At 49.5% G+C, this 115,343-nt stretch carries 93 protein-coding genes, 7 pseudogenes and 1 other annotated feature; of the genes and pseudogenes, 86 read left to right on the top strand and 14 right to left on the bottom strand.

From position 1 onward, the window contains the following. Positions 1–71 precede the first annotated feature (71 nt). The 18 genes from BMX45_RS28945 (at position 72) to BMX45_RS28860 (ending at position 22,030) form a co-directional block, all read left to right on the top strand. On the top strand, positions 72–581 hold the full coding sequence (locus BMX45_RS28945) for a ClbS/DfsB family four-helix bundle protein (protein WP_090914067.1): 510 nt from the start codon (positions 72–74) through the stop codon (positions 579–581). Positions 582–818: 237 nt separating this feature from the next. Further along, complete coding sequence (locus tag BMX45_RS28940) at positions 819–2,294, top strand: spore germination protein (RefSeq protein WP_090914065.1); 1,476 nt, start codon at positions 819–821, stop codon at positions 2,292–2,294. 62 nt (positions 2,295–2,356) lie between these two features. Beyond that, entirely contained in the window at positions 2,357–3,565 is a 1,209-nt protein-coding gene (locus tag BMX45_RS28935; RefSeq protein WP_090914063.1) for a Ger(x)C family spore germination protein, read from the top strand. Then, complete coding sequence (locus BMX45_RS28930) at positions 3,562–3,783, top strand: hypothetical protein (RefSeq protein WP_090914062.1); 222 nt, start codon at positions 3,562–3,564, stop codon at positions 3,781–3,783. The genes BMX45_RS28935 and BMX45_RS28930 overlap by 4 nt, the downstream gene beginning before the upstream one ends. 21 nt (positions 3,784–3,804) lie before the next feature. Beyond that, positions 3,805–4,899, top strand: a complete 1,095-nt coding sequence (locus BMX45_RS28925; RefSeq protein WP_090914060.1) for a GerAB/ArcD/ProY family transporter — start codon at positions 3,805–3,807, stop codon at positions 4,897–4,899. A 146-nt stretch (positions 4,900–5,045) separates the two neighbouring features. Next, complete coding sequence (locus BMX45_RS28920; protein ID WP_090914058.1) at positions 5,046–5,825, top strand: MerR family transcriptional regulator; 780 nt, start codon at positions 5,046–5,048, stop codon at positions 5,823–5,825. After that, positions 5,822–6,478, top strand: a complete 657-nt coding sequence (locus tag BMX45_RS28915) for a GAP family protein (RefSeq protein ID WP_090914056.1) — start codon at positions 5,822–5,824, stop codon at positions 6,476–6,478. The genes BMX45_RS28920 and BMX45_RS28915 overlap by 4 nt, the downstream gene beginning before the upstream one ends. 184 nt (positions 6,479–6,662) lie before the next feature. After that, complete coding sequence (locus BMX45_RS28910; RefSeq protein WP_090914054.1) at positions 6,663–7,250, top strand: biliverdin-producing heme oxygenase; 588 nt, start codon at positions 6,663–6,665, stop codon at positions 7,248–7,250. A gap of 258 nt (positions 7,251–7,508) precedes the next feature. Then, positions 7,509–9,797: a 5-methyltetrahydropteroyltriglutamate--homocysteine S-methyltransferase gene (gene metE / locus BMX45_RS28905; protein WP_090914052.1), complete on the top strand. Its 2,289-nt coding sequence runs from the start codon at positions 7,509–7,511 to the stop codon at positions 9,795–9,797. A gap of 395 nt (positions 9,798–10,192) precedes the next feature. Continuing rightward, complete coding sequence (locus BMX45_RS28900; protein ID WP_254778343.1) at positions 10,193–10,528, top strand: hypothetical protein; 336 nt, start codon at positions 10,193–10,195, stop codon at positions 10,526–10,528. 190 nt (positions 10,529–10,718) lie between these two features. After that, positions 10,719–11,606 carry a YwqG family protein gene (locus BMX45_RS28895; RefSeq protein ID WP_090914051.1) on the top strand — a complete coding sequence of 296 codons (888 nt, stop codon included), beginning with the start codon at positions 10,719–10,721 and terminating at the stop codon, positions 11,604–11,606. 87 nt (positions 11,607–11,693) lie between these two features. Beyond that, the gene (locus tag BMX45_RS28890; protein ID WP_090914050.1) at positions 11,694–12,425 is read left to right on the top strand and encodes a class I SAM-dependent methyltransferase; all 732 of its coding nucleotides are present in this window, start codon (positions 11,694–11,696) and stop codon (positions 12,423–12,425) included. Between the two features lie 278 nt (positions 12,426–12,703). Continuing rightward, positions 12,704–14,323: a histidine kinase N-terminal 7TM domain-containing diguanylate cyclase gene (locus BMX45_RS28885; RefSeq protein WP_090914048.1), complete on the top strand. Its 1,620-nt coding sequence runs from the start codon at positions 12,704–12,706 to the stop codon at positions 14,321–14,323. A gap of 123 nt (positions 14,324–14,446) precedes the next feature. Next, positions 14,447–14,785: a bacillithiol system redox-active protein YtxJ gene (gene ytxJ / locus BMX45_RS28880; RefSeq protein WP_090914046.1), complete on the top strand. Its 339-nt coding sequence runs from the start codon at positions 14,447–14,449 to the stop codon at positions 14,783–14,785. Positions 14,786–14,824: 39 nt separating this feature from the next. Beyond that, positions 14,825–15,157, top strand: coding sequence for a thioredoxin family protein (locus tag BMX45_RS28875; protein WP_090914044.1), 333 nt, complete (start codon positions 14,825–14,827; stop codon positions 15,155–15,157). A 489-nt stretch (positions 15,158–15,646) separates the two neighbouring features. Then, positions 15,647–17,419 (top strand): methyl-accepting chemotaxis protein, encoded by a 1,773-nt coding sequence (locus BMX45_RS28870; RefSeq protein WP_090914042.1) that lies wholly within the window; start codon positions 15,647–15,649, stop codon positions 17,417–17,419. Between the two features lie 46 nt (positions 17,420–17,465). Further along, on the top strand, positions 17,466–21,194 hold the full coding sequence (locus tag BMX45_RS28865; protein WP_254778341.1) for a non-ribosomal peptide synthetase family protein: 3,729 nt from the start codon (positions 17,466–17,468) through the stop codon (positions 21,192–21,194). A gap of 158 nt (positions 21,195–21,352) precedes the next feature. After that, on the top strand, positions 21,353–22,030 hold the full coding sequence (locus tag BMX45_RS28860) for a serine/threonine protein kinase (protein WP_090914038.1): 678 nt from the start codon (positions 21,353–21,355) through the stop codon (positions 22,028–22,030). A gap of 105 nt (positions 22,031–22,135) precedes the next feature. On the opposite strand, the gene glsA is transcribed toward BMX45_RS28860, so the two are convergent. Further along, a complete protein-coding gene (glsA, locus tag BMX45_RS28855; RefSeq protein WP_090914036.1) occupies positions 22,136–23,077 on the bottom strand; it encodes a glutaminase A in 942 nt (313 codons plus the stop codon). Positions 23,078–23,259: 182 nt separating this feature from the next. Between glsA and BMX45_RS32305 the strand changes: the two are divergent. From BMX45_RS32305 to BMX45_RS28825, 6 genes and pseudogenes are all read left to right on the top strand, one after another. Further along, positions 23,260–23,408 (top strand): annotated as a pseudogene (locus tag BMX45_RS32305) (bacitracin ABC transporter ATP-binding protein); the annotation flags it as partial. Beyond that, positions 23,395–23,914, top strand: a pseudogene (locus BMX45_RS32050) (M1 family aminopeptidase); the annotation flags it as partial. The pseudogenes BMX45_RS32305 and BMX45_RS32050, both read left to right, overlap by 14 nt. Further along, positions 23,900–24,076 carry a sensor histidine kinase gene (locus BMX45_RS32045; RefSeq protein ID WP_254778348.1) on the top strand — a complete coding sequence of 59 codons (177 nt, stop codon included), beginning with the start codon at positions 23,900–23,902 and terminating at the stop codon, positions 24,074–24,076. The pseudogene BMX45_RS32050 and the gene BMX45_RS32045, both read left to right, overlap by 15 nt. 110 nt (positions 24,077–24,186) lie before the next feature. Further along, positions 24,187–24,421 (top strand): annotated as a pseudogene (locus tag BMX45_RS28835) (gamma-glutamyltransferase); the annotation flags it as partial. Positions 24,422–24,697: 276 nt separating this feature from the next. Further along, a complete protein-coding gene (locus tag BMX45_RS28830; protein WP_090914032.1) occupies positions 24,698–25,333 on the top strand; it encodes a DUF4652 domain-containing protein in 636 nt (211 codons plus the stop codon). Positions 25,334–25,690: 357 nt separating this feature from the next. Then, positions 25,691–26,149, top strand: coding sequence for a hypothetical protein (locus BMX45_RS28825; RefSeq protein WP_090914030.1), 459 nt, complete (start codon positions 25,691–25,693; stop codon positions 26,147–26,149). Positions 26,150–26,237: 88 nt separating this feature from the next. On the opposite strand, the gene BMX45_RS28820 is transcribed toward BMX45_RS28825, so the two are convergent. Continuing rightward, entirely contained in the window at positions 26,238–28,034 is a 1,797-nt protein-coding gene (locus BMX45_RS28820) for a hypothetical protein (RefSeq protein WP_090914028.1), read from the bottom strand. Positions 28,035–28,519: 485 nt separating this feature from the next. On the opposite strand from BMX45_RS28820, the gene BMX45_RS28815 reads away from it, so the two are divergent. The 12 genes and pseudogenes from BMX45_RS28815 to aac(2')-IIb all read left to right on the top strand — a co-directional run bounded on the left by BMX45_RS28815 (position 28,520) and on the right by aac(2')-IIb (position 46,750). Further along, positions 28,520–28,933, top strand: coding sequence for a YugN-like family protein (locus BMX45_RS28815; protein WP_009592953.1), 414 nt, complete (start codon positions 28,520–28,522; stop codon positions 28,931–28,933). Between the two features lie 275 nt (positions 28,934–29,208). Further along, positions 29,209–32,673, top strand: a complete 3,465-nt coding sequence (locus BMX45_RS28810) for a glycoside hydrolase family 2 TIM barrel-domain containing protein (RefSeq protein WP_090914026.1) — start codon at positions 29,209–29,211, stop codon at positions 32,671–32,673. Positions 32,674–32,826: 153 nt separating this feature from the next. After that, positions 32,827–33,603 (top strand): alpha/beta hydrolase, encoded by a 777-nt coding sequence (locus tag BMX45_RS28805; protein ID WP_090914024.1) that lies wholly within the window; start codon positions 32,827–32,829, stop codon positions 33,601–33,603. Between the two features lie 97 nt (positions 33,604–33,700). Next, positions 33,701–36,085, top strand: a complete 2,385-nt coding sequence (locus BMX45_RS28800; protein WP_090914022.1) for a polyprenyl synthetase family protein — start codon at positions 33,701–33,703, stop codon at positions 36,083–36,085. Between the two features lie 131 nt (positions 36,086–36,216). Beyond that, positions 36,217–37,010: pseudogene (locus BMX45_RS28795) on the top strand (DUF2935 domain-containing protein). Positions 37,011–37,322: 312 nt separating this feature from the next. After that, a complete protein-coding gene (locus BMX45_RS28785) occupies positions 37,323–38,666 on the top strand; it encodes a helix-turn-helix domain-containing protein (protein ID WP_090914018.1) in 1,344 nt (447 codons plus the stop codon). A gap of 15 nt (positions 38,667–38,681) precedes the next feature. Then, positions 38,682–39,185, top strand: coding sequence for a VOC family protein (locus BMX45_RS28780; protein ID WP_254778340.1), 504 nt, complete (start codon positions 38,682–38,684; stop codon positions 39,183–39,185). Between the two features lie 349 nt (positions 39,186–39,534). Then, a complete protein-coding gene (locus BMX45_RS28775) occupies positions 39,535–40,767 on the top strand; it encodes an RICIN domain-containing protein (protein WP_090914016.1) in 1,233 nt (410 codons plus the stop codon). Between the two features lie 129 nt (positions 40,768–40,896). Continuing rightward, a complete protein-coding gene (locus BMX45_RS28770; RefSeq protein ID WP_090914014.1) occupies positions 40,897–42,495 on the top strand; it encodes an amidohydrolase in 1,599 nt (532 codons plus the stop codon). Between the two features lie 99 nt (positions 42,496–42,594). Further along, positions 42,595–42,858 (top strand) — a binding site (T-box leader). Between the two features lie 294 nt (positions 42,859–43,152). After that, positions 43,153–44,238, top strand: coding sequence for an aspartate-semialdehyde dehydrogenase (gene asd / locus BMX45_RS28765; RefSeq protein WP_090914012.1), 1,086 nt, complete (start codon positions 43,153–43,155; stop codon positions 44,236–44,238). 234 nt (positions 44,239–44,472) lie between these two features. After that, entirely contained in the window at positions 44,473–45,849 is a 1,377-nt protein-coding gene (nhaC, locus tag BMX45_RS28760; protein ID WP_090914010.1) for a Na+/H+ antiporter NhaC, read from the top strand. 172 nt (positions 45,850–46,021) lie between these two features. Next, positions 46,022–46,750 (top strand): kasugamycin N-acetyltransferase AAC(2')-IIb, encoded by a 729-nt coding sequence (gene aac(2')-IIb, locus BMX45_RS28755; protein WP_090914008.1) that lies wholly within the window; start codon positions 46,022–46,024, stop codon positions 46,748–46,750. A gap of 67 nt (positions 46,751–46,817) precedes the next feature. Here aac(2')-IIb and BMX45_RS28750 read toward each other — a convergent pair whose 3' ends face one another. After that, on the bottom strand, positions 46,818–47,027 hold the full coding sequence (locus tag BMX45_RS28750) for a hypothetical protein (RefSeq protein WP_009592958.1): 210 nt from the start codon (positions 47,025–47,027) through the stop codon (positions 46,818–46,820). A gap of 100 nt (positions 47,028–47,127) precedes the next feature. Then, the gene (locus tag BMX45_RS28745; RefSeq protein WP_090914006.1) at positions 47,128–47,979 is read right to left on the bottom strand and encodes a serine/threonine protein kinase; all 852 of its coding nucleotides are present in this window, start codon (positions 47,977–47,979) and stop codon (positions 47,128–47,130) included. A 495-nt stretch (positions 47,980–48,474) separates the two neighbouring features. Between BMX45_RS28745 and BMX45_RS28740 the strand changes: the two genes are divergently transcribed. After that, entirely contained in the window at positions 48,475–50,559 is a 2,085-nt protein-coding gene (locus BMX45_RS28740) for a DUF5054 domain-containing protein (RefSeq protein ID WP_090914004.1), read from the top strand. Between the two features lie 84 nt (positions 50,560–50,643). On the opposite strand, the gene BMX45_RS28735 is transcribed toward BMX45_RS28740, so the two are convergent. Further along, positions 50,644–52,107 (bottom strand): 4-hydroxyphenylacetate 3-hydroxylase family protein, encoded by a 1,464-nt coding sequence (locus BMX45_RS28735; RefSeq protein WP_090914002.1) that lies wholly within the window; start codon positions 52,105–52,107, stop codon positions 50,644–50,646. Between the two features lie 197 nt (positions 52,108–52,304). After that, positions 52,305–53,090 (bottom strand): M15 family metallopeptidase, encoded by a 786-nt coding sequence (locus BMX45_RS28730; RefSeq protein ID WP_090914000.1) that lies wholly within the window; start codon positions 53,088–53,090, stop codon positions 52,305–52,307. A 178-nt stretch (positions 53,091–53,268) separates the two neighbouring features. Between BMX45_RS28730 and BMX45_RS28725 the strand changes: the two genes are divergently transcribed. From BMX45_RS28725 to BMX45_RS28645, 16 genes and pseudogenes are all read left to right on the top strand, one after another. Then, positions 53,269–53,832, top strand: coding sequence for an SMI1/KNR4 family protein (locus BMX45_RS28725; protein WP_090913998.1), 564 nt, complete (start codon positions 53,269–53,271; stop codon positions 53,830–53,832). A gap of 36 nt (positions 53,833–53,868) precedes the next feature. Beyond that, positions 53,869–54,843, top strand: a complete 975-nt coding sequence (locus tag BMX45_RS28720) for a phosphotransferase enzyme family protein (protein WP_090913996.1) — start codon at positions 53,869–53,871, stop codon at positions 54,841–54,843. Positions 54,844–54,964: 121 nt separating this feature from the next. Next, positions 54,965–55,570, top strand: a complete 606-nt coding sequence (locus BMX45_RS28715) for a hypothetical protein (RefSeq protein WP_090913994.1) — start codon at positions 54,965–54,967, stop codon at positions 55,568–55,570. 22 nt (positions 55,571–55,592) lie between these two features. Beyond that, a pseudogene (locus tag BMX45_RS28710) lies at positions 55,593–56,353 on the top strand (class I SAM-dependent methyltransferase). A 166-nt stretch (positions 56,354–56,519) separates the two neighbouring features. After that, on the top strand, positions 56,520–57,740 hold the full coding sequence (locus BMX45_RS28705) for an amidohydrolase (protein WP_090914076.1): 1,221 nt from the start codon (positions 56,520–56,522) through the stop codon (positions 57,738–57,740). Positions 57,741–57,747: 7 nt separating this feature from the next. Continuing rightward, the gene (locus tag BMX45_RS28700; protein ID WP_090913992.1) at positions 57,748–59,220 is read left to right on the top strand and encodes a sensor histidine kinase; all 1,473 of its coding nucleotides are present in this window, start codon (positions 57,748–57,750) and stop codon (positions 59,218–59,220) included. A 3-nt stretch (positions 59,221–59,223) separates the two neighbouring features. Next, positions 59,224–59,919, top strand: a complete 696-nt coding sequence (locus BMX45_RS28695; protein WP_090913990.1) for a response regulator transcription factor — start codon at positions 59,224–59,226, stop codon at positions 59,917–59,919. A gap of 133 nt (positions 59,920–60,052) precedes the next feature. Beyond that, on the top strand, positions 60,053–61,534 hold the full coding sequence (locus tag BMX45_RS28690) for an S-layer homology domain-containing protein (RefSeq protein WP_090913987.1): 1,482 nt from the start codon (positions 60,053–60,055) through the stop codon (positions 61,532–61,534). Positions 61,535–61,722: 188 nt separating this feature from the next. Continuing rightward, complete coding sequence (locus BMX45_RS28685; RefSeq protein WP_090914074.1) at positions 61,723–62,310, top strand: DUF4253 domain-containing protein; 588 nt, start codon at positions 61,723–61,725, stop codon at positions 62,308–62,310. Positions 62,311–62,666: 356 nt separating this feature from the next. Continuing rightward, positions 62,667–64,382 carry an alpha,alpha-phosphotrehalase gene (gene treC, locus BMX45_RS28680; RefSeq protein WP_090913985.1) on the top strand — a complete coding sequence of 572 codons (1,716 nt, stop codon included), beginning with the start codon at positions 62,667–62,669 and terminating at the stop codon, positions 64,380–64,382. A 26-nt stretch (positions 64,383–64,408) separates the two neighbouring features. Next, complete coding sequence (treP, locus tag BMX45_RS28675; protein ID WP_090913982.1) at positions 64,409–66,445, top strand: PTS system trehalose-specific EIIBC component; 2,037 nt, start codon at positions 64,409–64,411, stop codon at positions 66,443–66,445. A gap of 64 nt (positions 66,446–66,509) precedes the next feature. Further along, entirely contained in the window at positions 66,510–67,247 is a 738-nt protein-coding gene (gene treR, locus BMX45_RS28670) for a trehalose operon repressor (protein ID WP_090913980.1), read from the top strand. Between the two features lie 181 nt (positions 67,248–67,428). Beyond that, a complete protein-coding gene (locus BMX45_RS28665; protein WP_090913978.1) occupies positions 67,429–68,211 on the top strand; it encodes an SDR family NAD(P)-dependent oxidoreductase in 783 nt (260 codons plus the stop codon). A gap of 538 nt (positions 68,212–68,749) precedes the next feature. Continuing rightward, positions 68,750–69,832 (top strand): Gfo/Idh/MocA family protein, encoded by a 1,083-nt coding sequence (locus BMX45_RS28660; protein ID WP_090913976.1) that lies wholly within the window; start codon positions 68,750–68,752, stop codon positions 69,830–69,832. Between the two features lie 170 nt (positions 69,833–70,002). Beyond that, complete coding sequence (locus BMX45_RS28655) at positions 70,003–70,518, top strand: DUF3189 family protein (RefSeq protein ID WP_090913974.1); 516 nt, start codon at positions 70,003–70,005, stop codon at positions 70,516–70,518. A 512-nt stretch (positions 70,519–71,030) separates the two neighbouring features. After that, positions 71,031–71,378 (top strand): annotated as a pseudogene (locus tag BMX45_RS28645) (spore germination protein); the annotation flags it as partial. Between the two features lie 172 nt (positions 71,379–71,550). On the opposite strand, the gene BMX45_RS28640 reads toward BMX45_RS28645, so the two are convergent. Next, on the bottom strand, positions 71,551–71,958 hold the full coding sequence (locus tag BMX45_RS28640) for a hypothetical protein (protein WP_090913972.1): 408 nt from the start codon (positions 71,956–71,958) through the stop codon (positions 71,551–71,553). A 338-nt stretch (positions 71,959–72,296) separates the two neighbouring features. Between BMX45_RS28640 and BMX45_RS28635 the strand changes: the two genes are divergently transcribed. Beyond that, a complete protein-coding gene (locus BMX45_RS28635) occupies positions 72,297–72,857 on the top strand; it encodes a dihydrofolate reductase family protein (protein ID WP_254778338.1) in 561 nt (186 codons plus the stop codon). 82 nt (positions 72,858–72,939) lie between these two features. On the opposite strand, the gene BMX45_RS28630 is transcribed toward BMX45_RS28635, so the two are convergent. Then, positions 72,940–73,746: a phytanoyl-CoA dioxygenase family protein gene (locus BMX45_RS28630; protein WP_090913967.1), complete on the bottom strand. Its 807-nt coding sequence runs from the start codon at positions 73,744–73,746 to the stop codon at positions 72,940–72,942. A gap of 133 nt (positions 73,747–73,879) precedes the next feature. On the opposite strand from BMX45_RS28630, the gene BMX45_RS28625 reads away from it, so the two are divergent. From BMX45_RS28625 to BMX45_RS28575, 11 genes are all read left to right on the top strand, one after another. After that, entirely contained in the window at positions 73,880–74,686 is an 807-nt protein-coding gene (locus BMX45_RS28625) for a helix-turn-helix domain-containing protein (protein WP_090913965.1), read from the top strand. Positions 74,687–75,291: 605 nt separating this feature from the next. Beyond that, a complete protein-coding gene (locus BMX45_RS28620) occupies positions 75,292–78,531 on the top strand; it encodes an FIMAH domain-containing protein (RefSeq protein ID WP_090913963.1) in 3,240 nt (1,079 codons plus the stop codon). Positions 78,532–78,958: 427 nt separating this feature from the next. Beyond that, positions 78,959–79,918 carry an ABC transporter permease gene (locus tag BMX45_RS28615; RefSeq protein ID WP_015734981.1) on the top strand — a complete coding sequence of 320 codons (960 nt, stop codon included), beginning with the start codon at positions 78,959–78,961 and terminating at the stop codon, positions 79,916–79,918. A gap of 34 nt (positions 79,919–79,952) precedes the next feature. Next, on the top strand, positions 79,953–80,849 hold the full coding sequence (locus tag BMX45_RS28610) for a carbohydrate ABC transporter permease (protein ID WP_090913960.1): 897 nt from the start codon (positions 79,953–79,955) through the stop codon (positions 80,847–80,849). 64 nt (positions 80,850–80,913) lie between these two features. Beyond that, positions 80,914–82,506 carry an ABC transporter substrate-binding protein gene (locus tag BMX45_RS28605; RefSeq protein WP_090913958.1) on the top strand — a complete coding sequence of 531 codons (1,593 nt, stop codon included), beginning with the start codon at positions 80,914–80,916 and terminating at the stop codon, positions 82,504–82,506. A gap of 119 nt (positions 82,507–82,625) precedes the next feature. After that, a complete protein-coding gene (locus tag BMX45_RS28600) occupies positions 82,626–83,753 on the top strand; it encodes a GntR family transcriptional regulator (RefSeq protein ID WP_090913956.1) in 1,128 nt (375 codons plus the stop codon). A gap of 28 nt (positions 83,754–83,781) precedes the next feature. Next, a complete protein-coding gene (locus BMX45_RS28595) occupies positions 83,782–84,336 on the top strand; it encodes a DUF4181 domain-containing protein (protein WP_368087186.1) in 555 nt (184 codons plus the stop codon). A 258-nt stretch (positions 84,337–84,594) separates the two neighbouring features. Beyond that, the gene (locus BMX45_RS28590) at positions 84,595–85,560 is read left to right on the top strand and encodes an AAA family ATPase (protein ID WP_090913952.1); all 966 of its coding nucleotides are present in this window, start codon (positions 84,595–84,597) and stop codon (positions 85,558–85,560) included. 15 nt (positions 85,561–85,575) lie between these two features. Next, positions 85,576–86,226, top strand: coding sequence for an RNA ligase family protein (locus tag BMX45_RS28585; protein ID WP_090913950.1), 651 nt, complete (start codon positions 85,576–85,578; stop codon positions 86,224–86,226). A 137-nt stretch (positions 86,227–86,363) separates the two neighbouring features. Continuing rightward, complete coding sequence (locus BMX45_RS28580; protein ID WP_254778336.1) at positions 86,364–86,612, top strand: hypothetical protein; 249 nt, start codon at positions 86,364–86,366, stop codon at positions 86,610–86,612. A gap of 109 nt (positions 86,613–86,721) precedes the next feature. Continuing rightward, positions 86,722–87,171: a DUF1569 domain-containing protein gene (locus BMX45_RS28575; RefSeq protein ID WP_090913948.1), complete on the top strand. Its 450-nt coding sequence runs from the start codon at positions 86,722–86,724 to the stop codon at positions 87,169–87,171. A gap of 109 nt (positions 87,172–87,280) precedes the next feature. Here BMX45_RS28575 and BMX45_RS28570 read toward each other — a convergent pair whose 3' ends face one another. Next, positions 87,281–87,766, bottom strand: a complete 486-nt coding sequence (locus BMX45_RS28570) for a hypothetical protein (RefSeq protein ID WP_090913946.1) — start codon at positions 87,764–87,766, stop codon at positions 87,281–87,283. A gap of 59 nt (positions 87,767–87,825) precedes the next feature. Further along, entirely contained in the window at positions 87,826–88,476 is a 651-nt protein-coding gene (locus BMX45_RS28565) for a hypothetical protein (protein WP_090913944.1), read from the bottom strand. Between the two features lie 194 nt (positions 88,477–88,670). Here BMX45_RS28565 and BMX45_RS28560 point away from each other — a divergent pair, with 194 nt between their 5' ends. Next, entirely contained in the window at positions 88,671–89,153 is a 483-nt protein-coding gene (locus BMX45_RS28560) for a hypothetical protein (protein ID WP_090913941.1), read from the top strand. Between the two features lie 165 nt (positions 89,154–89,318). On the opposite strand, the gene BMX45_RS28555 is transcribed toward BMX45_RS28560, so the two are convergent. Further along, positions 89,319–90,200: an AraC family transcriptional regulator gene (locus tag BMX45_RS28555; protein ID WP_090913938.1), complete on the bottom strand. Its 882-nt coding sequence runs from the start codon at positions 90,198–90,200 to the stop codon at positions 89,319–89,321. 123 nt (positions 90,201–90,323) lie between these two features. On the opposite strand from BMX45_RS28555, the gene BMX45_RS28550 reads away from it, so the two are divergent. The 13 genes from BMX45_RS28550 (at position 90,324) to BMX45_RS28490 (ending at position 105,164) form a co-directional block, all read left to right on the top strand. Beyond that, positions 90,324–91,106: a phytanoyl-CoA dioxygenase family protein gene (locus BMX45_RS28550; RefSeq protein ID WP_090913936.1), complete on the top strand. Its 783-nt coding sequence runs from the start codon at positions 90,324–90,326 to the stop codon at positions 91,104–91,106. A 192-nt stretch (positions 91,107–91,298) separates the two neighbouring features. Then, positions 91,299–93,047, top strand: coding sequence for a histidine kinase (locus tag BMX45_RS28545; RefSeq protein WP_090913934.1), 1,749 nt, complete (start codon positions 91,299–91,301; stop codon positions 93,045–93,047). Then, positions 93,047–94,390 carry a response regulator gene (locus tag BMX45_RS28540; RefSeq protein WP_090913932.1) on the top strand — a complete coding sequence of 448 codons (1,344 nt, stop codon included), beginning with the start codon at positions 93,047–93,049 and terminating at the stop codon, positions 94,388–94,390. The genes BMX45_RS28545 and BMX45_RS28540 overlap by 1 nt, the downstream gene beginning before the upstream one ends. A gap of 122 nt (positions 94,391–94,512) precedes the next feature. Further along, positions 94,513–96,237: an extracellular solute-binding protein gene (locus BMX45_RS28535; protein WP_090913930.1), complete on the top strand. Its 1,725-nt coding sequence runs from the start codon at positions 94,513–94,515 to the stop codon at positions 96,235–96,237. Positions 96,238–96,321: 84 nt separating this feature from the next. After that, positions 96,322–97,212, top strand: coding sequence for an ABC transporter permease (locus BMX45_RS28530; RefSeq protein WP_090913926.1), 891 nt, complete (start codon positions 96,322–96,324; stop codon positions 97,210–97,212). Between the two features lie 20 nt (positions 97,213–97,232). Continuing rightward, positions 97,233–98,120, top strand: coding sequence for a carbohydrate ABC transporter permease (locus BMX45_RS28525; RefSeq protein ID WP_090913924.1), 888 nt, complete (start codon positions 97,233–97,235; stop codon positions 98,118–98,120). Positions 98,121–98,144: 24 nt separating this feature from the next. Beyond that, positions 98,145–99,431 carry a Gfo/Idh/MocA family protein gene (locus BMX45_RS28520; RefSeq protein ID WP_090913922.1) on the top strand — a complete coding sequence of 429 codons (1,287 nt, stop codon included), beginning with the start codon at positions 98,145–98,147 and terminating at the stop codon, positions 99,429–99,431. A gap of 280 nt (positions 99,432–99,711) precedes the next feature. Continuing rightward, complete coding sequence (locus BMX45_RS28515) at positions 99,712–100,245, top strand: hypothetical protein (protein WP_090913920.1); 534 nt, start codon at positions 99,712–99,714, stop codon at positions 100,243–100,245. Between the two features lie 262 nt (positions 100,246–100,507). Continuing rightward, positions 100,508–101,665 (top strand): type III polyketide synthase, encoded by a 1,158-nt coding sequence (locus tag BMX45_RS28510; protein WP_090913918.1) that lies wholly within the window; start codon positions 100,508–100,510, stop codon positions 101,663–101,665. Next, a complete protein-coding gene (locus BMX45_RS28505; protein WP_090913915.1) occupies positions 101,652–102,374 on the top strand; it encodes a methyltransferase domain-containing protein in 723 nt (240 codons plus the stop codon). The genes BMX45_RS28510 and BMX45_RS28505 overlap by 14 nt, the downstream gene beginning before the upstream one ends. 59 nt (positions 102,375–102,433) lie before the next feature. Next, entirely contained in the window at positions 102,434–103,585 is a 1,152-nt protein-coding gene (locus BMX45_RS28500; protein WP_090913913.1) for an NAD(P)/FAD-dependent oxidoreductase, read from the top strand. 145 nt (positions 103,586–103,730) lie between these two features. Further along, positions 103,731–104,276, top strand: coding sequence for a DinB family protein (locus BMX45_RS28495; RefSeq protein ID WP_090913911.1), 546 nt, complete (start codon positions 103,731–103,733; stop codon positions 104,274–104,276). A 90-nt stretch (positions 104,277–104,366) separates the two neighbouring features. Further along, a complete protein-coding gene (locus BMX45_RS28490) occupies positions 104,367–105,164 on the top strand; it encodes a polysaccharide deacetylase family protein (protein WP_090913909.1) in 798 nt (265 codons plus the stop codon). Positions 105,165–105,275: 111 nt separating this feature from the next. Here the strand turns inward: BMX45_RS28490 and BMX45_RS28485 are convergent. Next, a pseudogene (locus BMX45_RS28485) lies at positions 105,276–105,595 on the bottom strand (OsmC family protein). Between the two features lie 333 nt (positions 105,596–105,928). Beyond that, entirely contained in the window at positions 105,929–106,327 is a 399-nt protein-coding gene (gene mscL / locus BMX45_RS28480; RefSeq protein WP_015735016.1) for a large conductance mechanosensitive channel protein MscL, read from the bottom strand. Between the two features lie 491 nt (positions 106,328–106,818). Here mscL and BMX45_RS28475 point away from each other — a divergent pair, with 491 nt between their 5' ends. Next, entirely contained in the window at positions 106,819–108,315 is a 1,497-nt protein-coding gene (locus BMX45_RS28475; RefSeq protein WP_090913907.1) for an Lsa family ABC-F type ribosomal protection protein, read from the top strand. Between the two features lie 189 nt (positions 108,316–108,504). Here the strand turns inward: BMX45_RS28475 and BMX45_RS28470 are convergent, their stop codons facing one another. Further along, positions 108,505–109,356 (bottom strand): TetR/AcrR family transcriptional regulator, encoded by an 852-nt coding sequence (locus BMX45_RS28470; protein ID WP_254778345.1) that lies wholly within the window; start codon positions 109,354–109,356, stop codon positions 108,505–108,507. A gap of 100 nt (positions 109,357–109,456) precedes the next feature. Here BMX45_RS28470 and BMX45_RS28465 point away from each other — a divergent pair, with 100 nt between their 5' ends. From BMX45_RS28465 to BMX45_RS28440, 6 genes are all read left to right on the top strand, one after another. Then, the gene (locus tag BMX45_RS28465) at positions 109,457–110,011 is read left to right on the top strand and encodes a sigma-70 family RNA polymerase sigma factor (RefSeq protein WP_175495232.1); all 555 of its coding nucleotides are present in this window, start codon (positions 109,457–109,459) and stop codon (positions 110,009–110,011) included. 1 nt (position 110,012) lies between these two features. Beyond that, entirely contained in the window at positions 110,013–111,209 is a 1,197-nt protein-coding gene (locus tag BMX45_RS28460; protein ID WP_217648133.1) for a DUF4179 domain-containing protein, read from the top strand. Between the two features lie 51 nt (positions 111,210–111,260). Further along, a complete protein-coding gene (locus BMX45_RS28455; protein ID WP_175495231.1) occupies positions 111,261–112,187 on the top strand; it encodes a DUF5643 domain-containing protein in 927 nt (308 codons plus the stop codon). Positions 112,188–112,230: 43 nt separating this feature from the next. Beyond that, positions 112,231–113,190, top strand: coding sequence for a DUF5643 domain-containing protein (locus tag BMX45_RS28450; RefSeq protein ID WP_090913896.1), 960 nt, complete (start codon positions 112,231–112,233; stop codon positions 113,188–113,190). A gap of 230 nt (positions 113,191–113,420) precedes the next feature. Next, positions 113,421–113,795, top strand: coding sequence for a VOC family protein (locus BMX45_RS28445; RefSeq protein ID WP_090913894.1), 375 nt, complete (start codon positions 113,421–113,423; stop codon positions 113,793–113,795). A 208-nt stretch (positions 113,796–114,003) separates the two neighbouring features. Further along, entirely contained in the window at positions 114,004–115,131 is a 1,128-nt protein-coding gene (locus tag BMX45_RS28440; RefSeq protein ID WP_090913891.1) for an NAD(P)/FAD-dependent oxidoreductase, read from the top strand. The last annotated feature ends 212 nt before the right edge of the window (positions 115,132–115,343 follow it).

The following is a 115,343-nucleotide window of genomic DNA, read 5'->3' as shown; positions in this document are numbered from 1 at the left end:
CCCCCAAGTCATGGTATGATTTGGATGTACCTATAAAGCGGTATATGTAAATGATGAAGGAGAGAGTACCGTTGCAAACGTACCCGAGCAAAGAGGCTTTCATCGCTGAAATTCGACGAACGTATAAGCTGTTTGACCAAGAATTTGATGATGTCCCGGAGGATAGAAAGAATCAACGCATTGGCGAAGTCGACAGAACGCCGCAAGAAATGATCGCCTATCAGCTTGGGTGGCTGTCTCTCGTCATGAGCTGGGAGCGGGATGAAGGAGCCGGCATCGAAGTTACGACGCCAGCCCCTAACTATAAATGGAATCAATTGGGGGCACTGTATCAGCGTTTCTACCAAGCGTATGACGGCTATTCTTTGGAAGAATTGCGTTTCATGCTGAAACAGAGGACGGATGAATGGTGCGAATGGATCAACCGGTTGACCGAGGAAGAGTTGTTTCGTCCGGGCGTTCGAAAATGGACGGTAACCAGCGCCAACTGGCCGATGTGGAAATGGCTGCACATCAATTCCGTCGCCCCTTTCAAAAGCTTCAGAGCCAAGATCAGAAAGTGGAAAAAGTTCGTAGCATAACGCGTACCCCTTCAAGGGCAAAACGACGATCCGAGGTAAACCTCGGATCGTTTTTTTGGTTGGATTAAAGCTGAATGGGAAGGCTGCCAATGTCAGAAATGTATACCGCTTTTTTGCCAAAATGTTTAAATAGTATAATATATCCAACTCCGGGAACAGTAGAGGAAAAGATAAATGAAGGTAACTTGAATTCCTTGTAGGGCAAAGCTGGCCGCGAAGGCACGAGGAGTCGTTTCCATGATGATGAAGAACTTAACGCCGGGCGAAGCCCAGCAAGAAAATTTGCCGGCATCCCTGACGCAATTTATTGACGATATGAAGAGCCGCTTCGGACAAAGCGGAGATATTATTTACCGTGAGCTTCAACTAGGCGCCATCCCCTCGGTGATGATCTATATTGAGGGGATGGGAGATCCCCGTTATCTGATCGAAGCGATTCATGCCGATTTGCCGCTGTTCATGAATCTCCCCGACCAACGTCCGGAAGAACGGATGAAAATGCTGCAAGAACTGACAATCACGATGGGAAAAGTGGGAGAAGCCAGGACCTTTCAAGAGGTTGAAAAGAAATTGCTCTCCGGCAATACGATCATCTTCATGGATGGAGCGGCCACCTCCCTGTATGTGGGGACGGAAACGCTGAAACAGCGGGGGGTGGAGGAAGCCAGCTCGCAATCCGTGGTGAGAGGTCCGAGGGAAGGCTTTACCGAGTCGCTTCGAGAGAATACGGCTTTGGTCCGGCGGAGAATTCAAAGCCCTAAACTGCGCTTGGAAGAGAGAACCGTCGGCGAGCACACAAATACGCAGCTGGCTGTGATGTACATGGAAGGATTATGCGATGTCGACGTACTGAACGAGCTGCGCAGAAGACTGGATGGAATCAAGCTGGACAGCGTGCTGGAAAGCAATTACATCGAGGAGATGATTCAGGATCACCGCTACAGTCCTTTTCCTACGGTATATAATTCAGAACGGCCCGACGTCATTGCGTCTGCTTTACTGGAAGGGCGCATTGCTATTTTCTTAGAAGGAACGCCCTTTGTTCTGGTGGTTCCCGCGCTGTTCGTCCAGCTGTTTCAATCAAGCGAGGATTATTACCAGCGGTGGGATTTTGCCAGCTTGGTTCGACTGCTTCGATACTTATGCTTCGGAATAGCGCTCCTTACTCCCTCCCTGTATATTGCGATTACCACGTTCCATCAGGAAATGCTGCCAACCGACCTGTTGACCAGCTTAATCGGACAGCGGGAAGGGGTTCCCTTCCCTGCATTCATCGAAGCCCTGATCATGGAGATTACGTTCGAGATTCTGCGCGAGGCGGGCATTCGGCTGCCTAAATCGATCGGCCAATCCGTCTCCATCGTAGGCACGCTGGTCATCGGGCAAGCCGCCGTGGAAGCGGGTCTCGTATCGGCCGCAATGGTGATCGTTGTGTCCATGACGGCGATTGCGAATTTTGCCCTGCCGGCTTTCAATATCGGAATCTCGGTTCGGATCTTGCGATTCGGGCTCATGGGAATCGCTGCGTCATTCGGATTGTACGGGATGATCATCGGCATGATCATCATCGGCCTTCACCTATGCAGCCTGCAGTCCATGGGGGTTCCGTATATGACCTCATTCGCCCCCATAAGATGGCGGAGCCAGAAGGATGCCTTGTTGCGATTGTCCCGCCACAACATGAAAAAATACTTGACCAGATCCAAGACATAAGCCGTCAAATAGCGAGGACCTGCATTCGAATTATCCATTCCATACAGAGGGGACTGGTTATCGTGTTGGAGAGAAAAATACTTTCAGTCCTGCTCGTACTATGCTTGACCTTCACCCCTGGATGCTGGAGCAGAAAAGAACTGAATGAGCTGGCCGTCGTCATGGCGCTTGGCATCGACAGCCATGAGAATGGGTATGCCATTTCTGCTCAAGTGCTCAATTCCGCCGAGGCCGGCTCCAAAATAGGCGGATCGATGGGCAGTCTTCCGGTCGTAACCTACAAGTCCGTCGGCAAGACCATCCCAGACGCCCTGCAGCGCATGTTGAGCATGGCACCCCGGATGCCTTATCTGTCCCACGTTCGCGTGTTGGTATTCGGTGAGGATCTGGCCAGGTCAGGGGTCAACGATGTGCTCGATTATATTTCCCGGAATCATCAGCTTCGAACGGATTTCTTCATGCTCGTCGCCAAGAACGGAAAGGCTGAGGAGATCCTAGAGGTCGTTACGCCATTCGAGTATGTTCCGGCGAATTCGCTCTATTCCTCTATTCTGATCTCGGAAAAAAAATGGGCGGCGACGGGGAAAGTCACTTTGCAGCAGTTCGTGACGGAGCTAAAGCGCAACGGCTCAGATCCGGTATTATCCGGAGTCCAATTAAGCGGTAGCTTAGCCGAAGGCCAGACCATGGAGAACGTGAAGCAAATCAATCCTTCCACGCTTCTTCAGCATACGGGGCTCGGCGTATTCAAGGGGGACCGGTTGGTCGGATGGCTGGGGGAACCCCCCAGCAAGGCCGTCAATTATGTCCTGAATAGAGTCGACACCACGACGGGATTCATTGCATGTCCGGACAGCGGCATCGTCGGATTCGCCGTGAACCGGGCGGACACCTCGCTGGACGTTACGCTCAATGCGGATGGCACCCCCGCTTTTTCAGCCGAATTGGAGATCGAGGCCGACGTGAATGCCGTTCAATGCGCGATTGATATCAGTCAACCTGCCGTCATCGACGAATTGGAGAAGGACATCGAGGATAAATATAACGCCAATATTCGGAAGCACATCGGGCTGGTCCAGCAGCGTTATGGAGCTGACGTTTTTGGATTCGGCGAGGTTTTGCACCGAAAATACCCGGACGTATGGAAAAAATACCGGGATCATTGGGGGGAAAGCTTTAAAACGATGAGTATCCGCGTGGACACCGATGTTGCGATCCGCCGGATCGGATCCATCATACAACCCTTAAACCAAAAGGTGGATGAGCCGTGAATTGGCATTGGTTATTCATATTCTTTCTAGCCTTTGTTCTCGTTACGGAAACTCGTCATCTTCTGAAGCTGCGTTCCATCCGGGACATCATCGTATTCTATGCGGTATGGGGAGTAACCTTGCTGGCTTTGATCGGAGATATGATGGAGGTGCCTTATTTAAAGCCGCTGGACTGGATCGGCGCCTTGGTGCAGCTCCTGAGCGGATGGATCTCATAATGAGGAAGGGTTTGGTAATACGTGATTAAATACAAGGATATCGCACCACGGCAATTTTATATACTGGCCTTCGGTTTGACCATCGGTACCTCGATCCTGGTTACGCCTTCCGGATTAGCGCATACTGCTCGGGAAGATGCGTGGATGGCCTCTCTCTTCAGTTTGCTCATTAACCTCCTCATGGTCGTGCTGTATATAGCCATTTCGCGTCTCTATCCCGGCCAATCGATCTTCGAGATCCACGAGAAGGTGCTCGGGAAGCTGCTGGGCAAGCTCCTCTCGCTGATCTATTTGTTTTATTTTTTGATTCTTACAGGTACTTTACTTGGCAACCTGGGCTTTTTTCTGAGCAGTGAAATCATGCCGGAAACCCCGATCGAGGCCATTCAAATCTTGTTCTTAATAGCAGCCGTCATGTGCGCCAGAATGGGTATCATTCTGTTGGCCCGCGTCGGTGAATTGATGTTTCCGTGGATCGTATTTCTGTTTATGGTCCTTGTCCTCTCGCTTATACCCCAGATCGATTGGAACCATATCAAGCCGATGCTGGAGGAAGGCTGGATGCCCGTAGTTAAGGCCGGATTCCATTCTTCTATGTTCCAGGAGCTGATTGTACTGATGGTATTCCTGCCCTTGGTTAATGGAGGGAAAAAAGGGGAGAGGGCATTGATGCAGGGATCCGCTTCAGGCGGGCTCGTGCTTAGCATTACCGTCCTGCTCAGCGTGCTAGTTTTGGGGATTGAACAGACGGAGAACAGCACGTTTCCGGCGTATGCCCTTGCGAAGACGATTAATTTAGGAAACTTCTTTCAACGTGTCGAAGGCATATTGATTACGCTGTGGATCCTGACTTTTTTTATCAAGATTTCTCTGCTGTATCTTTCGATTCTTCAAGGCATGAAAACCGTGTTCGGACTGAAGGACCAGAATTCGTTAATCTATCCGTTGTCCGTGCTGTTTGCCATCGTGGCCTGGAATACATACATCAACACCGTTTATGTCGCCGATATCATTCAGAACGTGTGGTCAAGCTATGCGCTCCTCCACTTGATCGTGATTCCCATCGTCCTCTATCTGGTCGGGATAACGCGAACGAAAATCCTCAGATTGAAATGAAACCAGCATCGTATGGAAAAAGCCCAAAAGCCGGGGCTTTTTTTGTTTTTTATCTGCATGGACATGATTTTTTTTGAAAATGACTTGAAAGTGACGTTGCGTCATCTTGTATAGTGGAGTTACCGGAGAACTTAAGAAAGCAGGTGATGAAATCGATTCCCATTCAAGAATTGTCCAAACAGACGGGCATTACGGTAAGAACGCTTCGCTATTATGATCAGATCGGCCTGCTGATTCCGGCTGCCAAGACTCCGGGTAAACACCGGATATACAGCGAGGAGGAGCTAAAGAAGCTGCAGCAAATTCAGTTTCTGAAGAAACTGGGCTTCAGCTTGCAGGAAATTTCGGATATGATTTCGAACCCGGAATGGAACTGGTCATCCAGTTTGATGAACCAGTTGGACTTCGTGAAGAATGAACAAAACAAGCTGAACCAAATGGAATCCGCGCTCCGCGCCGTCCTGCATAGCATCGCCGTGGAAGGGGAGACAAGCTGGGATGTGATTCAGAAGCTGATCCATCTCTCAGGAAGAGACCCCTCATTAAAGCATGCGTTCCGACAACAAATGTTTGAGAGGCGCGAAGAAGAGCTGTTGGACCTCCTCCCGAATATGAACAGCACAGATCCGGATTCGCTTGAATGGATCGCTCTGCTGGGACAGCTTAAAAAGCGCATGGAGAACGGACCCGGTTCTCCTGAAGTACAGAGGATCATCAGGCGCATGGATGAAAAACGCCGGGAGCATTTTGAAGGCGAAGACCCCTTCGTGGATAAATTGTGGGAGATCCGCAAATCTCCTGCGCAGTCCGAGCAGATGGGCTTGTACCCCATTGAGGAAGAGCTTCTTCAGTTTATGGAGCTGGCATTTAATATCTATGCTGCAAGAGTGGTAGAAAAACTAGACGAAGAGGGGGAGACATCATGACAACGGAACTGCTGCTCTCCGTAGGTGCGTTGTCGCTCTTGGATACCTTGAGCCCCGCCACGCTCGGCGTAACGGTCTATTTGCTGTTGACGGAGCGGGATCGGTTGATCACCCGATTATGGGTCTATTTGTTCACGGTGGCAGGCTTTTATTTCTTGGTTGGTGCCGCACTGATGCTCGGTTTGGATGCTGTTCTTCGGGGCGTAACAGGCATTTTTCAGAATCGAACGGTAAGTTGGGTTATGGCTGTTACCGGCAGCGTTTTGTTTGCTGCCAGTTTTTTTGTCCCGACGAAAAAGACGACGGAACCGCGACGTCCAAGATCCAAAAGCCTCGGGGCGATGATCGGGCTTGGCTTCACCACGTCCCTGCTGGAGGTGGCAACGGCACTGCCCTATTTTGCGGCGATCGGTCTCATGACATCGGCCCAACTAACACCGGTTCAATGGGTACCCGTCCTGGCTGCGTATAATGTGATCATGGTGCTTCCTCCGCTCCTATTGCTTGTTGCACGCCTTGCATTTGGCCGCATGATGCAGCGTCCGCTGGAGAAGCTGCGGCTGAAGATCGCCCAGAGCTCCGGATCGGTGCTTTCATGGGTTTTGTGCATTGCGGGACTGATATTGGTGCTGAACAGCATAGACAACCTATAATGATCGCTCTCGTTCTTTTCGTTCCCGGCTTTCGAAACCGAGGAGCCTGCTATGTATTCATATGAATCTCGTTATGATATATTTATCGCAGGGTTCATCGACCGTCGGGCACCTCGGTTTATGGTTTGCTGAAGATGTGCTTTGATCCAGCAACACAGCTCGAAAGATGATAGGGGGTTATCCATTGAGCACGCGGATTTTAGAACGGTTAAGAGAAGAGACGGCACCGCAGCATGAACAAATCGAACAGAATCCTTACGCGAAAGCTGCATTCGACCAGACCCTGACGCTTGATCAATATCGATCGTATTTAGCGAAGTTTTACGGATTCATTAAACCGGCCGAAACGAAGTTTATGGCAGATGATGCCGTGAACGATATAGGATTGGATATGTCGATTCGGATGAAGTCGAAACTTTTGGAAGAAGATCTGAAACATCTGGATATGACTCAGGATGAAATAAATCAGCTTCCGCTGTGCAGCCGGCTGCCCGAGCTGGGCACGCCTGCGCAAATATGGGGGTATCTCTATGTGATAGAGGGGTCCACACTCGGTGGCCAAGTCATCACGAAACAACTGATGAAGTTCTTGCCCGTGAGTCCCGAGTCAGGCATTCGCTATTTTCACGCATACGGTCAAGAGACTAAGCCAAGATGGACCGAATTCCGGGAAGCGATGCTGTCGAGCGGCTTGAAGGATTCCGATGAAATCATCGATTCGGCGAAGGAAACGTTCCGTTTGCTGGATGCTTGGATCCGAGATTCGGCATAGACATTACAGTCATCTTATTTCAAATAATAGAATCGCATGGAAGTCCGTCATGAGAAACCGCGTAGTAACGCGGTTTTTTGTGTTGGTTTTTTTTCAGATCATTCATATGACAAGCGCTTGAAGGAGGGTCTTCATTCATCATAACAGTTCTCTCGCTATAGCCGCAGGCTATAACTAGATATAGCTTATTTGAGTTACACTATACCGGGCAATACGTGATATCTTTCTTGTAACAATTTGTATAGGAGTGTTACATAGATGGCAAAAAGCAGTGTACTGGGATATCCGCGTATTGGCGCTGATCGGGAATGGAAGAAAGCTTTAGAAGCGTTCTGGGCGGGCAAGCTCGAAGAATCGGAGTTTCACGAGCAGCTGCGGGAGATTCGGTTGAATCATTTGCGCAAGCAGCAAGAGAGCGGAATTGATCTGATCGCCGTCAATGATTTTAGTTATTACGATCATATCCTGGACACGGCTACCATGTTCGGCATCGTACCCAAGCGGTTCCCATATAAGGGCGGCATTGTTCCATTGTCTGTATACTATGGGATTGCACGCGGCACGAAGGATGCTACAGCAAGTGAAATGACCAAGTGGTTTAACACCAATTATCACTACATCGTGCCGGAATTGGACGGAGCTGTTCCGGTTCTTACCGAGAATAGGCCGCTTGCAGCCTATCGGGAGGCCAAAGAGAAGCTCGGCATTGAAGGCAAGCCGGTCATTGTCGGTCCGCTCACCTTCTTGAAGTTGTCCAAAGGCTACCAAGCCTCGGAAACGGATGCCTGGCTTGATAAATTGCTGCCGCTGTACGTTCAGATCCTTCGGGAGCTCGCACACGAAGGCGTTCAATGGGTACAGATCGACGAGCCGATCCTGGTTACGAAATTAAGCGAAGCCGATTTGGAGCGATTAAACACCATCTATGAAACGTTTGCGGCTTCGGCACCCGGCCTCAACATCATGCTGCAAACCTACTTCGAATCGGTGGAAAACTACCAGGACATCATCCAGCTGCCGGTTAGCGGCATCGGCCTTGACCTGGTGCACGGATACAAAGGTAATCTGCAAGCCATCCAACAATCCGGATTTCCGGCGAACAAGGTTTTGGGTGCGGGGATCATCGACGGACGCGGAATCTGGAAGGCATCGCTTCGAGAGAAGCTGTCGCAATTGGAGGAGCTGACGAAATATGTGGCCGCCGAGCGCTTGATCGTGCAGTCTTCGTGCAGCTTGCTCCATGTACCGGTGACGGTAAGCAAGGAAACGAAATTGCAGCCTGAATTAAAGGACGCTCTCGCATTTGCAGACGAGAAGCTGATTGAATTGGATCTGCTCACAAAAGCCATCTCCACGGGAGCTGCCCGAATCGCGAATGAACTGGAACATAACGATTTTGCGCTTCAGGCGCTTAAACAGTCGGAAGAGCGTAATCGACTCGACGTTCAGCGAGCTGTAGCCGAGGTTAGCGCTCAGAATCCGGCTCGCAGCCTTCCATTCGGTGAGCGTCATGTCGCCCAACAAAATAAGTGGCAGCTGCCCATATTCCCGACGACGACCATCGGCAGCTTCCCGCAGTCAGCCGAGGTGCGCAAGGCTCGCCAGGCTTGGCGCAAGGGGGAGTGGAATAACGAGCAGTACGAGCAATTCATTCAGGAGCAGATCGATATTTGGATCAAGCTTCAGGAAGAGATCGGTCTGGATGTGCTGGTGCACGGCGAGTTTGAAAGAACGGATATGGTGGAGTTTTTCGGAGAGAAGCTTGGAGGATTTGCTTTCACCCAGTTTGGATGGGTGCAGTCTTACGGTTCCCGATGCGTGAAGCCTCCTGTTATTTTTGGCGATGTGGCATTCGAGCAGCCGATGACGGTAGAAGAAACAAATTATGCACAGTCGAAGACGAGTCGTCCCGTGAAAGGAATGCTGACCGGGCCGATCACGATCATGAACTGGTCGTTCGTACGCGAGGATATCTCAAGGGAACAGATTGCGTACCAATTGGCTTATGCCCTCAGACAGGAAGTCGAGGCGCTCGAGCAGGCTGGCATCGGGATGATTCAAGTTGACGAGCCCGCAGTGCGCGAAGGGCTGCCACTGAAGGAAGAAGATCAAGCCGAGTATCTCGCATGGGCTGTAAAAGCCTTCCGCATGACGACCTGCACGGTGCAGCCGACCACGCAAATTCACACGCATATGTGTTATTGCGAGTTCCATGACATGATCGATTCGATCGAGGCGATGGATGCCGACGTCATCTCGATCGAAACCTCGCGCAGCCATGGCGAGCTGATCCATAGCTTCGAGGTGAATACGTATAAACTGGGGATTGGGCTCGGGGTATACGATATCCACAGTCCGCGGGTGCCTCGCGTGGAAGAGATGACCAGCATGATCGAACGGGCACTGCGCGTATTGGATCCGAAGCTGTTCTGGATCAATCCGGACTGCGGTCTCAAGACGCGCGGCAAGGAAGAAACGGTTGCTTCCCTTCGTAACATGGTTCAAGCCACGGAAATCGCCCGTTCCTCCTATTCGCTGAACGTGTAGCAGCCGCAGATTCAAACTTTCGGCGGTTTGATTGAGGTCGATATGACTTTGGACGTTTCGGGTGGTTACTCGTCGCACTGGTTTAATGGATTTAACAGGATATGAATTTCGGAGAAGCCGCACCTTGTGCGGCTTTTTTTGTGCGGTGGTTGCGGCAGAATGAACGGTTAGGCGTTCGGTCTGCCGCTTTTTTCATGGATTCCGGAGGACATTTAGAGATTCGGCATTCTTTTGTAGAGAGGATTGACAGATCAAACCCACAGATGTTAAATTATCCGGCAACTAAACCATGGTTGATGGGGTTTATATTATGAGAGTGACGCACCATTAACGTTCATTAGTGGAGGGGGATATGATAAAAGTGAGTAAGAAAAGGAAATCAAGGCGGTATCGCGATGAGTGACAGGTCATGGCGAATTTTTTTTGCAATCGTGGCGTTGATCATTTTGTCGGGAGTGGCCTTTTCTTTAGTTCAATCGAGAACGTCCTACAAGGAGTTAATGGGCGATCAGATTCACGACACACAGAAGATAGATCAGATAGTCATTGAGAAAAGGGACAGCTCTCACGATGCGGAGCGACTAAAAATTACCGATCCGGCAACCATTGAACGGATCTTGAACAGCTTCGCTGATGCGAAGTTACAAAGGATCGAGCAATACCCAAGAGGAACGGATTACTGGATCTGGATTGATGTCGAATACAAGCACTATCTAATCCATTATACGTAACCGGATATCGTCCGGATTTCTCCGCATAGAGGCATACATAAGAAATATTCCTGGACCTACAGGATCACCAATGGCTATGATAAGTCGATCATTCAAGATCTCTTTAAGGAAGGATAACAAGGGACTTCCGATTAGGGCGATTTCGTAATTATGGCAGATTAAATTTTATGAAAAGATGAGGAACCGGACGATGAAGCTAACCGATCAAAATTTGAGCAAAATGCAGAATATCATCAAGGAGCATCAATTCGAACATGCCGCAGAGTATTTAATGGAGCATACGCGGCAAGGCGTAAGACTATCCAAAAAGAAGCTGGAGGATTACGCCGAGTCAAAGAACTCACGGTTTGGCGGTGACCCGGATCTTCCCGAAGAGGTGGAGTGGCCCCTCAATTCGGAGGGAACACCGATGACGTTTCTGGCACAGCTGCAATTGAAGGATGTGGCAGCTCAGGACGCCACTAGATCGCTGCCGACAAGCGGAATGCTGTATTTCTTCGTTGGCGTGGATGAACCCGCCTATAACATTGAGCACCGAGTGCTCTATCTTCCCGAGGGGACGGGTTTGGCAGCGGTTCGCCGACGCGCTCCCGAGGAAACCGCGTTAGATGAGGTGTTCACCGGCTACCGTGTGGAAGCCCGAGCCACGCTGGAGCCGCCTAATTACGGTTATGTGGATGATGAGCTCATCGAGGATGACGAGCATGACTATGAATCATACGAGGAGTTGTGCTTTCAATTGACGGGCCTGGACTCCGGCGATATCGGGACCATCTTTGGCTACCCTTCTACCCAGCACGGCGACTGCGAGTTTGAGGCTGCGCTCATGCTGTTAACCGGCTCGGAGTACAATTACTCTATGGATGCGGCCATGCAGCAGATCACCAAGCATTGCGGCGGCAGCGCGGAACGCGCGCAGCAGGAAATTCAGGATACGGTGCTGCTGCTGGCTGTCGATTCGGACGACGATGTCGGTTTTTGCTGGTGGGATGCTGGAGAACTGCAATTTTTCATTCGAAAAGAAGATCTGCTGGCCAACCATTTCGATCGCACGTATTGCTCCCTGTACTCAAGCTGATCGTCAATTAAGCGAGTGAGCAATATTTTAAGGCAGCGATGGTTGAAGTGCAGGAATACAGCAGGCACATATGGAGGTTATGGAACCATGAAGGAGAAGGTTTTGAAGGCATACGACAAACTGGCTGGGGATTACGAACGGCATGTGGATTCACAGAGCGGGCACAATGCCTTTTACGAGAGGCCGGCCATGCTCCGGATGCTGCCGAAGAGCATGGAGCGGATGACCGTATTGGATGCCGGATGTGCCGCCGGGTGGTATACGGAGCAATTGATTCAACGGGGGGCTAGGGTAACGGCGATCGATCTGAGCCCGTCGATGATTGAAGCCTGCAAAAGGCGAGTGGGCAGTGAAGCGACCATCGCTGCATGCGATCTGACCGAGGCCCTGCCATTTGCTGATGAAGCTTTTGATTACATCGTAAGTTCATTGACGCTTCATTACATTAAGGATTGGCAGCCAACCTTTCGCGAATTTCAGCGGGTGCTGAATCCCGGAGGCCGCTTGATTTTCTCCGTGCATCATCCCTTCATGGATTTTAAACATTTTGACCGGCAAGACTACTTTGCCCGAGAGTTGCTGACGGAGATTTGGAACAAACCGGAGTCCGGTCCCGTCGAGGTCGCTTTCTATCGCAGACCGATGCAAGAAATCATCAACGTGACTTCCTCCTGTTTCAGCATCGAAGAGATGGTCGAGCCGCAGCCGAGCTTAGAGCATAAAGACAAGCCGGAGGCGGAGGCCTGGATGGCAAAATGGTATGATCGGTTAATGACGAATCCTCATTTCTTGATTGTGAAGGCACGGAAATCAAAATAATATAATGGATTACATCGCAAATGGCGCAGTTAGTGGGGGATTGAACCAACTCCCACCAAAACAACTAACATACGTTAAAAGGGGAACTGCGAACATCGCAGTTCTTTTTGCTTTCATTTCGGCATAAATGCGCAGAAGAGCAAACCGTTTTACTAGTACGGGGATCAAGCTTCCAACAGATGGAACATTGTTCCGATAGGTGTACTATGGTACGATCGGAATAAGATTCGATCGGTGATCATGGCCGATTCACCACACGCAGATTTGGAGCCTACATAATGGGAACACCTTACTCCGCTGTTATTACGCTGATCGTCACGGCAGGCGTACTGAACATTATCATGGGTCTTTACGTGCTGTCAGGACGCTCGAAGCTTGCAACGGTAAAAACCTTCTTCATCTTCAGCATGCTGGCCGCGATTTATACATTCGGTGCTGCACTCGAATTGTCCAGCCGTTCGCTTCAAGAGATTCAGTTCTGGATCAAGTTTGAATATCTGGGGATGCCGTTCTTGCCGCCCCTTAATTTATTGATCATTCTGACTTATTTGGGCATGGAACGATATTTGAGACCCGGTCTGCTGATTTCAATGTTTGTCATACCGGTCGTAACCCTGCTGCTTGTTATGACCAACGAAAGACATCATCTATATTATCGGGATATCCTATTACGGCCGGACGTTTCTGCTTTGAAGGTGGATATCGTAGCCGGACCCTGGTATATCATTCAAGGCGCCTACACTTTCGCCTGCTTGATAGGCGGGGTCGTACTGCTGCTTCGCAGCTGGCGCAAGATGCCATCCTACCGCTTTCAGCTGGGCACGATGCTGGTTGGCCTTGTCCTGCCCCTTATCGGCGATTTTCTCTATCTTGGCGGACTCACGCCCGATGGTATGGATCCGATCCCCGTCATCATGACGTTGACCTCGGCCCTTTATCTCTGGGCATTGACATCCAAGGGTTTGTTTCATGTGGCGCCGATTGCGAGGGATAATCTCTTTTCGAGCATGCGGGAGGGCGTTCTTGTATTGGATCTGGACAACCGTTTGGTTGACTTCAATCCGGCTGCGGCAACCATGATGCCGGAGCTGAGTCCTTCGGCCATTGGAGAACCGCTACATGCGATGTGGCAGCTTCACACCGCAGAACCCATTTTCGGTATGGAGGAACGGGAAGGTCCGGAGACTGGGGAAGCGGACATTGAAGAGATTCGCTGGCAATTAGGTAACCATTCGCTTCATTATCAGATCAGGTCTTCTACCGTTCGCAACCAGAGAGGACAAGAGGCCGGACGATTAATCGTCCTGATCGACGTGACCGATAAGGCGCGTCTTCAGGAGGAGCTGCGGCAGATGGCCTACTACGATGGTTTGACCCGAATCTATAACCGCTCGCACTTTATGAAACTCAGTTACGCCCTTCTGAATCAGGCGGTTCGGAATCATGAGCCGCTCGCTTTCCTGCTGTTCGATATCGACCATTTCAAACGGATCAACGATGTTTACGGCCACGATATTGGCGACCAAGCCCTGCAGCACATCGTCGAATTAACACGGAAGACACTGCGGGCTGAGGACTTGTTCGCACGATATGGCGGCGAAGAGTTCGCTGTTGCCATGCCCGGCCTCTCGACTGCGGAGGCAACAGCCGCTGCGGAGCGGATCCGTGCCAAGCTGCTCGCGCAGCCGATGACTACGCCGCAAGGACCGATGATGATTACAGCCAGCTTCGGCGTTGCCGCGGTGAAGACAAGATCCCATAACGGCGCAGTCGATGCGGAAGCAGAAGAAGCTTGGTGGGATACTGAATTAAAGAAGGTAATGAAGCAGGCGGATGGCGCACTATACGAAGCCAAACGCTCCGGTCGTAACACGATACGGGTGTCGGATGAGGAGTAAAACCAGCTTAAACTCAGGTTCAATTGAACTTCATATGAAAAATAGCGGAATCTATGTGTATAATAGCTATTGGTTGTATAATGAATGCAGTGCGATATATCACATCTAAGGGGAGAAAATCATATGTTATGGAATGAAATCACGACACTGGAAGAATGGGAACACATTCTGAGAAAATCCTCCGAACGCGGTCAGGTCATTTTGAAACACAGCACGACATGCCCGGTTAGCGCCAACGCTTTGGCAGAGTTTGAATCTTATTTGAAAAAGACGCCAAACGGCGATGTGGATTACACCTTGGTCAAAGTCATCGAATCCCGTCCGGTTTCGAATAAAATCGCCGAGGATTTGAACGTGAAGCATGAATCGCCGCAAATCATCTACGTCAAGGACCAAGCGAAGTACTGGACGGCTTCCCATTGGGCGGTAACAACGGAGCACATCACAGCCGTTCTGGACTGAACAACAGCCTGCATGTCGACGGAAAGCAAGGTGTTCATCATGAAAGATCTGGAAGAACTGACATCCATCGAGGCGATCGAACGATTTATTGAAGATCACACCTTCAGTTTTTTATATGTATCCCGGGAAGATTGCAGCGTATGCCATGCGATATTACCCAAACTTAGAGAGCTGTTAACACAGTTCCCGCGTATCTCGTTGGGCCGTATCCAGGCCGAAGCGGTAGGGGAAATCGCTTCGAGATTTTTGATATTTACCGCACCAGCGCTCCTCCTATTCGTCGAGGGCAAAGAGCTTGTGAGGGAAGATCGATTCGTACAGTTCGGGGAGTTAGAGCGAAAATTAAATCAAATCATGAATTTCGTTAACTAGGCCTCTTTTTCATGCAATGAATGGATTAGGCGATATTCCAAAGTCTTCTGACTTACCGGAATGTCGCCTTTTTGCGTATATTTTGTGATGCTGCTCTACGCGATCCCTTCGGATGAAAGTTCGAATAATTGTCGAAAACCTGGACTTAGTTGCACTCGGATATTACTAAAGTATTAAAAATCGACATGGAATAGCCGATCTATTAATAGTACAAAAGTTGTAAGGTTAATGGAACCATGTATAGCAAATGCATCGTTGTTCCCCCGCTTCGCTTAACAAGACGTTTTCGAGAAATAACCCTTTACCAGAATCATAACGGAGGGAGAATGCGCTTCTTTACATCTGAACATTTTTGAAAACGGTCATGTATTACGAAAAATCCCTGAAATTTTCATTGTGTCCAGGAAAGTAGGTGATGCGAAAAGTGAGTTAAAAGGGATCGCTGTTATAGATGAAAATACATATGAGTTATCAAAGGAGAGACACCGAGTGAGTAAGACAAAAACGTTCTCTAAAGGTATGCGTTTCAAAAATCTTAGCATTGTGACAAGAAACATGATATGGACGAGTCTCTATATCATGATCACGGGCGCCATCGTCATTGGTGCAAGCTTTTATATCCAGGACAACGTGCTGACCAAGCAGCTGCAATCCGATTCGGGGAAAATCATGGATACTTTGGTCAAGTCCGTATCCGTACAAGATGCTGAAGCGGTTAAAGGTTCCACCGACCGGAATTCGGACATCCAGAAGAAGCTAACCGGCACGTTTGATGAGCTGTCCATTACGTATCCTAACATCGCGCAAGGATATATTTTTGGACCTGAGCTGGAGGACGGCAACAAGACCTCGATTATCGCCATGCCTACGGCGGTGCTCGACATGTTTGCCGAAGAGAATTTGAATCTGGGCGACCTATATGAACAGCCGAAAATTCATGCCGACGCGGTCCGTGAAATGATGAAAACGAAAAAAATCGTTTATACCAAAGCGTATACAGACAATTACGGGACGTGGATCACCGTGCTGCATCCCTTCCAGAATTCGAACGGAGAAATTTTCGCTTACATGGGCATCGACGTGGATGCCAGCTTGATCGCCTCCGGGAAGCAGGAACTGCTCACCAACACGCTTTTTGCGCTGTTGATCACCCTGCTGATCGTATTGGCCCTGCAGTACTTCACGATTAGACGCACATTCGCCCCGATTCAGGCTTTAATGGGAGCGCTGGACAAGCTGAGCAAAGGCGATTTCACGGTTCAGTTAAAAGCAGGCGATGATGAGCTCGGGCAGGTCAATGCCAAGTTCAATACGACGGTGAATCATATCAATGAGCTTGTTACCACGATCAAATCGGTGTCGGAGCAATCCGCTGAGCAGTCCAAGTTCCTCTTCTCGGCCGTGGAAATCAACAATAACAATTCTTCGGCGATTGCCAAGAACATGGAGGAAATGTCCGATCGGGTCGCTGTCCAGAGCACTTCGATAACGGAAAGCGTGGTGTCGCTTGAGGAGATCTCATCCGGCGTATCGACGATTGCCGGCAATACATCGGATTTATCCGAAATATCCATCCAGATGAAGGCGCAGTCGGAACGAGGGAACCACAATGTGGAACAGGTGATCGAGCAGATGAATTCGATTGACAATTCGGTCAAAAATTCGGTGCATATCATCGAAAAGCTGCAGAACCGCTCCCATGAGATCGGACAGATCGTACAGGTTATTACCGAAATTGCTTCTCAGACGAATTTGTTATCGCTCAATGCAGGAATCGAGGCGGCCAGAGCGGGCGAAGAGGGACGAGGTTTTGCCGTCGTTGCCAGCGAAGTGAAGAAGCTCTCGGAGGAATCGAGAAAATCGGCAGACCAAATCATTGAATTGGTTCGTTACATCCAGGATGAGACGGCATCCGCGGTAGAAGCCATCAGCGAAGGCGAACACAACGTCGCCAAGGGGATGGAGGTTGTCAAAGAAACCGGTGAGCTGTTCAAAGGCATGCTGGTGGCCACGGATACGGTAACCAGCCAAATTCAAGAGGTGTCTGCAGCAACCCAGCAGATGGTGGCCGAGACCGAACAGATCACCGCTGCGATTAAACAACTGGCTGAGCTCGCAGAGAAGAACTCGACCGTGTCGGGCGAGATCCGGATCAGTGCCCAGGAGCAGCAGGCCTCCTTCGCCAAAATCTTCGAATCTGCCGAGCAGATCAATCAGGTATCCGCCGAACTGGAGGCCCTCGTAAACAGACTGCGAGTGTAATGACGACGGAATAGAAAAAGCATAGAAAAAGATGGAGCTGAAACCTTTGAATACTACGTTGATGATCGAACAAGGCAAAGAATATTGGTTGAATGAACTGCAGCTACCTTTACCGGGATTCTATCTGTACACCGATGGTCCAGCGCATCTTCAGCATCAAGATTTCGATCGCATGGCGATTCCCCTTCGTATCGAAACCGGTAAAATCCAGCGGTTCCGCGAAACGTATAACATCAAGCCATGGATGCTGACAAGCTATGCGGTGTTTCTGCACCGCATGACGCATGATTCGGATTTGCTGATCGGCGTGAACAACGAGAAGGGCAATCTGCTTCCGCTAAGAGTCAGCATAAGCGAAGATGATTCATTTGCTCGTTTGTATGAGCAAATTTCGGCCAAGATGGAGCAAATTGAGGCAAGCCGCCTTTCCCTTTCTGACATCGAAGGTATTATCGGTCAACCGCTCCATCTGCGGACGATTTACGGCCGGAACGGCAACGGCTATGCCTACGGTGAAAGCGGGCTGAACTGGGTCGTTCAGGAGGAGGAAGGGGATCAATGGACACTTTGCGTTTCCTATGCCCAGCCATTGTTCAAAGAAGAAACGATTGAAAAATTCAGCAGGCATTTCGAGCTGCTTGCGGCAGCCGCTCTTGAACATCAGGAGATGCCGGTTAGCCGTCTGCCTATGCTGACGGAAGAGGACCGGAATGCCTACGCAATCCTCAACGACACGAAGATGGAGCTTCCGGAAGATCCGACGCTTGTGGCGATGTTCGCTGCGGTTGTGGAGAAATATCCGAAGCGAATTGCATTATCTTCCAGCCAGGAGCAGATCACGTACGAACAGCTTGACAGGCAGTCGAACCAAATTTCCCAGATGCTCATAGACAAGGGGCTGCGTAAAGGCCAGTTCGTCTCGATATTCATGAAGAGAAGCCTCGATACGATTATCAGCATGCTCGGCGTCCTCAAAGCCGGGGGAGCCTATATCCCGCTGGATCCTTCCCATCCGGATGAACGAAATGCCTATATTATCGAGGATACGGCATCAAACATCATTCTGACGCATCCGGATTTCACGGCGAAACTGAATGGACTATTGGCCCAAGTTCAAACCAAACCGGAATATTTCTGTCTCGATGACCATGTCAATTCCTATCCGGCAGAAGCTTGCGGCGTGAGCGTGTCAGGCGATGATCTGGCCTACATTATTTATACGTCCGGTTCTACAGGCAAACCGAAGGGCGCATTGATCGCCCATCAAGGCGTCGTGAATCTGGCACTGGCCAATCGGGAGAATTTGCAGATGAGCGAACAGGATATTATTCTTCAATATTCCACCTTCAGCTTTGATGCTTCCGTCTACGATATATTCAGCTCACTGGCTTGCGGCTCGCGTCTGCATCTACTATCGGATGAGCAGCGCTTCTCCATAGACGCCTTTACGGAAGCGGTGGCAGACACCAACGCAACGCGCGTCGCGATATTGCCTACGGTGTTCTTCAATCAATTGGCAGCGTATTTGCCAATGGAGGACACGCACAAATACAGTAACATCAAATCGATCGTGGTCGGCGGGGAAGCTTTGGCGGGAGAAACCGTTCGCATGTTCCGGAAGAAGCTTCCGATTCCAATCGTGAACCTATACGGCCCTACCGAAACGACCGTCGTAGCAACAGGGCATATCGTGGATTATCCGATTTCGGAGGATCTGGCCACCGTGTATATCGGTACGCCTTTTGCCAACTATGAATTGTATATCGTAAACGAACATGATGAATTATGTCCGACTTGCGTAACGGGGGAATTGCTCATCTGCTCGGTAGGCGTCGCCAAGGGATATTTGAATCAGCCCGAGAAGACCAAGGAAGCCTTCATTCCGGATCCGATAACGCCCGAATCAGGCAAACAGTTCTACCGTTCGGGCGACTTGGTACGCTTGCTGCCGAACGGGCAGGTGGAATACCGGGGAAGAAAAGATTCACAGGTGAAAATCAGAGGCTTCCGGATTGAGATCGGGGAGATCGAGGACAATCTGGCAAAGCATGAATGCGTGAAGGATATCGCGGTCATTCCGAGAACGGATGAGGACGGAAGCAAAGTGCTGGCGGCATTCTACACGTCACATGATGGACAGGCCGTCCCCGCCAAGGAATTGGTACAATTCTTAAGCCGGAAAGTGCCGAGTTACATGGTTCCTAAATACATCGGTTTCGTGGAAGAAATGCCGTTGTCCCCGACGGGTAAAATAGACCGCAAGAAGCTGGCTATATACGACCTGTCGATGGAGGCGGAAGAGGATAACTCCCCATACGAAGCCCCGGTTAACGATACCCAACGGGATATCGCCGCAGCCTGGGAAAAAGCGTTGGGACAGACCAAAATCGGCATCCACAACGATTTCTTCGATATCGGCGGCTATTCGCTGAAAATCCTGGAGATTCTGGTCCTCCTTAAGCCTCGATATCCGCAGTTGAAGATCAATGATTTCTTTGTATTTCCAACCATAGCGAAACTAGCGGAGAGAGTTGCGGAATTAGGCAGCCAGGATATCCTGGTCGATCCATTGGAGGAACGGGATCTGCCGATTCAGGATTTGGCGGAGTATCCGATTTCTTTTCCTATCAATCGTGCTTCGGAACAAGCGGTGTATGCCCAGCAGCATATTTTGCTAACCGGCGCAACGGGGTATTTGGGATCTCATTTGCTGCACGAACTGCTGTATCAATCCACCGCAACCGTATATTGCCTGGTTCGGCCGTCAAAGCTGATGGAGCCGTATGTCCGCCTGGAGCAGGTCATGACGGGATATTTTGGCGAAGACATAAAGTCTCGAATGGACAAGCGGGTGATCGCGATTCAGGGCGACTTGGAGCAGGAGTCTTTGGGGCTTGGGGCCGAAGACCTTGCCATGATCGAAGCTCGCATCGATTCTATCATCCATTGCGGAGCTGAGGTGAAGCATTTCGGGGATACCGGCTATTTTGCCCGAGTTAATGTTGAGAGCACGGACAGACTACTAGCTTTGGCCCAAAAGAAACCTAATACCCGCTTCCATTTTATATCTACGCTTGGCATTCCGGAGGACCTGGCGCTGAGCGGCCAATGGGAGGCGATCGTTGCCGGAACGGGCTACGAGGCGTCTTCTATCGAGAATGTCTATACGAACAGCAAGCTGGAAGCCGAGAAGCTGGTTATCAAAGCCGGTAAGGAACGAGGCATTCCGGCAGCGATATACCGGGTCGGCAATTTGTCCTGTCACTCCGAGAACGGAATGTTTCAGAAGAACATAGACAACAACGCGTTTTATCGCATGCTGAAAGCGATGGTGCTGTTGAAGAAAGCGCCAAGCGTGAAGTGGCAAGTGGATATTACGCCGATTAACTATGCGGGGGAAGCGATTACTGCGCTGCTGCTTCAGCAAGAGACCGTCGGCCGAGTATTCCATATCTGCAATCCGGTTGCCATTCCTTACGAGGATATGGTGGAGCATTTTAAAGATTATGGATATGACATTTCCTTGATGGACTGGAAGGAATACGAGACATGGTTATTGGATCCGCAGCAGCCGAAGAACAAGGAAGGCCTGGAGCTGGCCATGGCACAGTTTGAAGGCGACGGGGCGAAGAATTCCGTTTACCGGTATACTTGTCCGCAAACTTCGGAATTCCTCCGCAACACGGGCGTGAAATGCGCTTTGCCGGACAAGCCGTTTTTTGAAAAGATGATGGATTATGCCGCTGGCATCGGATACTTCGTGAAGCCTGAGTAACGATATTCAGATTAGCAAGCAAGAAACCGCGAATGCTTTCGCGGTTTTTTTGCAATTTTTTGTGCGTACGGCACTTCAAGGCGGCAAAGATGTTTTTAGGGCTCGATTATGGTACGATCATACTGATTCAAGTCCATAATCACCAAATGAGGTGGCCCATGCATAACGAACAATGGAAGCAGGCAGAAACCGCGCTGGCTTGTATGGAAGTGATCAAGAACGGCACCAACGATCCGGTAACGATTGAAGGCGAATCGGATGACCTGCGCTGCGTCGGAATCGGCACGGATGCTGCGGTATTCGTCTATGAACCTATGCCGGCATATGCTTATAAATTGTATGCTGTGGAGGCGCTGCCCAAGAAGGAAGCGGAGATCAAGGTCTATCAAGAGCTGATGGGCAGTCCATATTTTCCTGTATTTTATGGGGAAGGCGAGCGTTATGTGGCAATCAGCCATGAATCCGGATTAACCTTGTACGATTGCCTGCTCTACGGTGTGCCCGTTCCTAGGCAGGTCATAGAGGATGTCGAAGCAGCACGCTCCTTCGTGCGGAGCAGGGGCTTGAACCCGCGTGACATTCATTTGAAGAATGTACTGCTGCAGGATGGCAGAGGGAAGGTGCTCGATGTATCCGAGTATGTTCAGGATGGCAACGACAAGCGATGGGAGCATCTCATGTGGGCTTACGACAATGTATATCCGCTGCTTGAAGGCAAGAAGCTGCCGCTTTGGGTATTGGAAGCCGTGAAGAACGGATATTACCGTCTTGATCCATCCAGCGTGAACATGCAGGAGTTTGCGGATCGGATCGGCAGATTGTTTTTCAGAAAATAGCAGTTGGATTCATACGAAGATGGCAGGACGGCTTGACCGAAGAGAGTCAGAATCTTCCTTATAATCCCCCTTAAGCATATGCTCTTGCTTTAGGGGGATTTTTACTTAGAACATACTCCAGTCCATCTCCCTGGATAGGGTTTGCAGGAGATGCACGCCGGCATAACTGTTCCCTTTATCATTCAGTGCCGGGCCTATCACGCCGATGCCGTAACGTCCCGGTACTAATGTTAATATGCCTCCTGAAACGCCGCTTTTGGCCGGCAATCCTACCTGAATGGCAAATTCGCCCGACGCGTTGTACATCCCGCATGTCGTCATGAACGTCTTGGCGATTTGAACATACCTGCGAGGAATGAGCGTTTTGCCGGTTAGCGGATCCAATCCGCTGCAGGCCAGAACCAAGCCCATCCGGGCTAAATCGGCACAATCCACAACAATGGAGCAGTGCCTGAAGTATACCTCCAACACTTCTTCAACATCTCCGCTGAGAACCCCGTTTTCTTTCAAGAAGAACGCTATGGAACGATTTAAATTTCCGGTATCCGATTCCGAGCGGTAAACGCCCATATCATAATCCAAGTCGACGTTCCCCGATAGCTCTTTAAGAAACTGAAGAATTCTGCTTGACTTCTCATACGGGCTGTTTCCGCGAATCAAGGAAGACACGGTAATCGCGCCTGCATTAATCATCGGATTGAAGGGAATGCCGGGCCGAACCAGCTCCAGCTTCAGCATGGAATTGAAGTTGTCTCCGGTCGGCTCCATGCCAACCTTGCCAAAAACGGTTTCCTCTCCGTTGTCCATCAGTGCCAGGATCAGCGTGAATACTTTGGAGATGCTTTGCATCGTAAAACGAAGCCCGCAGTCCCCGGCTGTGACGGATTCTCCCTGAGCGCTTAGAAGGGTAATGCCCAAGGCATCATGTGGAGCTTTGGACAGTTCGGGAATGTAAGAGGCGACTTTGCCTCTGCCTGAGCATGGCGAGCTTGCTTTCAGCCAGCCCGGCAGCCGCTGCCGGATGGCTTCGAGGTCGGGAGATGTCATCGTTTATACCCCTCCATGGATACATATTGATGAGTCCGAGTCGTTACTGCTGTTTAGTTGAGCTTTATGTAAGGTTCGTATAAAAATCGTGTAAGGTTCGCCTTCTATAATTACATCGGTGCTTAACAAACGACGACTTGAAGGAGAAGCCATATGACAACTATATTACAGGCAAAACACATGCGGCAAGCTTCTGCAAACGCGTCATTTTCATAAAAGACGGCCGGCTGTACCAGGAGCTTCATCAAGAAGACCAATAGCGCAAGGTATTTTTGATCAAATACTCGAAGTGCTGGCCGCAGCTTGGGGTGAACATGATGACAGTGTTTAGCATTGCCAGAAAAAACATCCGCAAAAATCTCGCGAATTACTATTTGTATTTCGTCTCGATGATTTTTAGTATCGTCATTTACTTCACTTTTGTTTCATTGAAATATGATACGGCGATACAGTCCGTTGCGGAGGGGGCAAACAAAATCAGTTCGGCCTTTAGCGCTGCCGCTATCGTGCATTAAAGGCCGCCAAGCGATCTACCAATTGTATCGTTCCGTGGGCGAAGAGATGTTTGACCCCATGATGAGGGAATATTTCAAACGTTATGTCTACTAAAATGCTACGATTGAGGAGCTGCTCCAAACGATAGACGACGTGCTCGGAAATGAGGCGCGAAACGAAATGGCCGCTGCGCTATATCAGCCGGGTTTTGTGCTGAAGCCTGAATACCGGCTGACAGAGGATGAGAAAACCGCCTATATGCATGACCAGTTTCAATTCCTGTATCAATCGGCCTTAACCCAAATTCCAGATTTGCCCTACGAAACGATGAGCCGTATCATCATAAGGCCCTTCAGGGAGAGCCGCTACCGATTGCTCCATAAGGGATCGGGGCTTGGCATGGCAATTACGCATGATATCGTCATCGCCCATGGCGGGGAGATTAAGGTTCGCAGCGAGGTTGGCCAAGGCACGATAGCGGAAATCAAGCTTCGCCTAGCATAGAGACGACAAAGGCTATCCTTCCAGATAGGTATCGGGTTGGTCGTTATGCGGACGATGGCCAAGGTATCCCGCGGCTCGTCAAATCCCTCACGGCCGGGAATAACCCGGAGTTGACGGAGGAATACAGCGAGCTGCGTCGCCGCCTCATCGGCGAAGAAGCGGAAAATGCCTTCGGCTGGCCGTCCCAAAGGGAGCGGAACGGTGTAACTTGCGGCTGCGGGCGGCGATGGCAACATGGTCTCGTTCATTCAGAGCAATTATACGGGATTCGGGTCAGGACTTGTCGTGCCAGGTACCGGCATTGCGCTCCTGAATCGCGGGTTTGAGTTTTCCCTGGACGAGTCGACCGGCGTTCATTGCGGCGGGAGCGAGTCCAGAACGGACAGTTTCGTGGCAGCTTGGTAACGGTACTAATGTGAACATGATATCATGATCCGTATGGACGCGGCCGCCGGAGAACGTCCAGCGGCTTTTTCATATTGCCTTGCTATGTAACTACCGTTATCAGCGTTTCAATTCTGAAACCGGAAACTCATATTATCGTAACCTCAGCCGATGGCTTTTGTTTTATAATAACCTCATGGAATGTACATACCATTTTTTGTAATATAGGAGGGACTCATGCTTCGCAAACGACACTTATTCCTTGTTCTGGCATTTTGGGTTACAGCTGTCCTGATCGCCGGATGCGCTGATCGACCTTCGGAGCCTTCAGCTCCGGGAGGCGATGTCTTAACTTATGGAGACAATGTTCATTTTGATGAAACTCACCCGGAAATCACGATACGCAGCGAAGATACGGATACCGTTATCAGCTCGAAGGAACAATTTCCTTCCAAACCGGTGATTTCACCGGACGGTAAGAAATTGATCTATATCGCCCCGTTCGAATTCGAATTGCAAGGAGAAATATGGCTGTATGAATGGCCGGAACAGCGACATACCAAGATGTTGCCCTCAGACAACTTTCCGGACGGAAAATCCCCTAACCGGGTGTTGTGGCTGGACGATGTCCATTTGCTGATTTCGATCGGCAACACGTACGGAACCATTCCATCCACGCAGCAGCTACTGGTCTACTCCCTGGAGAGCGGTAAGCTTGAGGAGAAGTATGCGATTGACGGATCCCGCCATATCTCCGGGATTACGGTGAATGAGGGTGAGGTGCGGTTGACGGTCGAAACGTATGACGAACAATTTTTGGAAGTGAAAGACACGTCTTCCTTTGACGTATCGATACAGGAACTGCTGAACTAATCCGCGGCGGGTGTCCCCGGGTATGCGAGGAGAATAAACTATGTGTGTTCCATATCTTCCTTCGATATAAACCATCTGACTGGGCAATGATTACATAACCATTGCCGAGTGCTATTGCAATTTTTGGAGTTTTCAAGCTAACAGCGAGCCTCGTAACTGTGCATCGTTTAATGAATCACGGACTTGCGCTTCTATAAGCAATATCACTTTAGCCTGAGTAGTCAGGCTTTTTATTCTCTGAGTCTTGGTCCAGCTGCCATGGCATTGTGACAAATATGATTTCTTAATTAGAGAAGAGGGGATAGATTCGATGTAGGCGACCTTCGAATCTTAAAGAGAATTGAGGCATGTTAGGAAATGGTCAATATCAAAGGGAAGCGATCCCATGCATTGATTGTCCTTCAAGCATTCTTGGCGATCGGCGCGTTGGCAGGGGGAACGATGCTTATAACGGATCCTAGTGGTGAACTCATGGGGATGCCCAGCTCATTATTGCAGGACTCTTTCTTTCCTGATTATTTAATTCCAGGCATTCTTTTATTTTGCGTGTTTGGCATCCTGCCTGTGATCACGGCTTCCGGACTGATTCTAAAGTGGGAGTGGGACGCAGCTCAACGATTCAATATTTTCAAAGAAAAGCATTGGTCTTGGAGCTTTTCTTTATATTCGGGTTTTGAGTTAATTATCTGGATTATGGTTCAGGTGTATATCCTGGATTCCGTTTCCTTCATACACCTGGTTTATGCCATGCTTGGGTTGATGATCCAGATGGCTACGATACTACCATCCGTACAAGCAAAATATACGATGCAGTGAAGAGAGTACGTCACACCGGCTGAAACGTCAATGAAATAACCCCATCGCTCCTTTATGAGCAATGGGGTTATGTTCTTCCTCTTACATTTTACGGCTTCGCACTTTTCCAATACGCATAAGCATGCACGACGCTGCCGGTAAAGGAAGGTGAATCCTTTAATAAAGCAGGCAGCTTGGCAAGCTCTTCCTCCATGTAGGCGGCACCTTCTTCGTGGAAGGTGATATGATCGCCTTCATGACTGGCTTTGATTTCAACCGATATCTTGATGGGCTTGCCCAGCTCATCGGCAAATGCAATCTCTTCCTTGGAAACCCCGACGATGCCGTTGGATCCCTCCGCTACATCCCGGAATGCCATGAGGGAAACATGGTCCATACGATTGATCATCCACTTGCTGAGCGACATGTCTTCGCCGGTGACTTTATATCTATCCAGCCACACGGCCATATCCATGCTGGCTTCCAATGAAGAATCCTTTTTCAATTCGTTAACGAATGCATCCAGATTCGCGGTCCATTCTGAAATAACCTGCTGCGAATCCTCTTTCCATGCCGGCAGCACGTAGGGCTCAATGTCCAGGTGAATGCCGTGGAAACGCTCATCGCCTTCAACGGCGCGATTGTAGCTCTTCACATAATTGACGAGCCGCATCATTCTCGGCCGGTTCTCCTCAAGGGCCCATATCGGATGTCCGCCCATGGCATGGACCTCGATTCCTGCCGCAGCCGCTTGTTTAACAAACGACGAGTATGAGCTGTACGGCTGTTCCAGATCAAGGCGTACATACAGCCAGTTCAATTTCTTCTCTTTGGCAAAATCAAGAATTTCCTGACTGTTTTGAACGACTTCATGGGCTTCCCATATATAAGTGCCTCTTACCATAGGATCCCTCGTCACCGGATCCGCATCCGGCACGCGATCGCCTTCACCGGGTTCTGGATCTGGATTCGGCTCCGGGGCCGGTGATGGGGAAATGGGATCCGTGCTTCCAGGGGGAACGATCTCATCAGCAGACATGCTTTGCCAGTTGCGAATATCGTGGATTGCGACACCGGCAAAGGATGGATAAGAACCGAGCGCACTGGAGAGATGATCCAATTTTTGATTCAACTTGTCCTTCCCGTGTCCATAAAAGGTGGTATAAGACTCGCCTGGCATCTCCTTGGTATTAACTCCGATCAGAATCTGTTTCCCAAGCCTGTCAGCAAGCTCAAGCTCAGCCCGCGTCAAGTCCAGAATCCCATGCTCGGATTCCACTTCATTCCGGTAAGCCATGACGGTAACATGGTCAAACGCACCGATCAGCCATTCATTAAGTCCGGTTCCATCCGCCAAGGCGTATTGGTCAAACCAGAAAGGAATATCGATCCCGAGCTCGAGTCCCTTTCCGGAAGCTAGGCTCAGGAACGCCTTAAGATTTTGTTCCCAGGTGGCGATGATTTGGTCCTGTTCAGTGTCCCACTTGGCAAGCACATACGGTTCTACATCCAGATGAATCCCGTCGAATCGGGCACCTGCCGCAACCTTGCCGTTATAGTCAATTACCCAATCAGCGAGACCGAGCATGTCATCGAGATGTTCGGTGAGCGCCCATCTAGGGTCTCCGCCCAAGGCATGGACCGCGATTTGGTCCTCATGCGCACGCTCTATAAACGCCTCGTATATCTCCGACGACAGCTGACGATCGATCTGCAAGTAGATCAGATTAATGCCTTCTTCGCGGGAAAAATCAAGCAGCTCTTCGCCGCCATCCCGTATCAGGTCCGTCTGCCATATCCAAGTCGCTTTTTTTGAATTATTTTCGCCATAAGCCGGGGTATGCAGCCCCACCAGAAGCATAACAACCAAGAGGCTGGCAAGCTTCTGGTAACCTTTCACTTTCATGTTTTCCCTCCGTTTCTCTGCGAGAACTCCACGTATTCTCTGTTTAGTAAACGGGGTTATTATAGCATTGATAGTTCAAAAAAAGATGAGCCCAAGTTCTTACGGGACATTATAGACACCAATCAATCGAACGGGTGATCGGTATAAAAGGAACTAGATACAAAATGGAATAATATAACTAAATGACATAAAATATATGAATATGAACAAGAATAAGGCTAACAGCTTAGGAAGAAAGTTGCGTTTTAGGCGCTTGGTTGGTCCAGTGTCACTGTTTTGGGTAAGGTCAGCATTAAATTTAATAGCTGCGATTCCGAATGGGAGAGCTATGTCATCATGACTAGTAATTTAAGACAGTGGGTAAGCATATGCGATTTCAGCATCCGAACACAATCGGTCATCAGAATGCCGCAAGCAGCTGCGAACCGTATAAAGGCGGGAAATCACGTCCATCCTAGAACTAAAATGTGAAGGTGGGCGTTAACATGATTAATTTGGAATCGCGACTGGAGAATATGGAGGACCGTTTCGTAAACATCGATACTTATCTATGCAAACACGATTTTACGTTAGCCAGCAATTGGGATTACAAGCATGGCTATTTGGATAGGCGATTGGATCAGGAACGGATGGTGTGGCTTCGCATACCCTTTCACGTAACCAAGGGCAGCTTGGATGGCGAATGCGGCGGATGCCATGCAACGATCAAGCTTGGCCGACCATTTGTCTTCAGGCATATCTATAATAAGGGGACCGATAAGCATGCGAGACCACGTTTATTGGGAGCTCTCTTCGATCAATTCCAGTCGCCGATCGACCCTGACGCCTCGGTGGACGATATGTGGGTTGAACAAGCCAGAAAAGTCTTGGACGAGGTGGAGACGGGATATTTGCATTAACATAAAGATATCCAAAGAGATTTGGGACGTGGACGCTTGGTCTCTTTTGGCACATCTGCAATATAATGAAACAAGGAGCTCTGATGCATGCTGCATGCGAAGGGCTCTTTTTTTTATCCAGTGCAAGGATATACAGAAATTAAAGATCATCCTTTGAAAACCTTAGAACTTTTTTGAAGAAGGCTCAAACGATATAGCATGCTGATATAGTAGGATTGACTGAACATGCGGCCCCGCAATTGATTAATAAATAAACGAAGAAGGTGATGTCACCCATGAATAAAAGAGCTTTATTTAATGATGGATGGATGTTTGCAAAAAGCGGTTTGGACGTTGAAGATTCGGAGAATCTACAATTTCAGCCTGTTGATCTTCCTCATGATTGGCTCATACATAACACGGAGGATTTATACGAGAACAGCATTGGCTGGTACCGGAAGGAATGGTTGTGGAATAATGACGGCGGTCAGGTCTTCCTCTGTTTTGACGGCGTGTACATGGATTCCTCCGTCTATGTCAATGGTCGTCCAATGGGCGAATGGAAGTATGGCTATTCTTCATTTGAACACGAGATCACGGGTGCGCTCCGGGGCGGTGAGAATGTCATCGTCGTAAAGGTTGTGCATCAAAGCCCGAACAGCCGATGGTACTCCGGGGCAGGCATTTATCGGAATGTGTGGTTAAAGACAAGGGAATCCAACCACATTGTCACGGACGGTGTTTATATAGCGACTAAGCATCAGGAAGATGGATGGCTGGTTGAAGTCGAGACGGAAATGAAGGTCGTGGATGATGTGTTGATCAAGCATGTGATTTTGAAGGATGGGCAGATCATCGCTGAGGCTTCTGACCGGGTCGACGCCAATCACACGGGCAGCAGTGCAGGCAGCGTCATAAATACGCAAACATTAATTGTCAAGGATCCGCTGCTCTGGAGCCCGGAAGAACCTAACTTGTATCAATTGGTGACCGAGATGAAGCTGAGCGGAACCAAGCGTTCCGCAATTTCGCAGTATGCAACCTTGGAAGCCGTCACTCATAACGTGGGATTCCGACATATTCGGCTGGATCCTCATCAAGGGTTCCTGCTGAACGGCAGCAAATTCAAATTGAACGGTGTTTGCGAGCATCATGATCTCGGCGCTTTGGGAGCAGCCTTTAACAAAACCGCCTTGGCGAGAAGGTTTAAGATTCTGAAGGAAATGGGGGTTAACGCGATTCGCACCGCCCATAATATGCCGGCTAAGGAGCTGATGGAGCTTGCGGATGAAATGGGGCTGCTGATTGTATCGGAAGCCTTCGATATGTGGGAGAGGCCGAAGACGCCTTATGATTATGCCAGGTTCTTTCGGGAATGGGTTCAGCGTGACGTGAAAAGCTGGGTCAAACGGGACCGCAACCATCCGAGCCTTATCATGTGGAGCATCGGGAATGAGATATATGATACTCATGCCGATGAGAGGGGGCAGGACATCACAAGAATGCTGATGGATGAGGTCTATGCATACGATCCTAAGCAAAATGCAAAGGTGACCATCGGATCGAATTATATGCCTTGGGAGAACGCGCAGCAATGTGCCGATATCGTGAAGGTAGCAGGGTATAACTATGCCGAGAAATATTACGAGAACCATCACCGGGAACATCCGGATTGGATCATATATGGCAGTGAGACCGCGTCCGTTGTACAAAGCAGAGGCATCTACCATTTCCCGTTCGAAAAATCCATCCTGGCCGATGATGACGAGCAGTGTTCCTCCCTCGGCAACAGCTCGACAAGCTGGGGAGCGAAATCGGCGGAGGCATGCATTCTGGCTGAACGGGATACACCCTTCTCGCTCGGCCAATTCATATGGACCGGGTTCGATTATATTGGTGAGCCTACGCCGTACCATACAAAAAACTCTTATTTCGGACAGATTGATACGGCAACCTTCAAAAAGGACTCCTATTATATCTATCAAGCCGCTTGGACGGATTACAAAACGAAGCCCATGGTGCATCTGCTGCCCTATTGGGATTTCAATGACGGTCAGATGATAGATGTTCGCATCTGCTCCAATGCGCCAAAAGTAGAATTACGGCTCAATGGGGAAACCGCGGGTACGCATGACATTGACCATGCACGAGGAAGAGAACTGGTTGGGTGGTGGAAGATTCCTTACGTCAAAGGCGAATTGAAAGCGATCGCTTATGACGAAACAGGCCGTATCGTAGCCACGGATGCAAGACGATCGTTTGGCGATGCCAAGCGTATCGTCTTGCGTCCGGATAAAGAAGAGCTAAGAGCCGATGGAACAGATCTCATCTTTGTTGAGATCACGATGGAAGATGAGGATGGGCATTCCGTCGAGAATGCCAATAACCGGGTGGAGGTCCATGTCACGGGGGCGGGGCGGCTGCTGGGTCTCGATAATGGGGACAGCACGGATTACGATCCGTACAAAGGCCTAAGCAGAAGACTGTTCAGCGGCAAGCTGATGGCGATCATCGGAGCGACATTGGAGCCCGGCGGAATCGGGATCGAGGTGTCCTCCACAGGTATGGAACGTCAATCTCTTCATTTGACTTCCATACCCGTACAGGAGGATGTGACGCAGGGAATATCCGCGAGCATGAGGAATGAGGAGGGCCCATGCCTGACAGGAAACAGGGACGAGATTCCGCTTCGCAAGATTGAGCTGATCAGCGAAAAGGGTCAGGTTTTTGATCCTGCGAATCGACAAATGACAGTTCGGGCCATATTGCATCCACGGATAGCTACTTATCAGGAAGTCGAATGGGCGGTCGTAAACGATGCAGGCATCGAATCCAATATTGCGAGTGTCGAGGCCAATGGCCATGCTGCCGTCGTAACAGCCCTTGGCGACGGGGAGTTTCGATTAAGATGTACGAGCCGGAACGGGACGGGTAAAACCCGGCTCATCTCCCAGCTTGAATTTAAAGTCGACGGTTTGGGTGCAGCATACAAGGATCCATACGCCTTCATATCTGCTGGATTATATGATTACAGTCAAGGTGAAGTCGGGAACGGAAACGAAAGAGGCGTAGCCACGAGCAGAGACGGTGAGACGCACGTCGGGTTCCGAGACATCGATTTTGGCCCCCATGGCTCCGATACGATCACGATTCCGATATTTGCGCTTTCAAGCGAAGCGTACGCTTTGCAAATCTGGGAGGGCATGCCTGGCGAAGAGGGCAGCTCCCTGCTGGCGGATTGCATTTATCAGAAGGAGACCAAATGGAACGTGTATCAGGAGGAAACCTACCGATTGTCGAAGAAGCTGCGCGGCATTGCGTCGATTTGCTTTGTCCTTCGTCAGAAGGTGCACATCAAAGGGTTTTATTTTCAAACGGGGAATCGAGCCTTTGAGCCTAACTTTGCCGCGGATTGCGACCGGATTTACGGGGATACCTTTACGATGTTGGACAACAGGTTTGTCCAAGGGATAGGAAATAACGTCTCCCTCGAGTTTGACGAGATGGATTTTTTAGCCGATGGTGCTTCGAAACTGGTGGTGTACGGCAGATCTGCCTTGGATAAAAATACGATTCATATTCGGTTTGCGCATCCGGATGGCGATAGCAACCGGCTGGTGGAATTTAGGCAAGCCTACGAATATGAAGAGCAAGTATTCGATCTGGAGCCCGTGGCCGGCAAACAGAAGGTGACGTTCATCTTCTTGCCGGGAAGCCAGTTTGATTTTGGCTGGTTCCGATTTGAGCGAACAGATTCATAACTTGCGAAATAGACCAAGCTGCCGATCAACTCGGCAGCTTGGTTTCGTTATGAAGGATGTAAGGGATTTCCGAACAGGCGCGTAGGAATTTAATTAACCCTGCGGTATAATTTGAAATGACATCATATTTGGATGGAAGGGACCGTGATAGACATGAAGCCAACCCATAAACCGAGGAGCACAAGATGGATCAGGCCATTCATATGGATATTGTCCATCTTGGCCATCATAATTATCGCAGGTCTTGCCATACTGGATTCACTTACTTACGAGCCGCTGGATGAAGCGAAAACGGTATTTCAAAGCGACGCGAAGGTAGCGGTTGAACGTCTCCAAGACAGCTATCGCTTCGAGCCCGTGGATGGGCAAGTGATTCAGCCCGACATTATTTTTTATCCCGGCGGATTGGTGGAGCCCGAAAGTTACGCGCCTTTTGCCAAGAGAATGGCGGAGAAAGGGCATCGCGTGTATGTTGCCTCCATGCCGCTGAATCTTGCCATATTCGGACAGAACAAGGCAGATTCCTTCATAGCGGAGCATCCAGACAACCGATATGTCATCGGCGGACATTCCTTAGGCGGCGTTTTTGCCGCGAGATATGCCAAGGAACATGCGGATGTCATTGACGGCGTATATTTCATGGCCTCATACGCTGACGATGGAGGCAATCTGAACGGATTAAACCTGTCCGCGCTTCAGATCACCGGTACGCAGGACGGCGTTCTTGATCGAACAAAATGGGAGGCTGCCCAAAAGAATCTGCCGGACGCTACCACCTATGTAGAGATTGAGGGCGGGAATCACGGGCAATTTGGAGCTTACGGTATGCAAAAAGGAGACCATGAACCCGCCATCACCGATGCCGAGCAGTTGGACGAAGTGTCGGAGGCCATGGGGAGATGGCTTCAGTCCATGGATGAATCCCTGTAACAGTAACTGAAATGTAACCCGATTGAAACTTCTGCGTATAAAGGTTATAAACATGGGTGCATGTTTAACATTTAAAGAAGTTGAGGGATTCCATCATATGAATGTGGCATATACAGATTACGCCGATACGGGATATCGGCAGGCTGAGCAGAAGGCTGCTCAGTATTTTGCATCGCTCCATGTACAGGTTAAGGATAAGAGTTATGTGCCTATCCTGACAGAGGACATTCTAATATGGAAACGAAAGCATGTTCAACGTCACTCATGGCTGTCCTCTATATTGCCGGCGAAAAAAAAACCGGATAACCGGGATTATCATAGATACATCGGGTGGCTCAACTATACAGGCGAACTGGATGATTATTTGGATCGAAGCATTTCCTATATTTACATGAGGGATCTGGGCATGCCGCTGGATTCCCCTGATACGAAAGAGAGAATACGACGCGTTGCTGCGAGTACTCGAAAACTTCTGGTTCGCTCAAATGAAGCCAAAGAGGGAGACGCGCCGAATTTTATGAGTTTGGCGGGATTGTACCGTTGGGCCCAGAAGGAAGGCATTGAAACAGCCGTGATTTGGGTCATCAACAAACTGAAGCATGTTGCCTCCCATATCCCGGACAAGATGGATGCAGAGCAAGCCCAGCGCAAATTAATCAAAATTATCGTTGGGGTTGTCATGCATGTAATGGAAGATTTGAATGGAGAAACATCGCCAGCGGAACGCTCATCGCGTCTTGACGATGCGATCCGGCTGGGGTATTCCTACGGGTTAACCTACCCTTTCATAGACGACCTGCTCGATTCAGGGGTCTTGAATGCCCAGGAGAAGGAACAGTACTCCCACATGATACGGCAGGCCCTGCTTACCGGGAGAGTACCCGAACTTGGCCAGTGGAGCGGTAAAAACATGGAGCTCGTTCATTTCGTGCATCAGGAGCTCCGGGATGCATTCGAGTATATTCAAGGACGGCAGCGCCCGGAAACGCAGCAAACTTTTTTCGAGCAGTCCAACGTGTTTTTTCATTCGCAGCATATTGACCGTATCAAGGACCTTGCGAATCCCGATTATACCAATGAAGAATTATATCTGCCGATCATCCTGAAATCCTCTTCCTCGCGATTAATTGTCCGTTCCGTAATAAGCGCAGGGGCGGATGAAGGCTTCGAGGACCGAACGTTCTATTATGGGATCTACAACCAGTTGGCCGATGATTTTGCCGATATGTTTCAAGACTTGAATGACGGGGCGGTAACACCTTACACTTACTATCTAAAATATCGCGGCCAACGCCAGGACCTCATCAATCCTTTTGAATTATACTGGGCGGTGATTTCCCACCTGATTCATAACGTGTACCAATCTGACGCCAAGACGCGAGAGGTGATGCTCGACCGGGCCATCAATGGCCTGAAGCGCTGCAAAGAACGCGTCGGCACCGAGAAATACAATGAAATTATGGATATTTTCGCTTCCGGGAACCCGGAATTCAATCGTCTTATCCAGCACATGGTTACTAAAGCCGATCAGGTGGATTTCCTTGATAAATTGCTGCGTGATCAGATGGTAACCGTACTTAGAAACGAGCGGAAAGAGAAGGATTATTTTATCGATACCTTTAAATCCGTTCGAGATGAGATTAATCAACATTTGCAAATCGACAAGACTCCCGGCATACCGCCGATGAAAGAGTCGCTGATCGATGCAGCCAATTATTCGCTCCAAGGGGATGGCAAGCGCCTGAGACCCATTCTGACTTGGGTAATGGCCGTGAAGGAATATGGACTACAGGCATCAGCCATCGTGCCGCTGCTGAGATCGCTTGAATACATGCACACCGCTTCCTTGATATTCGATGATTTGCCTTCCCAGGATAACGCCTCTACTCGTAGAGGGCGGCCGACCTTGCATCAGGTTCACGATAGCGCCACGGCGGAAATTACCGGTTTGTTCCTGATACAGAAGGCGATCGAAGAACAGTCCTCCCTGGAAGGGTTTGACCCGAAAACGGTGTTGAAGCTGATACGCTATTCGTCCCAGCGAGCGGGAGATATGTGTTCCGGCCAGGCGATGGATTTGAATTCAAAAGGGAAAGCCTTGTCATTGGAGCAATTGAATACGGTTTGTTACTACAAGACGGGGATCGCGTTCGAGGCATCGCTGGTTATGCCCGCCATTCTGGCTCAGGTGAAGGAGACGGAAATCGCAATTCTGAAGAAATTTGCTTACCACGCAGGCATTGCTTTTCAGATTCAGGATGATTTGCTGGATGTGCAGGGAAACGTGGAACAGCTCGGCAAACCCGGGGGACAGGATGCGGAGAACAACACCTCGACCTTCGTGAGCATTCTGGGGCAGGAAGGGGCTAGCCGGGAAATGTGGGATCATTATTGCCAGGCGATGGAGGCGCTGCAGGATATGCCGCGCAATACGGCGTTTCTCAAGCATCTATTGAACTATATGGTTAATCGTGAACGTTAAGATGATCCCGTAAATTGTCGGTATTCTAATCGAAGGCAAGCGATTGCTCCGGCTGTAGCCGTCAATCGTTCTACTCCCATGGCAGCTGCATATATTTTCTGAGAATAAAGCTGCCAGAGGAGGCAAGGCCAATGAGTGATCCATTGTATGAGCACCGGTTTTGGCTGCAGATTGTGGGGACCACTGCCGGTTTATTTTTACTGCGTTGTCGCCTAAGGAAAAAGCGGACATCGCTACCGCAGAATCCTTAATGACCCGATTTGATAGGCTCCTCAGTGAATCTCGTCGACCGGATGCATCCGCATTCATCGCTAAACTGAACGAACAAGCCCTTCATGCTTCGCAAGAATTGCGCGAATTCAAGCTGAATTTATTAGAACGGCAGCTTGCAGGCACCATAGATTTTCTCCTGACCCCGTCCTTCGTCAACCACATGGTAAATGAATTGGAGGAATACCTGCGAATTTTGCAGGCCTTGCAAGAGGGGAAGGGAGTGCCGCTGTTCCATCCCTTGCATTATGATATGGTCTGGCTGCAGGATGCCTTTGGTCATGCGGCAAGTCTGGCCGCCGATCTGGATTTTGCCGAGAAGCCGTTGATTGCCAAAAGCATGGCGTTCCAGAAAGATTTTGAAGGGTTTTATCTGAAGGCTGTTGAAATGACAGGGTATCTGCGGACCCGCCTGAAGGATTTTCCCGCGCTGCGCAAATTTCATGCCGATATAAACCTGGAAATGAGAGTGTTCATGCACTTTCTGTCGGAACTCGAGGAGTTTGAGCTGCGCGGGGAAGTGCTGGACCGGATCAATCCGCTGATGCCGGATCATATGTATCGAGAGGAATGCTATTATCTGTCCAAGTTGGCTGCTCTGGGCGAAATACAGAGCCCGAACTGCGATCCGACGAAGCCGAGAGTCACAGGTTGATGGATGAAGGATGGACTCTTTCTCGAGGTAAGAAAGGCAATCTTCACTTTCTTCTCATGGGGCTAAACATTCACTGGAAGAAGGGCTCCATCGCACTTATGGCGATCTACGGGAGCAGCATCTCCAAGCAAGCCGACCAAGTTAACAATTTGAATGGAAAGCAGTTCTCTTGCTGTCAATGAAGAGACTGCTTTTTTGATTTTGCCATGACGAGATCGATTTTTTGATAAAAAAGTACAGTTCGCCTTCGATGAAATTTGGTATGATGTCTTCATAGGAAGCTACATTCATAAGTGAGAGAAAGGACAAGAAATGCAGACCGGTGAAATCGTTCAACGCGCCATTGATTTTGTCGAAGATCATCTCACGGAACCGCTGGCACTCGAGGAAATTGCCGGCGTGGCAGCCATGTCATTGCCGAATCTCTATCGATTGTTTCACAGTATAACGGGACACCCCGTCAAGGAGTACATACGCAAACGCAGGATCAGTGAGGCTGCCAGCTGTTTGCGCAATACCGACCTGCCGACCATCGATATCGGGTACCGTTGTGGATTTGAGTCCTACCCGGCATTCATGAAAACCTTTAAAAGGTGCACAGGTCTAACTCCAGGAGCATACCGGAAAGCTCGGCTGGTCTACAGTTTTGAACGGATGAACCTGAATGAACGGATAACATTCATGGGAGAGCGGGATGACTCTGAACGCTTTCCTGAAGTAAGGGTTACCCGTTTGCTTCCCCGGAAAGGGATTGGTTGTCTGTTTGCTGCAGAGCATGAGAAAGGGATAGAAACCGCGGCGATCGATCATTTCCGGGCGCTTATGTCTTCTCACCATATCGATATCAATGAGCTGAGGCTCTTCGGTTGGAACGTGGATCTGGAGGATGAAAGCAAGCCGTTCGGATATCAATTGCTCGCTGTTGACGTAAAGGAGCGGGCCCGGATGATGAATCATCCGGAACTGCATGGCATCGTTCTTGATGGCGGGCTGTATGCAGTGGTCCGAACGCCATCGGTGGCGGAAGACTGCATTCAGAACACTTGGAACCGTTTGTTCTCCGAATGGCTGCCCCGCAGTGTGTTCGAGCAAGGAAAGCATGGTTTCATGGAAGAATATGTACTGAAGAAGAATCAAATCGTTCGCATGAAGCTTTACCTTCCCGTGGAACGAAGCAAGTTGATGGGAAGGATCGAAATTGTGGAGCAGTCTACGCTTAAGGCGATAGCTTTTCGTAGAAAGGGGCCGGACTGTATGGAACGAGCAGATGAAGCTTCGATAGCCTGGTTATCGCGTAACGGGTTTAGGGGTGACTCGCGTATTCGCGTTTTCATGCACTGTGACGACGCTCTGCTGAAGCAAAGCTCCGCCTACGAGGTTTATATAGTTCCTCCGGAGGAGTTCCTTCCATCCCTTGAAGATAAGGACGTGCAGGTTGTGTTGGAAGGCGGTACCTATGCCTGCCTGGAATCAGGTGCTTATGGCACGATGACAGGCGTACTTCATCGAATTTATCGATGGCTCGATGCTTCAAGCGAGTTTACGCCGGATCCAGAACGCCGGTGGTATGCCAGTTACGACCTGGAGGGAGCGTCCGATGATAGAATGATCCAAGCAAAGTGTTATGTTCCGGTTAAAATCAATCAGCAGACATAAGGATGGAGGGAGCTCATGAGCAGATGGCCTGTCGGAAAAGAGCTGCCGGAAGGGTATCGACCGTTTATGGCACCACGCGTGCTAAAGATGATCCAGGGAGGAAAAACCATGAACGAATCCATGCAGAATACGGACAACCATACACAGGCAAGCCCCATTAAGAACAAGGTGGGCAGCATATTCATTCCGGTACGGAATATCGAAGCGTCGCGCAGCTGGTACTGCCGCGTGCTGGGCATACCAGAGGCCGATTGCCAGATTATGAACGGACATTTATGTCCTTTGCCCATGGAAGGTACGGGCGTGATTCTGGATACGATGCCGAAGTGGGGAGGAGATCAGCCCGAGGGAGCACCGTCTATCGATACTCCCGCCTTCATGCTGATGACAGAGGACCTGGAAGGTTCTTTGGAATATATGAAGAAGCTCGGCGTGGAACTCGTGACGGAAATCGAGCACAACCATTGGTTTGTCGTGAAGGATCCCGATGGGAATAAACTCATGATTTGTCGTGAATAAGTCAGAATATGAGAAAATAGTGAAAGCAACAGAAGCCGGCACTAGCAGCCGGCTTTTTGATATGGAGAGAAGCGTAAGGGCATTAATAAGGGAAATCAAACTACGAATGTTAAATAATATTAATTTAGGTTGATAGTGGCATATGATAGGAATATAATGGAAACGAAAGCGCATTATTTAAGATGTTCTAGAGGAGAACAACAAGTGAATCTTCCATCATAGATTGGTTTAAGGCAAGACAAGAGAACGAGAAAGAGAGGTGATACGAAGCTTCAGTAGACGGTCCGCACGATGCTGGCACACTAGGTATCCATGAAACCTGAATCCGATGAAAATAGGAGGGAACATGATGCTAAGAAAAGGAATATGTGTAGTTCTGCTGTTTAGTCTTCTGGTCGTTCTATTGCCTGTGAACAAAACCAATGCGGCGCCGAACTGGAATTTGGTATGGAGTGACGAGTTTAACGGGACCTCGCTCAACAGATCCAATTGGACGCCGGAAATCGGTACCGGCAGCGGCGGATGGGGAAACAATGAGTTGCAGTATTATACCGATCGTGCACAGAACCTGCAGGTCTCCGGCGGTAACCTTGTCATTACGGCGCAGAAGGAATCCTATGGCGGGATGAATTACACTTCTGCCCGGATCAAAACCCAGGATTTAAAGAGCTTTAATTACGGGAAAGTGGAGGCTCGAATCAAGCTGCCGTCGGGCCAAGGATTGTGGCCGGCGTTTTGGATGCTCGGAAGCAACATCAGCACGGTCGGCTGGCCGAAGAGCGGAGAGATCGACATTATGGAACGGGTAAACCTGAATCCCTACGTAAACGGCACCGTTCACTGGGATGCAGGTGGTCACGCCGAATTCGGTCGGGTATCCGGCAATCTGGATTTTTCCCAGTTCCATGTCTACAGCATTGAGTGGGATTCTAAATACATCCGCTGGTTTGTGGACGGTCAGCAGTTCAATGAATTTTATATTGAGAACGGAACGGGCAATACCGAGGAATTCCAGCGTCCGTTCTTCTTATTGCTGAACTTGGCGGTTGGCGGAAACTGGCCGGGCAATCCAAACAATTCCACGCCGTTCCCATCGCAGATGCTGGTGGATTACGTACGCGTGTATCAGGACACGGGTTCATCGAATGTCATCAGCAACGGGATTTATACGATCGCATCCAAGGCGAGCGGCAAAGTGATGGATGTCGTGGATGTGTCCACGGCCAGCGGCGCCAAAATTCAGCAGTGGACCAACTACGTCGCCAATAACCAAAGGTTCCGGGTGGAAAGCACGGGAGACGGATACTACAAACTCACGGCCGTGCACAGCGGCAAAGTTCTCGACGTGCCGAATTCGTCCACGTCCACCGGCGTTCAGCTGCAGCAATGGAATGATAATGGTACGGATGCACAGCGATGGAGGATCATTGATGTTGGCGGCGGTTATTATAAACTTGTGTCCAAAGTAAGCGGGCTTGTAGTCGATGTAGCCAGTGCCTCAACCGCGGACGGGGCTGCTGTCCAGCAGTGGACGGACAATGGCACGGATGCGCAGAAGTGGGCTTTCACCAAAATCAATTAATCTTGGACAGGCAGTCCCGTTTGGGGCCGCCTGTTTAATTTTGGGGAGGGTTGCCTTGAGGCGGCGCCGGCTGACGAGCTGAAGGCATGTCTGGTATAATGATGGGAAAAATCCGGAGGAATCAGACACATGCAACCTGTTCTTTTTACAAACGGTCTTCTTTATTCACCGCACGCTGCAACGACTGCGGATTCGATATATGTGGAAGACGGCATCATACGTGCCATGGGAAGTGCAGCCGAGCTGCGCCTGCAGTTATCGGGACGGGATTATCGAACGGTGGATTGGGAGGGTGCTTTCGTGCTGCCAGGCCTGGTGGATGCCCATATGCATCTCGGCATGCACGGACTCAAGCTGGGCATGCTGGACTTCACCGAGGCGTCTTCGAAAGACGAGATGCTGGCTATGCTGCGGGCTCGGGCTGCGATAACGCCGCCTGGGGAGTGGATCATGGGGCTGAACTGGAACGAGAACCATTTTCCAGACCCGGTGATTCCGAATATGATGGAGCTTGACGACATCACTACGGAGCATCCTGTATATCTGACGAGAACCTGTTTCCATGCTTTCCTTGGTAATTCGGAAGCGTTTCGAAGAGCGGGGATCACTGCAGATACGCCCGATCCCGAGTCCGGCGCATTCGGCCGGGATGCCGATGGCCGGTTGAACGGCTGCATTTACGAGAATGCTTCGGTGCCTTTTACCATGGTCCAGCCGGAGCCTGACCCGTCCCAGCTGAAAGCTGCGATTCTTCAGGCATGCCGTGATGCCCTTCGGCTCGGCCTGACGGCAGCGCATACGGAGGACCTCCGCCTGCTGGGCAGCGTGGAAGCGATGCAGCGGATCCATCGGGAACTGCGCGAGGAGGGACTGAGTTTCCGTACCCATCAGCTGATGTTCCATGGCTTTCTTGATGAAATGGAGGAGCTCCGCGTCAAGGCAGGCAGCGGAAACGAATGGAATCGAATCGGAGCGGTTAAATTGTTCGTAGACGGGGCGGTTGGCGGAAGAACGGCGCTGCTCAAGGAGCCTTACCATGATGCGCCGCATACCCGCGGACTGGCCATGCATTCCCCGGAGGAGCTAAGAAAGATTGTTGACATGGCGCGTAGGCTGGGTTATCCGGTTGCTTTTCATGCGATCGGTGACGGCGCGGCAGAGATGATGACGGATGTGCTTGAAATCCTTCCGCTAAGCAGAGATGCGAAGCTTCCCGACCGCTTCATCCATGCCCAAATTGTACATCCCAATACAGTTAAGCGAATGAGCAAGCTGAAGCTGGCCGTGGACCTGCAGCCTCGGTTTGTGCCCAGCGATTTTCCATGGGTGCTGGAGCGCGTAGGTCCTGATCGGACAAGCTGCTTGTATGCATGGAAGCAGTGGCTGCGCACAGGGCTGCCTTGTTCCGGCGGCAGCGATGCTCCCATAGAGCCGCTGAATCCGCTGCTCGGCATTCATGCTGCCATCACCAGACGCAAGCCGGGGGAGGATCACGCAGGGTATTTGCCGGAGGAGAAACTCAGCCTGACGGAAGCGATTGGGCTGTTTACGCTCGGCAGTGCGGGGGCAGCCGGAGAAGCGGATCAACGAGGAACACTGGAATTGGGCAAATATGCCGATTTCACGGTGGTGGATCGCTGCTTGCATGATGGGATGGATCCGGACGAGCTGCTGGAGACGAAGGTTAGAATGACGGTGATTAACGGGGAAATCGGTTATGCCGAGTAGGTGTCACGACAGGAACAGGTCTTAACCATCTTGATCATTCTCGTGAAAATTTTATAAATATGGTTTACCGACGAAATGGTTTTATATATAATAATCATAACAAATGCGATGACGAGACGAGTAAATAAACGAATTCTTGTACAGAGAGCTCCGGCAGCTGAAAAGGGGCGAAGCGTTCTTTATTGAAAAAAGACTCTGAGCAGCACAAGGAACTCTCAATGGAGGGGGATGGTGTGCCAGGAGCTCCTGTTACAGAGCTAGAGTATCTGCATTCCCGTGTAATGCCGTACTCGATGAGGCGAATATGGTGACATATTGGCAAATTTGGGGTGGTACCGCGAGTATAACAATCTCGTCCCTGAGACTTACGGTCTTGGGGGTGGGATTTTTTTGTTAAGTTATAATCCAAAAGGTTAGACATCAGTGGCTTGCCGTTCTTATATCGCAAGAAACCGTTCTGATATAAGCGGTCCGTCTTCTGAGAAAGTAAATTTTTTCTTATATTTAAAGAAATACGAAGGTTGAGGCGGGAAACCTACACGGATCTTGCCGGATTGAATAATTATCTAGTAGAAGCTTATTTATTGCATGCTTTTGTCCGTACGGTACATCGGTATGGGGAACATGACGACCTTATTGAAAGGATATGAGTAGCGAATGTCACAAAAACTTAGAGTGGGTATTGTCGGTGGAACAGGAATGGTGGGTCAACGTTTTATGCAATTGCTGGATGGGCATCCATGGTTCGAAGTGACCACCATTGCAGCCAGCAGTAATTCGGCCGGCAAAACGTATGAAGAATCGGTACAGGGCCGCTGGAAGCTGGCCACGCCGATCCCCGAGCAGGTGAAAGGCATTGTCGTGCAGGATGCTTCGCAGGTGGAACAGGTTGCCGCAGAGGTTGATTTCGTATTCTGCGCGGTCGACATGAAGAAGAACGAGATTCAGGCATTGGAAGAGGCCTACGCCAAAACGGGCACGCCCGTCATCTCCAACAACTCCGCCCATCGCTGGACGCCTGACGTTCCGATGGTCATTCCGGAAATCAATCCAGGTCATATCGACGTGATTGCCGCACAGCGCAAACGTCTGGGAACAGCAACCGGGTTCATTGCGGTGAAGCCGAATTGCTCCATTCAAAGTTATGTGCCGGCGCTGCACGCTTTGCTTGATTTCAAACCTACGAATGTCGTTGCTTCCACTTATCAGGCGATTTCCGGGGCCGGCAAGAACTTCACCGATTGGCCGGATATGCTGGACAACGTGATTCCGTATATCGGCGGCGAGGAAGAGAAGAGCGAGCAGGAGCCGCTTCGCATCTGGGGCAGCGTTGTGAACGGGGAGATCGTAAAAGCTGAATCCCCATTGATTACGACGCAATGCATTCGCGTTCCCGTAACCGATGGCCATTTAGCTACCGTATTTGCGTCGTTCGAGAACAAGCCGTCGAAGGAGGAAATCCTGGAACGCTGGCAGCAGTTTAAAGGCAGACCGCAAGAGCTGGAACTCCCTAGTGCGCCTAAGCAATTCATTACGTATTTCGAAGAAGAGAACCGGCCGCAGACGAAGCTGGATCGCGACATTGAGCGCGGAATGGGCGTTTCGGTTGGCAGATTGCGCGAGGATTCCCTCTACGATTATAAATTCGTGGGCCTCTCGCATAATACGCTGCGCGGTGCAGCCGGCGGAGCCGTTCTGATTGCGGAACTGTTGAAAGCGGAAGGTTACATTCAAGCTAAATAACGTTACATCCTATATATGAAAAAGACGACTGCTGCAAGCAGTCGTCTTTTTTTGGGTGATTGTTCATGATTCCTGCATTGACGGCGTCCGTCCTTATCGTTTATAGTGTTACTCTGTGCTTCAATGCAAAGAAGCAAAAAAGCCGAAAAGCATAAAAGCGAAAAAGTCAAACATTCATCATCAATGGACGGGAGTTTTCTCCCGCCACGACAATGGATAAGGAGTCTTAGCATCATGGTACGACATCTCAGTTTCTCAAAAAGCATCATTCTTATCGCGTTTATTCTGGCGCTGCTGTTTGTCTCCATCTTTTTGTTGAAAGCACAGCCGCATCTTCCGCTCTTGGCAACCACCGTCGGTACGGCGGCCTTGCTGCGTTTGTTCGGGTTTTCCTGGAAGCAGCTGGAATCCGCCATCATTCAAGGAATTCAAACGGCGATTATGCCGATTCTCATTCTTTCGCTCATCGGTATTTTGATTGCCGTATGGATGATGAGCGGCACGGTACCGACCATTTTGTACTATGGCATGGATTATATCGAACCGAATTATTTTGCCGTGAGCGCATTATATGTGACCATCGTGGTCTCGATGTTCACCGGAAGCTCCTTCACGACAGTCAGTACGGTTGGCGTTGCCTTTATGGGAATTGCGGTAACGACAGGAATTTCTCCGACGCTGGCAGCCGGAGCGGTGATCTGCGGCGCTTGCTTCGGCGATAAAATGTCGCCGCTCTCCGACACCACGAATTTTGCTCCCGCGGTCGCCGGCATATCCATATTCACCCATATCGGCAATATGATTTACACAACAGTGCCGGCCCTTGTGGTGACAACCGTCTTTTTCCTGCTTGCACCCACAAGTAACGCCCTGGATTTGTCCTCGATAAATCTAATCAAGGCGGCGCTTCATGACGGATTCCATATTCATTGGCTGACGTTGATGTCGCCGCTTGCCGTTATCGCTTGTTCCGTCAAGCGTATGCCGATCTTGCCGACGCTCATCGCGGGCATATTAACCGGACTGATCGTGACGGCCTTCGTTCAGCAGCAGGCGGCCGTCGATGTCTGGTTCAGCGTGATGCAGAGCGGCTACAAGAGCACGGTTGCCAACGAAACCGTTGCTTCCATTGTCAACCGCGGCGGATTGCAATCCATGATGTGGTCCGTATCGCTGATCTTGATTGCATTATCCTTGGGAGGGCTGCTTCAGCATTGCGGCGTCATCGAAGCCTTCTTCCGTCGAGTCATGCAGCCGCTGAAGCGCAGCAGCAGCGTGGTCGTGATGACGGGTGCATCTTCCATCGCCGTTAACGGCATGACGGGCGAGCAGTATTTATCGATTCTTTTGCCCGGTCAAATGTTCAAGGAGGAATATACTCGCCGAAACATACCGGCCAAGACGCTGTCACGCACATTGGAGGATTGTGGAACGCTGGTTAACCCTTTAATTCCATGGGGCGTTAGCGGTGCTTTCTTTGCATCAACCCTTGGAGTACCGGTCATCGAATACACACCTTATGCAACTTTCCTGTGGCTAAGCCCGCTTTTCACGTTTGCTTACGCTTGGATACCGCGATTGCAGCGGAACTCGCTTGGCAGGAAGATATGACCATAGATAGGCACGATCCCATATGTGGCCTTGTTTCCCTGATTCAAAGGGAGACAGGCTCTTTTTATTTATCGTTTATATTCATTTGTGCCCAACCCGTTGTTCGAAAAATCTGCTACGATGGAGATTGATGAGGCGAAACTATGGTTGAAATTCTTATGGGGGTGAAAGCATGAACCAGTGGATAGGAAATGAGCCAACCGCTAAGGATTTGATGGAGATGCACGCACGGGTTATGTTTACGCATGACCTGGATAGTCGGATACGAACCATAAACGAGCCTTGGCCGGGAGAGGAGTCGGCTCCCCGATTTTTCTTAGGTCGAACGATCGACGGTTCAGCCGTTTGCAGGCTTCGTTATGATATACCGGACAAACTTGCCGAGCAACTGACGGCGCTGGTTGAAAATGAACCGTCTCTTAACGAAGATTTTCAAACGAGACCCAAGCACTTCGATGACTACATGAATCTGCTGGCTGCTGATCAATATACGAGTGGACCTTGTTATCGGATTCCTGACATCACAATGTCATCGCCGACCATGCAGGCGGTATCGATCACCGGAGACAATATAACCGAGTATTCGCTCGCCGGTTTGGAATGGCTGAACGCGGAAATCGACTATGCCCAGCCTTGTGTCGCGATCATCCAAGATCATAGGGTGGTGTCGGTCTGCCGGAGTGTACGCGTTTCTACGGAAGCGCACGAAGCCGGGGTGGAGACGTTAACCGAATTTCGAGGGAGAGGTTATGCGGCCGCCGTTGTTGCCGGTTGGGCAATCGAGGTGCGGAAGATGGGAGCATCGCCGTTGTACAGTACCTTATGGGATAATGCTTCTTCCCAGAGAGTAGCTGGTAAATTGGCATTGTCCTATTACGGCGTCAACTTCACGATTCGATGAAAGGATAAAAAAAACCCTCAACACGCAACACGTTGAAGGAGGTAGTGTGCTATATGATGTTGAATGATTAGCTTGAGCTGCCTCTTCTGTTTTTATAATAGCCATGACCTTGGTTGCCATGCCTGCGTTTGTAATCGGATGACGATCCTTTGCGGCGAGAATACCCATGACTGCTGCTGTATTTTCTTCCGTAATTCTTCGCGGAACTGCTGTAACGCTTGCGGCCATGACTGTGGGACGTCGAATGAAGAAATTTGTTCATGATTTTTCTTAACATGCGGAATTTCCTCCTCTCTTGTTCGGAATCATTCCATATCATTTAATCGGATCGTAACATAAATGAAACCCGGGAATCAAATAAAACGCTGCCCATCATATCAGAGTGGCGTTTTTTTTGCATTCGCGAGCGTTTGGAGCTCATTCATGAATTGCAAGGAACCGGAGTAAGGCCTGCTCAACTGCAGCAAGCGTTTGATCATATCCCGGAGTTCATCCGAGAGATGCAGTTCTTCCTGCCAGCTTCGATCCCCGATTGCGCTCGGGTCGTCGTCCGGATCATAGGCAGAATAGAGCATGAACAACATAAAGTGACCGATGTCGCGGAGATCCTCGATTTCTTTCGACTCTTTATATTGAACAGAGGAGCTCGTGCCGCCGCGCCGGAACTTCTTACGGGCAGGCTGCCGGAGAGGAGGGGGTTCACCGATCCTTCGTGCCAGCCCAAAATCGATGAGATGGATACGGCCATCCTTAAACAGCACATTGGGAATCCGCAGGTCGAGATGAACATAGCCTTGTTCGTGCAGGTAACGGACCAACTCTAGAAGCTGCAGCGCGATATGGAGACATTCGGCTTCCCCGTATTTCATGCCATGTTCGAATATTAAATCCTCCAGGGTATCCCCGTCCATATAAGACATGACCAGATACGAATGGCGGCTGTCCGTGAAAAAATCCCGATATGCCGGAATTTGCGGATGCTGAAGGGAGCTTAATATCGCGGCTTCCCGATTCAGCAAATCTTTGGCGTAATCGCCTTTGCTTGGCCGTGACTGTTTGACGGCCACTACATGTCCGCTCTGTTGATCCTGACATTGATAGATGATGCCGTAACTTCCTTCGCCAATCATTTCTTGGACGGTGTAGCGATTCCCCAGCACCGTATTCTCTTCAGCCGGGTAATCCCGCCATGCGTTGATAAAGGAGCCAAGGTTTGATAAAAAGCGCATTCGATTCCAACCTCTCCTTTTTGGGTCCTTCGCCTAATTCTGTGCTTGTACTATTCACGATTATCGTACATTATAAGCGATGATACGCATCGAGGTATACATCGGATTGGAGCGAAGTTCGTTAGTCAATCGGCTTCCATCTGATGTTTCCGATACTCCAGCGGCGAATGTTATTGCTTTGACCTTTGGAAGAGGGGTATCTGGTGGCATACAGCACATAGGGATGGAAAACGGCAAAATCCACCTATTCTTTTCCACATCCTTCAAGAAAAGATTCTATCAATATTCGCATGACGATTGTACATAATCCTGACGTTTATGAAAAGCCGAAATGAGAGGGCTTTTCGGCATGTCCGAGTTCTGGCACGATTCACGGCAGGTGTCCTTTTTGTGCAAAAGCATGACCCTTTCATGCAAAGACTTGCCCGAAGCGCTCTAGTAAAATGGGCTCAAAGTTCGGCATTAGCCAATGATTGTTGAAGGAGGCGGTCATGCATGTCAGCATCAATCAAAAGAGTTCATGTCGTATTCAAGACCCATCTGGACATCGGGTTTACCGATTTGGGAAAGAACGTAATCGAGCGATATATGGAACATTTCATACCCCAAGCCTTGGAGCTGTCCGAACAGCTGGCGAATGAAGAGGGGGACGTACAATTCGTATGGACGACCGGCTCATGGTTAATCCATGAATTTCTGCAAACGGCTTCTCCAGACATGCGGGCGCGCATGGAAAAAGCCATTGGGGATGGACGCATGGTCTGGCACGGGCTGCCGTTTACGACGCATACTGAAATCATGGATGCCAGTTTATTCGAATTCGGGATGTCCATTTCGAGCGATTTGGATCGAAAGTATGGAAAGACCACGATTGCCGCAAAAATGACAGACGTTCCGGGCCATACCCTAGCCATGGTGCCTCTGCTGGCAAAACACGGCATACAATATTTACATTTGGGCGTTAACATGGTCTCCAAAAATCCCAAGGTGCCGGAGATGTTTGTATGGCGTGCTTCCGACGGTTCGGAGGTTATCGTACATTATGCGGATAGTTATGGTAAGCCCTATCAGATGGAAGGGCTGGAGGATGCCTTGTATTTTGCCCATACCCACGATAATCATGGTCCATCCACGATGGAGGAGATCCGGGCATTATTCGAACAGCTGCGACGGGAATATCCAGGGGCGGACATCATGGCCTCGACATTGGATGCTTTTGCCGCGCGGCTTCCAGCCGTGAAAGACCGTTTGCCTGTCGTCAGCGAAGAGATCGGGGACTCGTGGATACACGGGATTGCCTCGGATCCTTGGAAAATCGCCCGCTACCGCGAATTGTTAAGGCTTCGGGATCGCTGGATCGAGGCTGGTCGATTGGATAGGGACAGTGAGGCGTACGCTCGATTTTGCAACCGTCTGATGCTGATTCCCGAGCATACTTGGGGGCTGAACAATTCCGTGTATCTCGTCGATTTCGTGAATTATTCCTCGGCTGATCTAGCCGCAGCAAGAGCACGGGATATTGTTGAAGACAATACACGGAAGAAATTCGATTACTTATGCCAGCAGGCAAACGGCACCAGATCGTACAGCCATTACGAGAGCTCCTGGCAGGAGCAGCGGGATTATCTTGAAGAAGCCCTTCAATCGCTGCCCACGACGCTAGCGGCTGAAGCGAGAACCGAGCTGGATCGGATGAGTCCGCAGCATACCGTCCTTAACTCGGAGCCGATTCAGCATAAACAGCCGATCGAAACGAACGAGCTTTACGAATTAGGCCAGTTTCAGGTGAGTTTTGCTGCCGACGGTTCGATTAACCGATTGATGGATCGATCCGGAAAGGCATGGGCGGAAGAGCATCAGAGACTTGGCACTTATATGTATGAAACCTTCGGCCAAGAAAACTACGACCGTTTCTTCAAAGAATACATGACGAATCTGGATATACATCATGGCTGGGCGGATAACGATTTCGGCAAGCCGGGAATCGAGTATGTCAAACCGAGGCCGGAGCATCGGCGGTATGCCGCGGCCTTGCGAACACTGCACCTGGAGAGGCATGCCGAATATGATATCGTGACCGCAGAAATGAAGCTGCCGGAGGTTCTCCGCAAGCAGTACGGGGCTCCACGCCAAATCAACGTATTCTATTCGTTCCATGCGAATGAGCCCGTCATTGAGGTATGCTTAAGCTGGATGGGCAAACCGGCATGCCGTCTTCCGGAAGCAAGCTGGTTCTCGTTTGTGCCGCTTGTGGATAATCCTAACGCATGGTCGATGGATAAGCTGGGCATGCGGATATCTCCGTTATCCGTCGTCAAGGACGGCAACCGGAACATGCATGGCATCAATTCGGGTTTATATTATGAGGGGGCGGACGGAACGGCGGTCATTGAATCCTTGGACGCGCCGCTTGTGTGCCCGGGGGAACCAAGGCTGCTGCAATTCGACAACTCCTATGCTCCGTTGACCGGCGGATTTCATTTCAATCTGCACAACAACGTATGGGGGACAAACTTTATGATGTGGTTCGAAGACGACATGAGGTATCGGTTCCGCTTGAGCCTGCATTCCCATTCGTAAGCTCATTGTGTCTGTAATGAAAATGGAAAGATGTGAGTTAAGGACTCGCATCTTTTTTTATGCCTGATCATTCAAACCGTCAAATTATGATGAAGTATCGTTCTTGGCGATAAAATCCTGAATTCTGTTCCGAAGCTGTTCATGCTGGTCAAAATGGTTATACATGCGATAGGCTACCGTCTGCGCATTTCCGAAGAAAAAGCGTTCAAACTGGGTTTGACGGCCCCCGAAAGAGCCTGCGCCAAGCTCCCAGGCAAGGCGGAACAAGGCCATTCGATCCCACGCCTCCGTGGTGGAGCCTTTTAAATATTGGTTCAGGTAAGGACCTGAATCCGACTGGAAGTCCATTTCGGAAGGGATCATAATCAGGCCGCTGGAACCCAGCAGCTGTATCATCTCCACCATCTTGGGATAAAATTGGGGGAATAACATGCTGGATGCGATAAGCGGGCCCGCCGAAGGAACGAAATAACCGAATGTATCCCGGCTGGCGCCAAGTTCGGAAGCCAATCTCAGGGCTTTGAAGGTCTCCAGATATGCAATGATTTTGGAAACGTTCGCGATCATATGGCGCTCGAGCCCTACGCTCTGCTCGTCTGCCAAGCTCTCCAGCAAACCAAGCATAAATTCGGTTTTGGCGATATAACGGGTGGCCATTTGATGGGCAATATGGGTGTGAAAGCGACTCTCGCCGAATAAACGTCCGGCATAGGCCTCGTCCCCATAGTAAAAGATCCGGTCATGCGGGACCAATACGTGGTCAAAGATGACGAGAACGTCCATCTCTTCGTATCTGGCGCTCAAGGGATAATCATAGGAAGAAGCGGCACCATAGCTCTCACGGCATATAAACGTCATTCCGGGCAAATCGTTCGGTACCGCAAAGGCGAATGCGGTTGGATTGACATCATGGAACAACGTGGGCGAAGGCGACGGGAATACCAGCATTTCCTCGCACGTGGCTCCCTGCGTGGCCATCATGAAAGCTCCGGTTATGATCATGCCTTGATCGTTGATATCAACCACCTTGGCGGCAATCGTGTCCTCTGCAGCATCTTGTTGTCCGGACATTTTACAAGCATAGGGCTGAATGAAGGCATGGGATAACGTAATATCATGATCTCGACAGTACCGGTAATAGGCCCTGAGGTTTTCCGCATACTTCGGATTGTGTTCCTCCAGTATATCGGCAGCCGTGTACAGCGACATGATCGCCGTGTTCATATAATCGGGAGAGCGGCCTAAAAAGCCGTTGTGCCTCTTGGCCCAAAGTTCCATCATCAATCTGCGTTTCTGCAAATCCTCGGCATTCCTCGGCGGGAGAAAAGACAGGCCCACCCGTTCTCCTGTATCGGGCGAGGGGTAGGTCATCTGCTCGATATAACACGCTTCGCCTTGCATATCGTAAAGCTCCGCTTGGGTCTGAATGATACCCTGGAATGCAGGGTGCTTGGATAAAGGTCCCTGGATACGCTCCCCTTTATACCGAAGGTTGATGTTTTGCCGGTCGATCCGTTCGATGTACTGCTTCCCTGATTTGATAGGCACATTGTTCACCCCGTTTGCAAAAATCGAAAGCTCTAACTAACCTGTCTACTGCTGTTAATGTACGTGCTTCATCCAAGCGGAGTACATTGTCCGCAGGAAACGCTGCAAAATATGCGAATGTACCTCAGAAGGCGCGACCGGAAAACTTCATACGAAAAAAACGGGCCCGTTTGGGCCCGCTATTATAAGATTTGCGATTACCGGGCTTGACCCAGATACTGCTCCAGCGTCAGTTGTTGTCTCGTAATTTCTCCGGCAATATAGACGCCCACATAGCGTACATGCCAAGGCTCGTAAGAGTAACCGGTTAATTTCTCCTGACCTTTACCATAACGAATGATAAATCCGTACTTCGGTGCATTGGCCTTCAGCCATTTGCCTTCTTTCGTATTCCCGAAGCTCTGCTCCAGGGCATAGCCTACGGAAGCACTGGATATATCCATGCTAAGCCCGGTCTGATGCTCGCTTTGCCCCGGGCGTGCGCTTGTTTTGTTAGCGACAGCCTCGCCCTTGATACTGGCGTTACGTTCGAATATGGCTTTTTGGGTTGCATAGGAACGATAACCCGACACGGCTTTGAGGTCGATCCCGTCCCGTTTGGCAGCAGCGAACAGCTTTTCGAGCGCAGACGCCGCTATTTTTTTCATCTGCTTTTTGGGGCTTGGTCCCGAGAAGCTGAACGGAATTTGGGGTATGACCAAATCTTGCGGTACATAATTCGATGGTAGATTTCTTTGTTTGTTGACGAGCACAACCGTGCTGGACAGATTGGTGACCGTATTCATCCCGTTTACCGACCTCAGCGTCCGTTTAGGGGCGTTGTTTTCCAAAAACTTCGAAAATGATAGGCTGGCAGAAGATGCTGCGGCGGCTTCCGCCTTATCCAAGCCGGAACCGTTCGGTAACCCGGATAAAGCCAAACTTGTTACGACTGAACCGATGATGACGGATGGCAGGATTGTTTTGATAAAAGTATTGCGCATGTGTAGTCCCTCCTCGTTAGCTGTCTATTGAGTATATAAGAGAGTTATATCGATAGAATCTCCGGATTGTTTCTGAATTGTAAACAAAATAGAATAGATTGAATCCAATCATAACCCGAAAATAGATTATAGCAATATATGAAAAAGGGACGATTTTCTACATAAAGAGACTTTATACATGGAAATACGCGATTATATCAAACGAGGGTTTGAGGCCTATTACGCAAAATACAGCGAAATTTCGGAGGATGGGTTCTGCAGGTGGATGCGGCCGGACGTTCCCGCAGAGATGAAGACCGTTGATACCGATGAGGAATGGTCCATATGGAAAATGGTCCCTTCCATTGTGAGCGAAGAGCAGATTAGGGCGATGGAAGCAGAGTATGGATTGAATTTTCCCGAGTGGTATAAAGCATTCATCTCCACGTACAATCATTACTTTGACGTCATACCTGAACAGGCAGTATGCGAGCCGTTGGAGAACGTCAGGAACATGTACAATCCCTTGTTGTGCCGGCTGGGATATCTCCCTTTCACTTGGGATTCCGAATACGGCAAGATCTGGTGTATCGATGTAAGTGGAGAGGCCGGCGAGGGAATCGAAGCCATCTATGAGATCGAACATGAAATTTTGTTTGACCTGGATGAAGATCGAACGGATCGGGCCGAGCTTAAAGAGTCGCTAGTATTTTTGTGCCCGGATTTCAAAGCGTATTTTAACGATACGTTCCTGGAGGGCTGACGGGTTCCATTTCTGAAGTATAAGGAGAAGTTTCAAATGCGAAATGAACAACTGCAGGAAATTTTGAATGAATACGACATCCGGGAACCGGAAATTTCCTTTATTCGGCATAATGAAAATCGAACGTATAAGGTAAAAGGCCATGACGGAAGCACATATCTGATGCGCATTCATCAACCGCTAAAAGAAGGCATGGCTGGTCAGCAGCATACCTACGACGGTCTGCTGGGCGAACTGCAAATGCTGGAGCACTTGTCAGGCTGGGATCATCTGCTTGTCCAAAGGCCTGTGCGTAATCGGAAAGGTGAACTGATCACGATTTTCGAACACGAGGGGAAGCGTTGGAACAGCTCCGTGCTTACCTGGCTGGAAGGAAGAGACTTGCAGAAGGATGACGTAAGCGACCCGGTACTGGTCGAGAAGCTGGGGACTCGCATTGCGGAGTTACACAAATTTTATGGCTCATACGAGCAGGAGGGCTTGGACAAGCGTCCGAGTCAGGGGATAGCCTACAATCTGTATATGATTGAAGTTATAAAGCAAGGATTGGCGAAAGATTTGTTTACTACCTCCGATGTTTCCATCATTGAAGAAACGATATCGTTGGTTAACACGCGCCTTGTGGACAGTGGTGACGTTGAGGCCTGGGGGCTTATCCACGGTGATTTAAGCTTGGGGAATATCATCATGACCTCAGATGGAGAACTGAGTTTTATCGATTTTGGTTTTTTTGGACCAGGGTACCATTATACGGATGTTGCCATGGGTGCCATGATGGTTCCTTCAGCTCTTCGGGATATATTCCTGAAAGGATATTATGGCAATGATCATACAGGACAAGAGAAGCTTGTTTTGTTAGAAGGTTTCATGCTGCTGGCCATTATCGGCTACTATGTCTTTCAGATGGAGAATGAATCCGTGCATGCATGGATGCGTGAACGAATGCCAAAGCTGTGCGCCGATTTCTGCACGCCTTATTTGTCGGGTGCACGCATATTTTATTCCATATAGCTCGATGTCGAATCACACGATGTCCGTCAAAGTTAATTATAAGTATTCAATCCCTTGGTCAGCAGGCTGATCGGGTGATACCATATGAGATATCAACGATATGATTAGAGGTGAACACCGTATGGCGGAAAGCGAACTTCTACTACAACAAGAGGCTCTCCAGGTGGAAGCTTCTGAGGTAGCAGATGAACTTCGACTTTACGAGTTATTAAGTCAAGCAGGCGAACCGGTGCGTGTCGGCAGTTCAGCCCTCGGATTGATGGTATGGAGAGACCTGGACATGACGGTCAAATGTTCTCGGCTGAATCAACCATTAATTGCACACATCGCATCGGAGCTCATGTTGCAAGCCGGTGTACGGGAGCTGAAGTTCATCAACGATACCGGTGATTATAATACGGGTCCCCTTTATCCCGATGGATTGTACATCGGCCTTAAGTATATATCTCAGCGTGGGAAGGAGTGGGCCCTGGACATTTGGTTCGTGGATGAACCGGAGAGACAACCTGACTTGAAACATATCATAACGATGCCTGAAAGGCTGACTCAGGAACGCCGGGAAGCTATTTTGAGAATCAAAAATCGTTGGGCAAGCCGTGCTGAATATGGAAAAAGTGTACGAAGCTTCGATATTTATACAGCGGTTCTCGAAGACAACGTAAGCACACCGGAACAGTTTGAAGCCTGGCTGGATCAAAGGTCCGTGAATAAAGAAGAAAGCCCGTGATTTAAGAATAGGAGATTTGCATATGGAGATTATCAAGCATAACCAAGACCAATGGGAACTTAAAGTCAAACAGAAAAATCAGTGGACTGTTCCTGTAAGCAGCGAAGAAATCGAGAAAGCCAGAATGGGCGATTGGTCTATTATCGTCACTTCAACCAAGCCTGTGCCCAAAGACGGTTTCCGGATCTAAACGGAAAGAATGTGCTTTGCCTAGCTTCTAGAGGAGGGCAGCAGGGACCTGTTCTGGTTGCTGCAGGAGCGAATGTAACCGTGCTGGATTTCTCCGAATCTCAATTGGACCAGGATCGCTTTGTTGCTGAACGGGACGGATTATCTATTCGGACGGTTCTCGGTTCGATGACGGATTTAAGCAAGTTTGAATCGGAGAGCTTTGATTTGTTGGTTCATCCGGTATCCAACCTTTATGTGCCTGATATACAGCCTGTATGGCAGGAGGCATACCGCGTGTTAAAGCCTGGGGGCATGTTGATAAGCGGCTTTATGAACCCGGTCTTTTATTTATTCGACTGGGAACTGGAAGAACAGGGTACGCTTCGGGTGAAGCACACCCTCCCCTATTCGGAACTGGATTATGCGACGGAAGAAGAAATTGTGCGAAGCGGGGGAGCATTGGAATTCGGACATACGCTGGAACAGCAATTGGGAGGTCAGATTCAATCCGGATTTATGATTGCCGGGTTATACGAGGATTCCTTCGGAGGCGAGAAATTGTTGGACCGTTATGCAAACAGTTTTATTGCGACAAGAGCCATAAAGGTTTAACCTCATGCCTATTTCCATGTCTTCACCAGCAGAGTCACCCTAACGGGTGGCTTTTCTTTTTTATGTATATGTAAAACTTAAGTGAATCCTATATTTTTAATATTATTCATATAGATGTTCCTATGATAGCATAATCGTATATCTGGCAAGGGAAGGAACGATGGATATGAGTACCGCATTTTGGTTAACGAATGCTCGTTTAGAGAGCGGCTATGAAGTTTCAGAAGGCGTTATTACGGGAATAAAAACGGAGATTTGCCACGTGTTCATAGAGGACGGGAACATCGCGAAGATCGTGTCATCCGACAGGACCATTACGGATTCATGGCCGCGACACGACGTGAAGGGATTGCTGCTTTTGCCGTCCTTTACCGAAAAGCACTGCCATTTGGATAAAACGCTGCTCGGTGACCGGTGGCGATCCGTAACGCCGGTCTCCAGCATTTTCGAGCGTTTGGATATCGAGAAAGCAACGCTTCCGGCCCTGGATACCCGGACGCAGGACCGTGCGGAACGCCTGCTTCACATGTACCTGGAGTCCGGGGTGACGCATGTACGAACGCATGTCGATATTTATCCGGAAGTGGGTTTGGCTAACTTAGAAGCGGTTCAACAAGCATTGCACGCATTTGAAGGAAAGTTATCCTACGAGATCGTAGCTTTTCCACAGCATGGTTTGCTGCGTTCGAAGTCAAAGGAATGGGTGAGACAAGCACTTCGCAGCGGAGCAGGCTTGGTAGGCGGGGTTGACCCGGCGACGGTGGATGGCGATATCGAAGCCTCCCTGCAGGGAATGGTGGAGCTCGCCGTGGAGGCGAATGCGGGAATTGATCTGCATTTGCACGATGCCCATCATCTGGGAACCTTCACCATGAAGCGGTTGGCACAGCTGACCATCGAGGCGGGCCTGCAGGGCAAAGTGGCGATCAGTCATGCATTCGGACTCGGCGATATCCCGACGTCGCAAGCCATCGAAATGGGGGAAATGCTGGCTGATGCTGGGGTTGCCCTTATTTCGAGCGTGCCGATCGGTCGCAACATGCCGCCGGTCGGTTTGCTGCATGAGTGCGGCGTAGAGGTAGCCGTCGGTTGCGATAACATTTTTGACGTGTGGTCGCCTTTCGGAAACGGGGACGTGCTGGAACGCGCGGGCCGGCTGGCTGAGCTGTCCCGATGGGTGGATGAACGCTCTTTGGCACGGACGCTTCAATATATCACCGGCGGCATGACGCCGCTTGGTCCGGATGGCGAGCAGATATGGCCGCAGGTCGGGGACGCCGCCAGCATCGTGTTTGTCGAAGCTTCTTGTTCCGCCGAAGCCATTGCCAGAAGATCAAGGCGCGTGGCGACGATGTTTAAGGGCAACATCGTTTCCGGTTCGCTTTAGGCGACGCATGTCGATCAGGATCAAGCTGCTGTTGTCCTTTACCGGCATGCTGGTCATCAGCTTGTTGGTTTTCGTCTTGACTGCCAGTTTGTTTACCGTCGCGGCTACCGGCGACATTCGCGGGGTTCGGGATTTTTATAAAGTTCACTACCAGGTTAACCCGCTGACCGAGCAAGAGGAGTCTATATTCCTTGAATTAAAATATCTTGCCAAGAACGATCCGGAAGGTCTGCTGGATCAAGAGCTGCTGAAGGAATATGATTTTAAGTTGAGAACCGTGCGGGCAGGCCTGTACGTCCGTAAGGAAAGCCTTCAGGTTTACGAGTCCAAGACGTTAAACCAGCCTGAGCTGGAAGCGAATCTCCCTCCATTCGACCTGAACAACAATCAAATCCGCAATACGCTGAGCATCGGGGAACGCTTTTATGCTTATGCCAAATTCGACTTCCGGTTCTCGGACGCGACGAAGGGAAGCGTATACGTGATCCGGGAGCGAAGTCCTTTCGGCGAGGTGACACGCAAGCTGTTGCCCATCCTTGTATTGAGTCTCGTTGGCATCATTGTGGTTGCGAACGTGATGTTATATCGCTGGATTACGCGCAGCGTGGTCAAACCGCTTGACTTGCTCCGAAATTCAGCCGAACACATCAAGGAGGGGAATCTTCAGTTTTCCCTGGATATGCATTCGAAGGACGAAATCGGCCAGCTAAACGAAACGTTTGAGAGTATGCGAAAGCGGCTGCACGAATCGATTCAGCTCCGGCTCCGGGACGAAGAGAACCGAAAAGAGCTGATCTCCAATATCTCACACGATCTGCGCACACCGATAACGAATATAAAGGGTTATGTCGAGGGCATTCGAGACGGCGTCGCAGATACGCCCGAGAAGATGGATAAATACGTGAATATCATCTACACCAAAACCATCGATCTGGATAAACTCGTGGATGAGCTGTTTCTGTATTCCAAGCTGGATTTGAAGCAGGTGCCGTTTATGTTCGAGCATGTCGATATCACCGGTTTCATTGACGACTGCATCGATGAGCAGCGCTATGTTCTGGAGGAGAAGGACATTCTGCTGGAGTGGAAGGAACGTCCCGGTGATCCTGTCGGGGTCATTGCCGACCTGGAGAAATTAAAGCGAACCGTGCTCAACATCATTGGAAATGCCCAGAATTTCATGGACAAGGGGCAAAAAAACATCGGCGTCTCGATCCGGCTGTCTCCGGAATGGGTAACGGTTGAAATCCGGGATAACGGCACAGGCATCGCACCGGAAGCGATCCCTTATATATTCGAAAGGTTTTATCGGGCCGAGCCATCCCGCAACTCTTCAACAGGCGGCAGTGGTCTGGGTCTTGCGATTGCGAGCCAGATCATTGAAGGACACGGGGGTCAAATCTGGGCTGAAAGCGAGCTTGGCGTCGGAACAAGCCTGTATTTCACCCTGAAACGAGCGAACAGGAAGGAGGCGCGGTAACCCATGGCCACACGCATTCTCATCATTGAAGACGAGACGACCATCGCCCAGTTGGAGCGGGATTATTTTGAGCTGAACGGTTTTGCCGTCGATTTATGCCATACGGGTGACGAGGGCTTGAAGCTTGCCCTTAACGAGGACTACAGCCTCATCATTGTGGACCTTCAGCTTCCCGGCATGAATGGCTACGAGTTGTGCAGCCATATCAGGAAGAACAAGGAGGTCCCGATTCTGATCGTATCCGCCAAGAATGAGGAGATCGATAAAATCCGTGCATTTAATCTCGGTGCCGACGATTACATTACCAAGCCTTTTAGCCCGAGCGAATTAGTCGCAAGAGCCAAAGCCCATTTGATGAGATATGTAAGGCTTCTGGGCAAGGAAAGTCCGAGTCCAAGCTCGGAAATTCATATTAGGGGCTTGGTCATCGACAAAACGGCGCGAAGGGTGTTCGTACGCAATCAGGAAGTCGCGTTTACGACCCGGGAATTTAATTTGCTTGAATTTCTGGCGAGCCATCCGAACCGGGTGTTCAACAAACATGAATTGTTCGAGCGGATTTGGGGCATGGATTCCAGCGGGGATATCGCTACCGTGACCGTTCACGTCCGAAAGCTGCGCGAAAAGATGGAGCTGGATCCATCCAATCCGCAGTACATTGAAACGGTATGGGGAGCGGGCTATCGTTTTTCGGTCTGAATGAGTTTAGAAATTGTTAATAAATATTTTCGAAACATTTAATCCCGGATTTCTTGGGAGTTTAGGACTCTCATCTATCATGGAGATATGACGATTATCGTTCATATTCATCGAAGATAGGGAGGACTTACTTATGAAGAAGTATTCGAATAAACTGGCGGTCATGATGCTGGCCGCTGCACTGGGATCGGCGACGCTTCCGTTTCATGTTCTGCAGGCTGATGCTGCTCAAGCGCCGCTCGCTGCCCAAGATATAGAGCAAGCCGTTCAAGGGCTGTCCCAGCTGCGCGTGATGCAGGGTTACCAAGACGGCACGATGGGGATAACAAGTTCGATCACACGGGCGGAGCTGGCGAAAATGCTGGTGCTTGCGTTTGGACTTGAAGGCAAAGGGGAGACAGAGCCAAGCTTCACAGATGTGAAATCAAACGCGTGGTATGAGCGGTACGCAACTGAGCTGGTAGCACTAGATATTATGCAGGCACCGGACGGACGTTTTGATCCACGGGGAAGCGTTACCCACGCCGAACTGGTACAGATGGTGTCCAAGGCTCTGAAACGAGATGCGAAGTCCGTGGATTACTGGGCGCAACGTTTTTATTCCGAGGAGGGCCATGTCACTCGAGGTCAAGCTGCCTATTTGATAAGCATTGCACATGACGCAATTCCGTCGGAAAAAGCAAAAATCACGAGCGTCCGCGCACTGAATGCCATTACCTTGATCGTCACCTTTGATGCTCCATTGTCATCGGACGATGAGACGTTTGCCAAAGCCAAAGAAGATTTTAAATTTAACGACGGTCTTGCCCTAACGAATATGCCGCGTCTGAAGACGGGTTCTATTTCCACCTATATCGTTCCAACTTCCGTTCAAAAACCGGGTACATCGTATACGCTGACCTATAAAGGGAAAACAGCAGGTACATTTACAGGAAACAGCACGAAGCTGGACATGACCGAGGCTAGACAGGTCACCCAGGATACATTTGAACTGGAGGCGCTCAAGAAGAATGGCGTCGTTGACTACGGTTATGTTATTTCTGCTTATAGCGGAGGCCGCGGCGCCAATGCCTTCGTATTGGATGAGAACAACAGCGCCGATGGCAAGGTCTATCAGATCATATCTTCTGGTCAAGCCAGAGAAGTTACGATTACGCCTGCAGGCGGACAACCTATCGTGGCCAAATACGTACCCTTCACCCAATCCACCGACGGCAAGCAAGAGCCGAAATTCCGATTGCCGGAAGGCCAGACGTTGACGCCGGGCGTTACCTACACGGTTACTTCGGACTGGGCACTGATTGCCAACCCGTCATTCGTTGCAGGATCGTTTGCTCCGCTGGACATCATCGGAGCCGAGGCAGTCAGCGACAGTTCCATTGCCATCACCTTGTCCGAGGATCCGGGGGATGAGCTGTTCTCCGGCCGGAGCGTGGAATTGACCGACGCTGACGGCAATCAACACATGGCGACCTATAAATATTCAAGCCGAAAAGGAGCCGTAGGCATATTCGATTTGAAGCAGGAAAGTAAATTGAAGCCGGGATCGACGTATACCATCAAACCTGTAGGCGAGTGGGCGGGAGAAACCGATGCGTCCCTGACCGTCAATTAATCCATTACAGCATGGACATGGCTGTCCATATACAAGAGGACGAGCGTAAAGCTCGTCCTCTTGAACTTGTTTATAAGCGACTATCCGAATGGTTCTATTATTTTAAATAATAAGGGTAAGAACTTATACTGGTCAATCTGGTGGAAATGATGGAGGAGATCTGCGAAGAAGAAACCCTTTCTGAATACGTGAACAAGGAGCTGGAGCAGGTTCAGCGGTTAAGCATGAAAGATGTATTGGGAAAAATCGTGGCTTCGCGATTATCCTATACGGATATTGCGCTGGAACCGGAAGAAATAGAAGGCAAGAGCTTTGAGGAATTATATCGTTCTTATTCATTGCTATGGGAAGGCAGCGAAATGCTTAACGAAGAGTTTGGCGAATCGGATACCGAACCCTTTGACTGGAATACGACATGGGTACAGGGAAAGGTGGAAGAGGACGAGCAAGTGATCCTGCTGACGCTGCCGGCCGAAGCCGGATATGAAGCACCGCTGTGGGTTCCGATGGGAGGTTATAACAAGTGTCCGTTGCCCGAGCATCAGTCGGTGTTTTTTAAGCATTTTCAGCAGAAGTATCAGATTAACATAGTGGCCGTTTCGGAAGATACTTGGATTCTTCAGGCCGGAAAACGACCCCAAACGTTTGAAGAAGCATTGCGGCTCGCCAAGGAGCATTTTATTTTCTGCCAATATGTCATGAACGGGTTTCCGACGCTTGGACACTATGCAGACTATTTAATGAAGCACGATATCTGGTATTTTTGGTGGGATTAAACTTGAGTCGTTATTTCTTGAAAACGCTATCACGGATAGGGGAGATATTTATTCTTAAGCAATCGAAGGTATTTCGCAGCTTTCTCATCTCCTATATTTGATTCCTCCCCGGCCTGAACGACATAAAGAGTACCTTTACGATGGTATCCATACAATCTTATGTTAAAAAAAGACTCCTTCAAGGAGTCTTTTTTACGTGAACTCAGAAGAAAATTCCAATTAAATTGTTATTTTTGTAGTCGAAACGTCCGGGAAGTGGGTATTAATTGTTAAACGGTTGACAACCTGTATATACATGTATATGATTTTCCTATATGCAACCTGTATATACAAGATGACGAGGAGGACCCAGTTACATGCAGAACCCAGGAACCCAATTTCAAGATTGGTGGAGAACTTCGACGGTTTATCAGGTATACCCGAAGAGCTTCAACGATACAACCGGCCGGGGAACCGGCGATATACGCGGGCTCATGGAAAAGCTTGATTATATAAAGGGACTTGGCATCGACATTGTGTGGCTCCAGCCGGTGTATGTTTCTCCGCAAAATGATAACGGTTACGACGTCGCGGATTATAACAGCATCGATCCTGCATACGGAACGATGGACGATTTCGATGAACTTGTTGCCGAATTAAAAAAGAGAGACATGCATTTGATGATCGACATCGTCGTGAATCATTCTTCGACCGAGCATCGATGGTTTAAAGAAGCCATTTCCTCACGCGATAACCCGTATCGCGACTATTACATCTGGCGGGATCCAGCGGAAGACGGCGGCCCGCCGAATAACTGGCAATCCAAGTTTGGAGGTCCGGCGTGGCAGTATGACGAGGGAACAAGGCAATATTACTTGACATTGTTTGACAAGACGCAGGCCGATCTGAATTGGGAGAACGAGAAGGTCCGGGCGGAGGTCGTGGACATTCTCACGTTCTGGGCGGACAAAGGCGTCAGCGGATTCCGGATGGATGTCATCAATCTCATATCGAAGGATCCCGCTTTTCCCGATGATGACGGTTCCGTGGCGCCGGGCGACGGGCGCAGGTTTTATACGGACGGCCCCCGCGTGCATGAATACATTAAGGAATTGAACGAAAAAGTGTTCAAGCCTTACAATCTCGTCACGGTAGGAGAAATGTCCTCCACAACCTTGGAGCATTGCATTCGTTACTCGAACCCGAAGGAGAACGAATTCTCCATGACGTTCAACTTCCACCACTTGAAGGTGGACTACCCGAACGGGCAAAAGTGGGAGCTTAAGCCTTACGATTTCGAAGAATTGAAGCGGGTGCTTTCCGATTGGCAGATCGGCATGCAGAAGGGCGGGGGCTGGAATGCCCTCTTCTGGAATAACCATGATCAGCCGCGGGCGCTGACCCGGTTCACCAATGATGGCGAATACCGCTCGGAAAGCGCAAAAATGCTGGCTACGACGCTTCACGGATTGCAGGGCACGCCATATGTGTATCAGGGGGAGGAGATCGGCATGCCCGATCCGAAATGGAATGACATATCCGAGTTTAGGGATGTTGAATCTCTAAACATGTATACCATCCTCCAAGAGCAAGGAAAAACGCCGGAGGAGGCTGCCCATATCGTCAGGGTGCGCTCGCGCGACAACTCCAGATTACCCATGCCTTGGCATGGCGGCGATCAAGCGGGATTTACGACGGGGACGCCCTGGATCAAGCTCGATGAGCGGTATCAGCTGATCAATGCGCAATCCGAAGTGGATAATCCGCAATCGATCTATCATCATTACCGGAAACTGATTGAAATGCGTAAGAACCTTCCGGTGATGACGGACGGTGAATATGTTCGCCTGGATGAAGGGCATCCCGAAATTTATGCATACGCAAGAACGAACACGGAGCAGACGCTTGTTGTCATTTCGAATTTCAGCGACCGCGGCGTATCGTTCGAGCTTCCCGAGGAGATGCATGATCATCTAATCGAAAGTCAATTGGTTCAACTGTTAATCGGCAACACAACGGAAGAACCCAAGCTCACGCCAACAGTTGCCCTACGACCGTATGCTTCCTATATGTGGCTTATTCACAACAACTAAATTCATAATGTCAGGAGCGTAGAGCTATGGCCATTGATCGCAAAAACGTGGAACGCATTGTCGAAGCAGTCGGCGGAAAAGACAATATCGAAGCCGCTACGCATTGCGTAACCCGATTAAGATTCGCCCTCGTGGACGACAGCAAGGTGGATTCCCGGGCACTTGACGAGAACGACCTGGTGAAGGGGCAGTTCTCTTCCCAGGGACAATTTCAGGTCGTGATCGGTCCGGGTCTAGTAGACCAGGTTTACAACGAAATGATGGATATCACCGGCGGTGCAAGAGTATCGAAGGATGAAGTGAAGAACATTGCGAGCAAGAAGCAAAATCCGCTTCAGCGTGCAATTAAAACGCTTGCCGATATTTTCATACCGATTCTGCCGGCGATCGTCATGGCAGGTTTATTGTTAGGGATTAACAATCTGCTTACGGGACCGGGCATATTCTATGAAGGACAATCGTTGATTCAAGTCCATCCCGAATGGGCGGACGTAGCCTCGATCATCAATCTGATTGCAAGCACTGCCTTTACCTTCCTGCCTGTCCTGATCGGCTGGTCGGCGGTACGTCAGTTCGGAGGCAATCCGCTGCTTGGAATCGTGCTGGGCCTGATCCTGGTAAACCCGGATCTGCTCAGCGCTTACCAGTATGCGGATGCCAAACTTGAAGGCACGGTTCCGGTTTGGAACCTGTTCGGCTTTGAAGTGGAGAAAATCGGTTATCAAGGCCAGGTGCTGCCGGTCCTTGTCTCGGCTTATATTTTGGCCAAAATCGAGAAGTTCCTGAACAAACGCGTCCACGATTCCATCAAGCTGCTTGTCGTGGCACCCGTTGCCCTGTTGGTGACCGGGTTCCTCGCGTTCGTTCTGGTGGGGCCGATCACGTTTGCCATCGGCAACGTCCTTACTTCAGGCCTCGTCAGCATTTTTGATTCCTTTGCCGCTCTGGGCGGCCTGATCTATGGCGGACTGTATGCACTCCTAGTTATTACGGGGATGCATCATACCTTCCTTGCGGTGGACATTCAGCTCATCGGCAGCGAAGGCGGAACGTTCTTGTGGCCGATGCTGGCGCTGTCTAATATTGCTCAAGGTGCCGCCGCGCTGGCCATGATGTTTATCATGAAGGAACAGAAGGCGAAAGGACTTGCCGTCACATCTTCCATCTCCGCCTTCTTGGGGGTAACGGAACCCGCCATCTTCGGGGTCAACGTTCGTCATAAATATCCGTTTATCTTCGGTATGATCGGTTCCGGGATAGCGGGCGTGCTGCTGGCCGTGAACAACGTTCTGGCTTCATCGATCGGCGTGGGCGGGATTCCGGGATTCCTGTCCATCTTCCCTAACCAGTGGGGCGTCTTCTTCATTGGCATGGCGATTGTTCTGGTCGTTCCGTTCACGGGGACATTGCTGTTTGGGCGTTACCAGTTGTCCAAGCAGTCTCGACATACAGCTGCAGCGGATGGGAATGCTGCCGACATAGATGGAAGAGCACAAGCTGTGAATACGCAATCGAACGGCAGTCTTCAATCCGGGTCGTTCGCGTCGACGGAACAAGCAAACCCTTCAACCGTGGAAGCGACGCAACAAGGCGAAGTAGAGGTTAAGGCACCGATCAAAGGGAAAGTGGTTCCCTTGTCAGAGGTACCGGACCCTGCCTTCGCCGATAAACAAATGGGCCAGGGGATTGCCATCATCCCGTCCGAAGGCAAAGTGTATGCTCCGTTTGACGGACAAGTCGCCCATCTCATCAAGAAGAGCAAACATGCGATGATTTTGACGGATACGAACGGAATCCAGATCCTGATTCACGTCGGAATCAACACCGTTTCGTTAAAAGGCGAAGGATTCACGGCACATGTGGAAACGGGTGCGCAGATAAGGAAAGGGCAGCTGCTGCTTGAATTCGATATCGATCGTATTCAGCAAGCCGGATTGCCGGTCATTACGCCGGTCATAATTCCGGATGGGCAAGATCACATTCAGAACGTTACGGAGTTTGAAGGCGAGGCGCTTCCTGGCGATACGCGAGTGCTTCAACTGACTCTCGGAAATGGACGCTGACGGCTTCCTTTGCAACATGTAATCACTGCTCCGAAAATGGTACAATAGCTGATGGTGATAAAGGATGACGAACAACATTTATTGGACGCTGTATAAAGACTATGCTGACCAAATCGAAACCGGCGCTTTGCAGCCCGGGAGCAAGCTGCCCTCGGAGAACGAGCTGGCAGCAACTTATCAAATTACAAGGGAAACGGTCCGCAAAGGATTGAATCTACTCGCCCAAAACGGCTATATTCATAAGGTGAAAGGCAAAGGTTCGTTTGTGCTGGATACCGGAAGAATGAATTTCCCGGTTTCGGGGCTTGTCAGTTATAAGGAAATGGCGGAGCGGATTGGCCGGAAAAGCCGTACGATTGTGTATGAAACGGAGTGCGTTCCGGCCGGGGACGCCATCGCGAAGGAGCTGCACACCCGCCCGGAACGGCTAGTGTGGAAGGTGATCCGATCCAGGGAAATTGAAGGGGAGCGCATCATCCTCGATGTGGATTATTTGCTTGCCGACATCGTGACGGGTTTAACGAGAGAAATTACGGGCGATTCCATCTATCAATACTTGGAGCAGGAGCTCCATCTAAAGATCAGTTACTCGAAAAAAATCATTTCCGTAGAACGAGCTACGTCGATGGACCAGTCCTATATGGATCTTGGAAGCGATACCCATGTCGTCGTCGTCCGAGGTTACGTCCACTTGGAAGATACCACGCTTTTCCAGTATACGGAATCCAGACATCGATTGGATAAATTTCAGTTTGTGGATTTTGCAAGAAGGGAATCCAATCATGATTTTGGAGACAAATAGAAGTGAAGTTAGCCGCGAGTTTATCGCGGCTTTTTTTATTGGCTTCCCATGTCGCTCATGGCAAAGCCCATGCAGATCAGCAGCGTAATAGATGGAACAAAGAGGAAAACGCCAGGTTGATGTTGAAGCTGTACTTTAGAGGCAAAGATTCAAGCAATCCAGATAAAGGAGCTGATGGATCATGGATTTGGGACTCCATGGAAAGGTTGCGTTGATTACCGGGGGAAGCAGGGGGATTGGCCTTGAAACCGCCGTTACGTTTGCGTTGGAAGGGGCGAAAGTTGCCATATGTGCACGAGATGAGGAGCAGTTAAGGGCTGCCGCGAATCATATCAGGCATCTATCGAAATCCGAAGCGTTAACCATCGCAGCGGATGTTACGAAACCTGAGGATTGCATGCGAGCCGTAAACGAAACGCTCAGCCGCTACGGACGGCTCGATATCCTGGTGAACAACGCCGGAACCGCAGCAGCGAAGCCGTTTGAGCAGATCGACGATGAATCATGGGCATCCGATCTGGATCTCAAGCTGTTCGGCGCGATTCGTTTTTCGCGTGCGGCCGTCCCTCATCTGCGGAATTCCGGCGGCGGCGCGATTATTAATGTGACGACATCCTGGGCCAAAACGCCGCCGGCTTCATCCATGCCAAGCAGCGTCAGCCGCGCGGCGGGACAAGCCATGACCAAAGCGATGAGTCACGATTTGGCGAAAGACCATATCCGGGTAAACACCGTATGTATCGGAACGATACGGAGTGCACAGCTTGAGGCGCGTTGGAAACGTGAATCACCTGAACTCACCTGGGACCAGTACGCCAGGGATCCGCGCCATAACATCCCGCTCGGGCGTATCGGCGATACGGAGGAAGCGGCAAAAGTCATCGTATTTTTAGCGTCCGATGCCGCCTCCTACATAACGGGTACTGCCCTCAATATCGACGGCGGTTCGGCTCCGGCTTTGTAAGGGGTCAGCATTTAAATGATGGGGATATGCATTTGGAGCATGGAGGTTCATGCCTGTTGGTAAAATTTATAATTTTTTCATAACGAATATTATGTAAACCATGGTGCTTCGGAACGGGCAGGCCCTTGTTTGAAGACATGGCGATGATGTCGTAATTTTATATATGTTTTGTCGCATAGTTGGACTAAAAAAATGTGTAAGATGTGATACCTTATATGTGGATGTTCGGAAAATAAATGACGGGCTGCCGGAAGGAGTGATTTCCCTTATTGTTACTTTTTTTCTAAGACGTCATAGGGATAGAGCAGTCATAGGACCACTTCCCTAAACGTGGTGCGTACACCAACCTTTCGGATGAATGAAGGTTATCCACATGCCGACTGGCGGCCGCTCTTTGCTGAGCGTGATGTGCCATTCAGAGATTCGTAGAGGTGTTGTGACAGAATTACATACAACGATCTGCTTGTTTTATAAGACATTTCGAATAAGCAGAAATTATGAAATTTTAAAAAATGACGAAAAGTGATGGTGATGATCCATGTCTAAAGTGTATCGTATTGGAATTATCGGCTGCGGCGGAATCGCAAACGGGAAGCATCTTCCCAGCTTAAGCCGTTTAAAAAACGTGGAGCTCGTGGCTTTCTGTGATATCGTAATCGATCGGGCAGAAGCAGCGGCTAGCAAGTACGGTATTGAGGAAGCAAAAGTGTATGGCGATTATAAAGAGCTGTTGCAGGATCAAAGCATCGATATCATTCATGTTCTGACGCCTAATGACTCGCATGCCGAGATTTCCATTGCTTCGCTAGAAGCAGGAAAACATGTGATGTGCGAGAAGCCGATGGCCAAAACGGCCGCCGATGCCAAGCTTATGATGGAAACAGCGAAACGTACAGGCAAGAAATTGACGATTGGATACAATAACCGTTTCCGCGAAGATAGCCTTTATCTGAAACAGGTATGCGAAGCCGGTGAACTCGGAAATATTTATTTTGCCAAAGCGCATGCCGTACGAAGAAGAGCGGTTCCGACTTGGGGCGTCTTTTTGGATGAGGAAAAACAAGGCGGCGGGCCGCTTATCGACATCGGCACGCACGCGCTCGATCTGACGCTCTGGATGATGGATAATTACAAGCCGAAGATTGTCCTCGGTACCACATACCATGAACTGTCCCGCAAGGAGAATGCGGCCAATGCTTGGGGACCTTGGGATCCCGAAAAATTCACGGTGGAAGATTCCGCCTTCGGCATGATTGTGATGGAGAACGGCGCAACCATTATGCTGGAATCCAGCTGGGCGCTCAATACGCTTGAAGTCGATGAAGCCAAATGCTCGCTGAGCGGTTCGGAAGGCGGAGCCGATATGAAGAACGGTCTTCGCATCAACGGCGAGAAATTCAGCCGCCTGTATACAAACGAAATCGAATTGAACTCCGGCGGGGTTGCGTTCTATGACGGCAAGAAGGAGCAAGCTCCGGATGTTGAGATGAGAAGATGGATCGAGGCTATCGACCAGGATAAGGATCCTGTCGTAACCCCGGAACAAGCTTATGTTGTATCTCGCATTTTAGAAGCTCTCTACGAATCCGCAAAACTCGGCAAAGCCGTTTACCTGGACTAAGATAATTTCATATTATGATCGATAATGAAGGAGCCCTGATGATCAGGGCTTTTTTTTATTATTTTCGAAACATGCTGAATCTAGCATAACTGATATGTAATTTTGGGGGAATGAGATATAGATTAACGGGAATAATAAGCTCATTACATAATGAAGGCAGGGTACATGAAATGATATTTATTTATAATGATTACGGTGGAACCCACACAACCTCACTGGCGGCCGCGTATCATCTAAATAAACTACCTACGAATCGGCAGCTCACAACCGAAGAAATTCTGGCGGTTGACTATTTCAATAAACTAAATCGGTCCGACATGGGCAAACTCGTTTTTCACGGGTTGGATGAGAACGGGAATCCGGTGTACACCCTTGGAAGGGGCTCATCCAAGGTTGTCATTCCAGCTCTAGAAAATTTGAGTCTGATCCTTCAAGACAAATATCAGAACGCGGAGCCTATTGTGTTTTCCAACACTTCACCTACCGTTCCATTGATCATGACGATCGGGGGATTTTTGTCCAGAGGATTAAAATTAGGTTTTGTCGGCGATCCTTTATTGGTCGCAGGTTCGAAGCAATGCTGCGCCAATATCCGTGAACTCGTTCTACATACAAAACAAACCGCTGCTGCGAGGTCCGGAACGGAGTCTGTTATTGTTATTGAGAACAAAAATTATTCGGCATAGCTATTCGAAGTCTGTACTGTGAAGATAATCCGGGAATCAACAGGTTTATCTTCTTTTTTTTAGCCAAGTATGCGTTTTCTGGTATAATCTAGGAGTCTGTCGAATGATTGTCGAACCTGTTGGGATGTTTAGAACGATTCGGGTTGGATTCCATCGCTAAATGAAGGGTGAGTGATGGTGATTAAACGTCTTTTTAAGATCAGCACATGCCTTGTCATCTTGACGTATCTCATATTCATGATGATCGGGCTCTTCAGAAGAACTTTATCCGTTCGTGCAAGTGTTCTAATGACTGTTGTCACCGCCATGATTGTCATCATTTTCTATGGATTGACTAAACTGATTCATTATATTGATCACAAGTTGTATAAAGAGCTGAAGCGTATGATGAAATAGCGCGACGAAGAAAAGGATGATATCCCAGTCCATCGACTTTCTGGATGTCATCTTTTTTTTGCCTAAATAACAAAATCAATCGATTTTTCGGTTAGCTGCGTTTTCCTGCGGGAGTGGAGGTTATCGAAAATTCTATTGGCCTGTACGGGTATGCTACCATTTTTCTGGTAGATGGATTGGATCGAGGTATCGCAGCTGGAACACGGGGATGGAAGGCCCGCGGGGTCATGGAAACGTCGGCGGAAAATGTCGTCCGCGGCACGCGTGAGTCCTTTTCGGAGGCACTGCGAACGAATACGGCCTTGATTCGCCGAAAGATCAAGGATCCGAATCTTTGGATGGAAACGAAGCAGATCGGCCGAGTAACGCAAACCGATGTCGCGATGATGTACATCAAAATGGACTCCGGAAATGGCTGTTTAAAAAAAATAAAAAGTCCTCGAAATCCGCTTGAACGGTTGGAGGACAAAGTGGTATGTTTGATAATCCATTGTAAACGTGATTGAAATGGAAATACTTTGGCTTGCGCGATCCGTCTATTTGTAGACGGTTTTTTTATGTTGAACCGGCAGGAATGGGTAGATTTTCTCTTGCGCACTAATATATGAAGCCACTCAGACTTCATAAACGAACGCTTTATGCTAAATCCTTAGGCTTATCACCGATTAAACCCAACAAAAACATTTGAGAATAAGCGTAACCTTTATAAGTCTTGGATAAACACGAAGGAATCGTAAGATCCAGATCCATATAGGTAGTCAAGATCAATTGAGTGAACTCCTTCTGGTTCGTCAAGGAATACTCCTGCAATTGTTTGGCGAATTCCTTGCTGACATGTTCTCTTCCTCCAAGTGCTTGCTGTAATTGGTAACCTGCCAAGTATAACTCGGCAGCTGTATCTTCATCTGTTCCTCGATGCTCAACTACATAATTGCCGATCCAGTCGCGAACAAGAGTTGAAGGGTCTGTGTTATTCTCCTTTGCAATCTCTTGAAAGCTCTCCTTGAGGTCTTTGGATAGACGGATGTGCAGATTGGTATCCATGGGCAAAACCTCCTTAACGTAGTGAATCTATTGTACACATAATATATACACGTTGTCAACACGTTGTCAACACGTATTAGAACGCGCGAAAACACCGGAAAAGATCCGTTGATAACCGATAGAGGGAGCAACGCCGATCCATTGCTAAATGACGGTTGAAGCAGATGCGTGATATCCAGTGACAAGAACATATACACACTAGAAACCGCGATTATCGCGTTTTTTGTTTTATTTGTTTTTAATGATGTGGAAATCAGCAATTAAGAAGAAATCATGGATAGTTGAGTACGATAAAATCAGTGTGCATGCTCAATATGTGAATCGAGGAGGACTTAATGATGGGTAGAATCATTCTGACTATGCAGACTACGATGGACGGCATTGTATCCAATGAAGATCAATGGATGACATTAAATGAGGAAATCTTTGAAGATTATTTAGAGTACTATAATACTATAGACACGATTATTATAGGCAGCAATTCGTATTCATCATTAGCACAGCATTGGCAAAATGCTGAGAATTCATCTGCCGACGACCTTGAACGAGCTATAGCCATGCGCATAAACGCCATCCCCAAATTTGTGATTTCCAGCTCGAAAATGGATGTAACTTGGAAAAACTCTCAGCAAATTCTAGTAAACGGTGAAAATTCCATGGCTCATCAAATCGAAATGCTCAAAAATAGAGAAGGAAATATCTCTGTAGAGAGTGGAGTAAGAACGTGGCAATTATTTATCCAACATGATTTATTTGATGATCTGTGGTTATTTATACATCCGGTAATCGCTTCACAGGGGGAACGGTTGTTTGCGCTTGCAAATAAACGATTCACTATGAACCTTACCAGCAGTAAAACCTATAGCAACGGTGTACTTGGACTGTACTACAGTAAATAGGGCATTGCTATGAGAAGAGGTCTTCTATTCGAGGAAACCAGTGCGGCCAGCGTCCCTAAGATGTACGCTGGCCGCCTTTATTTCAATGGGGATAAGCCGTATCGAATTCGATGCCGCACGGACCGCCATTCGGATTGACGTCAAGGTTGATCTCCGTGCCGTCTTCCCGGAACAATGGCCGATAAAATGCACCGATTTTGGTAGCCGACGCGTTGGCGTAATGGCAGATGAAGGCGCGGCGGAACCGGTTGGATTTGTTGCGGTAGGAGCCGTGGATCAGGTTGCCGTTAAAGAACAGGACGTCCCCTTTGTCCATGATCGCGGGGAGGACCTTTCTATCCTTGGGGGGCTTCACAAAATGAGTGGTAAACGACTCGTTCGAATCGGCTTCCTCCGGGCATGCCAGGTCATAATCGCTTGTTTTCGGAACGACGAGCAAACCGCCGTTCTCTTCATCCGCCGCGTCGATTGCGGTCCATGCGGCAATGCAATTGCCCGGCTCCACCTGCAGGTAGAAGTTGTCCTGATGCAGCGCTTGGCCGCGGGAGCCTGGAGGTTTGTAATAGAACATGCTTTGGGCGGCGAGCGCCGGTTCCCCGTACAAATCGGCCAATACCTGCATGACCGGTTTATGCAGCATGTATTTCTTCGCGGTTGCATGAAAGCGGTGCGGATGCATAACGCGGGGATAACGTTTGAGCGGCTCAACGGTTTCATCGTCCAGCACAGGTTCAAAGTGGCCGGGCACGGTCGTGTGGCTGATCTCCTCGAACGTTGCTTCGATCTCCGACAGCTCCTCCTCGCGGAAGAGACCTTTTACAATTAAAAATCCCTCCGTTTCGAATTTGTGCAGCTGTTCTTCCGTCAATACGTGTAACTTCTCTCTCATAGCAATTCCTCCCGTAAATTAATGGTTTTCCTGTTGACAATAGAATAAGGTCTGCTTAACTTGAGAGGAAGTATGATTTCTGCTTAATATTACCGGAATTCTGCTATTCGGGGTACAGAGGAGGAGAGATCGCTTGAGAACGCCAGCTGATAGGCATGCCATATCTTTAGAAAGCACCGGAACCATATTCGGCGATCATTTCGAGCAAGACGATTCTTATCGCCTGCTTCGTCCTAACGGAATGCAGGACTGGCTGCTTGTTTACACGCTGCAGGGTGAGGGCTATTTCCGCACGCCTGCCGGGGAGAAACGCTGCGGATCCGGGCAGCTCGGCCTGCTGCGCGCCAACATCGCCCATGAATACGGTACCGTGCAGGGGACACATTGGAACTTTCTTTGGATCCATTATCCCGGGCTTCCGGAAAACGGGATGCTGCCGAACGAGGAGTTTCTGGTCGAAACCTTGCCTGATGAACGTGTCCGAGGCCGTGTCGAGCTGGCCTTTCGTAATGTGCTGCAAGATTCGCTGGACCGGTTAGAACTGTGGGAAGCTCTGTGCGAGAACGCCCTGCGTGAGATTTTGCTTCTGCTTGCACAGCGGATGAACAAGAGGCTCGATCCCAGAGTCGAGCAAGCGCTTGGGTTGTTATCCCGTTCGTTAAAAGAAGACGTCAAAATTGATGCCTTATCCCGAGAGATCGGAATTTCGGGATCCAGGCTGGCGCACTTGTTCAAACAGCAAACGGGATCCACGATTTTGGAGCATCTGAACCAGATGAGGGTTCGCCATGCCGCTTTATTGATGAGCCATTCGGGCCGTACGGCGAATGAAGCCGCCCACGACGTAGGGTTTAACAGTTACAATCATTTTGCCGATCAGTTTCGCAAGCAGTTCGGGGTTTCGCCGAGGCAGTACCGCCAGGCATGCAGGCATCCATGAATGGGCCGGGTTTACATTCGATGCCTGACTGAAGACGGTGCAGCCATATCAGAGTAACATACGAAATGACAGGAAGGACTGCTGAAGGGCAGTCTTTTATTTTTCTATTCCCGCATTTGAGATTTCTTCGGTTTCTCAGCCATTTCGCTATGATCCCAATTGTAGAAATTCATAAAGAGCTTATTAAATTGAGCAAGATACCATCCGTATGACGGTACCTTGCTGCCTATGCGAGGCCGCTTATGATGCGGCTTTTTTGTCGTTTAACCTTAACTATGTGACAGAATCGAGCTTGGTTAACTGCTAGAAATAACAACTTTTCCGCTGTGATGCTTCTGTTTCTTTTGAAATATCCACATTGTCGAATAAAGGGACAAGAGGAATATAGCATGATCGTTATGGATTGACACCATCCCGGTATTTGCCTAATATACGGCCAGACGGTTCCGCTAGTCTTCCATATTCCACCAGAGCGGGTGCGTCTAATCATGACCAAAGGAGGTTCAGTTTACTAAAAAACAGAGGCTGAATGCCTGCCGGATTCGTTCATAGCTATTAGAGCGCTCTTTCGGGATAGTCAACACCGAAATCTAAGGAGGTCATTTATGAGATTTGCAAAAAGCGGCAAGTACCAGGTATTTATGCTGGCATTGTGTCTGTTATTGGTTTGTTCGGGCGGCGGTCTCGCCGCTGCTTCCGGGGAGAGCAGGCTTGCTCAGAAAACATACGGAACACCTGAAGAAATTCTGGTCCCTAACAACTATACGGTGGCCGTGTTCAACGGTACCACGGGCAAGGAAGAGGGCCGCAACGTCCTTTATGCGACCAGTAAAGGAAAGCCGGGGCATCTTAACGTGATCGATCTGGAGGATTATCAACTGCTGAGGAGCATTCCGATCGGACCCTCCGAAAGCTCATGGGCACATACAACGGCACCGGACGGAACATTGTTCCTTGCGGCCGACGGCGGCGGAGCGAGGCTGTGGAGTTACTCACCGGTTACTCATGTCCCTGTGCAAGTTGCACAGTTCGATGGCCAGTCGGTTCCGAACAGCATCACCACGGATGAGCAGGGCCGTGTGTATGTCGGAACCTATCCCGGCGGCAAAGTGTACCAATACGACCCGGCTACGAAGCAAACCAAAGATTACGGCCGCGTCATCGGGTCGCTTGACCAGGAATATGTGCGCTCCATTGCTTACCAGGGCGGCAATATATATGCCGGCACCGCGCATAAGCAGATCGTACGCGTGAATTTAGCGACCGGTGAGAAGACAAATATCGCGGCTTCCCTGCCGGTTAAGGAAGACACCGTGTATGACCTGAGCACGATTGATAACCGTTATTTGTTTGCCCGATATACGGACGGAAGCGGCATTCCTGGAGAGGCGTTTATCTACGATACGCAGACGGAAAGCTGGCTGGATGTTGTGCTGGAGAACGTAACGGGGCTGCACGCGACGGACTCGCTTGACGGAAAACTGTATTACATGTCCGACAAGAAGTTGAAAACGTTTAATCTTGCCACGCATGAGGTCGAATTGACCGGCATGGAGTACAACAGCGGATTTCGGGGAGTAGATTGGGTGGAATTTCCCAATAATCCGGAATACCCGGGCAAAAATCTGGTGACCGTCCGTTATGACGGCGGGGTTACGATCATGAACATCGAAACCAAGCAGGTGCACCTGATGCCGCCGGTCATCCCGGGTCTGCCCGGCGTTGTCAACCGGTTGAAAAGCGTATCGGACACTCACTTGATCACCACCGGCTCGCAGGCCCGTTCCTCGCTCGTCGATCTGACCAATAACACTTCAACGCCGTTCAGCATCGGCCAAGCGGATAGCGTTCATGCCGTAGGCAATAAAGTCTATATGGGCGTGTACCCGGAGGGCGGACTGTACGAGTTCGATTTATCGACGGAGCCTGGAATGAACAATCCGAAGAGACTGGCCGTTCTGGGCAACGATCAGGAGAGGCTGGTTGATATCTCCAGTTCCAAAGGCAAGCTCTACATTTCGACGATTTCCGGTTACGGCACTTTGGGCGGTTCGTTGACCGTATATGATACCGCCACCGGAGAAATCAACGTTCATCGCAACGTCGTCCAGAATCAGAGCGTGCTCAGCACGACGGTTCATGACGGCAAGGTGTTCGGTTCCACCACGATTCGGGGCGGACTGGGCTCCGAGCCGACGGAAGCGGAAGCGAAGATTTTTGTTTGGGATGAAGAGACGCAGCAAAAAATCACCGAGTTTCCGCTCCGGGTTCCGGGACTGGATAAACCGATATTCATCGGAGATCTATCGGCCGGTCCGGACGGTTTGATCTGGGGAGCATCTTATGAGTATATTTTTGCGATCGACCCCGATACGTATGAAGTCGTGAAGAGCAAAAAAGTGTATCCAAGCTTGAATTTCAGCCAATGGGCGCATCATCCGCTCCGCTGGTCGGAGGATGGTCTGCTTTACGTGCTGTTCAACAACAAACTGACGGTCATTGACCCTGAAACGCTGGAGCATCGGACATTGGCCGACACCTCCAGATTCGATTTACATGCCGACGGGAATCTCTATTTCACAGACATGCAGACCAATACGATTCTGTATCGGATGGAAGTTGACGGAGAAGTCGTGGAAGAACCGCCGCATACGGCTGTTCCCGTCACCAATCCTGGATTCGAAGAGGGAATGAAGGGATGGAGTCAATTATTCGCTCCAGGCAACGGTTATCGTTATGATCTCAGCACGGAACGCAGTTTCACGGGAACGCACAGTTTGAAGATTACGGACACGCTGAGAACAGCATCCGTTGCCGTCCAAAGCGATGCGATTCCCGTCGTCCCGGGAGAGGAATATACGGCAGGCATGAATCTCTATATTGAATCGGGCCAGCCGGGCTTTATGTTCCGATTCTTTGACAGCAATAACGCCACGATTTCCACACTGGAAACCCATTTGGATGAATCGAGATTGGCTCAATGGCAGAAAGTGACGCTCAGAGGGAAGGCTCCGGCTAATGCAGCTTATGCGAAACTGATTGCGGTAACTTCCAGATACAATGTGGCAACGGCCTATTATGACGATTTCTTTGTGACCGTAAAAGACAGTGTTCCGCCCGTCACGACGGTTAGCCTAACGCCTTCTCCCAACGAGAACGGCTGGGTGAATGCCGATGTGTCCTTGTCCATCTCGTCCGACCGCGCCTACTCTATTGCATATGATGCGGAAGGCGCGCAGCCGATAGAGAAGACCGCGGTAAAAGGGAGTACGGCTCAGCTTCAAATCACTGAGGAAGGCGTCACGACGGTTACCTATTCCGCCACCAACTTCTCAGGCGTATCCGAGGCACCTGGAACGCTAAACGTGAAGATCGACAAGACGGCTCCTGTCGTTGAATTCACCGGTGAGCGTACGTACACGGTAACCGACTCCGTATACGTTTCGTGCAGTGCCGTCGACAGTCTGTCAGGGTTAGCTGACAATCCTTGTTCTCTTCCGCTGCTCGAACGTCCTGCCTATTCCTTCGAACCGGGCTCCCATGAAATATCCGTAACGGCAGTCGATCTGGCCGGAAATAAAACGGAATCCGTCTTTCGATTTGAGGTAGCCGTGACCTATGACAGCTTGATCGGGCTGGTAGAGCGTTTCGCAGGAAGCGATCAGGGACTCGCACAATCGCTGTCTACGAAGCTGCAAGGCGCCAAAGAGGCGGAGGATCGAGGCAACGACTCTGCTAAGCAAGGCAAGCTGAACGCTTTTACCAATCAGGTCAGGGCGCAATCCGGCAATAAATTGACGGATGAACAGGCGGATGTGCTTGCAAAGCTGGCAGCATATTTATAAGCAGGCTTAGAGCAAGGGAATGAACATCGACCGTGCGTTTCTAAACGCTCGTTTAATAAAGGAAACAGCCGCGTAAACCACGCGGCTGTTTCTTTTTTTCGGAATGATACCGACCCTCCCTTGCGAGGTACCTTCGACAACCTACGGCACGTAGGACGATGTTAATAAGGCTGCAACCGTCGAAATTTGTCATAACAATTCCGCGTTTATACAACTAAAGTAGCAATTATTCAATGTCATATTGACTGGAAAATAAAACCTCACTAAAATGTGTTATAACAAATTATGAATTACATAACAAATATTAGTACAAGTAAATAGAAGGGGGTGTCATATTACTGTACCAAGCAGATATTGCTGATGATCTCGCACAGCTCAGACTTCTGCTACACGCTATTCGATTAGATAAAGGAGGTCATGATTAAGCATGGACGCCCGATTAAACTCGGCATCCCCACAGCCCGCTCCCAAACCCACCCGGTGGACGCATGTTAAGAGGCAGCTAAAGCGAAATATCGGGCTGTATATCATCATTTCCCCGGCAGTGCTTTACTTTTTGATCTGGCATTATTGGCCGATGTACGGCGTACAAATCGCTTTCAAGGATTTTATGCCCGGGCTTGGCATCTGGAACAGCCCATGGGTCGGGTTCGAACATTTCGAGCGGCTGTTTGACGCCTATTATTTTTGGACGATTCTGAAAAATACGATCGGGATCAGTTTATACGGACTGCTGGTCGGCATTCCCGCGCCAATCCTGCTGGCTCTTTTGTTCAACGAGATTCGGAATCGCAAATTCCGCTCATTCGCTCAAAGCATATCCTATGCACCTCACTTTATTTCGGTCGTCGTTGCAGTCGGTATCCTGTTTTTTTTCATCTCGCCTACGAATGGCGTCTTTAACTCCATCCTAGTCTCCTTGGGGAAGGAACCGGTCGATTATTTGGCAGAGCCGTCTAAATTCTGGCATCTCTATGTCTGGTCGGGCGTATGGCAGGGAGTCGGCTGGTCTTCGCTCATCTACAGTGCAGCCATCTCGGGCATCTCGCCGGACCTGTACGAAGCGGCCTATATGGACGGGGCCAGTAAATTTCGCCGAATTTGGCATATTACGATTCCCGGCATCGTCCCGACGATCGTCATCCTGTCAATCTTGAGTGCAGGCGGCATCATGAGTGTCGGCTTCGAGAAAATCCTGTTGATGCAAAACGCGATGAACCTGGAAACCTCCGAGGTGATCTCCACTTACATGTACAAGAGCGGACTGCTTAACACCCAGTACAGCTTTTCGGCGGCAGTCGGCCTGTTCAACAATGTGATCAATTTTATCATCCTGATCATCGTTAACGCGGTTGCGCGCAAGGCGGGGGAGACCAGCTTATGGTAACCGTCGATGCAGGAATAGGGAGGGAACCTAAGAAGTGCTGCTGAACATTAAACGAACGCCAGGAGAAAAACTGGCCGATATCATAATACTAGTGATGTCAATTCTCGTGACCATCGTCATTTTGTACCCGCTCATTTTTGTTCTGTTTGCGTCATTCTCCGATCCGCGCCAAATATGGGACAAGCCGCTGCTGCTCTTTCCGGCAGGCTTCAACCTGGACAGCTATGCCAAAGTATTCGAGAACAGCGAAATATGGAGCGGGTATGCCAATACGCTGCTTTACGCTCTCATGGGTACCGCGATCAATATCATGATGACGGTATTCGGTGCGTACCCGTTATCCCGAAAGCGCTTTTATGGCAAGGGGCTATTCACGCTGCTGTTTGCTTTTACGATGTTTTTCAGCGGCGGGCTGATTCCTCTGTACTTAGTGAACAAGGAGCTTGGATTACTGAATACGATGTGGGCATTGGTGCTGCCCGGTGCGATCAGCGCCTACAACATGATTATTATGAGAACCTATTTTCAGACCCGGATTCCGGTGGAACTGGAAGAGAGCGCCTACGTCGACGGCTGCAACGATTACCATATGCTGTTCCGAATCGTGCTGCCTTTGTCCATGCCGATCATTGCCGTAATGATCCTGTTCTATGGAGTGGGCCACTGGAACTCGTATTTTGACGCTATGATTTATTTGACGGACCGGGAGAAATTCCCGCTGCAGCTGATATTAAGAGAAATCCTGGTGCAGAACGACTTCAAGGAAATGGCCGGAATTTCGGTCGGCGCCGAATACGCGGATCAGATGATGGTTAAGGAAGGCTTGAAATATGCGATCGTCGTATTATCCGCGCTGCCGCTGCTGCTATTGTATCCGCTGCTGTCGCGATTCTTTGAGAAAGGCATCATGGTGGGAGCTATCAAAGGGTAAGCCGATATAGGAGCGGTCAATACCGCTTGGAACTCATAATCATGGAAAAAGGGGATATGGATTTATGAGAAAAAGAATGAATCTTTTGCTTGCTTTCATGTTGACATGCTCGTTGACGCTTTCCGCCTGCGGCGGATCAGGGGGAAAGGCGGAGCCGGAACCAGCCGGAACGGACGGAGACCCCGGGAACATCAAGCTAAGAATCGTCAAACGCGGATATACCGATGTGCATCCACCAGCCGATCAATTATGGATGTGGCAAAAATACGAGGAGATGTCCGGTATTGAGGTTGAGTTTGAGGAGCTGGCCGGTTCCGCCGTAACCGAGAGGAAAAATGTCATGCTCGGCTCCAACGACCTGCCGGATGCGTTCTACCGCATTGCCTTCGGCACCGACGAGCTGATGAAATACGGCAAGCAGGGCTTGTTTGTTCCGCTCGAGGATTTGATTGAACAGCATGCGCCGAATTTAAACAAGCTGCTCAAGGACAATCCGGACATCAGAGGAGCGATTACGATGTCGGACGGACATATTTACGCTCTTCCCTACGTCGATTTCTCGAAAGCATTCAATTCCGTTCGCCTGTATATTAATCAGGATTGGTTGGATGAAGCGGGGCTTGAAGTGCCCAAGACGACCGAGGAGTTCCGCCAAGCGCTCATGAAGGTTCGAGAGAAGGACAGCTCCCGTCTCGGCTGGGTGCTTGAATCGCAGTACTGGACCTTCCTGGAGAGCTTTCTGGCCGGCAGCTTCGGTATGGGTGAAGGCGGCGCCAAGGCTTTCGGGCAGTATCTCTATAAGGACACGGACGGACAAGTCAAGACGACGTTCAACGATCCGAAATACAGGGAGCTCTTGCGATATATGAGCGATCTGTACAAGGACGGCTCGTTGGCTCAGCAGAATTTCACGACCGGCTACGATTATGCCAAATGGTCTACGGACGGCTCCAACAATTTGATCGGCTCGTTTGTATGGGAAGGGCCGGGATATATCGGAAAGGACGCGGCTGAAAATTATGTGGGCATTCATGCCCTGGAAGGTCCGAACGGCGATAAAGTCGCGGGGGTGCTGGGACCACCAGCCAAAGGGATCTTCGGTTTCGTAATTACCAACAAAAACAAGTATCCGGTCGAAACCATCAAGTGGATCGATTATTTCTACGGTGAAGAAGGGATTAACTTCGCTACCTTTGGATTGGAAGGAGAAACTTACGAACTGGTGGACGGCAAACCGAAATACAAGGACGACATATTGAATTACAAGGGCGGCGTGCAGCTGGGTGCCTTCCAATATGTTGATAATGTGTATGGCGCTTATTACCCTTATGTTGAACCTGACGACTATCTGCGGATGGCGGCTCGCGGGACGACGGTCGCTGACGAGATCAAAGCGGATCCTGCCGAGCTGGATGAGCTGGCTCCTAAAGAGCTTTGGCCGGATTTTGTTCCCACGGATGACGAAGCCAACCAAACCAGCGCGATTCTGACCGACATCAATAAATATATGGAGGAGATGCGGGTCAAATTTGTTACGGGTAAAGCGAGTCTGGACACGGATTGGGATAACTACGTGAAGACCTTGGACAAAATGGGAGCCCAGCGTTACCTGGAAATCAAAAGGGCGCAGTATGAACGCTATACGAATGTGAAGTAACCATGACGGGACGCAGGCATGATCGATCGGGGCGGTTTACATGCCAATGATGCAAACGCTATAATTTTAGTTGGACTAGATCAAACCGGAAAATAGATAAAGATGGGATGAGAACCAAGTTGACCAAAGACAATAAACCGCTGTACCGCGTGATGATGGACGAGCTAAAATCGAAAATTTCATCCGGCCTGTACCCTTCCGAGGCCCAGCTTCCTACCGAAGCCGAGCTGAGTACGGCTTTCGGCGTGAGCCGCATTACAACAAGAAGAGCGCTCGAGGAGCTGGAGCGGGACGGGTTCATCTACCGCGTCAAAGGAAGCGGAAGCTTTGTCAAACCCCGGCAGCGGGGTCAGGAGCAGCGGTCAGTTGGAACGGAAAAAATGATATCGCTGATCCTGCCTTCCGAGGACGACCGCGGTACGATGGGGTATATTCGCGGCGCTTCGGACTGGCTGAACGCGAACGGCTACTATTTAAGCATTCATCAGAGCGATTATGACTCCCAGAAGGAGCGCGATCTCCTAGAGATGCTGACCCGAAAGGGCATTGCGGCCATTATATTGTACCCGCGGAACGATCATACGAATTACGATATCCTGCATCGGCTATGCCTTGAAGATTATCCGATCGTGACCATCGATAAATACTTTGACAGCCTCCCGCTCGGGGCGGTCGTTTCGGATAATTGGAGCGGCTCTTATCAAGCCGTATCCCGATTGATAGAACTTGGACACCGAAAAATTGCGTTTTTGACCGCGGTCAGCATTGAATCCACTTCGTCGGTGCGCGACCGGTATTTCGGATACTGCCAAGCGCTGAAGGACCACGGGCTTCCCCTCGACAGCCGTTATATCAGACTGAACATGAAGGGTTACCGGGAGAAGGTCGGCGTGGAGCAATTTTATAACGAGCTGCTGGACTCTTACAAGACGGAGGGAGTGACGGCCGTTCAGACGGAAAATGATCTGATTGCCGCCAACCTGTTAAACCTCTGTTTGGAGAGGGGGATCCGCATTCCGGACGATATCTCCATCATAGGCTTTGATAATAATCCGGTCACGGAGCATGTGATGATCCCTCTGACTACCGTCGAGCAGAACTTTTACGAGATCGGCCGCCAAGCGGCCGAGCATGTCGTAAACTGGCTGGATCGAGGGAAACCGACACCGGGCAGGGCGCTGATCCCTGTTAAGCTGGTGGAGCGGGATACGACCGCTCCTGCTCCGAAAGCAAGATCGGGCAAATAGATTCGGCATAAAGGCTGATTGTCTGCGGATGCATTTTCTGCAGGCAATCGGCTTTTATTTATGCGATGAAATCCAACAGTTGTTCATTATCCTTTTGCACTGCAGCTTGTTCATCATATCCGTCGTTTCACCCATTCGGCTCTCGAGCGTTAGTTCAGATATAATGGTGTTTAGGGGGTTAGTATTTTGCAGCAGCGAGAGGAGAATGAACATGGAGTGGGTCTACTCAAGTATCGTCCTTGCTATTATCGTGGGCCGATGGTTCTTGGAGAAAATCATTGATGTAGGCGAAGAAGATATGCGTGACACACATGCGAATAAGTGGTACCTAATAGGATCATGGGTGTTGTTAATTCCGATCTTGGTACTTGTGTGGATAATGGATCAAAGCCGGCCCAACCCGATCTGGCCGTTCATGTTCGCGGTACTCTACTGCTTTCGTGGTTATATGGAATGGACATATATCAGGGATAGCAGACGTCATCAAGTCTCATTTCTATTGGCGGCATTCTTGTTTTCATTCACGATCTTGCTGCTAGCCATTCTACTAGTTCAAGGCCCCGATAGGTCCTTCGATTACTAAAGCCCCCCCTTTAATTCTCCACACGCAAACTCGCCTTCCAGCTCCATCCGGGTATTCCGATGGCTGCCGTCATAATAGTTGTCTCGTTCAGTCAACGGTACAAATGCATCGAGCCGTTTTTGTTCGGTATGTAAAAGTTGAATATACATATTCTTTGCTTACTCGTACAAGGGGCAAGCGTGGTACATTATTTGGAAGGACGGCTTTCGTTTACACCATGACACCATGATAAGACAGTTGCGAAAGGAGGTGAATATCATGAGTACGATTCATATGCTGGTCGGGATACCCGGCAGCGGAAAAAGCCATTATGCCAAACAATTGTGCAAAAGCGAGCGGGCCGTTCTGGTTGCGACGGACGCGATACGCGAAAGATTGTTTGGTAGCGAATCGAAACAGAAAAATACGTATTTGGTATTTGACGAGGCTTTCGCCGAAATCGAAGAGGCGCTGAAGTCGGATCGAAACGTCGTATTCGACGCAACGAATGTCAGCCGGGAACGAAGACAGAAATTTCTGAAACGGTTTGGCGATCGACGGGTGGAGTGCCATATCTGCACGACTCCTTATGAAGTAGCCCTGGAAAGGGTCAAGAGACGAAAACGCCGGCTAGATGAGAAGATCATGACCAAGTATGCCAAGAATCTTGAATTCCCGGTCATGGGTGAAGGGTTTGTCGATCTGCATCTCGTTCATGAGGCTGGTGAAACTCAGCTGGCAAGAGAGGATTTGGAACAGCTGCTTAATCGCAGGCCGGATCACGATGAGTTGTTCGGTTACTTATCGCAATCCCCCTATTTTCAAACGATGCTGGGATTTGATCAAGAGAATCCGTTCCATTCGAGAACGTTGTCAGAGCATACGTTTGCCGTGCTGGAATACATCCAAAATTGCTATGAAGGTGAAGGCGATCATCTGCTGGCTATGCAATTAGCGGCTCTGTTCCATGACGCGGGCAAGCCGTTTTGCAAAGTATGGAAGCAGGCTCGAGGTTACTATTCCTATTATGGTCATGAGCATGTATCGGCCATCATGGCATGTCATACCTTGAAAAACCTTGGGTATAAGGATGAATTTGTGCTTCATGTCGTCCAACTTGTCAGCTTCCATATGGAAATATTGCATGGAGGCGATGCCGGCGCATCTAAGATTTACCATTTGTTGGGCGAGGATTTGCTGGCTCAGCTGTATTTCTTCGCAGAAGCCGATACGTTCGGCAAGTAAGGGAGGTGAACAACGATGAAAATGAAATATCCCAGAACGATGCATCTGCCCTGGTCCAGAGGTTATACCGACGACGATAAGATTTTGCGGAATACCGGCCATTTTAAGGGGCAGGAGGTCGTCATTACCGAGAAAATGGATGGGGAGAACACCACCATGTACCCCGATTTCATTCACGCTAGATCCCTGGACAGCAAAGATCATCCTTCCCGTCATTATGTCAAGACGCTGCATGGGGGCATCAAGTATTTGATTCCGGAGGGATACCGTCTCTGCGGGGAAAACGTCTATGCCAAACATTCGCTTTCGTATTCGGCGCTGCCGTCCTACTTCATGCTGTTTTCCGTGTGGAATCAGTGGAATGTGTGCCTGTCATGGGATGAGACGGAGGAATGGGCGGATCGGTTGGGGCTGGTTACGGTTCCTGTCTTGTACCGGGGCATCTGGGACGAGGATGCTGCCAAGGCTTGTTATACGAAGCGATCTTGCTGCGGCGGTGAACAGGAAGGTTATGTGGTTCGGCTGGCTTCCGCATTTGCATATGACGATTTTAAGCATAGCGCTGCCAAGTACGTCCGCAAGAATCATGTTCAAACCGACGAGCATTGGCTGAGCAAACCAGTGGAAGCGAATCATTTGGTTGCAGGAGATTTGAACGGTAAGTAAGTTTTTTATTTATTTTTAGAATATGAGGTGTTGATCATGTAATTTCTAAATGCTTTTTAATAAAATGATGTGGATACATAGCACTGATATGGGCTGCCGTTAAAATCGGGGCTTTTTTTATTATGAAACCGGGCGTGATGAGAATGCATCAAGACGGAATCATGATAAACGGAAAAGAAATGAACGCAGATTCCGTGGCATGTTTACTCATCAACCAGGACAGGAAACCGGTGATCGGGATCAAGCCGAAAGGGCGTAGAATCGTGCCTTTGAAGCTATGTTTTCAGTTCGTGGAGGATCAGACTGAAGGGATCGAGCAGCTTGAACTATGGGCACAAGCAAGTCATGTGAAAATTACCAAAGGTTTTTTTATGAGATGGTTGTAGGGGAGTCTGAGTTCACAAGAAAGCAATCCAAAAGAAATGTCCCGTAGATGAGTCAGCTATCATATAATCAGGTGTTTCAACATGGATTTCATTATGGGGAGAGACAAACATGAATAATATGTTCAATCATTTCGATATGACCCAAATATTAAACCGAATCGACACATTAAGCCCTCAATCACAGCCGATATGGGGTAAAATGGATGCTGCCCAAATGCTGTCTCACTGCTCCGCGTTCCAAGACATCGCCATGGGCATCACAAACCCGCCAAGAGGCTGGCTAGGTAGGCTGGTTGGGAATTTCGCGAAGCCCATGTTTTATAATGAAAAACCGTTACCTCGCAATATGTCGACGATTCCGGATATTTTGATTGCGGATCCAAGAGAATTTGAAACGGAAAGAGAACAATTGAAAGAAAAATTGATTGCATTCCAAAAGAACGGACCTGAGAAATGTACCACGCACCCTCATCCATTCTTCGGTAAACTGACCTCAGAGCAATGGGGGAGGGGTTTATACAAGCATTTGGACCATCACTTGAAACAGTTTGGCGTTTAAGGCTCAAGAAACCTATGCAATGTGGATACGGATGTAACCCCGTAGAGCCATGACTACGAAGGTTGGCTCTACGAGGTTGAAGGGTTTTGCTGCAATTATGTAGTTTTCTTTATAACCATTCCTCGTATTTCTCCATAGTAAACTCGCCTTCCAGCTCTAGCCGGGTATCCGGCTTACTGCCATCATAATAATTGACGTCCATCGTCGTTCCAGTCCAATATACGTAAAATACGCCATTTCCTCTATACTCAATACGTCCCCGGTTATCATTTACCTCTTGGTGTTCAAAATAATAGAGTCTTGCATCCAGGCTTCTGGAGTTCTCGTTATAGCCCCGGGCAAGCGTAAATTCCAGCGGTGCAATCTCATTCAGTTTTAGCGTATCCAGATAAATCGTAAGTTCCGCGTCTGGATTGCTCAGCAGCTCATCCGGATCCGGGAAAACCTGAAGCGGTTCGGTCTCCGTTTCCGTTTCAAACCACAGCATGATTTGCGGCTTTCCGTTGACTTCGGTTCGCGTGGCGAAAGCGTTGGATTCTGCTAGCGCGTGTTTTTCGGTTCCGTTATAACGGATTAATGTGATCGTTCCCGGCATGTGATTCTCCTTGTCTATTGTATTCGATTATGTAGAATGTCATATTAGCCTTTTTTCGTTTATCGAAGCGATAAATATTCCAGCAGGGCGTTCATATGCTCGCTTCCCAAAAGATCCGACAGTGACGGCATCACATGAGCGAGAAAATCCGGCTTCGTCTCATAAGTTTCTTCGTCGCTGGTTTCACCTTGAAATAGCAGAGCGCCTTCAATGAGGATGGACAGCGCGTGAAAGCAATCCGCAAGCGAATTCGTGATTAGCTTAGGCTCGCCACCTTCGAAAGCGGCATATACGGGTGAACCACTGGCTTGGACATCTACAATAAGCGGATCATCGTTCACATTGGCAACGACAACGTGATGAGATGGCCAATTGCTCGATTCTACGGTTTCCCCCTTATCGCTAATCCAGCGATAGCCCATTTGCTGCCGGACCAGATGCTCGGGAGAAACAAAGTAGATGACAGCCGATTCGCCGATCTCAATCGCTGCGTTTTTCATTTTATGGGTTCCTTCCGCCTTAGCGTCCATCATCTCGTAATGGCTATATAGATAAGCCAGTTCAGGGGACAGCGTGATACGGTCATCCACGGGCGGCAGCCGGACCTCGGACCGCTTCCGTATTTCATGATCGGAGAAGAGTCCGAAATCCCGATTATACAAGTCCTGTTGTTCTATGAATCTAGTTAAAGCCGCTTCCAGTTTCTGCATTCATTTCATCCCTTCCAGCATGTTAACCGAATTATAACACGCCGAGTCATCGCGGTTAAGCGCGGGGAAGTCTATCTCTGTTTTGATATATGGTAGAATATCCCGTATGGAGAGAATCCATTAAACGAACGGAAGATGTTATCACGAATACGGATAGGACGTGGATTCTGCAGCAGGCAAGGAGGAGGCAAGAGATGAAATATGAATTCAATATAACGGCTTCGATCTCCGAACTCATATGGTATCCGGATGAGGTGTCTGACGAGTATAGGGTACACCCTAACTTTAAGGCCGTGATGGACCGGCTTGGCATAGCGGTTCCCGTAGAGGAGATCTATGAGCGGTATTTCGATAGTCCGGTGAACACCGGCCATGTTCTGGTATTCCAGGAGACGGAGGGCCCGACTTCCTGCATCGTGCTGGACACGTATCGCGATCCGTTGGATCAGCTGGATATGATCCAGATGGGTTGGCGAAGCCAGGGCGAAGATCACGAGCTTCGCCGGCTATCCCGCAAATTCTATGATGAATGTGAGTTCGCGGTCCGTTATCAGGAAGGTCAGTCGGTATTGTCCGAGAAGCTTCGCGAAGATCGATATCCACGGACCTTCCGGTATCATATGGTATTCGAACAGAGAATGAAGCGATACGTCAATGACGCGGATTCCCCTAATTAGGATTAAGCTTCCCGGAGATCCATGGACTGCTGGATGACATTGGCTTTGTGTCGGAAGAGGCACAGCGTGATCTGCAGGAAGAGGGGGAATCTCTTGAGGACCGGCGCGCTTCGAGCAGACCAATCTGCTCGTTTGCTTGGAATATACTTGAGATGCGGCTCTTGCTCAATGATCCGCCCCTAAGAACCATTTGGCACGATAAGCCGCCGGAGAGATGCCTTTGAATTGGGTGAACAGCCTTGTGAAGTAATGAACGGAAGAGAATCCGGTTCGTTCCGCAATCAGCTTGATAGGATCATGGGTTTGCTGCAGCAGAAGCTCGGCTGCCCGGATCCGTTCGGTTCGAACCATGGACGAAAAGGATTCATGGATGCTGCCCGCAAGCAAGCGGGACAACTGCCGCTCGGACACGTTGAGGTATGTCGCCACTTCCGGCAAGGATAACGTTCCGCTTAGATTGTCTCGAATGTACAGTTTGGCCCTTTGGACAAGCTGCACCGTGGTTGAGTAGCTCGGAGCCGCATCGAGGTTGCGGGCAGCTCCGAACAGGGCAGGGAAGGATTCGAGCAGCGCATGCGCAAGTTTGGGCAGAAGCGAAGCAGGCAGCGAATCATCGGCTTCCGAACGAACCAGCATGGATTTCCATAATTGGATGGCCGGCGATTCGCCGGCAAACTCGATCCAAACGGTACATCGACGAACCGCTTCCAAATATGCCGCCGTAACATCGGTGGCTGATGGTTTCTCCATCGCGTCATATGCAACGAACAACAGATTCAGATCGTGAACGTCCTTGATCTGATGGAGCTGACCTGGACGTGTACAGAAAGCGACCCCTGGATATAAGGGGTATGTCCTGTCGCCTTCGAGATACACGCCGGTTCCGCCGTTTACATAACAAATTTCAACGAAAGAATGCCGATGCAAGGAATTGGCCGTCAAATGACGAACGGTTCCCCAGTAATGGACAAGGAACGAGAGGCTCTCGCCTTCTAACCGACCTGCATAACGATTAAGCCGTTCCTCGCTTTTGCTCCAATGGTACAAGGCTGTACAGCTCCCTCTGGCGTAATTTTGCAAAACGTCGTCTTCCCTGTGCAAATACGATCCCGCTTGCCCTCACTATAATTAAACTAGATATTCCATAAAATATCGAGAGGGTGCATGGCGATGATGGAGGAGAAGGATGTGCAATTTTACAAAGAAAATGGGTATCTGCTGGTCCGAGGCGTTTATAATCAACAGGAAGTCGAAGATATGCGAACGGCCGTTGAAGGGATCATCCAAAGGGCGGCACGCGCCAAAACGGATCAAAACCATGCCTGGCAGGGCGATTTCCTGCCGCCTGAACAGTTGAAGAAGCTGGTTCTGAAAGGATTTCACGACGTGCAATATCATGATGCCGCTTTCATGCGTGCCGCGATCCATCCTCGAATGACCGAAGTGCTGAACGGGATCATCGGACCGAACGTGCAGCTGCATCACTCCAAAATGCTGGTTAAGCCCCCTTCTAACGGGGCCGCATTCCCCATGCATCAGGATTATCCGTATTTCCCTCATCGGGACCACACCATGCTTGCTGCCAGCGTTCATCTCGACGACGCCGATATGGAGAACGGCTGCCTCTGCGTCGTTCCCGGCTCTCATAAACAGGGCGTTTTGCCGCATGTCGGCGCTTACTATTTGAACCATAAAGAGCATCCTTTATCTTCGGGGACTCCATGTCCGGCCAAGGCAGGCGATGTATTGTTCTTCAATTACCTGACCATCCATGGGTCGGACGTGAACCGGAGCGAGCGTACGCGCCGAAACATCCTGTTCCAATATCGCGATGCTTCGGATGTGCCGACCGCTGATGTTCACTTCGATTGGGGCATGGGCTTAATGGTCAGCGGAACCAACCCGGATTTTAACAATGTGAAGCCGAAGTATGAAATCATCAGTGCGAAATGACCACATAACAGCACCGGTACCTGTGCTGAAGGATAAACCAGCTTAAAAGCCCCTTACGGGGCTTTTTTTTATGCCTGGAACTCATGACGGTCATGTTTGCACCTAATATGTAAAAATAATTCGTTGTAATGCCAGCCGGCCCCCCTATACTAGATGATAATGGATCGAGTGATAACGAATTGGGGGAAAAGCATGAAACTTCAGGCTGCGGGCAAAGCATCGAAATGGTTTGTTTATCAAAAAATCGTCATCGTATTTATCCTATTGTTGCTTCCTCTCATCTCGATGAATATTTGGTTGAATTATAAGGGGATGTCCGTCACCAAGGAGTCAATCTTGAACTCCGCGGCCGCGGGTGCCACCTTCTATTCCAGGCAGCTCGATAAAGAAATGTATTTTATCCGGAATCTGCAGCTGCAGCTGTTAAATGACAAGGATCTGCAGAAGCTTAGTTTCCGAGGCAGCATGCTTGAGGATTACGAAGAGGTGGAGCTCATCGACCAGGTCAGGGATCGGTTGGCAACCTTGATGGTTTCCAGCGAATACGTCGTGAGTGCCGGCGTGTACGTGAAGGATGTCGGGAAAACGATCTCGACCACGACGGGAGTGACCAATACCCCGAACAAGGAAATGGAACGGATATCGTCCATGATGGCGGTCATGCCCAAGCCTTCATACTATAGGAGCGGCGACCGGATCTTTCTGATCGAAACCGAAAACAACGGGGCTGTCTGGTCATACATCGAGATTTCCCGGCCCAAGCTGCTCGGGGCTTTAAGCGAAATCGCCAAGCTGTATCCAGAATCTGAAGTCCTTCTGGGGAGCAGGGAAGGCAGCACCATCTTGACGACGGCGCCTGCAGCCGATGAGTCAACAGAGATCTTGAATCATATCCTGGACAAACCGGATACGGATCGAAATGCGCCGGAGATGGGGGAATTGGGAGGCGTAGACTATTTTATCATTCAGAATGAAGTCGGCTCGCTGGATCTGTCCTTGGTCATGTACGTGAATCAGAATGAAATCACCCGCCCCATAAGCCAATTCATTACCTGGTTCTATATGCTGTTTATCCTTGCCGTGATTGTGATGGTGCTCTATTCGTTCTCGGTCAATCTGATGATCCACAGGCCATTGTCCAAGCTCGTTAAAGCCTTTCATATGATCGAAACCGATAATTTGAATATCCTGATCGAGTCCAGAACCAAGGATGAGTTTCATTACGTGTTTAACGGTTTCAACAGGATGGCCTTGAAGCTTAAACAGTCGATCGAAGAAAACTATGAGCAAAAAATAGCACTGCAGCACTCGCAGCTGAAGCAGCTGCAATCCCAAATTAACCCGCATTTTTTATATAACAGCTTTTTCAATGTGTATATGATGTGCAAGGTCGGAGATTCGGATAGTGCGGCGGAGCTCTCGCAAAAGCTCGGCAGCTATTATCAGTACATCACGAGAAGCGGCTCCGACGAGGTGCCTTTTTATACAGAATACAAGCATGCTCTGGATTACTGCGACATACAGGGCATTCGCTTCTCGAACCGGATTTCATATGAGCATAGGGAATTTGCGGACATTCCGCAAGGTATCACCGTACCGAGACTTATCATTCAGCCGATCGTGGAGAATGCGTTCGAGCATGCATTCGAGGATGGCATGGAGGAAGGCATGCTGTACATCATCGCTGATTATCGGGAGGGCAGACTGCGTATCACGGTGGAGGACAACGGAAATTTGCTTACGAATGAGATGCTGCAGCGTCTTCGCGGCAAGCTTGACATGGATTCGAAGCATGTGGAGCAGACCGGATTAGTCAACGTGAACAACCGGCTTCAGCTCAAGTATGGGCCCGGCAGCGGATTATCCGTCTCGCGCAGCGTCCATGGCGGTTTGAAGGTGGATTTGATCATTATGATTCATGAATCAGAGGAGGCATCGTGATGTACAGACTGTTGATCGTGGACGACGAGCCCGTCATCGTGAACGGCTTGGTTCAGCTTTTTCAGGAACAAACGCAATACGACCTGGATGTATGGAAAGCCTATTCCGCCAAGGAAGCGGTGGAGATCGCCATGAGAGTGAAGCTGGACATCCTGGTCAGCGATATACGAATGCCCCATAAGAACGGGCTTCAGCTGATTGACGAAATTACGTACTATTGGCCGCACTGCCGGATCATTTTTCTGACCGGTTACAGCGAGTTTGAATATGTGCACGAAGCCCTGCGCAAGAACGTGGATAACTACATCCTGAAAACCGAAGGGATCGATCCGATCTTTCATGCTGTCCAAGAGGCTTCCTCCAGGCTGGATGAAGAGAACCGACGCAGAATCCAGGCAGAAAAGGCCAAGATGCATTTTCAAATGGCCGAGCCTCTGCTCAAGCGCGAACTCATACAAAAGGCATTGAAAGGGGAAGCCCTGAGTTCCCTGCTGTCCCAGCCCCGTTATGAAGAGGTGGGGTTCGGTATCGACGCAAATCGGCTGGCATTCCTTCTCGTTGGAAGGATCGGAATGGCTCCGGAGGCCAAGACGAAGAATGCGGTGCAAGCCGTTCAGATGATGTTTATCAACGACCTGCCCAGCTCGTTTGCCTGCGAGCATGCCGTATTGGATGAAGACTTGCTGGTATGGCTGCTGCAGCCGGGCGAGGAGCTTCTGGACCGTTATCGGAGGTTTGAGCGGGAAGATGTGCTTCATTGGCAGGGCATGATGTCGTATATGAGGGGCATCCTGGAGCAGGTGCAAAATGAGTGCGAAGAGCTGCTTGGCGTTCAGGTATCTTTCGGGATATCGGGCAATCTTCTGCACCAATGGAACACGGCGGGAGAGCAGCTTCATGCTTTGCGGACCATGCTGCTCAGCAGGGCGGCGCTGGGACAAGAGATGGTCGTTGCCGATATCGAAAAGGCCAAGGAACACGAAGCGATGATACATGGAAACAGCCCGTTAAGGCAGGATGACATGAAATTCGATGTGATCGACCGGATTCACAGGTACATCCTGGAGCATATATCCGGGGACGTCTCGTTGACCGCCATAGCGGAGGAAGTGCATTTTAACCCATCCTATCTTTCGCGCTACTACAAGCAGCTGACGGGTCAAAATCTGCTGGAGTATATTCAGACGAAAAAGCTGGAGGGGGCGCTTCATCTGATGCAGCATACGAACATGAAATTACAAGAGATTGCCGTGCGGCTCGGGTTCGAATCCCCGTCGTATTTCACGACATTTTTCAAGAAAAAGATGGGCGTAACCCCGCAGGAATACCGAAATACCCAATAAGTAAAAAAAGTGAAAGCGATGTAAAAAACTTAAAATTGATAGCGCTTTCGCGCGGAATCTATAATGATATCTAAGCAGCACGGATATCAAGAATATGCCAGATCAAGGGGGATATAGCCATCATGAAATGGACCAAACTAGCGAAAATGATGTTGATTAGCACGATGACGCTGTCGGTAATGGCGGCATGCTCGAATCAGGGGAACGAATCGGAGGGGACACCGAACAAAACCTCTGCCGAGGAGGCGAACTCCAATACGACGCCGCCGGATCCTCTCGGCAAATATCCTGAAACGGTAACGGTCACGCAAGTGCTTGGCTACAATCCGCCCGAGGACCCGCGGACGCCGCAAGGGATCACGCCCGAACAGAATGCTTATTTCAAAGATCTCAAAGACATGCTGAATATTGAAGTCCAGTACAAATGGACGGTGCCTTCCAGCCAGTTCGAGCAAAAGTTTTCATTAGCCATGGCTTCGGCCGACCTGCCGGACATTATGGAGCTGGACCAGAAGAACTTCGAGAAGCTGAAGAAGCAGGACATGCTTGCCGATCTCACCCAAGCTTATAAAGACTTCGCTTCGCCGGCACTGAAAAAATACATGGAATCCGACGGCGGCTTTGCGATGAAGACGTTTACCTCAGACGGAAAGCTGCTCGCGATTCCCGGTTTCGAGGATCCGTTCCTGTCCACCCAGCTGCTCTGGATCCGCAAGGACTGGCTCGATAACCTGAATCTGCAGGCGCCGAAAACGATGGATGAGCTGGAGCAGATTGCCAGAGCCTTTGTGCAGCAGGATCCCGATCAAAACGGCAAAAACGACACCTATGGTATCGCCATGCAAAAGAATCTGTTCTTTTGGGGCTTTGACCTGAGGGGCTTCTTCAATGGATTTGGCGCGTACCCTTCCATCGGGGACAATCAATCGGCCTGGATCAAGGACGACAGCGGCAAGCTGATCCCCGGGCTCATACAACCGGAAGTCAAGACCGCGCTGGGCAAGCTGCAGTCCTGGTACAAGGAGGGAATTCTGGACAAAGAGTTCGCCTTGAAGGACGAGAACAAGTCCGTAGAAGATATTACGGCAGGCAAGGTGGGCATTTCTTACGGGGAATGGTGGTATCCGAACTGGCCGTTGAACCTGAATGTTGACAAGGATCCCAAGGCAGACTGGATTGCCCTTCAGATTCCCGGACTCGACGGGCCGGGCAAGTCCATGGTACCCAAAATCCGCAGCAACAAACTCGTGGTCGTGAACAAAAAAATGAAGAATCCGGAAGCCGCCATCAAAATGATCAACTTCTACATCGAGATGGGCAACAAGAAATACATGGACCAGAATAAAGCGGAAAAAGGATACGTCTACAATTGGTTCAACCCACGGATCTATAATCCGGCTCAAATCGAAACGATCTATACGGAAGTAAACAAGGCTCTCGATGCAAACCAAACGGAAATCACGCTGGATGACGAGAACTACAAAAATGTGGCGGACGTCTTCAAGGCGGCAAAGGATTATCTTGCAGGCAATACCGCGAATGCCTCGAAAGGCGTAAACTGGGGCCAGTATTTCAGCCGGGCGGCGAAAGACGGCGGCTGGGGCATGACGCGGCAAATCAAAGAGAATCAAGCTTACGTAAATAACGAGTTCTACGGACTGCCAACGGCAACGCAAGTCGAGAAGGGCTCCCAGCTTGATAAGCTGATGCAGGAAACCTTCACCAAGATCGTCATGGGGGCCTCGCTGGACGAATTCGATAAATTCGTTCAGAGCTGGAAATCGCTGGGCGGGGATCAGATCACCCAGGAAGTCAATGATTGGTACGGCCAGCAGAGCGCCAAATAATCTTGGATTGATAAAGCGGGAGGAGAAGCCCTTGAGGAAGCCGGCAGACTCCTCCCGTTTGAAATGGACGGGGAGGTTTCATCTGTGAGAACGCTGAAAAAAGAATATTTGCTGCATTTGATGCTGGTGCCGGGAGTCATTGTCACGTTGATTTACGCATACGGGCCCATGGCCGGCCTTGTGATGGCCTTTCAGCAATTCGAGCCGCTGGCAGGATTCTTCCGCTCGGATTTCGTCGGTTTCGATAATTTCCACTATGTCTTCGAACTGCCCGATTTCAAGCAGGTTCTGTGGAATACCATCGTGATTTCCGTATTTAAAATGGTTTTGTTTTTACTGGTGCCCCTGATATTGGCACTGCTCCTCAACGAAGTCACGCGAAGATGGTTTTCGCGCTTTATCCAATCCGCCATCTTCCTGCCGTTCTTTCTGTCCTGGACCGTGCTCGGCGGCGTCATCATCGAATTGTTCTCCTTGAATGGTCCGGTGAACGGCCTTCTGGGCGCGCTCCATATGGAGCCGATCATGTTCATGCTGGATAATAACTGGTTCCGCGGGATCGTCATCGGATCGGATGTATGGAAAGGGATGGGTTACAACATGATCGTCATGCTTGCAGCCATCACCGGAATCCATGCGACGCTGTATGAGGCAGCGGAAGTAGACGGAGCCGGAAGATGGAAGCAGATGATTCACATCACGCTGCCGGGCATGGCGCCGATTCTCATTTTGCTTGGCGTGTTGAGCCTTGGCGGCATTCTTAACGCAGGTTTCGAGCAGATCTTGATCATGTACAACCCGACGGTTTATGAAGGGGCGGATATCATTGATACCTTCGTTTATCGACTGGGCATGTTCAGCCAGCAGTTCGGTCCTGCCGCCGCCGTCGGTTTCTTTAAATCCGTCATCTCTCTGGCGCTCGTGGCCGTGACGTACTATGCGGCTTACAAATATAACAATTATCGGATCTTTTAGGCCGGAGTGGAGGTAGGAAGATGCATAAACCAACGATCAGCAGAAGGCTGTTTGTAATCACGAATACGCTGGTGCTGTCCCTCATCACCTTGCTCGGTATCATTCCGTTCGTTCATTTGCTCTCGATTTCGCTAAGCTCGAATACGGCCGCAATGGCGGGAGAAGTGAGACTTTGGCCCGTGGGCTTTAACCTGGATGCTTACCGGTACTTGGGCGAAAAGGTAGAGTTTTTCCGTTCGTTCCGCGTCTCGCTTACCCGGGTCGTGTTGGGGACGGCGGTGAATATGCTTCTCGTATTCATAACGGCGTATCCATTATCGAAATCGAATCATCAATTTAAGTTCCGTACGCCGTATGTGTGGTTTTTTGCCATAACGATGTTTTTCGGCGGGGGATTGATTCCCACGTACATGGTCGTGAAGAATACCGGACTCATCGACTCCGTGTGGGCTTTGATTCTGCCTGGAGCGCTTAACGTATGGAACATGGTTCTGATGCTGAACTTCTTCAGGACCATCCCGAAGGAGCTGGAAGAAGCGGCAACGATTGACGGTGCGGGACACTGGAGAATATTATGGCGAATTTACCTGCCGGTTTCGCTGCCGTCCATTGCGACAATCGGTCTGTTCACCATCGTGGGGCACTGGAATTCTTGGTTTGACGGTATCCTGTACTTGAATTCGCCGGAAAAATACCCGCTGCAAACCTATTTGTCCACCCTCATTATGTCGATCAATTCCCAAATGACCTCGATTTCGATCGAACAGATCAAGGCGATGGAGAATTTGAGCGAAAAAACGCTTCGAACGGCCCAAATCTTCATGGGCGCACTGCCGATCATGGTCGTGTATCCGTTCCTGCAGAAGTATTTTGTCAAAGGGATGACGGTCGGAAGCGTGAAAGAATAAGACCTACGGAGGGAGAGGAAACGGATGAATAAAGTGAAGGTCGCCCTGATCGGAGCCGGACTGCGGGGCATCAATTATATGGAATATGCCCTGCAGCATCCCCTTGAGATGGAGGTGGTCGCCGTCGCAGAACCGAATCGGCAGCGGAGGGAACAGTTTCAAGAAAGGCATGGGCTTGAAGACGCGGCATGCTTCGAGAATTGGAATGATTTTTTTACAGCACCCAAGGTCGCGGACGCCGTGTTCATTTGTACCCAGGATAAGCAGCATTTCGAGCCGACAATGCGGGCGCTTGCGGCCGGCTACCATGTGCTTCTGGAAAAGCCGATGTCTCCGGATCCCGAAGAGTGCATCCGGATGGGTGAGATGGCTTCGCAGGCCGGTTTGGTATTTTCGATCTGTCATGTGCTTCGGTACGCGCCGTTTTTTTCCACCATCAAGGAGCTGCTGGAGCGTGAGGCTATCGGCCGATTGATGTCGATTCAGCATAACGAGAACGTGGGTTATTGGCATCAGGCGCACAGCTTTGTGCGGGGGAATTGGCGGCGGGCGGAAGATTCCAGCCCCATGATACTGGCCAAGTCCTGCCATGATCTTGATATGCTGCTCTGGCTTGCCGATTCGGATTGCGTCCGGGTATCCTCCTTCGGCTCCTTGAGCCATTTTACGGCTGCACAGGCACCGGAAGGCGCACCGAAGCGCTGCCTGGACGGATGTCCGGTCTCGGATGAGTGCCTCTATTATGCACCTGATCATTATTTGACCGAGGACACGAATTGGCCGACCTCGGCGATCAGCGACGATATGAGTTATGATGCCCGATATCAAGCGCTGCTGGAGGGGCCGTACGGCAGATGCGTATACCATTGCGACAATGACGTGGTGGATCATCAGGTCGTCAATATGGAGTTTGCCAACAGCGTGACGGTCGCCTTCACGATGAGCGCGTTTACGCGAGATGTCAGCCGCACGATCAAGCTGATGGGAACCCGCGGGGAAATCCGCGGAGCCATGGAGAAGAACGAAATAGAGATCATTCACTTTGGCAGCGGGAAGGTCGAGCGAATTTCTTTTGCGGACCGGGGCGGCCATGTCGGCCACGGCGGCGGAGATATGGGTCTGATCAAGGATTTTCTGCGATTGGTGCAGACGGGAGGAAACAATCAAGGACTTACATCGGCAAGCCGTTCCGTTCAAAGCCACCTTATGGCATTCGCGGCTGAACAGTCGAGAGTGGATGGAAGGATCATCAATCTAAATGAGTTTGCGCAGCAGTTCAGCGAGCCGATCAGAACGATGTCAGGGAAATAATGTTAGACCTTGAAGCCTGATTGCAGTCGCAGTCAGGCTTGTTTGATATAGTAAAGAAAAGACGCCGCCCCCAAGCACCTGGATATGATAAAATAAACCGGGTGCCATATCAATAAACAATCATACGGTCCATAAACCTGAATCTAGAATGGAAGAGGCACTCCGAAAGCCGGATGATCAGGAGGAAATCTCGATGGCATACGACCAGCCGGGCCGAGAGCCGCTACAGGAACTTGACCGAATTTCTTGAACAGTTGCTCAGCTGATAGGAGGACGATTTTTGAAATATCTGAAAGATGTTCAGGAACCGGGAATGGGGACCTGGTATTTTGAAGTGGATCACGATGGAACGGCTTACAGGCAGATGGTTCATGATGAGGACGGCAGCTGGATCACGTCGAACCGAAAGCATGAGTCCCGTCATTTCTTGCTGGCGGAGCATCCACTTGATCCGAAAGAACCCTATTATGAAGAAATCAGTCAAGCTGCATTCGAAGAGCTCTGGCAGAAGCAGCTTCTGGCCGGGATGGAGGACTGGCAGCGGATCCAGCGCATGTTTCCTATCGGCGCACGAGTAGAAGGCTGGATCGAGGCCTTTTTTCCGCAAGGCACTTTGATTCATTTGCTAGAGCCGCATGCGGTCGGCTTGACGGATACCTCCGCTCTGGAAGCCGGTACCCCTCCCGAATGGATATACCCTCGATATCGTGTGGTGGCCGAGGTATCCGGTTACGACCAAACCAACCAATGGGTTCTTCTTGTCGATGCAGAAGTTCTGGGAAGTCAGGATGACGAAGCTGAACCCGGCAAGTAATAGAACCGAAGATCCATTGCGTTCATCCGTTCAGGATCAACAGCCATTGCTTTTCCTTTGATGACAAGGATCGCCGAGTCTGAAAAACCACGTGAATCGTGGTTTTTTTGGTTTGCGGATGCGATTTTACAAGTGATTTGGTTTGAATTGGATATGATTTGCCATGTTCGGGTTATCCTAACCTCAAATAGAAGTTAAACGAATTCAAAAAGCCCCGGGGTGGGTAATCATGTATAATTCCAAGACTGCAGGAGGTTTGAGCATGAAGCAAACAAACGGTAGATCCGATGTCGCGATTCTTGGGATGGGCACGGCATTGCCGGTGCATTCCGTAGCTCAGTCGGATATCGCAGAATTAATTGCATCCACGCTTGAAGACAGACCCGATCTGGCCCGCTTTGCCCGAAGAGTATTTCGATCCTGCGGTGTCGAAACTCGTTATACTTGCGAATCCAACTATCTGGATCCCTTGGAGAAGTGCCGCTACTTGCATACCCATGACGCGTCCGTCATTCCGACAACCGAAGAGCGTATGGATACATATAAGAGAGAAGCCCTCCCGCTTGGCGTGGAGGCCGCCGAGAAGGCATTGAAAGATGCCGGCATGTCTCCGGATCGAATTACGCATCTCATTACGGTCAGCTGCACGGGTCAATACCAGCCGGGGATGGATGTTCTGTTGATCCGGAAGCTGGGGCTTTCTCCGCGGGTCAATCGCTTGCCATTAATCTTCCAAGGCTGCGCCGCTGGTCTTAAAGCAATCCAAATGGCGCGGGATGTTGTGAGCGGGGCGCCGGGTTCCCAGGTGCTGGTCGTGTGCGTGGAGCTTTGCACGCTTCACTTCCAGCCGGTTCGGGAGAGGGAAGCATTGTTTGCGGCTTCATTCTTCGGCGATGGTGCCTCGTCCTGTGTCATCGGTCAGCCGGAAGCAGAGCATCGGCATTATATGGAGCTCGGCACGGGATATTCCGTCCTGCTCCCGGATTCAACGGAGGATATGACGTGGGAGGTAGGCAATACGGGCTTTGATCTTTTCCTGTCGCCTCGTATTCCCAAATTGCTCGGTACCCATCTGGAGGATGAGCTTCGTGTTCTGCTGGGAGGCGACAAGCTTCCGGAATTATGGGCGATCCATCCGGGCGGCCGGGGCATCGTAGATTCAGTGCAGGAAGTCATGCGCTTGACCGACGAGCAAACCCAATACAGCCGGGAGATTCTAAGAACGGCAGGCAATCTCTCCTCCGTGACGATTATGTTCGTGCTGAACGCGATGCGCCAGAAGATGAAAGAACGGGATGAAGCTTCGACGGAAGGAGTAGCCATGGCTTTCGGACCTGGCTTAACGGCGGAGCTTATGCGTTTTGCCTATGTGAAGGCTTATGCGCCATCGGTTAAGGAGCAGGACCATGTCCTTCTTTAGAACGCTGTCCATCCGGGCACAAGAAGATGAGCTTATGGATGACTTCACCATGGGCGGAGAAGAGCTGAGCGAAGCGCTCCGGCATTTAAGGCGGTTGAATCGCATATTCGCGGCACCGGGCCCGACCTTGGACGGCGTGGTGAAGCTCTGGAAATCGATCGGCTGTCCGTATACCCTTAGCATCATGGATGTTGGCGCGGGTTCCGGCGATGTGAACCGGAAGCTGCTGCAATGGTCAGATCAAATGGGCGTGGAGCTGAGCATTACCTTAGTCGATGTGACGGAAGAAGCCTGCGAAGAGGCGAGACGGCTGTTTCGTCATGAACCGAGGGTTCATGTCCGCCGCGCGGACGTTAAGGAACTGCCCGATGCGTCAGCTGATATCGTGACCGGATCCCAGTTCATCCACCATTTTCAGGGACAGCAGCTCATGGAGATCGTGTCGCATATGCTGCGAACCTCCGTTCATGGCGTCGTCATTAACGATATCCATCGGCATCCTGTGCCTTACGCGGCCGTCTGGATCACAACGCGTCTCATCTCACGCAATCGTTATATTCGTCACGATGGGCCGTTATCGGTTGCCAAGGGGTTTAAAGGGAGAGATTGGAGAGAGCTGAAAGAGCAGCTTAATCACGCCACTTTGACCTATCGATGGAAGCCATTGTTCCGCTATTCCGTTGTTATCCCAAACGATAGGAAGCCATAATCGGCTGCCAAAACCGATGGCTAAATTCTTCATGCAAGCTAAAAGGCGGGTGTTCAGATATGTCAAAGCAAGCCGATGTAATGGTCATCGGCGCGGGAGTTGCCGGCACGAGCTGTGCCCTGCAGCTTGCCAAGCAGGGGCATCGTACGATCCTGCTGGATCGTCAATCCTTTCCGCGCCACAAAACCTGCGGCGAATTCATGTCCCCAGAAACCCGAGAGATGCTGGAATATCTGGGTGTCCATCTTCAAGTCCAGGAGGTGAACCCCGCTGCGATGGATCATGCCTCTATCGTGATGCCTCATGGCGGCGTCATCACCGCTCCGTTACCGGGTAAGGCTACCGGCATCAGCCGTTATGAGCTGGATCGCCTATTGCATGAGAGTGCTGTAAGCGCGGGTGCGGAAATCGTAACGGGGTCTACCGTGACCGAGATCCGGAAGCGGGGCGATCATCGATATGAAATCGAAACGAGGCAAGGGAACGAGCTGATTCAGTATGAGGCAAGAGCCGTCATTGGAGCCTACGGCACTAAAAAGCCGCGCGGTGTTGCTTCAGCCGAAACATATCGCGATGATACCGTATATGTCGGTGTTAAATCGCACTTTGCCGGCATCACTGTGCCTTCCAGGGTGGAGTTGTATTTTTGCGAGGGCGGTTATGTCGGGATATCGCCGGTCGAGAATGGGAAGGTCAACGTGGCTGCATTGCTGACCTTGAATTCGGTACAAGGAAGCGGCAAATCGGTACCCGAAATTCTCAAAGCCGCATCGCGCTCGAACAACAGGTTAACTGAACGGTTGGCTGAAGGAGAGCCGATAGAAGGCACCCAGGTATCGATTGCCCCGCTTCGTTTATCCGACAGACCGGAACCGTGGTCGCAATATCCTCACATCGGGGATGCCATGCTGATGCTTCCGCCGCTTTGCGGAGACGGAATGTCGGTTGCCCTGCGTTCATCTCTGTTGTGCTCCGGCTGGACCGACAAATATTTAAACGGAGTAATCAACTTCGCTCAATGGCAAAATCAGTACACGCACGAAGCCAATCGCACCTTTGCGCAGCTGCTTCGAAGGGCGAGAAGAATTCAGAATCTGGCTTTTGCCAAAAGCAATCGCTTCTATCCCGGCATCGTCCGGATGATCCCCGGACTGGCCTCCTATATCGTCAAAGCCACCCGATTATCCGAATCGGGCATGGGCACCAGATAAGCCGCATCCTTGCGGCTTTTTTGTTTGCTGATGTTCAGATCCATGGATTGACTGGTGATAAACAATCGCTTATTATATCCTTATATTAATAGACGAATATAAATAACGTCTATATTTTAGTTAATCGATAACGGAGGGATGTAATATGCAGGACGAAAATACGGCTAACCCGCCTTGTATCCTTCGAAACACCCTTGATTTCCAGTTCCAAATCGCTTGGCAGTTGCTTGATTTGCATCTCACGGGCCTTCAAGACGAGGAGTTTTTTTGGCGGCCTGCCTCGAAGGGGCTTCATGTTTATCGCGAATCCGGAATCTGGCGCGCGGAATGGCCGGAATCCGAGGAGTACGACATCGGCCCGCCCAGCATATCCTGGCTGACATGGCATATCACCTATTGGTGGACGATGGTGCTGAACCATTCGTTCGGAAACGGGGCGATGACCCGCAACGATATCCATTCTGCTGGGAGCGTTCAAGAGGCCAGAGAGCGGATGAACGATTTGAGACTGAGATGGGAACGTGAAGCGGCGGCGTTGACGGACGATGCTTTTCTTTCGACGGAACGAACCAAGTGGCCCTTCACGGATCAACCCTTTCATAAGCTGTCGGCCTGGCTTAATGTCGAGCTGATGAAAAATGCGGCTGAGATCGGCTATGGTCGCTTCCTATACGCAGTAAACAGGAAATAATAGATGTATCCCCGGTGTCAAACATCGTATAATGAAACTTAATAGGATATGATATGATGCGAGTCAATATCTTAAATGGGAGGAACTTGAATGCGCATACAATATGACCGTTTTCCGAATGGCGCCAAGAAGGCACTGACGCTTAGCTTTGATGATGGCCGCGAATATGATCGGAAATTGGTCAAGAAGCTGAATGAATACGGAATACGGGGCACGTTTCATTTGAACAGCGGAACGCTTGGCAAAGACGGATACATCGACCCTTCGGAGGTCGCATCCTTGTACTGGGGGCATGAGGTATCAGCGCATACCGTGGATCATCCCTTCCTGGAGCAAATACCTACCGAACAAGTGGTGGAGCAGGTCGTAGAGGACCGGAAAGCGTTAGAAGCTTTGGTTCTTTACCCCATTAAGGGAATGAGTTATCCGTTCGGCACTTACAGTGAACAAGTGATCGGCCTTTTAAGATATGTCGGCATGGAATACGCTCGCACGGTAAACAGCCATGGCTCGTTTCATAAGCCCGATGATTGGCTTCGTTGGCATCCGACTTGTCATCATAAAGAAATGGTGGAATACGCGGAGAAGTTCGTGGATATGCAGCAGATTTTCTCCAGGATGGCCATCCTGTACGTGTGGGGCCACAGTTATGAGTTCGAGAACGACCGAAACTGGGATCTCGTGGATCGGTTCGGGGACATGATCGGCGGCCGGAATGATATCTGGTATGCCACGAATGCCGAGATCTACGCGTACTGCAGTGCCTTGGACCAACTTCGTTTCTCGGCAGATAGCCGGATGATCCATAACCCCAGTGCCTTAAACGTATGGATTAGCGCAGATGGCGAGCCTTTAGAGATCAAAGGTGGTCAGATAGCGCGTTTGTAGATTTGGAAGGTGGAGCCCAGCGTAGACTCAAGTTCTTAAGCATAAGAAAAAAAGAGGGATGCAGGACTGCACTGCTGTGTGCAGGTCTTGCATCCCTCTATGTACATGAGTTCAGTTTTCGATGACGATGCGATTCAGCTTAAGATTCACTGGCGCGGCAATCGTATCGCCCACAGGGCATTTACTCTCCAGGAATGCCACGAACGACTCCACCTTATCGGCGGGCGATGGTGTCTTGATGTAAAACGTATATCGAATGTCGGAGTATCCGGGACGTACCTCGGAGCGGTTAAAAAATCCGTCCAAATCCAAGTCGCCTTCGACGTCACCCTGAAATCCTCGAGCACCACATCGAATTTCGGCGCATAAACGCGGGCCACGATCGATTGGCAAGCACCCAAGGAAGCAAGCAAGGCTTCGACGGGATTCATTCCGGTATCCGTACCGCCGAGACTTTGAGGCTCATCGATGACCAGCTCGAATTGTCTTGCTTTCGTTATGACTTTTACCCCTTCTTGCAATTGGGCGGTAGCTTTAAACGTTTGAACATTTGGCATGTGGAATCTCTCCTTTTCCGGGCAGCCTAAGGTTGGACGGTTATTTGCCGTTTTTTTAAAACATACTATATTAGTAGGGTTAGTATGAATTATAATTCTAGTGTTTCGGATCTGTCAATATAATATAAGGTCGGGATCGCCATGTGATCCGTAGTGGATCACAAAAAGAACGTGTTTTCATCTTGAAAACACGTTCTAAAGGAACTATTATTTTTCGGAGGCCTGGTTTTGCTGTTTCAGCAAATCGCGAATTTCAGCCAACAAAACTTCTTCCTTCGACGGAGCCGGCGGTTCTTCGGCTTTGGTCTCTTCTTTGCGTTTGAAGCGGTTGAGCGTTCGGATGAACATGAATATCGAGAAGGATACGATCAGGAAATCCACGACGGTTTGAAGGAAGACTCCATATGTCAGCGTTGCGTCCCCGATGGTTGCCTTCAGCCCTGATAAATCCACTCCGCCAAGAAGCAAGCCAATCACCGGCATAATGATATCGCTCACGAGCGAGGATACGATCTTGCCGAAGGCTGCCCCTATGATCACCCCGATGGCCAAATCCAGCACATTACCCTTGAGTGCAAAGGTTTTAAATTCTTTTAACAAATTCATAATCGGTCACCTGCTTTTCGATCCATATGATTAGGCAGCTAGCTGCCACTCGAATAATCCTAACAGCAACCCGCTATTTCCGCAAGATCGGAAAGTCGGATATGATACATGAGCCTTCGTTCGGATATTGATTCGGTGAGACTCCCGAGCAGGTTGACCAATGGGAGGTTTTCATGTTAAGTTTTTTTATATTCGGACTATAATGGGTGTTCATACAGAGGAGGGATAAAGCGATGACTGAATTAGAGGTTGTAGATGTTGATGTGAACCTGTCGAAACGGGGAACACTAGACAAGGTTCACACCATAACCAATCAGATACCGGAACTTTATCCTTCTATATTCATATACAGGCATGCTTAGCGATGACTTGATCAATCGCTTGGTTTCTTTATGGTATAGCTAGGATAACGTTAGCGTGGATAGCACCGGGGATCTGGTGTTATCTGCGCTTTTTTCGTTCTGAAATATCGCCATAGAGGAATGAGTAAAATGTCATTAATTAATGTAACGAACCTAACCTTTGCTTATGAAAGCAGTTATGATCCTATATTCGAGAATGTAAGCTTTCAAATCGATACCGATTGGAAGTTAGGATTTACCGGAAGAAACGGCAGAGGGAAAACCACGTTCTTGAACCTGCTGCAGGGCAAGTATGAATACAGCGGGAATATTTCGTCCGCCGTGAGCTTCGACTATTTTCCTTACCAAGTCGAGCACAAGGAATATCTTACCCAGGATGTAATCGAAGAGATTTATCCGGAGTATGTTCATTGGCAAATCGTGCGCGAGCTTAACTTGCTGAAGGTATCGGAAGATGTTCTGTATCGGCCTTATGAATCATTGTCGAACGGAGAACAAACCAAAGTGATGTTGGCGGCGCTCTTTACCAAAGAGAACCGCTTCCTGTTGATCGACGAGCCGACCAATCATCTTGACATGCATGCGAGAAAATCGGTCAGCGACTATCTCAACAAAAAAAGCGGGTACATTCTGGTATCTCACGATCGAGCATTCCTGGATGACTGTGTCGACCACATCCTGTCCATCAATAAAACCAATATCGAGATTCAAAAGGGCAATTTCTCCGCATGGTGGGAAAATAAAAAGCGACAGGATCAATTTGAGCTTGCCAGTGACGAGAAACTCAGGAAAGACATTAAACGATTAACTGATTCTGCCAAAAGAACGGGGAATTGGTCGCATGAAGTTGAAAAAACGAAAAACGGCACCAGAAATTCCGGCTCCAAAGTCGATAAAGGCTATATTGGCCACAAGGCAGCCAAAATGATGAAACGCTCCAAAAACCTGGAGCAGCGGCAACAATCCGCTATTGAAGAAAAATCGAAGCTCCTTAAAAATATCGAGAGCTCCGAGAGTCTTGCGATTTCCCAGCTCGAGTATCACAAAAAGCAGCTGGCCGAGCTGGAGAATATATCGATCTCATATGGCTCCAAGACGGTGTGTGAGAACGTAAGTTTCACGATCGAACAAGGGGAGCGAATTGCCCTTTCGGGTAAAAACGGTTCAGGAAAGTCCAGCATCCTAAAATTAATATGCGGTGAAGATCTGCAGTACACGGGACATCTCAGCAGGGATCGTCAGCTGAAAATATCCTACGTATCCCAGGACACGTCCCATCTTCGGGGCAGTTTGTCGGATTATGCCACCAGCAGCGGAATTGACGAGAGCCTGTTTAAATCCATCTTGCGGAAGCTCGATTTCTCGAGGCTCCAGTTCGAAAAGGATATTTCGACTTATAGCGGGGGACAGAAGAAGAAGGTCCTGATCGCCAAAAGTCTTAGTGAGCAGGCTCATTTGCATATTTGGGATGAACCGCTAAATTTTATTGACGTTATTTCCCGTATGCAAATTGAAGAGCTATTGCTGGAATATGCACCGACCATTCTGTTTGTGGAGCATGATCGTGCATTTTGCGAAAATGTCGCAACGAAAATCGTTGAGCTTGAAGGCAATCAAGAAGCATAAGAAAGAACAAGGCGGTTATCCCGGGAAGAAGCGGGAGTATGGAGTAGCTAGGCCATGGTTCTTTAAATAGGAAATTTCAAAAAAAAGCTGTCCGCACATTAGCGGCAGCTTTTTTTAACATTTTATTGTTATATCATCTAGGTAATCTTACAGAAACCCAGCCTCGCTTGCTTTCAATTGCACTCTACCTTAATTGCCTTCTCGAATCAACTGGAGCAGCTGATCCGTGTAAAAAGTCAGCTCGTTCTCCGAAGACAGATCCTTTAGCAGCGCTTGGATCAAAAAGGGTCGAGGACGTTCTGCGGAGAACTCTTCCCGCAGCATTGCCGTTACCTCAGACAAGTCATTTTTTCTAGAATTCGCAGTGGACATATCGGGGATAATCGACTCGATCGTATCCATCAACGCCGTTCTTCGAATTTCTTGCGTATGGGTAAGTGCTTCTAGATCAATCATCGAATATTCCTTCATGAGTTCGTCGGTGAGAAGGGGACGGGGATCACGTTTTTCCAACCCCAGTACAAGATCATCCATTCGCTCCGCAATGAAAACAGCCAATTCCTTTTGAATGAGCGGCTTGAATCCAAACAAGACATGAAAGGTATACTCGCGGATCAATCCGTTAAAGACGGCAGTAGCATCCCGTTTCCATTCCGCTATCGAATCCCCGTACTGACGGAGCAAAATATCTTGGTAATAACGAAACATATTCAACTGGAGTTGATGAATGACGGAACCGATCTTGTCACTGTTAGCCGGCGGGAGCTCGTTGTGATCACGCGAAATATAATATCCATGCTCGATGAAAAAATCGAATTGGTAAGCGATCTCCTCAATAAATGTTTCCCTGCGGGATAAACCTTTTTTGCGGATCTGTTCTACGGCATCAATCATATCTTGCTGTCGTTTCTCCAGAATTCGGATATACAGCTCCTCTTTGGAACCGAAATATTTATAGATTGAGCCTTTAGCGATGCTGCAATCATCCGCGATATCTTGAATCGAAGTGGCCTGATATCCTTTTTCGGCAAAGGAACGAATAGCCTTTGTGTCAAACGGGTATCCATCAAATTTTTTATCGAAAAATATAACATTTTGGTATGCTCGTCCATCTAATCTTATAGAGGGCCCTCAAAAGGAGATGAATATCGTGCGAGAATTGGAACATGAAGTCAAGAGAGCGCAGCTAGGAGATCGTGAAGCGTTTATCCGGCTCTTCCGGAGGCTGGAACCCGAACTGTACGGCTTGGCGAATTCCATTCTAAAACGCGATGAAGATTGTGCGGATGCTTTTCAGGAGACAACACTTAAAGCATATAAATCTTTATCTACATTACAAAAACCAAAGTACTTTAAAACCTGGGTGATTCGGATTCTGATCAATGAATGCAATCAGCTGCTTCGAAGCAGAGAGCGTACCGTAGTCATGGCAGAAGTGCCTGAGCGCATACGAACATCCAATTATTATGAAGACAGCCACAAGCTGGATCTTCGTGAAGCGGTAGAACGCTTAGATGAATCGCTTCGAATCGTTATACACTTGTTCTATTTTCAGGATTTGCCCATTAAGGAAATCGCAAGTGTGCTTGATATTACGGATGGTGCTGTAAGGGCGCGTCTTTACAGAGCGCGGGGAATATTGTTTGACCAGGTAAAACAAAATCGGAAGGGGAAGCTGGCCTATGAATCCTTTTGACTTGGATAAAGAACTGCGGGAGATAGGGAAGGGGCCACGGAGCGAGGTTCCGGATATGATTCGCCGCCATCAGGATGAGGTTTACGCTTCTCTGACAGATCTTCCGATGTCAACGAGATCGAATCAGCAACATCGTTCCACTAAGATACGCAGAATGGTAGCAACTACGGCCGCGGCGGCCATGATTGCGGTGATAACCAGTGCTTACGTATCACCGGTAATGGCAGAATCGCTAAAAAAAATTCCGCTGATCAGCAGTATTTTCAGGTTAGCCGATGATTTGGGGCTTCAAACAGCGGGGGAGCGAGGTTTGGCAGCTGAACCGAACGCTAGCGTAACGCACCAAGGTGTGACCCTTCGAATACCGCAGGTTGTATATGACGGGACTCGTTTGTCCCTGGCGGTGAAGCGGGAGGGTGAAGGATTTACCGGGGGGATTTCGGATGTTGAAGTTATCCAGGAGGACATGGATACAACGCTTAGATTTCAAAGAGGAGCCATAACCAATGTGGAGATGCTCATAGACGGCACCTCCATCCATGACCCCGGCCTAAGCGATAAACCGGGTCTGATTGGCAAGCCGACTTCGGATCCCAACGTCGTACTGTACGAACTCATAGGCTTTTCACATTCAGAAAATCATAATCAATCCTTGCCGGATCAATTCCAGTTGACGGCCAAAATTACGCTTGAAGGAATTGATGCCCCTTATTTCTTTAATGTACCTGTTCGGAAAAATGCAGATCAAATTACGGTCTCGTCTGGAGAAACAAGAGAATGGAACGGGTTTCAAATTACGCTGGAGCAGCTGAAGTTCACTCCAATCACCACAGATCTCATCTTGAATCTGGAACGCACGGACAAGTCAGGGGAGCTTGGGCTTGGTGAGCATAATCTGTTGTTCGAGGTTTGGGATGATCGGGGGAGAGAGCTCGGCCGGATTTCCGGGAAGGGAGTCTACCGGGATGATCGACAACAACAACAGCGGCTGGAGTTGATGTTTGACCGGTTTGAGGATGCGCCAGAATCCATAACGATCAAGCCATTCCTGCCCGTCTTTCAAGATCCCGTAGCTAACAGCGGCTTGTACAAAGTCGATAGTACCGGAGAAATAGTCAAGACGTACCTGAAAGAATTGGAGATTACCATTCCAGTGGATCATCTCGGTTTGGATAAGCTCTATGACGTTCAATGGTAAAAATATAAAAAGACATATCAAGGAGATCCTATGAAAAAAATATGTAAAGTCATGTCTACGGCAGCACTCGCTGCGATGCTTCTTGGGGGAACAGTCTTGGGTCATGCTGACGCAGCCGCCGATAAGGCTAGTGTCAGCAGCAATTCTGCACAGATAATGGCTGCTGCTTCAGCCATAACTGTTACACAATCCGGAATCACTCTTCGGGTAACCAAGGCAGTATACGACGGGAACCATGTCAGCATTACGATCAAACGGAGTGGCAAAGGATTTACTGGTGGAATTACGGAAGGGAAGCGGGATAGCAAGACCGGTGAATATATTATGGAGAAAGGTTCCATCAGCAATATGAGCATCCTGATCGAAGGAACATCAATCCATGAGACCGGAAGTCTGGCGCAAAAACCAAGTTTAAGCTGGCAAGCAGGCGCTGATCCGAACACAGCGATCATTACCTTGACGGACGCTTCACATCTTGGAGGAAACATCAAGGCTTTTCCCGATAAATTTAAGCTCAATGCCACAATTTCCCTTGAAGGTGTAAGCAAACCCTTCAAGTTGGATATTCCGATAAAAAAAGGTTCAAGTAAGCCGATCGTTCTAAAGCCAAATGTCACCAAGAAATCGAATGGTCTAAGCATGACATTGAACAAGGCTGCCCTTACGACTACTTCGACAAGATTACAGCTCATCCTAAAAGGTCCTGGCAAGGATTCGATTTCCTTTGATGTTGTGGATGATCAAGGTAGACAGCTTAACATGATCAGTGGCAGGGGGTCCGACGAGAATAATAAAAAAGGTGATTACTATTATGATATCCTCCTTGATGCGCTGGGCAAAAATGTGAACTCATTGACCATAAAGCCCTTTAAGCCTGAGCTGAAAGATGAAACCTCCGGTCAATATAAGTTGGACAGCAAAGGCAACATCATCAAACAATACATGAAAGATATTGAGATTCGCCTTTTGGTTAAATAGCGAACGAACATAAAAAATAGAAATCGAATGGAGAGAAAAAAACATGAAAACAATGTATAAAGTAATGAGTACCGTGGCACTGACAGGTATGATTCTGGGTGGAGCAGTATGGGGAACTGCTCAAGCGGCGAGTATAACGGCAACAAAGCCTCAAGCGTCCAGCATGGTCCAAGACGAATCCAAGGTAGTTAGCGATACCCAACAAGAGATTACCCTTGGAGTGTCCAAATCTTTATACGACGGCAACCATGTTAAAGTTGAACTGCAGCGAAGCGGTAAAGGACTTTCCGGCAGTTTAACCGGTGGCCATTGGGATGAGCAGATGGGTGAATATATCCATGATAAAGGTTCTATCCGCCAAATGGACGTCTTCATTGACGGTAAATCTTTACACGAATTTGCGGGAGGGGATTTGTCGAAAAGACCAAGCGTAAGCACATCACCGGGTACAGAAGCGAATCATGCGATTATGATACTGAGCGATGCTTCCCTGCTTGGAGGTAATCTTGAAGCTTTTCCTGACGAGTTCAAGTTAACGGCTAAAATACATCTGGAAGGTGTTCAAAAACCGTTCACATTGGAGATTCCTATCCAAAAAATGGTGAACAAACCGGTTGTTCTTCAGCCTAACATAATTAAAAAAATGGATGATCTCCGCTTGACGCTTAAGCAGGTTCATTCAACAGCTCACTCCACCCGAATTCAGTTCGTTCTGAAGGGCGGACATGATTCAACGATCCTGTATGATTTCTTTGATGATCAAGGTAATGAACTGGAGCGAATATCGGGAAGAGGCACCGATGAGAACAACAAGAACGGTGATTTCTATTACGACTTCATTCTGGAGGCTCCGGATGCGAGCGCAAAATCTATTATCATGAAGCCGTTCACACCTGAATTCAAAGATCCCAATGCAGCTTCAGGCGAATTCAAACTGGATAAGAACGGAGAGATCGTCAAAAATTACTTGAAAGATCTTGAGGTGAGTATCCCTATTAAATAATTCACTAGATTACAATTTTGGAGCAAGTGAAGAAGTGCCCGTCAAAACTTCTGCGGGCACTTCTTTTTATATTTTCTAAATTACGAAATTCAACCAATAATTAACCTGAATTCGCAATTGATAAGAAATATACTTGCATCTGGCATGTTATGATCTGAAGAGACAAGGAAGTCATAGAAGCAAGCTGGTTTTAACATTTAATTTACTTATACGAGGGAGTGTGACAATCGATGATTAGCAAAATTGGTCAAATTATGGTGTACGTGAATAATCAGGATCAAGCCGTAAAGTTTTGGACTGAAGTGGTAGGATTTCAAGTCATATCAGAAGAGAATAACGGTGAAATGAGATGGATTGAAATTGCTCCTACGAAGGAAACAGAAACAACCATCATTCTGCATGATAAGGAGCTCGTAGCCAAAATGTCGCCGGGATTACATTTGGGCACACCTTCTTTAATGTTTATCACCGAAGATTTCGATGCGCTGCACAGCCATCTAACCAGCTGCAATATCACGGTCGGCGAAGTGGTGAATATGCCTTCCGGTAGAGTGTTCAACTTTGCAGACTATGAAGAAAACTATTTTGCTGTCATGGAAAAATAATAATAACCGGTCCGTAAAAACAACCATAGATCACATGGATGTGAAGTCGCCTATTTGGCGGCTTTTTCGTATTTTCTTTTATAGGGAAGAAATGCTCCCGCTGACATGCTTTAGCCGCCTGATTCAAACCGCTGAGATGATGTGCATTATACTTTTTTCCTGCATTCGCTATAATGGATACAGTGCTTTGAGGAAGGGAATGTCATACATGAAGAAAGTCATCGTCATAGGCTCTGGAATTCTGGGGGCATCGACCGCCTTTCAGTTAGCCAAAATGGGAGCGGAAGTCCTCGTTATAGACCGCAAAGATCAAGGGCAGGCTACCGATGCCGCGGCAGGAATTATATGTCCCTGGCTGTCGCAAAGGCGGAATCAAGCATGGTATCGATTGGCCAAAGCAGGCGCACGCTTTTATCCCGAGTTAATAAACGAGCTGATCAGCGAGGGCGAGACGGAAACGGGATACGCCCAAGTCGGCGCCCTTAGCATTCATGAAGATGTGAACAAAATCAGTAAGATGGAGGAACGGGCCCATAACAGAAAAGCGGATGCTCCGGAAATCGGTGAGATAACCCGGCTGAATGAGGAAGAAACCCATGAGCATTTCCCATTGCTCCGAGATGGCTATCATTCCGTTCACATTAGCGGCGCCGCCCGTGTCGATGGTCGTGCACTGCGCGATGCGCTGATTCGATCCGCTCAGAGGAACGGGGCCAAGCTTATAAACGGGGATGCCGCATTGTTATATCAAGCAAATCGTGTAACCGGAGCAGCTGTCGGAGGAAGCAGCTTTGCAGCAGATGAAGTCATTGTTTGTGCTGGTGCATGGGCTAATCAATTGCTTCAGCCACTAGGCATTCATTTTCAGGTTCGTTTTCAAAAAGCGCAAATCATGCATGTGCAGGCGGCTGACCAGCAAGATACAGGCACCTGGCCGGTCGTCATGCCGCCATCGGATCAATATTTACTCTCTTTTGATAACCAGAAGATTGTGATCGGAGCGACTCACGAAAATGAAGTCGAAGGCTACGATACGAGAATAACAGCAGGCGGCATGCAGGAAATCCTGAATAAAGGATTGGCCTTGGCGCCGGTCCTAGCTGACAGCACGTTTCAGGAAGTACGTGTCGGGTTTCGTCCGTTTACTCCCGGATTTCTTCCGGTAATGGGTGCTGTCCCTGGCTGGGAAGGCCTAATTACGGCAAACGGACTGGGCGCGTCCGGACTGACGATGGGCCCCTTTATCGGCTGTCAATTGGCGAAATTGGCACTTGGAATACCACTGGATATCGACATCGATGCTTATGATATCCGTACAGCGATCGAAGAGCGCTGAAGCATGGCGGCCAAATCGATCCTGAGCAAGCAATTGGTGAGCGGGATCTTCAGTCACGGGATCATGTGTACATGTGGACGAAGTGAGGTTGAATTTGAATATAAAGAAAGCCGCGAAAATGAACTTAACCCTGTCAAGTAGACAACCTTAAAAAGCAGCCTTAAGCAACCTTAGTTCGGTACTCAATTGGACTAAGGTTGTTTAGTTTTTGT

It is taken from the genome of Paenibacillus sp. cl141a (assembly GCF_900109305.1).
GTDB lineage: Bacteria > Bacillota > Bacilli > Paenibacillales > Paenibacillaceae > Paenibacillus_AQ > Paenibacillus_AQ lautus_A.
This window is presented reverse-complemented; position numbering and strand designations above follow the sequence as displayed.

What these genes read in the sequence shown, in the direction of transcription:
- BMX45_RS28940 (WP_090914065.1), top strand. Translation starts at nt 819, where the DNA reads ATGATGATGAAGAACTTAACGCCGGGCGAAGCCCAGCAAGAAAATTTG.
- BMX45_RS28920 (WP_090914058.1), top strand. Translation starts at nt 5,046, where the DNA reads ATGAAATCGATTCCCATTCAAGAATTGTCCAAACAGACGGGCATTACG.
- BMX45_RS28915 (WP_090914056.1), top strand. Translation starts at nt 5,822, where the DNA reads ATGACAACGGAACTGCTGCTCTCCGTAGGTGCGTTGTCGCTCTTGGAT.
- metE (WP_090914052.1), top strand. Translation starts at nt 7,509, where the DNA reads ATGGCAAAAAGCAGTGTACTGGGATATCCGCGTATTGGCGCTGATCGG.
- BMX45_RS28900 (WP_254778343.1), top strand. Translation starts at nt 10,193, where the DNA reads ATGAGTGACAGGTCATGGCGAATTTTTTTTGCAATCGTGGCGTTGATC.
- BMX45_RS28895 (WP_090914051.1), top strand. Translation starts at nt 10,719, where the DNA reads ATGAAGCTAACCGATCAAAATTTGAGCAAAATGCAGAATATCATCAAG.
- BMX45_RS28890 (WP_090914050.1), top strand. Translation starts at nt 11,694, where the DNA reads ATGAAGGAGAAGGTTTTGAAGGCATACGACAAACTGGCTGGGGATTAC.
- BMX45_RS28885 (WP_090914048.1), top strand. Translation starts at nt 12,704, where the DNA reads ATGGGAACACCTTACTCCGCTGTTATTACGCTGATCGTCACGGCAGGC.
- ytxJ (WP_090914046.1), top strand. Translation starts at nt 14,447, where the DNA reads ATGTTATGGAATGAAATCACGACACTGGAAGAATGGGAACACATTCTG.
- BMX45_RS28875 (WP_090914044.1), top strand. Translation starts at nt 14,825, where the DNA reads ATGAAAGATCTGGAAGAACTGACATCCATCGAGGCGATCGAACGATTT.
- BMX45_RS28860 (WP_090914038.1), top strand. Translation starts at nt 21,353, where the DNA reads ATGCATAACGAACAATGGAAGCAGGCAGAAACCGCGCTGGCTTGTATG.
- glsA (WP_090914036.1), bottom strand. Translation starts at nt 23,077, where the DNA reads ATGACATCTCCCGACCTCGAAGCCATCCGGCAGCGGCTGCCGGGCTGG.
- BMX45_RS32045 (WP_254778348.1), top strand. Translation starts at nt 23,900, where the DNA reads ATGAGCCGTATCATCATAAGGCCCTTCAGGGAGAGCCGCTACCGATTG.
- BMX45_RS28830 (WP_090914032.1), top strand. Translation starts at nt 24,698, where the DNA reads ATGCTTCGCAAACGACACTTATTCCTTGTTCTGGCATTTTGGGTTACA.
- BMX45_RS28825 (WP_090914030.1), top strand. Translation starts at nt 25,691, where the DNA reads ATGGTCAATATCAAAGGGAAGCGATCCCATGCATTGATTGTCCTTCAA.
- BMX45_RS28820 (WP_090914028.1), bottom strand. Translation starts at nt 28,034, where the DNA reads ATGAAAGTGAAAGGTTACCAGAAGCTTGCCAGCCTCTTGGTTGTTATG.
- BMX45_RS28815 (WP_009592953.1), top strand. Translation starts at nt 28,520, where the DNA reads ATGATTAATTTGGAATCGCGACTGGAGAATATGGAGGACCGTTTCGTA.
- BMX45_RS28810 (WP_090914026.1), top strand. Translation starts at nt 29,209, where the DNA reads ATGAATAAAAGAGCTTTATTTAATGATGGATGGATGTTTGCAAAAAGC.
- BMX45_RS28805 (WP_090914024.1), top strand. Translation starts at nt 32,827, where the DNA reads ATGAAGCCAACCCATAAACCGAGGAGCACAAGATGGATCAGGCCATTC.
- BMX45_RS28800 (WP_090914022.1), top strand. Translation starts at nt 33,701, where the DNA reads ATGAATGTGGCATATACAGATTACGCCGATACGGGATATCGGCAGGCT.
- BMX45_RS28785 (WP_090914018.1), top strand. Translation starts at nt 37,323, where the DNA reads ATGCAGACCGGTGAAATCGTTCAACGCGCCATTGATTTTGTCGAAGAT.
- BMX45_RS28780 (WP_254778340.1), top strand. Translation starts at nt 38,682, where the DNA reads ATGAGCAGATGGCCTGTCGGAAAAGAGCTGCCGGAAGGGTATCGACCG.
- BMX45_RS28775 (WP_090914016.1), top strand. Translation starts at nt 39,535, where the DNA reads ATGCTAAGAAAAGGAATATGTGTAGTTCTGCTGTTTAGTCTTCTGGTC.
- BMX45_RS28770 (WP_090914014.1), top strand. Translation starts at nt 40,897, where the DNA reads ATGCAACCTGTTCTTTTTACAAACGGTCTTCTTTATTCACCGCACGCT.
- asd (WP_090914012.1), top strand. Translation starts at nt 43,153, where the DNA reads ATGTCACAAAAACTTAGAGTGGGTATTGTCGGTGGAACAGGAATGGTG.
- nhaC (WP_090914010.1), top strand. Translation starts at nt 44,473, where the DNA reads ATGGTACGACATCTCAGTTTCTCAAAAAGCATCATTCTTATCGCGTTT.
- BMX45_RS28750 (WP_009592958.1), bottom strand. Translation starts at nt 47,027, where the DNA reads ATGTTAAGAAAAATCATGAACAAATTTCTTCATTCGACGTCCCACAGT.
- BMX45_RS28745 (WP_090914006.1), bottom strand. Translation starts at nt 47,979, where the DNA reads ATGCGCTTTTTATCAAACCTTGGCTCCTTTATCAACGCATGGCGGGAT.
- BMX45_RS28740 (WP_090914004.1), top strand. Translation starts at nt 48,475, where the DNA reads ATGTCAGCATCAATCAAAAGAGTTCATGTCGTATTCAAGACCCATCTG.
- BMX45_RS28730 (WP_090914000.1), bottom strand. Translation starts at nt 53,090, where the DNA reads ATGCGCAATACTTTTATCAAAACAATCCTGCCATCCGTCATCATCGGT.
- BMX45_RS28725 (WP_090913998.1), top strand. Translation starts at nt 53,269, where the DNA reads ATGGAAATACGCGATTATATCAAACGAGGGTTTGAGGCCTATTACGCA.
- BMX45_RS28720 (WP_090913996.1), top strand. Translation starts at nt 53,869, where the DNA reads ATGCGAAATGAACAACTGCAGGAAATTTTGAATGAATACGACATCCGG.
- BMX45_RS28715 (WP_090913994.1), top strand. Translation starts at nt 54,965, where the DNA reads ATGGCGGAAAGCGAACTTCTACTACAACAAGAGGCTCTCCAGGTGGAA.
- BMX45_RS28705 (WP_090914076.1), top strand. Translation starts at nt 56,520, where the DNA reads ATGAGTACCGCATTTTGGTTAACGAATGCTCGTTTAGAGAGCGGCTAT.
- BMX45_RS28700 (WP_090913992.1), top strand. Translation starts at nt 57,748, where the DNA reads ATGTCGATCAGGATCAAGCTGCTGTTGTCCTTTACCGGCATGCTGGTC.
- BMX45_RS28695 (WP_090913990.1), top strand. Translation starts at nt 59,224, where the DNA reads ATGGCCACACGCATTCTCATCATTGAAGACGAGACGACCATCGCCCAG.
- BMX45_RS28690 (WP_090913987.1), top strand. Translation starts at nt 60,053, where the DNA reads ATGAAGAAGTATTCGAATAAACTGGCGGTCATGATGCTGGCCGCTGCA.
- treC (WP_090913985.1), top strand. Translation starts at nt 62,667, where the DNA reads ATGCAGAACCCAGGAACCCAATTTCAAGATTGGTGGAGAACTTCGACG.
- treP (WP_090913982.1), top strand. Translation starts at nt 64,409, where the DNA reads ATGGCCATTGATCGCAAAAACGTGGAACGCATTGTCGAAGCAGTCGGC.
- treR (WP_090913980.1), top strand. Translation starts at nt 66,510, where the DNA reads ATGACGAACAACATTTATTGGACGCTGTATAAAGACTATGCTGACCAA.
- BMX45_RS28665 (WP_090913978.1), top strand. Translation starts at nt 67,429, where the DNA reads ATGGATTTGGGACTCCATGGAAAGGTTGCGTTGATTACCGGGGGAAGC.
- BMX45_RS28660 (WP_090913976.1), top strand. Translation starts at nt 68,750, where the DNA reads ATGTCTAAAGTGTATCGTATTGGAATTATCGGCTGCGGCGGAATCGCA.
- BMX45_RS28655 (WP_090913974.1), top strand. Translation starts at nt 70,003, where the DNA reads ATGATATTTATTTATAATGATTACGGTGGAACCCACACAACCTCACTG.
- BMX45_RS28640 (WP_090913972.1), bottom strand. Translation starts at nt 71,958, where the DNA reads ATGGATACCAATCTGCACATCCGTCTATCCAAAGACCTCAAGGAGAGC.
- BMX45_RS28635 (WP_254778338.1), top strand. Translation starts at nt 72,297, where the DNA reads ATGGGTAGAATCATTCTGACTATGCAGACTACGATGGACGGCATTGTA.
- BMX45_RS28630 (WP_090913967.1), bottom strand. Translation starts at nt 73,746, where the DNA reads ATGAGAGAGAAGTTACACGTATTGACGGAAGAACAGCTGCACAAATTC.
- BMX45_RS28620 (WP_090913963.1), top strand. Translation starts at nt 75,292, where the DNA reads ATGAGATTTGCAAAAAGCGGCAAGTACCAGGTATTTATGCTGGCATTG.
- BMX45_RS28615 (WP_015734981.1), top strand. Translation starts at nt 78,959, where the DNA reads ATGGACGCCCGATTAAACTCGGCATCCCCACAGCCCGCTCCCAAACCC.
- BMX45_RS28605 (WP_090913958.1), top strand. Translation starts at nt 80,914, where the DNA reads ATGAGAAAAAGAATGAATCTTTTGCTTGCTTTCATGTTGACATGCTCG.
- BMX45_RS28595 (WP_368087186.1), top strand. Translation starts at nt 83,782, where the DNA reads ATGCATTTTCTGCAGGCAATCGGCTTTTATTTATGCGATGAAATCCAA.
- BMX45_RS28590 (WP_090913952.1), top strand. Translation starts at nt 84,595, where the DNA reads ATGAGTACGATTCATATGCTGGTCGGGATACCCGGCAGCGGAAAAAGC.
- BMX45_RS28585 (WP_090913950.1), top strand. Translation starts at nt 85,576, where the DNA reads ATGAAAATGAAATATCCCAGAACGATGCATCTGCCCTGGTCCAGAGGT.
- BMX45_RS28580 (WP_254778336.1), top strand. Translation starts at nt 86,364, where the DNA reads ATGAGAATGCATCAAGACGGAATCATGATAAACGGAAAAGAAATGAAC.
- BMX45_RS28575 (WP_090913948.1), top strand. Translation starts at nt 86,722, where the DNA reads ATGAATAATATGTTCAATCATTTCGATATGACCCAAATATTAAACCGA.
- BMX45_RS28570 (WP_090913946.1), bottom strand. Translation starts at nt 87,766, where the DNA reads ATGCCGGGAACGATCACATTAATCCGTTATAACGGAACCGAAAAACAC.
- BMX45_RS28565 (WP_090913944.1), bottom strand. Translation starts at nt 88,476, where the DNA reads ATGCAGAAACTGGAAGCGGCTTTAACTAGATTCATAGAACAACAGGAC.
- BMX45_RS28560 (WP_090913941.1), top strand. Translation starts at nt 88,671, where the DNA reads ATGAAATATGAATTCAATATAACGGCTTCGATCTCCGAACTCATATGG.
- BMX45_RS28550 (WP_090913936.1), top strand. Translation starts at nt 90,324, where the DNA reads ATGATGGAGGAGAAGGATGTGCAATTTTACAAAGAAAATGGGTATCTG.
- BMX45_RS28545 (WP_090913934.1), top strand. Translation starts at nt 91,299, where the DNA reads ATGAAACTTCAGGCTGCGGGCAAAGCATCGAAATGGTTTGTTTATCAA.
- BMX45_RS28540 (WP_090913932.1), top strand. Translation starts at nt 93,047, where the DNA reads ATGTACAGACTGTTGATCGTGGACGACGAGCCCGTCATCGTGAACGGC.
- BMX45_RS28535 (WP_090913930.1), top strand. Translation starts at nt 94,513, where the DNA reads ATGAAATGGACCAAACTAGCGAAAATGATGTTGATTAGCACGATGACG.
- BMX45_RS28525 (WP_090913924.1), top strand. Translation starts at nt 97,233, where the DNA reads ATGCATAAACCAACGATCAGCAGAAGGCTGTTTGTAATCACGAATACG.
- BMX45_RS28520 (WP_090913922.1), top strand. Translation starts at nt 98,145, where the DNA reads ATGAATAAAGTGAAGGTCGCCCTGATCGGAGCCGGACTGCGGGGCATC.
- BMX45_RS28510 (WP_090913918.1), top strand. Translation starts at nt 100,508, where the DNA reads ATGAAGCAAACAAACGGTAGATCCGATGTCGCGATTCTTGGGATGGGC.
- BMX45_RS28505 (WP_090913915.1), top strand. Translation starts at nt 101,652, where the DNA reads ATGTCCTTCTTTAGAACGCTGTCCATCCGGGCACAAGAAGATGAGCTT.
- BMX45_RS28500 (WP_090913913.1), top strand. Translation starts at nt 102,434, where the DNA reads ATGTCAAAGCAAGCCGATGTAATGGTCATCGGCGCGGGAGTTGCCGGC.
- BMX45_RS28495 (WP_090913911.1), top strand. Translation starts at nt 103,731, where the DNA reads ATGCAGGACGAAAATACGGCTAACCCGCCTTGTATCCTTCGAAACACC.
- BMX45_RS28490 (WP_090913909.1), top strand. Translation starts at nt 104,367, where the DNA reads ATGCGCATACAATATGACCGTTTTCCGAATGGCGCCAAGAAGGCACTG.
- mscL (WP_015735016.1), bottom strand. Translation starts at nt 106,327, where the DNA reads ATGAATTTGTTAAAAGAATTTAAAACCTTTGCACTCAAGGGTAATGTG.
- BMX45_RS28475 (WP_090913907.1), top strand. Translation starts at nt 106,819, where the DNA reads ATGTCATTAATTAATGTAACGAACCTAACCTTTGCTTATGAAAGCAGT.
- BMX45_RS28465 (WP_175495232.1), top strand. Translation starts at nt 109,457, where the DNA reads ATGAATATCGTGCGAGAATTGGAACATGAAGTCAAGAGAGCGCAGCTA.
- BMX45_RS28455 (WP_175495231.1), top strand. Translation starts at nt 111,261, where the DNA reads ATGTCTACGGCAGCACTCGCTGCGATGCTTCTTGGGGGAACAGTCTTG.
- BMX45_RS28450 (WP_090913896.1), top strand. Translation starts at nt 112,231, where the DNA reads ATGAAAACAATGTATAAAGTAATGAGTACCGTGGCACTGACAGGTATG.
- BMX45_RS28445 (WP_090913894.1), top strand. Translation starts at nt 113,421, where the DNA reads ATGATTAGCAAAATTGGTCAAATTATGGTGTACGTGAATAATCAGGAT.
- BMX45_RS28440 (WP_090913891.1), top strand. Translation starts at nt 114,004, where the DNA reads ATGAAGAAAGTCATCGTCATAGGCTCTGGAATTCTGGGGGCATCGACC.